The organism is Huijunlia imazamoxiresistens (assembly GCF_037132455.1).
In the GTDB taxonomy this organism is placed as follows: Bacteria; Bacteroidota; Bacteroidia; order Chitinophagales; family Chitinophagaceae; genus Flavisolibacter; species Flavisolibacter imazamoxiresistens.
Genome location: NZ_JBBBEI010000002.1, coordinates 230,671 through 346,013 on the forward strand (window position 1 = coordinate 230,671; position 115,343 = coordinate 346,013).

Annotated in this window: 92 protein-coding genes and 1 tRNA gene (2 of these 93 only partly in view); 54 read left to right on the forward strand and 39 right to left on the reverse strand. The window is 56.7% G+C overall.

Annotated elements, in window-relative coordinates:
• Both V9K67_RS02820 and V9K67_RS02825 read left to right on the forward strand, forming a co-directional pair.
• Positions 1 to 362, forward strand: the 3' end of a protein-coding gene (locus V9K67_RS02820) for a PASTA domain-containing protein (RefSeq protein WP_336719924.1). It extends 469 nt beyond the left edge of the window; only the last 362 of its 831 coding nucleotides appear in the window; its start codon lies beyond the left edge, outside the window; it ends in the stop codon at positions 360 to 362.
• Between the two features lie 2 nt (positions 363 to 364).
• The gene (locus V9K67_RS02825) at positions 365 to 691 is read left to right on the forward strand and encodes a rhodanese-like domain-containing protein (RefSeq protein WP_336719926.1); all 327 of its coding nucleotides are present in this window, start codon (positions 365 to 367) and stop codon (positions 689 to 691) included.
• Positions 692 to 895: 204 nt separating this feature from the next.
• On the opposite strand, the gene V9K67_RS02830 is transcribed toward V9K67_RS02825, so the two are convergent.
• Both V9K67_RS02830 and V9K67_RS02835 read right to left on the reverse strand, forming a co-directional pair.
• The gene (locus V9K67_RS02830) at positions 896 to 3,136 is read right to left on the reverse strand and encodes a TonB-dependent receptor (protein WP_336719928.1); all 2,241 of its coding nucleotides are present in this window, start codon (positions 3,134 to 3,136) and stop codon (positions 896 to 898) included.
• Between the two features lie 622 nt (positions 3,137 to 3,758).
• Positions 3,759 to 3,830, reverse strand: a tRNA-Met gene (locus V9K67_RS02835).
• 75 nt (positions 3,831 to 3,905) lie between these two features.
• Between V9K67_RS02835 and era the strand changes: the two genes are divergently transcribed.
• From era to V9K67_RS02850, 3 genes are all read left to right on the forward strand, one after another.
• Positions 3,906 to 4,775 (forward strand): GTPase Era, encoded by an 870-nt coding sequence (era, locus tag V9K67_RS02840; protein WP_336719929.1) that lies wholly within the window; start codon positions 3,906 to 3,908, stop codon positions 4,773 to 4,775.
• 94 nt (positions 4,776 to 4,869) lie between these two features.
• Positions 4,870 to 6,189, forward strand: coding sequence for a ribosome biogenesis GTPase Der (der, locus tag V9K67_RS02845; protein WP_336719930.1), 1,320 nt, complete (start codon positions 4,870 to 4,872; stop codon positions 6,187 to 6,189).
• Positions 6,190 to 6,290: 101 nt separating this feature from the next.
• Positions 6,291 to 6,506, forward strand: coding sequence for a hypothetical protein (locus V9K67_RS02850; protein WP_336719931.1), 216 nt, complete (start codon positions 6,291 to 6,293; stop codon positions 6,504 to 6,506).
• Positions 6,507 to 6,642: 136 nt separating this feature from the next.
• On the opposite strand, the gene V9K67_RS02855 is transcribed toward V9K67_RS02850, so the two are convergent.
• The 3 genes from V9K67_RS02855 to mgtE all read right to left on the reverse strand — a co-directional run bounded on the left by V9K67_RS02855 (position 6,643) and on the right by mgtE (position 12,296).
• The gene (locus V9K67_RS02855) at positions 6,643 to 8,841 is read right to left on the reverse strand and encodes a DUF4954 family protein (protein WP_336719932.1); all 2,199 of its coding nucleotides are present in this window, start codon (positions 8,839 to 8,841) and stop codon (positions 6,643 to 6,645) included.
• A 126-nt stretch (positions 8,842 to 8,967) separates the two neighbouring features.
• Positions 8,968 to 10,803, reverse strand: coding sequence for a glutamine--fructose-6-phosphate transaminase (isomerizing) (gene glmS / locus V9K67_RS02860; protein ID WP_336719933.1), 1,836 nt, complete (start codon positions 10,801 to 10,803; stop codon positions 8,968 to 8,970).
• A gap of 101 nt (positions 10,804 to 10,904) precedes the next feature.
• Positions 10,905 to 12,296 (reverse strand): magnesium transporter, encoded by a 1,392-nt coding sequence (mgtE, locus tag V9K67_RS02865; RefSeq protein ID WP_336719934.1) that lies wholly within the window; start codon positions 12,294 to 12,296, stop codon positions 10,905 to 10,907.
• 95 nt (positions 12,297 to 12,391) lie between these two features.
• Between mgtE and V9K67_RS02870 the strand changes: the two genes are divergently transcribed.
• Positions 12,392 to 12,790 (forward strand): SET domain-containing protein, encoded by a 399-nt coding sequence (locus V9K67_RS02870; protein ID WP_336719935.1) that lies wholly within the window; start codon positions 12,392 to 12,394, stop codon positions 12,788 to 12,790.
• Between the two features lie 144 nt (positions 12,791 to 12,934).
• On the opposite strand, the gene V9K67_RS02875 is transcribed toward V9K67_RS02870, so the two are convergent.
• Positions 12,935 to 13,855, reverse strand: a complete 921-nt coding sequence (locus V9K67_RS02875) for an alpha/beta hydrolase (protein WP_336719936.1) — start codon at positions 13,853 to 13,855, stop codon at positions 12,935 to 12,937.
• 319 nt (positions 13,856 to 14,174) lie between these two features.
• Here V9K67_RS02875 and V9K67_RS02880 point away from each other — a divergent pair, with 319 nt between their 5' ends.
• Positions 14,175 to 19,148, forward strand: a complete 4,974-nt coding sequence (locus V9K67_RS02880) for a PKD domain-containing protein (RefSeq protein WP_336719937.1) — start codon at positions 14,175 to 14,177, stop codon at positions 19,146 to 19,148.
• Positions 19,149 to 19,238: 90 nt separating this feature from the next.
• Here the strand turns inward: V9K67_RS02880 and V9K67_RS02885 are convergent, their stop codons facing one another.
• From V9K67_RS02885 to V9K67_RS02895, 3 genes are all read right to left on the reverse strand, one after another.
• Positions 19,239 to 20,639 carry a TlpA family protein disulfide reductase gene (locus tag V9K67_RS02885; RefSeq protein ID WP_336719939.1) on the reverse strand — a complete coding sequence of 467 codons (1,401 nt, stop codon included), beginning with the start codon at positions 20,637 to 20,639 and terminating at the stop codon, positions 19,239 to 19,241.
• Positions 20,640 to 20,744: 105 nt separating this feature from the next.
• Complete coding sequence (locus V9K67_RS02890; RefSeq protein ID WP_336719941.1) at positions 20,745 to 22,061, reverse strand: hemolysin family protein; 1,317 nt, start codon at positions 22,059 to 22,061, stop codon at positions 20,745 to 20,747.
• A gap of 12 nt (positions 22,062 to 22,073) precedes the next feature.
• Positions 22,074 to 22,682 carry a phosphatase PAP2 family protein gene (locus V9K67_RS02895; protein ID WP_336719943.1) on the reverse strand — a complete coding sequence of 203 codons (609 nt, stop codon included), beginning with the start codon at positions 22,680 to 22,682 and terminating at the stop codon, positions 22,074 to 22,076.
• Between the two features lie 106 nt (positions 22,683 to 22,788).
• Here V9K67_RS02895 and V9K67_RS02900 point away from each other — a divergent pair, with 106 nt between their 5' ends.
• Positions 22,789 to 24,756: an LTA synthase family protein gene (locus V9K67_RS02900; protein WP_336719944.1), complete on the forward strand. Its 1,968-nt coding sequence runs from the start codon at positions 22,789 to 22,791 to the stop codon at positions 24,754 to 24,756.
• A gap of 60 nt (positions 24,757 to 24,816) precedes the next feature.
• Here V9K67_RS02900 and V9K67_RS02905 read toward each other — a convergent pair whose 3' ends face one another.
• The gene (locus V9K67_RS02905) at positions 24,817 to 25,560 is read right to left on the reverse strand and encodes an SAM-dependent methyltransferase (protein WP_336719945.1); all 744 of its coding nucleotides are present in this window, start codon (positions 25,558 to 25,560) and stop codon (positions 24,817 to 24,819) included.
• A gap of 110 nt (positions 25,561 to 25,670) precedes the next feature.
• Between V9K67_RS02905 and glmM the strand changes: the two genes are divergently transcribed.
• Positions 25,671 to 27,059, forward strand: coding sequence for a phosphoglucosamine mutase (glmM, locus tag V9K67_RS02910; RefSeq protein WP_336719946.1), 1,389 nt, complete (start codon positions 25,671 to 25,673; stop codon positions 27,057 to 27,059).
• A gap of 124 nt (positions 27,060 to 27,183) precedes the next feature.
• The gene (locus tag V9K67_RS02915; RefSeq protein WP_336719947.1) at positions 27,184 to 28,380 is read left to right on the forward strand and encodes a cysteine desulfurase family protein; all 1,197 of its coding nucleotides are present in this window, start codon (positions 27,184 to 27,186) and stop codon (positions 28,378 to 28,380) included.
• A 141-nt stretch (positions 28,381 to 28,521) separates the two neighbouring features.
• On the opposite strand, the gene V9K67_RS02920 is transcribed toward V9K67_RS02915, so the two are convergent.
• The gene (locus V9K67_RS02920) at positions 28,522 to 28,743 is read right to left on the reverse strand and encodes a PspC domain-containing protein (RefSeq protein ID WP_336719948.1); all 222 of its coding nucleotides are present in this window, start codon (positions 28,741 to 28,743) and stop codon (positions 28,522 to 28,524) included.
• A gap of 160 nt (positions 28,744 to 28,903) precedes the next feature.
• On the opposite strand from V9K67_RS02920, the gene V9K67_RS02925 reads away from it, so the two are divergent.
• Complete coding sequence (locus V9K67_RS02925) at positions 28,904 to 31,171, forward strand: aconitate hydratase (RefSeq protein WP_336719949.1); 2,268 nt, start codon at positions 28,904 to 28,906, stop codon at positions 31,169 to 31,171.
• 53 nt (positions 31,172 to 31,224) lie between these two features.
• On the opposite strand, the gene V9K67_RS02930 is transcribed toward V9K67_RS02925, so the two are convergent.
• The 5 genes from V9K67_RS02930 to pheT form a co-directional block, all read right to left on the reverse strand.
• A complete protein-coding gene (locus V9K67_RS02930) occupies positions 31,225 to 31,791 on the reverse strand; it encodes a UbiX family flavin prenyltransferase (protein WP_336719950.1) in 567 nt (188 codons plus the stop codon).
• 76 nt (positions 31,792 to 31,867) lie between these two features.
• The gene (rny, locus tag V9K67_RS02935) at positions 31,868 to 33,418 is read right to left on the reverse strand and encodes a ribonuclease Y (protein ID WP_336719951.1); all 1,551 of its coding nucleotides are present in this window, start codon (positions 33,416 to 33,418) and stop codon (positions 31,868 to 31,870) included.
• Between the two features lie 228 nt (positions 33,419 to 33,646).
• Complete coding sequence (locus V9K67_RS02940; protein ID WP_336719952.1) at positions 33,647 to 33,943, reverse strand: cell division protein ZapA; 297 nt, start codon at positions 33,941 to 33,943, stop codon at positions 33,647 to 33,649.
• Between the two features lie 93 nt (positions 33,944 to 34,036).
• Complete coding sequence (locus V9K67_RS02945; protein ID WP_336719954.1) at positions 34,037 to 34,321, reverse strand: hypothetical protein; 285 nt, start codon at positions 34,319 to 34,321, stop codon at positions 34,037 to 34,039.
• Position 34,322: 1 nt separating this feature from the next.
• On the reverse strand, positions 34,323 to 36,758 hold the full coding sequence (gene pheT, locus V9K67_RS02950) for a phenylalanine--tRNA ligase subunit beta (RefSeq protein WP_336719955.1): 2,436 nt from the start codon (positions 36,756 to 36,758) through the stop codon (positions 34,323 to 34,325).
• A gap of 495 nt (positions 36,759 to 37,253) precedes the next feature.
• Here pheT and dnaB point away from each other — a divergent pair, with 495 nt between their 5' ends.
• Both dnaB and V9K67_RS02960 read left to right on the forward strand, forming a co-directional pair.
• Positions 37,254 to 38,807 (forward strand): replicative DNA helicase, encoded by a 1,554-nt coding sequence (dnaB, locus tag V9K67_RS02955; protein ID WP_336719956.1) that lies wholly within the window; start codon positions 37,254 to 37,256, stop codon positions 38,805 to 38,807.
• A gap of 265 nt (positions 38,808 to 39,072) precedes the next feature.
• Positions 39,073 to 39,783: an RsmE family RNA methyltransferase gene (locus tag V9K67_RS02960; RefSeq protein WP_336719959.1), complete on the forward strand. Its 711-nt coding sequence runs from the start codon at positions 39,073 to 39,075 to the stop codon at positions 39,781 to 39,783.
• Positions 39,784 to 39,931: 148 nt separating this feature from the next.
• On the opposite strand, the gene V9K67_RS02965 is transcribed toward V9K67_RS02960, so the two are convergent.
• Together V9K67_RS02965 and V9K67_RS02970 are read right to left on the reverse strand one after the other, a co-directional pair.
• Positions 39,932 to 40,729 carry a TerC family protein gene (locus V9K67_RS02965; protein ID WP_336719961.1) on the reverse strand — a complete coding sequence of 266 codons (798 nt, stop codon included), beginning with the start codon at positions 40,727 to 40,729 and terminating at the stop codon, positions 39,932 to 39,934.
• A 71-nt stretch (positions 40,730 to 40,800) separates the two neighbouring features.
• Positions 40,801 to 41,883: a quinone-dependent dihydroorotate dehydrogenase gene (locus V9K67_RS02970; RefSeq protein ID WP_336719962.1), complete on the reverse strand. Its 1,083-nt coding sequence runs from the start codon at positions 41,881 to 41,883 to the stop codon at positions 40,801 to 40,803.
• 152 nt (positions 41,884 to 42,035) lie between these two features.
• Between V9K67_RS02970 and V9K67_RS02975 the strand changes: the two genes are divergently transcribed.
• From V9K67_RS02975 to V9K67_RS02990, 4 genes are all read left to right on the forward strand, one after another.
• Entirely contained in the window at positions 42,036 to 43,208 is a 1,173-nt protein-coding gene (locus V9K67_RS02975) for an acetyl-CoA C-acyltransferase (RefSeq protein ID WP_336719963.1), read from the forward strand.
• Positions 43,209 to 43,355: 147 nt separating this feature from the next.
• Positions 43,356 to 43,760 (forward strand): response regulator, encoded by a 405-nt coding sequence (locus V9K67_RS02980; protein WP_336719965.1) that lies wholly within the window; start codon positions 43,356 to 43,358, stop codon positions 43,758 to 43,760.
• 184 nt (positions 43,761 to 43,944) lie between these two features.
• Entirely contained in the window at positions 43,945 to 46,338 is a 2,394-nt protein-coding gene (locus V9K67_RS02985; RefSeq protein WP_336719966.1) for a TonB-dependent receptor, read from the forward strand.
• Between the two features lie 155 nt (positions 46,339 to 46,493).
• Positions 46,494 to 46,934, forward strand: a complete 441-nt coding sequence (locus V9K67_RS02990; RefSeq protein ID WP_336719967.1) for a DUF2721 domain-containing protein — start codon at positions 46,494 to 46,496, stop codon at positions 46,932 to 46,934.
• A gap of 210 nt (positions 46,935 to 47,144) precedes the next feature.
• On the opposite strand, the gene V9K67_RS02995 is transcribed toward V9K67_RS02990, so the two are convergent.
• From V9K67_RS02995 to V9K67_RS03010, 4 genes are all read right to left on the reverse strand, one after another.
• Positions 47,145 to 48,920, reverse strand: a complete 1,776-nt coding sequence (locus tag V9K67_RS02995; RefSeq protein ID WP_336719969.1) for an ABC transporter ATP-binding protein — start codon at positions 48,918 to 48,920, stop codon at positions 47,145 to 47,147.
• A gap of 9 nt (positions 48,921 to 48,929) precedes the next feature.
• Positions 48,930 to 49,793 (reverse strand): hypothetical protein, encoded by an 864-nt coding sequence (locus tag V9K67_RS03000; RefSeq protein WP_336719970.1) that lies wholly within the window; start codon positions 49,791 to 49,793, stop codon positions 48,930 to 48,932.
• Positions 49,794 to 50,118: 325 nt separating this feature from the next.
• Positions 50,119 to 51,666, reverse strand: coding sequence for a YifB family Mg chelatase-like AAA ATPase (locus V9K67_RS03005; RefSeq protein ID WP_336719972.1), 1,548 nt, complete (start codon positions 51,664 to 51,666; stop codon positions 50,119 to 50,121).
• 69 nt (positions 51,667 to 51,735) lie between these two features.
• On the reverse strand, positions 51,736 to 52,719 hold the full coding sequence (locus V9K67_RS03010; RefSeq protein ID WP_336719973.1) for a DMT family transporter: 984 nt from the start codon (positions 52,717 to 52,719) through the stop codon (positions 51,736 to 51,738).
• 150 nt (positions 52,720 to 52,869) lie between these two features.
• On the opposite strand from V9K67_RS03010, the gene V9K67_RS03015 reads away from it, so the two are divergent.
• The 8 genes from V9K67_RS03015 (at position 52,870) to V9K67_RS03050 (ending at position 60,666) form a co-directional block, all read left to right on the forward strand.
• Positions 52,870 to 55,227 carry a PAS domain S-box protein gene (locus tag V9K67_RS03015; protein WP_336719974.1) on the forward strand — a complete coding sequence of 786 codons (2,358 nt, stop codon included), beginning with the start codon at positions 52,870 to 52,872 and terminating at the stop codon, positions 55,225 to 55,227.
• A 67-nt stretch (positions 55,228 to 55,294) separates the two neighbouring features.
• Positions 55,295 to 55,462: a phosphatidate cytidylyltransferase gene (locus V9K67_RS03020; RefSeq protein ID WP_336719976.1), complete on the forward strand. Its 168-nt coding sequence runs from the start codon at positions 55,295 to 55,297 to the stop codon at positions 55,460 to 55,462.
• 140 nt (positions 55,463 to 55,602) lie between these two features.
• The gene (locus V9K67_RS03025) at positions 55,603 to 56,457 is read left to right on the forward strand and encodes a UbiA family prenyltransferase (protein WP_336719978.1); all 855 of its coding nucleotides are present in this window, start codon (positions 55,603 to 55,605) and stop codon (positions 56,455 to 56,457) included.
• A complete protein-coding gene (locus V9K67_RS03030; protein WP_336719980.1) occupies positions 56,457 to 57,539 on the forward strand; it encodes a type III polyketide synthase in 1,083 nt (360 codons plus the stop codon). Before V9K67_RS03025 ends, V9K67_RS03030 begins: the two co-directional genes overlap by 1 nt.
• Before the next feature lie 162 nt (positions 57,540 to 57,701).
• A complete protein-coding gene (locus V9K67_RS03035) occupies positions 57,702 to 58,322 on the forward strand; it encodes a methyltransferase domain-containing protein (protein ID WP_336719982.1) in 621 nt (206 codons plus the stop codon).
• Between the two features lie 137 nt (positions 58,323 to 58,459).
• Positions 58,460 to 59,605, forward strand: a complete 1,146-nt coding sequence (locus V9K67_RS03040; protein ID WP_336719983.1) for an NAD(P)/FAD-dependent oxidoreductase — start codon at positions 58,460 to 58,462, stop codon at positions 59,603 to 59,605.
• 41 nt (positions 59,606 to 59,646) lie between these two features.
• Positions 59,647 to 60,015 (forward strand): CoA-binding protein, encoded by a 369-nt coding sequence (locus tag V9K67_RS03045; protein WP_336719984.1) that lies wholly within the window; start codon positions 59,647 to 59,649, stop codon positions 60,013 to 60,015.
• Positions 60,016 to 60,192: 177 nt separating this feature from the next.
• Positions 60,193 to 60,666, forward strand: coding sequence for a ribonuclease H-like YkuK family protein (locus V9K67_RS03050; protein WP_336719985.1), 474 nt, complete (start codon positions 60,193 to 60,195; stop codon positions 60,664 to 60,666).
• 120 nt (positions 60,667 to 60,786) lie between these two features.
• Here the strand turns inward: V9K67_RS03050 and yihA are convergent, their stop codons facing one another.
• Positions 60,787 to 61,416 carry a ribosome biogenesis GTP-binding protein YihA/YsxC gene (gene yihA / locus V9K67_RS03055; RefSeq protein WP_336719988.1) on the reverse strand — a complete coding sequence of 210 codons (630 nt, stop codon included), beginning with the start codon at positions 61,414 to 61,416 and terminating at the stop codon, positions 60,787 to 60,789.
• Positions 61,417 to 61,572: 156 nt separating this feature from the next.
• On the opposite strand from yihA, the gene ubiE reads away from it, so the two are divergent.
• The gene (ubiE, locus tag V9K67_RS03060; RefSeq protein WP_336719991.1) at positions 61,573 to 62,322 is read left to right on the forward strand and encodes a bifunctional demethylmenaquinone methyltransferase/2-methoxy-6-polyprenyl-1,4-benzoquinol methylase UbiE; all 750 of its coding nucleotides are present in this window, start codon (positions 61,573 to 61,575) and stop codon (positions 62,320 to 62,322) included.
• Entirely contained in the window at positions 62,286 to 63,029 is a 744-nt protein-coding gene (gene porT / locus V9K67_RS03065; protein ID WP_336719992.1) for a type IX secretion/gliding motility protein PorT/SprT, read from the forward strand. The genes ubiE and porT overlap by 37 nt, the downstream gene beginning before the upstream one ends.
• Positions 63,030 to 63,076: 47 nt before the next feature.
• On the opposite strand, the gene V9K67_RS03070 is transcribed toward porT, so the two are convergent.
• Positions 63,077 to 63,406 (reverse strand): DMT family transporter, encoded by a 330-nt coding sequence (locus V9K67_RS03070; protein WP_336719994.1) that lies wholly within the window; start codon positions 63,404 to 63,406, stop codon positions 63,077 to 63,079.
• A 119-nt stretch (positions 63,407 to 63,525) separates the two neighbouring features.
• Positions 63,526 to 65,205, reverse strand: coding sequence for a hypothetical protein (locus V9K67_RS03075; RefSeq protein ID WP_336719995.1), 1,680 nt, complete (start codon positions 65,203 to 65,205; stop codon positions 63,526 to 63,528).
• 24 nt (positions 65,206 to 65,229) lie between these two features.
• Here V9K67_RS03075 and V9K67_RS03080 point away from each other — a divergent pair, with 24 nt between their 5' ends.
• Genes V9K67_RS03080 through V9K67_RS03090 form a run of 3 tightly spaced genes read left to right on the forward strand, consistent with a single transcriptional unit; the run spans position 65,230 to position 69,496 of the window.
• Positions 65,230 to 66,585: a dihydroorotase gene (locus tag V9K67_RS03080; RefSeq protein WP_336719996.1), complete on the forward strand. Its 1,356-nt coding sequence runs from the start codon at positions 65,230 to 65,232 to the stop codon at positions 66,583 to 66,585.
• Between the two features lie 7 nt (positions 66,586 to 66,592).
• Positions 66,593 to 67,909, forward strand: coding sequence for a MutS-related protein (locus tag V9K67_RS03085; RefSeq protein ID WP_336719997.1), 1,317 nt, complete (start codon positions 66,593 to 66,595; stop codon positions 67,907 to 67,909).
• An 18-nt stretch (positions 67,910 to 67,927) separates the two neighbouring features.
• Positions 67,928 to 69,496 carry a M1 family metallopeptidase gene (locus tag V9K67_RS03090; RefSeq protein ID WP_336720000.1) on the forward strand — a complete coding sequence of 523 codons (1,569 nt, stop codon included), beginning with the start codon at positions 67,928 to 67,930 and terminating at the stop codon, positions 69,494 to 69,496.
• A 475-nt stretch (positions 69,497 to 69,971) separates the two neighbouring features.
• Here the strand turns inward: V9K67_RS03090 and V9K67_RS03095 are convergent, their stop codons facing one another.
• The 4 genes from V9K67_RS03095 to V9K67_RS03110 all read right to left on the reverse strand — a co-directional run bounded on the left by V9K67_RS03095 (position 69,972) and on the right by V9K67_RS03110 (position 76,830).
• The gene (locus V9K67_RS03095) at positions 69,972 to 71,660 is read right to left on the reverse strand and encodes a pyruvate dehydrogenase complex dihydrolipoamide acetyltransferase (RefSeq protein WP_336720002.1); all 1,689 of its coding nucleotides are present in this window, start codon (positions 71,658 to 71,660) and stop codon (positions 69,972 to 69,974) included.
• Between the two features lie 319 nt (positions 71,661 to 71,979).
• Positions 71,980 to 73,821 carry a DNA polymerase III subunit gamma/tau gene (locus V9K67_RS03100; RefSeq protein WP_336720004.1) on the reverse strand — a complete coding sequence of 614 codons (1,842 nt, stop codon included), beginning with the start codon at positions 73,819 to 73,821 and terminating at the stop codon, positions 71,980 to 71,982.
• A 62-nt stretch (positions 73,822 to 73,883) separates the two neighbouring features.
• Entirely contained in the window at positions 73,884 to 75,047 is a 1,164-nt protein-coding gene (locus V9K67_RS03105) for a hypothetical protein (RefSeq protein WP_336720005.1), read from the reverse strand.
• A 139-nt stretch (positions 75,048 to 75,186) separates the two neighbouring features.
• Positions 75,187 to 76,830 carry a L,D-transpeptidase family protein gene (locus V9K67_RS03110; RefSeq protein WP_336720006.1) on the reverse strand — a complete coding sequence of 548 codons (1,644 nt, stop codon included), beginning with the start codon at positions 76,828 to 76,830 and terminating at the stop codon, positions 75,187 to 75,189.
• Between the two features lie 180 nt (positions 76,831 to 77,010).
• On the opposite strand from V9K67_RS03110, the gene uvsE reads away from it, so the two are divergent.
• From uvsE to V9K67_RS03140, 6 genes are all read left to right on the forward strand, one after another.
• A complete protein-coding gene (uvsE, locus tag V9K67_RS03115; RefSeq protein WP_336720007.1) occupies positions 77,011 to 77,922 on the forward strand; it encodes a UV DNA damage repair endonuclease UvsE in 912 nt (303 codons plus the stop codon).
• A gap of 41 nt (positions 77,923 to 77,963) precedes the next feature.
• Positions 77,964 to 78,968 carry a cellulase family glycosylhydrolase gene (locus tag V9K67_RS03120; RefSeq protein WP_336720008.1) on the forward strand — a complete coding sequence of 335 codons (1,005 nt, stop codon included), beginning with the start codon at positions 77,964 to 77,966 and terminating at the stop codon, positions 78,966 to 78,968.
• Between the two features lie 271 nt (positions 78,969 to 79,239).
• A complete protein-coding gene (gene atpD, locus V9K67_RS03125) occupies positions 79,240 to 80,739 on the forward strand; it encodes a F0F1 ATP synthase subunit beta (RefSeq protein WP_336720009.1) in 1,500 nt (499 codons plus the stop codon).
• Positions 80,740 to 80,823: 84 nt separating this feature from the next.
• Complete coding sequence (gene atpC, locus V9K67_RS03130) at positions 80,824 to 81,081, forward strand: ATP synthase F1 subunit epsilon (RefSeq protein WP_336720011.1); 258 nt, start codon at positions 80,824 to 80,826, stop codon at positions 81,079 to 81,081.
• Positions 81,082 to 81,230: 149 nt separating this feature from the next.
• The gene (locus tag V9K67_RS03135) at positions 81,231 to 81,860 is read left to right on the forward strand and encodes a DUF4136 domain-containing protein (RefSeq protein WP_336720012.1); all 630 of its coding nucleotides are present in this window, start codon (positions 81,231 to 81,233) and stop codon (positions 81,858 to 81,860) included.
• 20 nt (positions 81,861 to 81,880) lie between these two features.
• A complete protein-coding gene (locus V9K67_RS03140; protein ID WP_336720013.1) occupies positions 81,881 to 82,498 on the forward strand; it encodes an outer membrane beta-barrel protein in 618 nt (205 codons plus the stop codon).
• 4 nt (positions 82,499 to 82,502) lie between these two features.
• Here V9K67_RS03140 and V9K67_RS03145 read toward each other — a convergent pair whose 3' ends face one another.
• Both V9K67_RS03145 and V9K67_RS03150 read right to left on the reverse strand, forming a co-directional pair.
• Complete coding sequence (locus V9K67_RS03145) at positions 82,503 to 82,934, reverse strand: RDD family protein (RefSeq protein ID WP_336720015.1); 432 nt, start codon at positions 82,932 to 82,934, stop codon at positions 82,503 to 82,505.
• A gap of 165 nt (positions 82,935 to 83,099) precedes the next feature.
• Positions 83,100 to 83,651 (reverse strand): YqgE/AlgH family protein, encoded by a 552-nt coding sequence (locus V9K67_RS03150; protein ID WP_336720016.1) that lies wholly within the window; start codon positions 83,649 to 83,651, stop codon positions 83,100 to 83,102.
• A gap of 115 nt (positions 83,652 to 83,766) precedes the next feature.
• Between V9K67_RS03150 and V9K67_RS03155 the strand changes: the two genes are divergently transcribed.
• The gene (locus V9K67_RS03155) at positions 83,767 to 85,128 is read left to right on the forward strand and encodes a sensor histidine kinase (RefSeq protein ID WP_336720018.1); all 1,362 of its coding nucleotides are present in this window, start codon (positions 83,767 to 83,769) and stop codon (positions 85,126 to 85,128) included.
• Between the two features lie 375 nt (positions 85,129 to 85,503).
• On the opposite strand, the gene V9K67_RS03160 is transcribed toward V9K67_RS03155, so the two are convergent.
• Positions 85,504 to 86,769, reverse strand: a complete 1,266-nt coding sequence (locus V9K67_RS03160) for an S-adenosylmethionine:tRNA ribosyltransferase-isomerase (RefSeq protein ID WP_336720020.1) — start codon at positions 86,767 to 86,769, stop codon at positions 85,504 to 85,506.
• 299 nt (positions 86,770 to 87,068) lie between these two features.
• On the opposite strand from V9K67_RS03160, the gene mraZ reads away from it, so the two are divergent.
• From mraZ to ftsZ, 13 genes are all read left to right on the forward strand, one after another.
• Entirely contained in the window at positions 87,069 to 87,515 is a 447-nt protein-coding gene (mraZ, locus tag V9K67_RS03165) for a division/cell wall cluster transcriptional repressor MraZ (protein WP_336720021.1), read from the forward strand.
• A gap of 12 nt (positions 87,516 to 87,527) precedes the next feature.
• Positions 87,528 to 88,484 carry a 16S rRNA (cytosine(1402)-N(4))-methyltransferase RsmH gene (rsmH, locus tag V9K67_RS03170; protein ID WP_336720023.1) on the forward strand — a complete coding sequence of 319 codons (957 nt, stop codon included), beginning with the start codon at positions 87,528 to 87,530 and terminating at the stop codon, positions 88,482 to 88,484.
• A gap of 28 nt (positions 88,485 to 88,512) precedes the next feature.
• Positions 88,513 to 88,860 carry an FtsL-like putative cell division protein gene (locus tag V9K67_RS03175; RefSeq protein ID WP_336720026.1) on the forward strand — a complete coding sequence of 116 codons (348 nt, stop codon included), beginning with the start codon at positions 88,513 to 88,515 and terminating at the stop codon, positions 88,858 to 88,860.
• Between the two features lie 68 nt (positions 88,861 to 88,928).
• On the forward strand, positions 88,929 to 90,986 hold the full coding sequence (locus V9K67_RS03180) for a penicillin-binding protein (RefSeq protein WP_336720028.1): 2,058 nt from the start codon (positions 88,929 to 88,931) through the stop codon (positions 90,984 to 90,986).
• Entirely contained in the window at positions 90,987 to 92,453 is a 1,467-nt protein-coding gene (locus V9K67_RS03185) for a UDP-N-acetylmuramoyl-L-alanyl-D-glutamate--2,6-diaminopimelate ligase (protein WP_336720030.1), read from the forward strand. It abuts the gene before it with no gap.
• Between the two features lie 50 nt (positions 92,454 to 92,503).
• Positions 92,504 to 93,781 carry a phospho-N-acetylmuramoyl-pentapeptide-transferase gene (gene mraY, locus V9K67_RS03190; protein WP_336720033.1) on the forward strand — a complete coding sequence of 426 codons (1,278 nt, stop codon included), beginning with the start codon at positions 92,504 to 92,506 and terminating at the stop codon, positions 93,779 to 93,781.
• A 48-nt stretch (positions 93,782 to 93,829) separates the two neighbouring features.
• Positions 93,830 to 95,203 (forward strand): UDP-N-acetylmuramoyl-L-alanine--D-glutamate ligase, encoded by a 1,374-nt coding sequence (gene murD, locus V9K67_RS03195; RefSeq protein WP_336720034.1) that lies wholly within the window; start codon positions 93,830 to 93,832, stop codon positions 95,201 to 95,203.
• A gap of 57 nt (positions 95,204 to 95,260) precedes the next feature.
• Entirely contained in the window at positions 95,261 to 96,709 is a 1,449-nt protein-coding gene (locus V9K67_RS03200) for an FtsW/RodA/SpoVE family cell cycle protein (RefSeq protein ID WP_336720038.1), read from the forward strand.
• A gap of 37 nt (positions 96,710 to 96,746) precedes the next feature.
• Positions 96,747 to 97,943, forward strand: coding sequence for an undecaprenyldiphospho-muramoylpentapeptide beta-N-acetylglucosaminyltransferase (gene murG, locus V9K67_RS03205; RefSeq protein WP_336720041.1), 1,197 nt, complete (start codon positions 96,747 to 96,749; stop codon positions 97,941 to 97,943).
• A 36-nt stretch (positions 97,944 to 97,979) separates the two neighbouring features.
• Entirely contained in the window at positions 97,980 to 99,416 is a 1,437-nt protein-coding gene (gene murC / locus V9K67_RS03210; RefSeq protein WP_336720043.1) for a UDP-N-acetylmuramate--L-alanine ligase, read from the forward strand.
• The gene (locus V9K67_RS03215) at positions 99,416 to 100,567 is read left to right on the forward strand and encodes a cell division protein FtsQ/DivIB (protein WP_336720044.1); all 1,152 of its coding nucleotides are present in this window, start codon (positions 99,416 to 99,418) and stop codon (positions 100,565 to 100,567) included. The genes murC and V9K67_RS03215 overlap by 1 nt, the downstream gene beginning before the upstream one ends.
• Before the next feature lie 102 nt (positions 100,568 to 100,669).
• On the forward strand, positions 100,670 to 102,040 hold the full coding sequence (ftsA, locus tag V9K67_RS03220) for a cell division protein FtsA (protein ID WP_336720045.1): 1,371 nt from the start codon (positions 100,670 to 100,672) through the stop codon (positions 102,038 to 102,040).
• A gap of 105 nt (positions 102,041 to 102,145) precedes the next feature.
• A complete protein-coding gene (ftsZ, locus tag V9K67_RS03225) occupies positions 102,146 to 104,008 on the forward strand; it encodes a cell division protein FtsZ (RefSeq protein ID WP_336720046.1) in 1,863 nt (620 codons plus the stop codon).
• 211 nt (positions 104,009 to 104,219) lie between these two features.
• Here ftsZ and V9K67_RS03230 read toward each other — a convergent pair whose 3' ends face one another.
• Positions 104,220 to 104,663 carry a hypothetical protein gene (locus tag V9K67_RS03230; RefSeq protein ID WP_336720047.1) on the reverse strand — a complete coding sequence of 148 codons (444 nt, stop codon included), beginning with the start codon at positions 104,661 to 104,663 and terminating at the stop codon, positions 104,220 to 104,222.
• 147 nt (positions 104,664 to 104,810) lie between these two features.
• The gene (locus tag V9K67_RS03235) at positions 104,811 to 105,242 is read right to left on the reverse strand and encodes a response regulator (RefSeq protein WP_336720049.1); all 432 of its coding nucleotides are present in this window, start codon (positions 105,240 to 105,242) and stop codon (positions 104,811 to 104,813) included.
• Positions 105,243 to 105,617: 375 nt separating this feature from the next.
• Here V9K67_RS03235 and V9K67_RS03240 point away from each other — a divergent pair, with 375 nt between their 5' ends.
• Entirely contained in the window at positions 105,618 to 106,553 is a 936-nt protein-coding gene (locus tag V9K67_RS03240) for a TIGR01777 family oxidoreductase (RefSeq protein WP_336720050.1), read from the forward strand.
• Between the two features lie 75 nt (positions 106,554 to 106,628).
• Here the strand turns inward: V9K67_RS03240 and V9K67_RS03245 are convergent, their stop codons facing one another.
• The 5 genes from V9K67_RS03245 to metG all read right to left on the reverse strand — a co-directional run bounded on the left by V9K67_RS03245 (position 106,629) and on the right by metG (position 113,279).
• Positions 106,629 to 107,273 (reverse strand): zinc metalloprotease, encoded by a 645-nt coding sequence (locus tag V9K67_RS03245; protein ID WP_336720053.1) that lies wholly within the window; start codon positions 107,271 to 107,273, stop codon positions 106,629 to 106,631.
• Between the two features lie 12 nt (positions 107,274 to 107,285).
• Positions 107,286 to 109,667 carry a 3-hydroxyacyl-CoA dehydrogenase/enoyl-CoA hydratase family protein gene (locus V9K67_RS03250; RefSeq protein ID WP_336720056.1) on the reverse strand — a complete coding sequence of 794 codons (2,382 nt, stop codon included), beginning with the start codon at positions 109,665 to 109,667 and terminating at the stop codon, positions 107,286 to 107,288.
• A gap of 168 nt (positions 109,668 to 109,835) precedes the next feature.
• On the reverse strand, positions 109,836 to 110,390 hold the full coding sequence (locus tag V9K67_RS03255; protein ID WP_336720058.1) for a YceI family protein: 555 nt from the start codon (positions 110,388 to 110,390) through the stop codon (positions 109,836 to 109,838).
• A gap of 2 nt (positions 110,391 to 110,392) precedes the next feature.
• A complete protein-coding gene (locus V9K67_RS03260; RefSeq protein WP_336720060.1) occupies positions 110,393 to 110,836 on the reverse strand; it encodes an OB-fold protein in 444 nt (147 codons plus the stop codon).
• Between the two features lie 253 nt (positions 110,837 to 111,089).
• Positions 111,090 to 113,279 (reverse strand): methionine--tRNA ligase, encoded by a 2,190-nt coding sequence (gene metG, locus V9K67_RS03265; protein WP_336720062.1) that lies wholly within the window; start codon positions 113,277 to 113,279, stop codon positions 111,090 to 111,092.
• 138 nt (positions 113,280 to 113,417) lie between these two features.
• Between metG and V9K67_RS03270 the strand changes: the two genes are divergently transcribed.
• The 3 genes in view from V9K67_RS03270 to V9K67_RS03280 are tightly spaced (at most 25 nt apart) and all read left to right on the forward strand, a layout consistent with a single transcriptional unit that may run on beyond the window.
• Positions 113,418 to 114,011 (forward strand): hypothetical protein, encoded by a 594-nt coding sequence (locus tag V9K67_RS03270; RefSeq protein WP_336720063.1) that lies wholly within the window; start codon positions 113,418 to 113,420, stop codon positions 114,009 to 114,011.
• Positions 114,012 to 114,036: 25 nt separating this feature from the next.
• Positions 114,037 to 115,068 (forward strand): S66 peptidase family protein, encoded by a 1,032-nt coding sequence (locus V9K67_RS03275; RefSeq protein ID WP_336720066.1) that lies wholly within the window; start codon positions 114,037 to 114,039, stop codon positions 115,066 to 115,068.
• On the forward strand, positions 115,065 to 115,343 hold the start of the coding sequence (locus tag V9K67_RS03280) for a S66 peptidase family protein (protein WP_336720067.1). It continues 636 nt past the right edge of the window; only the first 279 of its 915 coding nucleotides appear in the window; the start codon lies at positions 115,065 to 115,067; its stop codon lies beyond the right edge, outside the window. Before V9K67_RS03275 ends, V9K67_RS03280 begins: the two co-directional genes overlap by 4 nt.

Here is a 115,343-nt window from a genome sequence, read left to right on the forward strand (position 1 = left end):
AGTCAATTCCTGCCGGCAAAAAGATCCGGATGGGCAGCGCCATTTCGCTGGTGCTGGGCAACGGCCTGGGCGCCCGGGATATGCCGGTGCCCCAAATGATCGGGCTGACCTATGCCGAGGCCAAAATCCTGATGGAGACCCGGGGCCTGATCCTGGGAGCGGTAGTGCCCGACGGGGATGTGCAGGATACCGCCAATGCCTTTGTTACCCGGCAAAGCCCGGCGCCCCGCAACGAAGCCGGCCAGTCCCTGCGGATCCGTCCCGGCCAGATGGTCGATGTGTGGCTGAGCGTGCAAAAGCCGGTCACCGATTCCACCGAGGCAACGCAAACCCAACCTGTAAATACACAAACCGAACTTTAATTATGAAAAACATAACCGTAACGGAATTAAAACAGAAAATAGACAACGGCGAAGACGTGCGCCTGATCGATGTACGCGAGCCGTATGAATTTGCCGAAGCTAACCTGGGCGGCCGCCTCGTGCCCCTGGGCAAGGTGACCTCCATGCAGGTGGAGGAGCTGGAAGACTGGAAAGAGGTGCCGGTGGTGGTGCTGTGCCGTGCCGGTCGCCGCAGCGCCATGGCCTGCCAGGTGCTGGACCAGCTGGGCTTCAAAGAAACCTACAATATCGAAGGCGGCCTGCTGGCCTGGGTCGACAAGTTCGGCAACGAAGGCCTCCAGCATCGCTAGGAGGAAAAGAAGGAAAGCATAAGAAATAATAAAAAGGGTAGGAGAAAAGAGGCAGCGGCCCTTTGTCTCTTACCCTTTTATTTTAGCGGGCAGGAAAAGCAATAAGAAAGGGGAAAGAGACCGGGAGAACCAATGCTCCTTATCTCTTTCCCCTTACTCTTTCTTCCCCTCAAAACTCTTTCTCTTTTCCTCTTTTGCTCTTCGCTAGAGTTTGATGTTCAGGCCGATGGTGAAGTTGGTGCCGGCCATGGGGTAGTAAAAATTCTCGCGGATCAGCGAGGTGTCGTAATAATAGCTGTAGGTGTAGCCGTTGGTTTCGTACTTGCGGTTCCAGAGGTTGTTGACCTGTACGATGATGTCGGCCGCCTTCACCGTTTTGTTGCTGAGGGTGTAGCGCAGCTGGGCGTCCTGTACGAAATAACCCTTCAGCTGTTTGGCGTCGCTGTTGGTGTTGTCCAGGTATTGCTTGCTGACGGCCTTGTTGGTCAGCAGCAGTTCGGTCCGCCGTACCGGCTTGATGCTGACGGAGCCGGCGGCGGTCAGCCAGGGCGAAAAGGAGATCTGGGCGTTTTTGATGCGCAGGGTATCGTAGCCGGCAAAGTCGAAGGCTGCATCGTAGCGGGCCACATAGTCGGTGTAGTGGTTAATGATATTGCGGCTGATGGTCACGTTGCCCTGTAGGCTCAGCCACTTATTGAGCTGCACGCCGCCCCAGGCTTCCAGTCCCAGGCGGTAGCTGTCGGGGGCATTGATGCGGACGGCATCGCCCACGTCATTGAGCTTGCCGGTCTGCACCAGCTGGTCTTTGTACAGCATGTAGTAGGCGGTGGCGCCGTAGCGGGCTTTGGTGCCGGCGTGTTCGATGCCGGCCTCGAAGTCGTGCAGCTGTTCGGCTTTCGGTGCCTGCAGGGCGGCGCCGGTTTCGAAGTCGTTGCGGGTCGGTTCCTTATGGGCCTGGGCGTAGGAGGCGTAGGCGGTAAAGTTCCGGCCGGTATAGTTGAGGCCCAGCTTGGGATTGAAGAAGCCGAAGGTCTTGTCCACTTTCAGGTCGGGGAATTTGCGGGTGCCGGTGATGCGGTGGCGCACCTGGCGGTACTGCAGGTCGGCCAGCAGGTACAGGCGCTCGCCCCACTTCACGCCCATCTTGGCGTACAGGTTCCCATCGTCCTTTTTGGCCGGGTAGTGATACCATTCGAAGTCTTTGGGGATGGCGTTGCCGGCCCAGATGATCTTGCCGATATGGTCGCCGTCGAAGCGGTTCCAGCTGCCGCCCACCGTATAGTCCACTGCATTTTTCTTGTACTGCAGCGAGAAGACGCCGCCGTACAGGTTGTTCTTCAGCCACAGCTGGCGCACCAGGTTGGTGCGTTGGAACACGCTGCCGCCGATGGTCTGGTCGGGCAGGCCGTAGGAGCTGTATTTCTGGTCGTATTTGAATTCCTCGTAATAGCCTTCCCCCTGGGTCAGGAACAGGGCGGTGCTCAGTGTCAGGTGGTTGGCAAAATCCTGGTTGAAGAACAGCTGGTAGTGGTCCTGGCGGTAGTTATCGGTCTGGTTGGGGTAGAGGAAGCCGTTGTAACGGCGGGAGTTGGCAGAGAACAGGTTGGCCGAATCCTCGGGGGTAAAATACAGGGAGCCCAGGTTGTTGTAGTAATGGGTCAGCAGGCTGTCGGCGTTGTAGAACAGCTTGTGCTGGGGGATACCATTCCAGGCCTGGAAGGTTTTTTCCTTGCCCGAGAACACGTTCAGGCGCAGGGAGGAGCCTTTGTTGAGCCAGGCGCCGGAAACGTAGAAGGACTGCAGGTCGCTGGTAGCGCGGTCGATAAAGCCGTCGCTGCTGATCTTCGAGAGGCGGGCGTCCACGGTAAAATGGTTGTTCAGCAGGCCGGTGCCGGCTTTGAGGGTATGCTTCCAGGTGTTGAAGGAGCCGAAGCTGTTGTTCAGTTCCACGTAGGGTAGGGTATTCAGCTCATTGGTGCTCAGGTTGATGGTGGCCCCGAAGGCGCCGGCCCCGTTGGAGGAGGTGCCCACGCCCCGCTGGATTTGCAGGCTGCTGACCGAGGAAGCGAAGTCAGGCAGGTCCACGAAGAACACGCCCTGCGATTCGGCGTCATTGTAAGGGATGCCGTTGAGGGTGACGTTGATGCGGGTGAGGTCGGTGCCGCGGATGCGCAGGCCGGTATAGCCGATGCCGGTGCCGGCGTCGGAGCTGACCACGGTGGAAGGGGTCTGGTTCAGCAGGAAGGGCAGGTCCTGTCCCAGGTTCTGCTTTTCGATATCGGCCTTGGAGAGGTTGGTCTTGGTAAACGGCGCCAGGCTGCCGGCGCGGATGGCCCGCACCTCTACGGGGGTGAGGTCCACGGTGTCTTTGCGGTCGGTTTCCTGCTGTGCAAATAAGCTGGTGCACGATACCATCATGCCCAGGAACAAATTGATCCTTTTCACGTTGTACAAAATATTTAATGATGAGCGGGATGGAGCTGCAGAGAAGAGTGGGAGCGGGGGCGCACCTTCCCTGACAGGCATTACCCTGATCAGGTTCAACGGGTATGATCTCAGATCCGCCTTTCGGCGAAACACCCCGGGCCTAATGCGCCGCAAAGGTATAGAAAGAATTCCCGAACCGGGCATTTTTTGCGGTGGATGGGCGCGGGGCCGTAAGGGAACTGTTGAAAAACAGGAGCCTGTATAGGTAAAAACACCGGTGCTTTTTGGGGCAATTACCTAGGCGGACCGGGCTGGAATCGCTTTAAAAGTTAAAGTTATCCCAAGAGGGCCTCGGGGAGAGGAGGAGCTATTGCAAATGTCAGAGCCACACTTATTTTTGCATCATCATATGGCAAGTAATCGTTAGTCGCCCCTTGTTTCTACTCGGGGCTTTTTTTATGCCCATAGGTTTTACGACTGCCGGATGAGAATAGGGGGAAAATAAAAAAGCCTCCCGGGAAGGAGGCTTAGGTCTTTTGTTGCGAAGGGGAGGATCGAACTCCCGTCCGCCTTTGGCGGATATGAGCCCGACGAGCTATCGCATAAAAAAAGCCTCCCGAGGGGAGGCGTTTTTTTTCTGTTGCGAAGGGGAGGATCGAACTCCCGACCTTCGGGTTATGAGCCCGACGAGCTACCGCTGCTCTACTTCGCGGTGCAAATATAGGAGCCAATGTTATTTCCACCAAACAAAATTTTATCGTCTAAATTTGCCGAATATATTTTACCAGTGAAGACAGGTTTCGTTAACATATTCGGAAGGCCCAACGCCGGCAAAAGCACCCTGCTGAATGCCTTCATGGGCGAAAAGCTGGCCATTGTTTCCCCCAAGGTGCAAACAACCCGCCACCGCATTAAAGGCATCATGACGGAGAAGGACTACCAGATCATCTTCTCCGATACCCCGGGCATCATCGAGCCCAAATACAAGCTGCACGAAAAAATGATGCATGCCGTGAAAAGCTCGCTGGAAGATGCCGACCTGGCTCTTTTGCTGGTAGACATCAACGAAAACTGGGAGGAGTGCGACGCCATCTTTTCCGCCCTGCGCCTGAAGGTGCCGGCCATCGTGGTGGTCAATAAAACCGACCAGGCCAATGCCGAAAAGATCGGGACGGCAAAGGAATTTTTTGAAAGGAAACCGTACTGCACCCGCCTTCAGCCCGTATCGGCGCTGAACGGCGGCCAGGTGCAGCAGCTGCTGGCGTCCATCGTGGACATGCTGCCGGAAGGAGAGCCGTTCTTTGCCGAGGACGAAATGACCGACCTGCCCACCCGCTTCTTCGTAGGCGAGCTGGTACGCGAACAGATCTATTCGCTTTTCGAGGACGAGATTCCCTATCATACCACCGTGCTCGTGACCGAGTTCAAGCAGAAGTCGACGCTGATCAAGATCATCGCCAACATCATCGTGCAGCGCGAATCGCAGAAGGCCATCATCCTGGGAAAGGGAGGCGAAAAGATCAAAAAGATCGGCAGCGGCGCCCGCAAGGAAATCGAGCGGTTTTTGGGACAGAAGGTGTTCCTTGAACTGTTCGTAAAAGTGCGCCCGAAATGGCGCGAGAACGACCTGTTCCTGAAAGAATATGGTTACAGTTAATTGGTTAATTGGGAATTAGGAAGGGCGAGACTCCACTGACCAATGACTAGTGTCATTTTAAATCGTAAATAGTAATTCGTAAATAAGTAATTTAATGGGTTTTACATTAGCAATAGTAGGCCGGCCGAATGTGGGAAAAAGCACGTTTTTCAACCGGTTGCTGGAACAGCGCAAGGCCATCGTGGAAGACACGCCGGGCGTTACCCGCGATCGCCAGTACGGCGTGGCGGACTGGAACGGCAAAAGCTTTAACGTAATTGATACCGGCGGCTTCGTGGCCGGAAGTGATGATGTGTTCGAGCGGGAAATCCGCAAGCAGGTGCAGATAGCGGTGGACGAAGCCAGCGCCATCCTGTTCGTTGTTGATGCCGCCACCGGCCTGACCGACCTGGACGAGGCCATGGCCGATGTGCTGCGCCGCTCCACCAAACCGGTTTTTTTGGTGGTGAACAAAGTGGATAACAATGCCCGCATGCTGGAGGCCACCGAGTTTTACAGCATGGGCTTTGAATCCATCCATTTTATCTCCGCCATGAGCGGCAGCGGCTCGGGCGACCTGCTCGATGCCGTTGCCGAACTGATTCCCCAGGAAATCGAATCCGAAGAGGAACAGGAAGGCGAAGTACATATCCCCCGCTTTGCCATCATCGGCCAGCCCAACGTGGGCAAATCCTCCCTGCTGAATGCGCTGGTAGGTACCGAACGTACCATCGTCAGCGATATCGCCGGCACTACCCGCGATACCATCCATACGCAGTACAACCTGTTTCAAAAGGAATTCGTGCTGATCGATACCGCCGGTATCCGCCGGAAAAACAAGGTGCAGGAAGACCTGGAATTTTATTCCGTAATCCGGGCGGTAAAAGCCCTCGATGAAGCGGATGTGTGCCTGCTGCTGCTGGATGCCGAAAAGGGCATTGCCGCCCAGGACCTCAATATCTTCAGCCTGGCGGCCCGCAAAGGCAAGGGCCTGGTGGTGCTGGTGAACAAATGGGACCTGGTGGAAAAGGAAACCAATACGGCCCGCGACTACGAAAAGGCGCTGAAGGAACGCCTCGCTCCCTTCAATGACGTGCCCGTGATCTTCATTTCCGCCAAGGAAAAAACAAGGATCTTCAAAGCCATTGAAGTGGCCCTGGAAGTGGACGAAAACCGCCGACGCAAGGTAACCACCTCGGAGCTGAACGACGTGATGCTGAAAGCCATCGAATCCTACCACCCGCCGGTGGTGAGGGGCCGGGCCATCAAGATCAAGTACATCACCCAGCTGCCGACGAGGGTGCCGTCCTTTGCGTTTTTTTCCAACATGCCGGACGAGATCAAGCAGCCCTACAAGAACTACCTGGAGAACAAGCTGCGGGAGCACTACAATTTTAAAGGAGTTCCCATACGTATTTTCTTCCGGAAGAAATAGGGAAGGGGAAATAGTGGGGATAAATGGCCGTTGCGGGGAATTTGGATTTTTCGTTTCACGGCCTACCTTTGCCCCAATCTTAATAATTCAAATAAAGTACAATGAAAAAGTTTTTTGCGGTATTCGCGGTTGCAGCTGCCCTGACGGCCTGCGGCGGCAACTCTGAAGGCACCAGTGCTCCTGATACTACTACCACTGTAACCAACTCCGCTGTTGATTCCAACGTAGTGGCTCCTGCTGTCAACGATACAGCTGCCCAGGGTGGTACCATCCAGGACACTTCCACTACTGTTATTGACACGCCTGCTCACCACTAAGCGCAGCGCAGTTCGACATACTTCAAAAGTCCCTCTTTCTTCGAAAGGGGGATTTTTTTTGCCGGTCGCAAAAACAAGAAAGGCTAAAGCCGTTGTTCTGCAACAGCTTCAGCCTTTCCCTGTTATGATGCCCATGCTATAATCGGAAACGGTTGATCACCGTGCGAATGGTTTTGGTAAAATCAGAAAGCTCCTGCTGCTGCTGTTCGATAAAGACGTTGTCTTCCAGCCTGCCGACCACATTTTCCATTTCCGCCTCGTTTTCGTACACCATTTGCCGGTAGGGGCTTTCGTAGTCCTTTGCCCGCGAGTCGTAGATGTTCTTCACCATCCATTCCTTCGTTTGCAGCGCCTGTTGCAGCAACTCCTTCAGCAGGGGGGCGGTCAGCCCGTTCTCCGGCAGCTGCAGCACCTCCAGCAGCGAAGCAAAGGCATGCTGCCGCTTCTGCTCGAAATAGAGGTCGCTGTTTTCGTGGTAGTATTCGTGAACCTCGTCCCAGCTGTTCACCACGCCCGACTTGATGTTGTCCAGCAGCGATTTCAGGGAGCTTTGCAGCATCAGCTGTCCGCCCAGGTTGGTCCATTCCTGGCGCTTGCCGGCACCGGTGATGGCTTCCAGCACTGCTTCCAGCGAAGCCGCTTCGTTTTGTTCGATGTACTGCAGCAGGTGGGTGATGCCGTAAAATACGATCAGCCGCTTGTACACGCTGTAGGCTTCCCATACCTTGATGATCTGCACGGGGCGCCTGGTGTTTTCAAAGCCGCGGGCCGTGATCTCGGTGGCGCCCAGGGCGGCCTTCTTTTCGTTGATCAGGGCATCGCCGGCAGCGAGCAGGGCTTGCCTGTCGCCGGCCTGTACGCCAAAGGCCAGGGCCGTGAATTCGCGCAGCAGGTCGAGGGCGGTGAACACTTCGTTCACGCTGTCGGGGGCCAGGAAGTCGTACTCGATATAGGGCACCTTCACCTGCCGCTTGTCGCGGTCGACATACTTGCTGGAGTTGCGGGCCAGGGCGTACATGTTGTACAGGAACCAGTAGGCCGGCATGATCACCAGCTTGTTGCTTTTGACCTCGTTGTTCACCAGGCTGAAGGGGAGGGGAATGTTCAGTTCGGCCGGGTAGTCGCCCTTGGCGATGAGGGTAAAGGAGGCGAACTTGGAGTTGTGCTTCAGGCTCACGCACAGGCCGGGCCAGAAGCCCCTGCCCGCCACGATCTCGCCATCGGCGGCACGGCTGTTGTGGTTGGAGCCGATGGTGGCGCCGGCGGCGATATTGCTTTGCCCCATCACCAGGGCCGCACAAAGGAACGAGTTGTTGTGGTGTTGTTCGTGGGCCGGGAAAATGAGGGAGTTCAGCACCTCGCAGCACGAGATGGTGGCGTTGTTGCCCAGGTAGGAGTTGATCAGGCGCGCCCCGTATTTGAGCTGCGAGTGGGAAGCCATGAAAAAGCGTACGGCCTTCACACCGTAGAAAATGCGGCAGCCCTCTTCAATGATGCCGTTTACCAGTTCGCAGCCCTCGCCGATCTGCGAAGGCGACTCGGGCGAAGAGTTGAGGGTAAGGTTTTTCAGCTTGTTGGCGCCCTTGATGTAGGCGTCGCTGCCCACCCATACATCCTTGATGATGCTGGTGTTCTTGATCACCGAGCGGTCGCCGATCTTGCCGTAAAAGCCCCGCTGGGGGTCGAATTTGTTGTCGGTCAGTTCCTTGAAACGCTGCATCAGGGCGTCATCGTCGCGGTGCTTGCTCCACAGGTAGGCGTCGCCGGGCATCATGGTGACGAAGGGCAGGATCTTGCGGCCGGCGTTTTCGTTGCATACCTCCAGCCAGATGCGGACCGATTCGGCCTCGCCCTGCTTCAGCACGCCGTTGCCGAACTTGGCGTGGTTGGTGGTGGTGAGCTCGTGGATGTTCTGGAGCATCACTTCGTTGCCCACGATGTAGTTGGCCATATAATTGACGTTGCTGACCACGACGTTGTCGCCGAAATCGCAGCTGATGATGGTGCTGTTGTACAGGCCCACCGGCATGCTCACGTTGTGAAATTCCAGGGCTACCGGCTCCAGCTTGCCGATGCGCACCAGGCCGAAGAACTTGCAGTTCTTCACCAGCTCGGGGTTGAAGGCGTTCGACACCAGGAGTTTGGCCCAGTCGTCGGAGGTATTGTTGTTGCGCACCAGCACCTCGATCTCGTAGGCCGAAAGGTTGCGGTAAACAATGCCGCTGCGGTTTTGAATATTCCGCAGGTGGTATTCGTCCTTTCCTTCGGGCCGGTACGGCTCGGGAATGAAGTTGTAACCAATAGAATTCAAGGGACGCTTTTCAATACGGTTCATAGTTCACGAGTTGCGGCTTGCGCCTTAAAAACTTGGGGATAATCAAACGAGAAACGTGAGAAAGAAAAAGCAGGGCCTTTTCGTTTCTCACGTTTCTCGCAGTTTTAAATATGTCGTTCCGGTTTCCTATTCAACGGTTACCGATTTGGCCAGGTTGCGGGGCTTGTCCACGTCCAGCTCGCGGGCGATGCCGATGTAGTAGGCCAGCAGCTGCATGGGCACTACGCTCAGCATGGGCGCCACGATCTCGTCGGCCTCCGGCACGATGATCACGTCGTCGGCCAGGGAGGCGCTCTGCTCGTCGCCTTCGTTGATCACGGCGATCACCTTTCCTTTGCGGGCCTTGATCTCCTGCATGTTGCTGATCACCTTTTCGTGGTACGAATCGCGGGTGGCGATGAACACTACGGGCAGGTTTTCGTCTACCAGGGCAATGGGACCGTGCTTCATTTCGGCGGCAGGGTAGCCTTCGGCATGGATGTAGGAGATCTCTTTCAGCTTCAGGGCGCCTTCGAGGGCTACGGGGAAGTTGTAGCCGCGGCCCAGGTACAGGAAGTCCTGTGCATCCTTGTATTTTTCCGCGAGTTGCTTGATGGCTTCCTGCTGCTGCAGCACCAGGGAGATCTTTTCGGGGATGGCATCCAGCTCTTTCAGCAGCTTCAGGTAGCGGTTGTTGTCCAGCACGCCTTTTTCGTAGCCTACTTTCAGGGCCACCATGGTCAGCACGGCCAGCTGGGCGGTGAAGGCCTTGGTAGAGGCCACGCCGATCTCGGGGCCGGCATGGGTGTAGGCGCCGGCGTCGGAAGCGCGGGAAATGGAGGAGCCCACCACGTTCACCACGCCCAGGATGATGGCACCCTTGGCCTTGGCGTTCTCGATGGCGACCAGCGTATCGGCGGTTTCGCCGCTTTGCGAGATGGCGATGATCACGTCGCCTTTATTGATCACGGGGTTGCGGTAGCGGAATTCGGAGGCGTATTCCACTTCCACGTTGATGCGGCAGAGTTCTTCAAAGATGTATTCCGCCACCAGGCCGGCGTGCCAGGAGGTTCCGCAGGCCACCATCACGATGCGGTTGGCATTCATGATCTGTTCGGCGTATTTCTGCACGCCGCTCATGGTAATGGTACCGGCGGTGGCGTCGAGGCGGCCGCGCAGGCAGTCGTGAACGGTCTGGGGCTGTTCGAAAATTTCTTTCAGCATGAAGTGGTCGTAGCCGCCTTTTTCAATGGCTGCCAGTTCCATATCGAGCTTGGTGATGAACGGCGTTTCGCGTTCGTTGCCCAGGTTTTTGAGGATCAGCTGGTCGGGCTTGATGATGGCGATCTGGTAGTCGTTCACGTACACCACTTCCTTGGTGTATTCGATGATGGGGGAGGCGTCGGAGGCCAGGAAGTGTTCGTTCTTGCCGATGCCGATCACCAGGGGGCTGCCCTTGCGGGCGGCGATGAGGGTATCGGGATTGTCTTCGTCCAGCAGCACGATCACGTAGGCGCCCACCACCCGTTTCAGGGCGATGCGTACGGCTTCTTCCAGCTCGCAGTTATTGTTTTTCTTGATCTCGTCGATGAAGTTGAGCAGCACCTCGGTATCGGTATCGCTGTGGAACACGTAGCCTTTGCTGACCAGCTCCTGCTTCAGTTGCGCATAGTTTTCGATGATGCCGTTGTGGATCATGGCCAGTTTGCCGCTGGCGGATTTATGCGGGTGGGCGTTGCGGTCGCTGGGTTCGCCGTGGGTGGCCCAGCGGGTGTGGCCGATGCCGATATTGGCATGAAGGTCCTTGCCCTGGAGGGTTTCTTCCAGGCCGGCCACCTTGCCTTTCTTTTTATAAACTTTCAGGCCGCTGTTTAAAAGGGCGATGCCGGCACTGTCATAACCACGGTATTCCAGCCGTTTCAGACCTTTGAGGATCACTGGATATGCTTCTCTTTGACCAATATAAGCAACGATTCCGCACATATGTATATGAATGTTAAATTAAAACTGGTGTATGTAAGGTTACATCCTCCCCCTTGCCGGGGATTTGGCGGCGCAAACTTAGCATTAATTATAAAAGAAGGCTATAAAAGTTTCCCGCTTAGGACCATGAAGGCCACGGAGAAGTAAATGACCAGGCCGGTAACGTCCACCATGGTGGCCACGAAAGGGGCCGAGCTGACGGCGGGGTCGGCGCCCAGCCGCTTCAGCAGCATGGGCAGCATGCTGCCCGACAGGGTGCCCCAGAGCACCACGCCTACCAGGGTGGTGCCGACCACCATGCCGATTTCCATATAATGGTCGCCGTACACCTGGGGGTTGATACCGTGCCAGAGGATGATGCGCAAAAAGCCGATGATGCCGAGCACGGTGCCCAGCATGATGCCGGACAGCAGCTCGCGCTTAAACACCCGCCACCAGTCGCGCAGGCTGATCTCGCCCACGGCCATGGCCTGGATGATGAGGGTGGAGGCCTGCGAGCCGCTATTGCCCCCGCTGGAGATGATCAGCGGCACGAACAGGGCCAGCACCACGGCTTTGGCGATCTCGTCCTCGAAATACGCCATGGCGGTGGCGGTAAGCATTTCGCCCAAAAACAGGATGATCAGCCAGCCTACCCGTTTCTTGAACAGGTTCAGCAACGGCATTTCCAGATAAGGCTGTTCCAGGGCCTGGGTACCCCCGATCTTCTGCATGTCCTCGCTGAATTCCTCGTTGGCGATCCACAGCACGTCGTCGATGGTAACGATGCCCAGCAGCTTGTTGCTGTTGCTGACCACCGGCAGGGCCACGCGGTTGTTCATTTTGAAGGCTTCGTTGGCCACCTCCTGGTCGTCGAAGGCGTTGAGGGCGATGACGCGGTTGTCCATCAGCTCGCTGACCTTGCTGTCGGGGCTGGCGAGGATGAATTCGCGGATCCGGATGTCGTCGAGCAGCTCGCCCTTGTCGTTGATCACGTAGATCACGTCAATAGTTTCACTGTTCTTGCCCACCCGGCGGATCACGTTCAGTACCTGGCTGACCGTATTCTGTTCGTGTACGTATACGTAATCGGGGGTCATCAGGCGGCCCACGCTGTTTTCGGGATAACCCAGCAGCGACAGGGTGATCTTGCGTTCTTCGGGGTGGAGCAGCTTGATCAGCTCGCGCACCACGTTGCTGGGCAGTTCTTCCAAAAAGGAGGTGCGGTCATCGGCGGGAAGCTCGTTGAGCAGTTCGGCGGTCTTGCCGGGGGGCAGGTCTTTGATGATGCGCTGCTGCGTGGGAAACTCCAGGATCCGGAACACGCCCGCCGCCCGGTGCACGGACATGCCGGCTATGATGTTGCTTTCATAGTCGGGGTACTCGTACACCAGTTCCGCCACATCGCTGATGTTCTGGTGGTCCAGGAAATGCCTCGTTTGCAGGGGATCATTGTTTTGCAGGATTTCCTCGAACTGCTGCTGCAATTCCTCTATTGAATGTTCCAACGCCATGCGCCAAATTTAGATACTAAGCGATAAAGGGGAAAAAGAGAAAAAAGAGAAACGAAAAAATAACGGCTAAGGAGATAATCGCTTAGCTTCAGGATATGAAGCCAATCAGTTTTCTATTGGACAGTGTTTTTGTGGCCCGTACCAAGACCAAGGGCCGGGGTATTTTCTGCAATGCGCCTATCGAAGCGAAGACCATTATTGAAATTGCCCCTGTGATCGTACTCAGTGCCCCGGAGCGGAAGCAGATTGACGAGACCCTGCTGCACGACTACATTTTCGAATGGGGCGACGACCGGAAGAAATGCTGCATGGCCCTGGGCTATGTGCCCCTGTACAATCATGCCTCCCCTTCCAACTGCGAATACGAAATGGATTTTCGCAAAAAGCTGATCACCATCATGGCCGTCCGCGACATCGAGGCGGGAGAGGAGCTGTTCATCAACTACAACGGCGACTGGAGCAGCAAGACGCCGGTGTGGTTTGAAACCCTCTAACGCGGGAATTGGTTAATTGGTTAATTGGGGTATTCGGTTGAAGTCGCTTTATTCCGCACTTATTTCTTAATAGATCTTTGTCCTATTTATTTTGACGGACCGGCCTAATGCCTAATATCCCAATTAACCAATTAACCAATATCCTTATTTATTCAGCGCGAGCATCCAATCCAGCAGCCTGCCCGTCCAGGTTTCCAGGTAGCCGCGGCCCAGGCCCAGGCCAAAGCCATGGCCGCCGGTGGGGTAAATGTGCATTTCGGCGGGCACGCCGTTATTTTTCAGCGCCTGGTAAAAGGAGAGGCTGTTCTCTACGGGCACGGCCTTGTCGTCGGTGGCATGCACCAGGAAGGTCGGGGGCGTTTCCCGCGTCACCTGCAGGTCGTTGGAGTAAAAGCGCGCCAGGGCCGTATCGGGGGTAGCACCGATGAGGTTGTTGCGCGAACCCGCATGCATATACTCCCGGGTCATGGTGATCACCGGGTACACCAACACCATAAAGTCGGGGCGGGAGCTCAGGCGGTCCACCGAGTCGGCGGCCGCGGCCTCGCCGGCGGTGAAATGGGTGCCGGCCGTGGAGGCCAGGTGGCCCCCGGCGGAAAAGCCCATAATACCTACCTTATCTTTATGAATATTCCATTTCCCGGCTTGCGACCGCACCAGCCGGATGGCCCGTTGGGCATCCATCAGGGGCGACTGGTGAGGTACCACGTTGCTCTTGGAGTTGGGCAGGCGGTACTTCAGCACAAAAGCGGCAATGCCCCGCGAATTGAGCAGTTTGGCAAATTCGGTCCCTTCCCAGTCGTACGACAAGGTGCCGTAGCCGCCCCCGGGGCACAGGATCACCGCCTGGCCGGTAGCTACCCGCTTCGGTGGCAGAAAGACCGCAATATCAGGGGTTTGCACCGTGTACACATGGATGGTCTGTCCGGTATCTCTTCTTTCCGTTTCAGCGGTTTTTTTGTAATTTGGAACTTTACCTGCCGGCCAAAGGGGTACGGTCTGTTGCGCCACACTTTGCAAAAAGGGGAACAACAAAATGGGGAAGATCGATAGGGCTTTTCGCATAATGGTAAATAATTGCTCGCCAAGCTAAGGATAAAAATCAGATGGGTTTTCTTTTTTTCCTCCCCGGTTCCGGCCCATCCGTTCGCCCGTGGCGGCTTTTGCCCGCCGCAATTGTTCCCGGTTAAAAAATGATGAGCTTTTAACTCTTCCTTGGCATAATATTTATACTGGTGTATTGTTGAGCTATGTCGGCCTGCAGTGTGTCCTGTTACCTGGTCTTTTCGAACCGATTCCGTTATCCAATTTTCTTCGAACGAACTTTTACCGGACCCCGTTTGCACCATAAGTGCTGCCATTATTAGCCTTTAACGTAATACGTATGTACACATCCGCCAAACTAAGATTGCATGCTGGTGCCTTTTTGCTGACCTGCCTGCTGCTGCTTGTTACTGCCGTGTCTCATGCCCAGTTGAGCGCTGATTTTGAAGTGAACAGGGCAGGAGGCTGCGCGCCGGTTACCATCTTTTTTACCAACACCACCACCGGTGCTTCCGCGGCTGCCAAGTATAAATGGGAGTTCGGCAACGGCTCCACTTCCCAGGTGCCGAGCAATGTCGCTGCTACCTTTAAAGAGGAGAAAACGTATACCGTTACCCTGACGGTAACCGATGGCGGCCAGGTTGCCACCAGGCAAAAAACCGTCACGGCCTATAAAAAGCCTACCATTGACTTTTCCTACGTTCCCAGCGGCGGCTGTATCCCGGTGGCCGTCAGCTTCACCTCCAGCTCCACCCCCGGCGACGGATCGATCGCTTCGTACCTGTGGGACTATGGCGACGGTACCACCGAGGAGGGCGCCAACCTGCAACAGGTAAGCCATACCTACGACTTCGCCCAGAAAGCTTCCGTGAGCCTGACCGTCACCAACAGCTTTGGCTGCTTTGCCACGCTGGAGAAAGCCCAGATCGTGGACGCCAAGGGAGGGGTAAAGGCCGCCTTTACCGCCAACAAAACCGGTCTCTGCCGCACCGACGAGGTGGTGCAGTTCGAAGATAAAAGTACCCCCCTGGGTACCTATACCTATTTATGGGAATTCGGCGACGGCCAGACCTCCACGGAAAAGGCGCCTTCGCATGTGTATAACCAGCAAGGGGTGTTCCCGGTGAAGCTGACGGTGACGCCCGCCAATGGCTGCCCCGGCATTGCCCAGAAGGACTCCTTTATCCATGTCTCCAGCTTCACGGCCGATTTCGAAGCACCCCAGGTAAGCTGTGAAGGCTCCCAGGTGCTGCTGGTAAATAAAAGCCTCCCCCTGCCTACGAGCAGCCGTTGGGAGTTTGAAAACCTGCCGCCGGTGAGCACCACCCGCGACCAGGTAACGGTGACCTTCCCCACGGCCGGCCCGCAGCAGGTTAAGCTGACCAATATGTACGGGGCGTGCTCTGAAACCGTTACCAAAACGGTGGACATTGCCGCCAAGCCCCAGGCGCAGCCCTTCGACGCCGTCTTTACCACCGCATGCGGGGCGCCGGCCACCCTCAATTTCCGCGACAATACGCCCGGGGCCGTAGCCTGGCAATGGAACCTCGACGGGGACGCCGCCCGCGTGCCGGAGTCCACCGAGCAGGCGCCCGTCTATACCTATAATAAAAACGGCCAATACCGCGTGCGCCTGCAGGTGGCCAATGCCGCCGGCTGCATCGACAGCGTTTTCAAAACGGTAACCGTCAAAAACCAGGTCATCCGCATCACGGTCACCAAGTCCACTAGTACCGGCGTCCCCGGCATCTCCTGCGCCCCCTTTACCATGGACTTCGCGACAACCAGCACCGATCCCATCAAGAGCTATAACTGGATTCTCAATGATGTGCCGGTATCCACCAGTGCGACGCCCCAGCTTTCGTTTTCCACCCTGGGCACCTATACCCTCAAGCTCGAGTACACCACCGAAGGCGGGTGCACCGGCGTGGCCACCTACCCGACCATTGCTTATTACCAACAGCCGGTGGTGGATTTCGCTTCCCAGTCCGGCACCACCATTTGCGGCAACAGCCCCGTTCAGTTTTCGTCGAATGTGGTCAGCGGCACCGCCACCCAGTGGCGCTGGAACTTTGGCCAGGGTGCCGCCAGCGTGGGTACCGGCGCCACCACTACCTATAAATATACCAGCGGGGGCACCTTTGACGTTACCCTGGTCGCCAGCAACGGCGGTTGCGAGACAAAGGTGACGAAGCCGGCCTACATTACCGTGCTGCCGCCTTTCCCCGATATTGCAGCGGCCAAAAACGCCTGCCTGGACAACCGGGGTACCGTTACCTTTACGCAGGCGTCCAAACAGGTGCTTTCCGGGGAATGGGATTTTGGCGACGGCACCCGCCTGCCCTTCGATGCCGCTGCGACGGAAATAAAACATGCCTACAGCAGGAGCGGGGCTTACAATGTGGTGCTGACCGCCACCAACGGCCAGTGCGTGGTGAAGGATTCCCTGACCGCCTATGTATTGCTGAAGCAGGCCCCCACGCTGACCACCGCGCGCACCCAGATCTGCTCGAACGAAAGCCTGCAAGTAACCGTGGCCGGCCTGGAGGCCAACCCTTATGCCCCCAATCCCAACTATAAGCTTACAAAATTCATTTACGGCGACGGAACCGACTTTGCCGGCACCGGCGTTAACCTGGAGCAGTTGTGGAAAGCTCCCTTCTCGGCTACCCTGGGCGGTTTTGAACTCAAGGACAACCTGAAAGCCGTAGTCCGGTCGGAGTATTTCGGCTGCTTCGACACCACCAATGTCGTTCCCCTGGATGTGCGCGGACCGGCGGCTTCCTTTAGCCTGGCGGCTTCCGCTTTCTGTTTCAACAAGCCGGTGGTCTTTACCGATAAATCCCGGGCGGGCAATAACGTGCCTATTAAAACCTGGGAATGGAATTTTGGTGACAACACCACCGTTACCAACACCACCGGCAATGCGGTAACGCACGCGTATGCCGGCCCCGGCAACTATGTGGCGACGCTGAAGGTGACCGATGAAGAAGGCTGCTTTGCCGTGTTCAAGGCCGCCGATACCCTGCGGGCTTCCGGTCCCCAGGCGAAGGCCGCGGCTTCGGATACCTCGGTCATGGTCGGCTCTACCGTCAACTTTTACAACAGAACCCTTGATTACAACAGCACCGATACGAAGGTGAAATGGTTCTTTACCGATGGCACCACTTCCACCCTGGAGAACCCGGTGAAGAAATATACCGTAGGGCAGGTGGATTCGGTACGGCTGGTAGCTTCCAGCGCCACCACCGGCTGCACCGATGAGGCTATAGTAGCGGTCAAGGTGAAAATAGTGAACGTAGCGTTTACCACCACTACCAAGTACCAGAACGGGGACCAGTGCCCGCCGCTGCTGGCCCGGTTTACCAATACCTCGGTCAACATCGACAGCTTTTACTGGGATTTCGGCGATGGCAGCGCCGCCGGTAAGACCTATTCGCCTTCCCATACCTACGAAAAGCCCGGGGAGTACACCGTAAAGCTCTACGGTTATGCCGGTAACCTGGAAGATAACGTGCAGACCATTATACATGTGGCGGGACCGACGGCGACCCTGAGTGCGGACAAGCTGTTCGGCTGTAATAGCCAGACCGTTACCCTGAAGGCCGACATCAAGGATGCGACCACCTTTATCTGGAACATGGGAGACGGTACGCTGAAGCAGGTGCAGGACCAGACCGTCGTGCACACCTACGCCTCCCCGGGTGTGTACCAGCCCTCCCTGATCCTGAACGACAACAGCGGTTGCGCTTCCAGCTTCGAGCTGGCCGACACGATCGTGATCGACAGCCTGGCCGTTAGCCTGAAGAACAGCGATACTAAATTCTGCGATGAAGCCGAGATCAACTTCGTTCCCGAGATCCGGAGCATTGCTGCGGACGAGGCTGGAAAGGAGCTTACCTACCGCTGGGACTTCGGTACCGGCAGGGCCGGCGACATCCAAACGGTGCGGGACGCCTCGTTCCACTACAGCCAGCCCGGCGATTATACGGTGAAACTGCAGGTGGTATCGCCTTACGGCTGCCGCCAGGAAGTGTCGCTGCCCATACAGGTGAACCCCACGCCCAAAGCCGGCATAACCGGCCCGGATAACGTTTGCGTGGATGCACCGGCCACCTTTAAGGGAACCGTGGACGTTTCGGGGCCGGTAGAATGGAAGTGGTCGTTTGGCAACGGCAACCGGCCCGAGGTTCAGAATCCCGAGCCCCAGTATTTTTCGGAGGCGGATGAGGAACAACCGATTCGCCTGGTGGTCAAAAGCAAGGGATGTACCGATACGGCCCGGGCGATCCTGGCGATCAACCCGAGACCCCGGCTGGAAATATCGGCTTCCAAAACCAACCTGTGCCCGAATGAAACGGTGCAGCTGACGGCCGAAGGCGGCAGCTCCCGTACCTGGAGCCCGGCGCGGTGGCTGAGCGATGCCACTGATAAGAACCCGAAAGCCAAACCCCAGGCCACCATCATGTATACCGTGACCAACGTCAGCAGTAAAGGCTGTACCAATACGGATTCCATCCTGTTGACGGTGGCGACCAAATTTGACCTTATCTCCAATGATACCTCGGTCTGTATGGGCAGGAGCGTACAATTGAACGCTGCCGGCGGTGATGTGTACCTGTGGTCGGCCGCTAATATGGCGGAGATCAACGATGTGCACAGCCCCCGCCCCGTGGTAACGCCGACTGCTACTTCCGGCCATACCGATTACACGGTAAAGGTGGTCGATTCGCTGGGCTGCTTCCCGCAGGAAACCGTTATCCGGGTAAACATCAACCCGCTGCCCTCGGTGAATGCAGGGCCGGATGCCGAGGTGCTGGCCGCCTCGCCCTACCAGCTGCAGCCCACCGCCAGCAGTGACGTGACCAAGTGGCGCTGGCTGCCCGCCGACTACCTGGATTGCAACACCTGCCCGTCGCCCACCGCCACGCCGAAGTCGCCCATCACCTACGGAGTGCGCGTGCTGAACCAGTACGGCTGCGAGGCCACGGACACCGTCAACATCCGCCTGTTCTGCAACGGCGCCGGCCAGGTATATATCCCGAATGCCTTTACACCCAACTACGACGGAAAGAACGATGTCTTTTATATAAAGGGAATGGGGATCAGCAACATCAAGTCCCTCCAGATCTTCAACCGCTGGGGCGATGTGGTCTTCCTCAAAACCAACTTCGCCATCGATGACCGGTCGGCAGGATGGAACGGCATGTACAAAAACCAGCTGGTACCGACAGGCACCTATATCTATTTCGTGGAACTGCAGTGCGGCGAGGAGACCTTCCAGCAGAAGGGAACCGTTACTGTTGTGTATTAGTGGAATTGGTTAATTGGTTAATTGGGATATTTGGAATTGAAGAATCTTTTCATTGTCAAGACTTAATAACCCAATTAACCCATTAACCCCTCATTGCTTGAGGGCTTCTTCGATCAACCGCACCAGTGCCTGGCCGTTGTCGGAGTAGGGAAGGGGAAGGTTCGACGAAAAGAACCTTCCCCTTTTGTCGATCAGGAAGCGGGCGGGGTAGCCCGTGATGCCGTAATCTTTTACCACGGGGTGGCTTTCTCCTTTTCCATCGGTGTACAGGTTGACCGCGTACTGCAGGCCGAGGCGGCTGACCGCTTTCAGCCATTCCTCCTTCCGGCTGTCGATGGATATGTTCAGGAACACCACGCCGGGCTGGTTGCGGAAATGTTCTGTTACGGGCTTCATGGCCCCGAACAGGTAGCGGCAGGGCGTGCAGTTGGCAAACCAGAAGTCCAGCACCACCACCTTTCCCCGGTACTGCGCCAGGCTGACCCCGTTGTTTTGGGTGTCCGGAAGGGTAAAGTCCCGTGCGGGCAGGCCGGCGCCGGCGCGCTTCTGGCGCCCGTATTCTTTTTCCACCAGGGCCTTCAGCTCCGGGGCGGCCGTACCGCCTAAAAAGTCGGTCAGGGCCTGCTCGGTTCCCTTGTCCACCACGTTTTCGAGTTTGGCCAGCAGCAGGGCCGCCAGCACCCGGTCCTGTACTTTGCCGGTACAAAGGGAGCGTGCCAGGGTGTATTTGTTGTAAAAACCGTATTTGCCGCCGTACAGGTTCCAGAGCATGGTGTAATCCAGTTCGGCCCGCTGCACGCAGTAGTTGAGGAACCCGGGAGAGGCGGCCACCGTATCGTCCTGGGTGATGGCCCAGCGGCTGCTGAAGATCCAGGCCCCGTACAGCCGCTCCGCCTCCTGTTGCTTTCCCGGCCAGGAGCGCAGCAGGGCGATCCGTTTCACCTTTTCGGCTTCCACGCCGGACCAGATATCGGTAAAAAATATCCTGTAGGCCGCCGGCGACAATGCTTCTTTGAACTGTTCCAGCAGGGCCAGCTGTTCTTTTTTGCGGCCTTCGAGGAAGCGGAAAAAGGGCTCGTGCTGGAGCTGTAGGGGTGAGCGCTGGGGCAGCTGCGCCCAGCCGGCAAACTGCTGTTCTGCCGCCGCCTGGTACCGGAGCTTGGCCGCTCCTTTGCCTCCTGCAGGCGCCAGGCCGGAGGCACCTTCTTCCAGCCCGATGCTGTCGCCCGGCTCCAGCAGGCGGTAGTCGCATTGGAAGTTCCCGGCAGAGAGGCGAAAGAGGGCCGGCTCTTTCAGGAAGAAGCGGACCGAAAAGCGCCCCTCTGCCACGGGCAGCAGCGTATCCGTTGTAGCCTGCTGCGGCCCGAACGGATACAGTTGTACCCGCACCAGTTTTACCGATGTATCGCGGAACGTCCCAACCAGGTGGGCCGGCTGTTGCGCCTGCAGTGCTGCAGGCAGAAAGAAAAGGAAAAAAAGGAGTTTGTTCATGAATGGGAACATAAGCGGCATCAGGTGCCGGGATTAGCAAATAAAAAAGGCCTTTTGCAATGGGTGGTGCAAAAGGCCTTTAAAATATATTATGTGGTAAATCGGCTATTCATTTTCTTCTTCCTCTTCTTCCTTCATTTCATCGATGATCTCCTGGTCGGGTTTTACCAGGATCTTGTCGATGCGGTGGCCGTCCATGTCCATGATCTCGAAGGTGAAGCCCCGCCAGCTCATTTTGTCGCCGGGCTGGGGAATGCGTTCCAGCTCGTGCAGGATACAGCCGGCCAGGGTGTCGAACTGGTATTCTTCCTCGCCCAGCCATTCGGTGCGGTGAAAGCGGGTCAGGAAATCATAGAACGGGATCTGGGCATCCACCAGGTAGGTGTCGTCCTCCCGCTTGGTGATCTCGTAATCCTCGATATTCGACTGCGGGATGTCGCCTACGATGGCTTCGAGGATATCGTTCAGGGTGATCATGCCGCGGACGCTGCCGTATTCGTCCACGATAAAGCAGGAGTGGATCTTCGACTCCTTGAACTTTTCCATCACCTGGTAGGCCGTGTTGTTGTCGGGTACGAACAGGGCCGGCTTCATCAGGTCCTTGAACAGGGTAAGGTCGTCCGACACATAGAGGTCCTTGATGGACACCACGCCCTTGATGTCGTCGATGTCGCCGTCGCAGATGGGATAGACCGAGTGCGGATCCTCGATGATCTTCTCCCGGATCAATTCTTCGTTGTCGTTGATGTCAAACCAGATCATGTCGCTGCGGTGCGTCATCAGCGAAGTGATGTTGCGGTCGCCGAGGTGGAAGATGCGTTCAATCAGTTCCTTTTCCTCTTCCTCGATGGTGCCGGCTTCGGTGCCTTCGGAAATAATGGCCTTGATCTCTTCTTCCGTTACCGAATCATCCTTGGTTTGCTTGATGTTGAAGATGCGGAAAAAAAGGTTGCTGGTTTTATTGAGCAGCCACACGATGGGGTGGGTGAACCGGGCGAAGCCGCTCATAGGCCCGGCCACCGACTTGGCGATGCTTTCGGCATTGAGCAGGCCGATGCGCTTGGGGATCAGCTCGCCGAAAACGATGGACAGGAAGGTAACGACAATAACGATCAGCGTGGTGGAAATGGTTTTGGCATAGGGGCGGAGCGGCTCGATCTGGTCGAATACCGGTTCCAGGTAAATGCTGAACTTTTCGCCGGAATACACACCCGTGATGATGGCGATCAGGGTAATGCCGATCTGGGCGGCCGAAAGAAAGATCTCGGGATTGTTGGACAGCTTCAGGGCGGCGCCCGCTCTTTTATCGCCTTTTTCCGACAAACTTTCGAGCCTGGTTTTGCGGGCCGACACCAGGGCGATCTCCGACATTGTAAATAAACCGTTCAGTAAAATCAATCCAAACAATATGACTATATCCATTTAGGGTATAAGTTAAACTTCTAAATTAAGGTATCCGGCCCTTTTATGGAAACCATAGGCCGTTAAAAGTCCGCAGGCAGCCCCTACGATTCCGCCGCCGAGTACGTCCAGGGGATAATGCACGCCCACATAGATCTGGGCGTAGGAAATGAAAAAGGCCCACAGGTAAAAGACGTAGATCCACCGTTTGAAGGTCGAATACAGGGTGACGCTGACATAGGTGGCCATGCCGAAGTGGTTGGCGGCATGGGAGGAGGTAAAGCTGTAGGACCCGGAGCAGCCCTTCAGCAGCAGCCGTACCTGGTCCAGGAAAAACGGGTCCTGGCAGGGGCGCAGCCGCTGGAAGCTTTCCTTGAACCCCTTGCTGCTGACCGTGTCGGCAAGGGCTACGGTGCACAAAAAGAAAATGCTCCACCACAGGCCCTTCTTCCCGTAATTCAGCGCCATGAATACCACGATGAACAGGTAAAGCGGGGCCCAAAACACCGAGTCACGGAAGTAGGGCAGGATGAAATCGAAAAAGGGATTGGTCCACTTGCTGTTCAGCAGAAGGAAGAGCCGCTTGTCGAGGGCATCGATTTGTTGCCAGAGGGAATGAAGGGAAATTAGAACGGCCTGCATGCCGCAAATGTAAGCCAATGGACCCATCTCGCCGATTTTGTGACGGTCCGCTGCCGGAAAAGTGCTTGCTTTGCAGTTTTATTCCTGAAAAAGCCTTAAAGACACCATGATGGTACGGTTAGGACTGCCCAAGACATTATTGTGGGTGATCAATTTATTGCTGATTTACCTGCTGATGTTTTCCTTTTTCCGGTTGGTGACCTTCCTGGCCTTCCGTCCGGACGGCGAAACCCTGACAGGACTGATCCCTTCCTTTATCCTGGGGTTGCGCTTCGACCTCCGCTGGATCGGACTGGTGCTGCTGCCCATGGTGCTCCTCAGCCTGTCGCCCGGGCTCTCGCCCTTTCACTCCCACCGCAACCGCAAGGCCTGGACCTGGTACCTGGCCGGGATGACCTTCGTGCTGTTTTTCTTTTTTGCCGCCGACTTCGGCTGCTTCTCTTATAATAAGACCCGGCTGAATGCCAGCGCCCTGAACTTCGTGGAGGATTTCAAGATCTCGATGTCCATGCTCTGGCAGTCGTACCCCCTGTTCTGGCTGGTGCTGGCGCTGGTGGTGTCGGTGCTGCTGTTGCGGTGGATGTTCCGGCGCTCGCATGTGTACGTTATTTCCAAAACCGACGGCCGGGGCATTCCCTACCGTCGCAAATGGTTCGTGGTGGCTACCCTGTTGCTGGGACTGATGGTGTACGGCAACCTCGGTCCCCAGCCCCTGAAATGGAACAACGCCTTCAGCCTGCAGGAAGGTTTCAGGGCCTACCTGGCGCTCAACCCGCTGCAAAACTTCTTTACCACCCTGCGCTTTCGCAAGCCCCAGTTCAACGAAGGCAAGGCCCGCCAAAACTTTCCCCGGCTGGCTGCCTGGATGGGACTGCCCACACAGGAATTCTCCTACCACCGGCAGGTGGCCCCCCGCCCCGGTGCCCTGCGCTCGAAACCCAACGTGGTGCTGGTGGTCTGCGAGTCGTTCAGCATGTACAAAAGCAGCATGAGCGGCAACCCGCTGAATACCACCCCTTACTTCCGCTCCCTTTCGGACAGCGGCATTTTCTTCGAGCGCTGCTTTACGCCCCATTTTTCCACGGCCCGCGGCCTGTTCGCCACCATCACCGGCATCCCCGACGTGCAGCTGTCGAAGTTTTCCACCCGCAACCCGCAGGCCCTGGACCAACACACCATCATCAATAATTTCGAAGGCTACCGCAAAATGTATTTCCTGGGGGGCAGCCCCTCCTTCAACAATTTCGAAGGGCTGATGAAAAACGTCCATGGCGTGGAGATGTTCACCGAAGGGCATTACAACCAGCAGCCGGTAAACGTGTGGGGCATCAGCGATAAGGAGCTTTTTTTAGAGGCCAACCGGGTGTTTGCCCGCCAGCAGGAGCCCTTCTTTGCCGTAGTACAAACCGCCGACAACCACCGCCCCTTTACCATCCCGGCCACGGACCGGGATTTCCAGCCGGAGGAGCTGCCGGCCGACACGCTGAAAAAATACGGCTTCGAGTCGCCGGGCGAGTTCAATGCCTTCCGCTATGCCGACTACTGCTTCCGCCATTTTATAGAAGCGGCAAAAAAGGAAAAATACTTTGACAACACCCTCTTTGTATTCGTGGGCGACCACGGGGTGTCGGGCAATGCTACCCGGGTGTACCCTTCGGTATGGACGGAGCAGCGCCTGACCGACGAGCACGTGCCTCTGCTGTTTTATGCGCCGGCCCTGCTGCAGCCCGGGCGGCATTCGGAGGTAGTTTCGCAGATCGACGTGCTGCCCACCATTGCCGGCCTGGCGGGGCGGCCCTATACCAACACCACCCTGGGCCGCGACGTGCTGAACAACCCGGCAGGTCGTCATTACGCCTTCATCATCTACCACGACGAGGGGCAGATCGGCATGATGACCGACGATTATTATTTTACCAAAAACCTGAATTTCCCGGCCGAAAACCTCCATTTCCTGCCCGGCAAGGATACGTATTCCCCCGCCCAGCAGGACTCCATCCGCCGCCAGCTCTCCGACGTCACCACCGCCTTTTACGAGACGGCGCGTTGGATGCTGATGAATAACAAGAAGTAGTTTACGAGTTTACGAGTTCTCCGGCCTTGAAACAACTCGTAAACTTGTAAACCCGTAAACTCATCCAACTTTCTTGGCTAATATTATCATCCGCGGGGTCTTACGAATATCGTACGGGTTGAGGTGGTAGTCGCCAAAAACCTCGGTGACCTGCATTTTCTGGAAGGCCAGCATATCGGTGAAGTCGCCGAGGGAGAACTTGGCCACCTTTTCGGTATACTCCAGGGGCTGGTCCAGGGCGGGGTCGGTAACGATGATCTTTTTGAAGAAGTGGCCGTCGTCGTGCCAGCGGTGGATCTCGTATTGGGTGTCGTCGACGGTTTTGACTTCATTGTGCACCAGGCGGTCCTCCACGTAGTGCACGTTCAGGTAATCGAACAACAGGGTGCCGGAGGGCTTGATGCTGCTGGCGATGGTCCGCATGGCATCGTCGTGCTCGCGCTGGGTGCCGAAGTAGCCGAAAGAGGTAAAAAAGTTGAAGGCATAGTCGAAATAGTTGACCCAGAAGGGCAGGCGCATGTCGTGCAGGTAGAAGCGCAGCCGGTCGGTCACGGACTGGCTGGCATAGCGGATGCTGTCGGCCGACACATCGATGCCCGTCACGTCAAACCCGTTGGACGCCAATAACTTGCTGTGCCTGCCTTTGCCGCAGGCCACGTCCAGCACCCGGCTATTGGTGGCGGGCTTCAGGTAGCCTATCAGGGTCTCGATAAAGTTTTTTGCCTCCTGTTCATCACGTCCGAAATACAGCTTGTGGTAATAGGGGGAGTTGAACCACTTTTTATACCATTCGTTTGCCGGCATTTAACACTTTTTTACAAATGTAATGGCTATGATGGGTATTCTTAATTTTTTAATACAAGTGGCCTTGGCTTGAAAAGCGTATTTTTGCCACCCTAAAAATTGAAACTTACGTGGCATTAATCAAGAGCATTTCCGGTATCCGGGGTACCATTGGCGGTAAACCCGGCGAGACGCTTAGTCCTATAGATGTGGTTAAATTCACCGCAGCCTTCGGTTCCATCCTGATCGAGAAGAAGACCGACAAAGCCCCCGCAAAGATCGTGGTGGGGCGCGATGGCCGGATCAGCGGCGATATGGTCAGCCAACTGGTGATCAACACCCTCATCGGCCTGGGCATTGAGGTGATTGACCTGGGGCTGTCGACCACGCCGACCGTAGAGCTGGCTACCAAAGCAGAAGGCGCCACCGGCGGCATCATCATCACGGCCAGCCATAACCCCCGCGAATGGAATGCCCTGAAACTGCTGAATGCCGAAGGCGAATTCATCGACGCCGAAACCGGCGCCGAAGTCCTGCGCCGGGCCGAAGCCGGCGACATCAGCTTTGCTCCCGTGGAAAAGCTGGGCAAGGTAACCTCCGACAACACCTGGATACAGAAACATATCGACCTGGTCCTCCAGTATCCCCTGGTGGACGTGCCGGCCATCGAAGCCAAAGGCTTTAAAGTGGTGGTGGATTGCATCAACTCCACCGGCGCCCTGGTGATCCCCGATTTGCTGAAGGCCCTGGGCGTAGCCGAAGTGATCGTGCTGAACGGCGAAGTGAACGGCCGTTTCGCCCACAATCCCGAGCCCCTGCCCGAGCACCTCACGGCCCTGAGCAAGGAAGTGGTAAAGCAGAACGCCCACCTCGGCATCGCCGTCGACCCCGATGTGGACCGCCTGTGCTTTGTGTGCGAGGACGGCTCGATGTTCGGCGAGGAATACACCCTGGTGGCCGTGGCCGACTACGTGCTGTCGAAACGCAACGGCAACACCGTCAGCAACATGAGCAGCACCAAGGCCCTCAAGGAAATCACCCTGAAACATGGCGGCGCCTACTTCCCCTCCGCAGTAGGAGAGGTGAACGTGGTGAAACGCATGAAGGACGTGAATGCCGTCATCGGCGGCGAAGGCAACGGCGGCATCATCGTGCCCGACTTCCATTACGGCCGCGACGCCCTCATCGGCCTGGCCCTGTTCCTGTCGCATTTCGCAGCCTTTACCAAGGGTATGAAGTCGTTCCGCCGCAACTACCCCGACTACTTTATTTCCAAGAATAAGATCGAGCTGGAAACCAGCATCAACGTGCGGGACATCTTCGACAAGATCTGCAAGAAATATAAAAACAACCCGATCAACACCGAGGACGGCCTGAAGATCGAGTTCGATTCCGACTGGGTGCACCTGCGCACGTCCAATACCGAACCCATCATCCGCATCTACGCCGAAAGCTCCTTCGAGACCACGGCAAATAATATTGCCATGCGTTTGATGCAGGATATCAGAGAGTTCAAGTAATTTCGATAGTTTACAAGTTTACGAGTTCCTGGCAGGCGCAAGCAACTCGTAAACTTGTAAACTTGACAAAAGTCAGCTATTGGGGACAACGGAATCCAATAAGTTTGCAGTTTAAAGAACCCCGATGGAAAACAATATCTTAATGAGTATCGAACGGAAACCCTCCATAGCGGGCGCCGGAGGCGTGCGGGACCGGATTTATTTAGACAATGCGGCGACCACGCCTATGGATCCGGAAGTGTTGAGCGCCATGTTGCCGTACATGCAAACCCATTTCGGCAATCCTTCCTCCATTTACTCTTATGGGCGCGAAACGCGGCTGGCGGTGGAAACCGCCCGCAAGGCCGTGGCCAAAATGCTGGGCGCCCGCCCCGGGGAGATCTTCTTCACCAGCGGCGGCACCGAAAGCAACAATACCGCCATTGCCGCCTCCATCCGCGACCTGGGGTGTACCCATATCATTACGTCGCCCATCGAGCACCATGCCGTGCTGCATACCGTGGAATACCATCACCAGCAACATGGGGTGACCACCTCCCTGGTGGCGATCTCCTCCGACGGCCACGTGGATTACGAAAACCTGGAAGCCCAACTGGCCGCAAAGGCTGCCGAAGGCAAGAAATGCCTCGTGACCCTGATGCATGCCAACAACGAGATCGGCACCCTGCTGGGACTGAAGCGGGTAGGGGAGTTGTGCAAAAAGTACGACGCCATCTTCCATTCCGATTGCGTGCAGACCGTAGGCCATTACCCCATCGACCTGGGCCGTCTCTTTATTCATTTCATCTCCGCCTCGGGCCATAAATTCCACGGACCCAAAGGCGTGGGCATCCTCTACGTGAACGAGAACATCAACATCAAGCCCTATATCTTCGGCGGCAGCCAGGAGCGCAACATGCGGGCCGGCACCGAGAACGTGTACGGCATCGTGGGCTTTGCCAAAGCGCTGGAGATTGCCATGCGCGACTACGAAAAGGACAGCACTTATATTAAAGAGCTGAAACGCTACATGGTGCAGGAGCTGAAAGGGGCCCTGGGAGAAGTGTCGTTCAACGGCGATGTGGAGAACGGCCTGTACACGGTGCTGAGCGTTTGTTTCCCGCGGAGCGAGAAGGCGGAATTCCTGTTATTTAACCTCGATATCCACAATATCTGCGTGTCGGGCGGCAGTGCCTGCAGCAGCGGCGCCAACGTCGGCTCGCACGTGATCCAGGCCCTGAACAAGCCGGGAAGCTGGGAAACCGTGCGATTTTCCTTCAGCAAGTACAATACGAAATCAGAGGTCGACCGCGTGGTGGCCGAACTGAAAGAACTGCTGTAGGGGACATTGTCTTCCTGCAAGCAACAAAAAAGCCTCCGGTGCAGCACGCAGCGGAGGCTTTTTTTATAGTACAAAGAAAAAGCCGTAAGCAATTTGTTTAGCAGACTACAGATGGCGGCAATCCTCCATCTGAAAAAAATATTACAGGTAGCGCAGGGGATTCCGGCGGGCGGCAAAAATATAGCGCTTCAGGTTGATCAAAAAGGCCATCACCATATAGAGCACGATGGGAGAGCCAAGCGTTAAAAAGGAAACATATATGAACCACATCCGGATGCGGGAGGTAGCTACCCCCATCTTTTCCCCCAGGGCGGAACAAACGCCGAAGGCCTGCCACTCGATAAAATTCTTTAACTGTTTCATATTTACTTGATGCGAAATTATCTTAATGCGATGCTTTGCTGGTTTTTGCGGGCTGTGTTTAACTCGTTTTTAATAACTTTGCCGCGGCTTTTATAAAAATACTACATTTTGCTGCCACTGAATGCTGGTATTTATTTCACCATTTTTTAAAACCGTTGTCATGCTTTTCGACCTGGATCTTATTAAGAAAGTTTATAGCGATTTGCCTGCCAAAGTTGAAGCCGCCCGCAAAATGCTGGGGCGTCCCCTGACTCTGGCCGAGAAAATTCTGTACTCGCACACGTTTTCTCCCGCTACCCATCCTTACGAAAGAGGTAAGGATTATGTTGATTTCGCACCCGATCGCGTAGCCATGCAGGATGCTACCGCTCAAATGGCCCTGTTGCAGTTTGATACCTGCGGTAGAACCCGCGTAGCGGTTCCCTCCAGCGTGCATTGCGATCACCTGATCCAGGCGAAATCCGGCGCCCAGGAAGACCTGACCAACGCTATTGAAACCAACCGCGAGGTGTACGACTTCCTGGCTTCCATTTCTAACAAATACGGTATCGGTTTCTGGAAACCCGGCGCCGGCATCATCCACCAGGTAGTGCTGGAAAACTACGCCTTCCCCGGCGGTGTGATGATCGGTACCGACTCGCATACGCCGAATGCCGGCGGTCTGGGTATGATCGCCATTGGTGTGGGTGGTGCGGATGCCGTGGACGTGATGGCCGGCCTGCCCTGGGAGCTGAAAATGCCCAAGCTGATCGGTGTTAAGCTGACCGGCAAAATGAACGGCTGGACCTCTGCCAAAGACGTGATCCTGAAAGTCGCCGGCATCCTGACCGTAAAAGGCGGTACCGGTGCAATTGTAGAATACTTCGGCGAAGGCGCTGACAGCCTGAGCTGTACTGGTAAAGCGACCATCTGTAACATGGGTGCCGAGATCGGCGCTACCTGCTCCCTCTTTGCTTACGACGACCGCATGGCCGGCTACCTGAAAGTAACCGAGCGCGGCGCTGTAGCCGAGGCTGCCGATGCCGTTCGCGAACACCTGCGCCCCGACACGGAAGTATACGCCCACCCCGAAAAATACTACGACCAACTGATCGAGATCAACCTCGACGAGCTGGAACCCCACGTAAACGGACCCTTCACTCCGGACCTGGCTACCCCCATCTCCCAAATGGCTGCCGCCGTTAAAGAGCATGGCTGGCCCGACAAAGTGGACGCTACCCTGATCGGTTCCTGCACCAACTCTTCTTACGAAGACATCAGCCGTTCGGCTTCCATCGCCGCCCAGGCGCAAGCCAAAGGCCTGAAAGCCGCTGCCGAATTCATCGTTACCCCCGGCTCCGAAGTGGTACGCTATACCACCGAGAAAGACGGTTACTTCGAAACCTTCGACCAGATCGGCGGTGTCATCATGGCCAACGCCTGCGGACCCTGCATCGGCCAGTGGGCCCGTCACATCGACGACCCGGCTCGTAAGAACACCATCGTTACTTCGTTCAACCGCAACTTCGCCAAGCGCAACGACGGCCTGGCTTCCACCCACGCTTTCGTGGCATCGCCCGAGATCGTTACCGCTTACGCCATCGCCGGCTCCCTGTCCTTCAACCCCCTGAAAGACAAGCTGAAGAACGACAAAGGCGAACTGGTAATGCTCGACGAGCCCAAAGGCTACGAGCTGCCTCCCCAGGGCTTCTCCGTACAGGATCCCGGTTACCAGGCTCCCGCCGAAGACGGCCAGGGCGTACAGGTAGTGGTGAAAGGTGATTCGCAGCGCCTGCAGCTGCTGTCGCCCTTTGCTGCCTGGGAAGGTACCGACCTCAAAGGTCTGAAGCTCCTGATCAAAGCCAAAGGCAAGTGCACCACCGACCACATCTCCATGGCAGGTCCCTGGCTGAAGTACCGTGGTCACCTCGACAACATCTCCAACAACATGCTGATCGGCGCCATCAACTTCTTCAACCTCCAGACCGACACGGTGAAGAACCAGCTGACCGGCGAATACGGCACCGTTCCGGGTACACAGCGCGCTTACAAGGCCGCCGGTATCGGTTCTGTGGTAGTAGGCGACGAGAACTACGGTGAAGGTTCTTCCCGCGAGCACGCGGCCATGGAACCCCGTCACCTGGGTGTTCGCGCCATCGTGGTGAAAAGCTTTGCCCGTATCCACGAGACCAACCTGAAGAAGCAGGGGATGCTGGGTCTGACCTTCGCTGACAAGGATGATTACGAAAAAGTACAGGAAGACGACGTGATCGACATCGTAGGCCTGGACAACTTTGCTCCCGGTCACCAGCTGACCATGGTACTGCACCATGCCAACGGCCAGACCGACGAAGTGAAGCTGAACCACACCTACAACCAGCAGCAGATCGAATGGTTCAAAGCCGGTAGCGCCCTGAACCTGATCCGCAAGCAATTCCAGAACGCCTAAGCGTTTTTTGAATACGAATAAAAAAAGAGCGAAGCCCCGGCTTCGCTCTTTTTTTATTCCTGCCCGCCCCAGCGGTAGCTTTCGTTCTTCAGCCCGGCCAGGTCGATGACGCGGTCCACGACGGTCATGGCTGCCTGTTCCAGTGTTTGGGGCCGGCTGTAGAAGGAGGGGGTGGCGGGACAGAGAATGCCGCCGGCCAGGGTAACGGTTTCCATGTTTCGGATCTGCACCAGGTTGTAGGGCGTTTCCCGGATGACCAGGATGAGCTTTTTGCGTTCCTTCAGCATCACGTCGGCACCCCGGGTGATGAGGTCGTTCGACACGCCGGAGGCGATGCGGCCCAGCGTCCCCATGGAGCAGGGAACAATGATGAGGGCGTCGTACTGCGCCGAGCCGGAAGCAAAAGGGGCCGTAAAGTCTTTGGTGGAAAAATAGCGGGCGGGGAAGGAGCCGTAGCTCTGGTCGTCCAGTTCGGTCTGCCAAACATATTTGGCATTATCGCTCATGGAAATGCATAACTCCTGTACCTGGTCCTTCAGCTGCTGCAGCTTCTGCAGCAATAATTTGGCATAGATCGATCCGCTGGCTCCGGTAATGGCTACTGCTATTTTTTTCTTCATATTCTCTATTAAATAAAAAACACCCAACCAAAGTTAAGGTTGAGTGTTTCAATAATGTTCCGTCAGGAAGGATCGTCTACTTGGCCACGTTCACGGCGCGCTTTTCGCGGATCACCGTTACCTTGATCTGGCCGGGGTAGGTCATTTCGGTCTGGATCTTCTGGGCGATTTCGAAGGAGAGGCGCTCGCTTTCCTGGTCGGTCACCTTGTCGGCTTCCACGATCACGCGCAGCTCACGGCCGGCCTGGATGGCGTAGGCTTTTTCCACACCGTTGTAGGTCTGGGCCAGGTTTTCCAGTTCCTTGATCCGCTGCAGGTACTGCTGCATGATCTCGCGGCGGGCGCCGGGACGGGCACCGCTGATGGCATCGCAGGCCTGAACGATGGGGGAAATGACGTACTGCATTTCCATTTCATCGTGGTGGGCGCCGATGGCGTTGACTACCGCCGGGTTCTCACCATATTTTTCGGCCAGCTTGGCGCCCAGCAGGGCGTGGCTCAGTTCGGTTTCTTCGTCGGGTACCTTGCCGATGTCGTGCAGCAGGCCGGCGCGTTTGGCCAGCTTGGGGTTCAGGCCCAGCTCGGCGGCCATCACGGCGCAGAGGTTGGCTACCTCGCGGCTGTGCATCAGCAGGTTCTGGCCGTAAGAGGAGCGGAAGCGCATTTTACCGACGATCCGCACCAGCTCTTTGTGCAGGCCATGAATGCCCAGCTCGATCACGGTGCGCTCACCGATATCCATTACCTGCTCTTCCAGCTGGCGGCGGGTTTTTTCCACCACTTCCTCGATGCGGGCGGGGTGAATGCGGCCATCGGCCACCAGGCGTTGCAGGCTCAGGCGGGCGATCTCGCGGCGCAGCGGGTCGAAGCAGGAGAGCACGATGGCTTCCGGGGTGTCGTCCACGATCAGGTCCACACCGGTAGCGGCTTCGATGGCGCGGATGTTGCGGCCCTCGCGGCCGATGATCTGGCCCTTAATCTCGTCGCTTTCCAGGTTGAACACCGTAATGGCATTCTCAATGGCCTGCTCGGCGGCAGTACGCTGGATGGACTGGATGATGATCTTGCGGGCTTCCTTGTTGGCCTTCTGCTTGGCATCGTCCACGATCTCCTGCTGGATGGCCAGGGCCTGCGAATGGGCTTCCTGCTTCATGCCTTCGACCAGCTGGGCTTTCGCCTCCTCGGCGGTCAGTCCCGAGATCTTTTCCAGGCGGCGGGTCTGCTCTTCCTGGTGTTTGTCCAGTTCGGCCTGCTTGGCATTGATGACTTCGATTTGGCGGTTGAGGTTTTGTTTGATGGTTTCGTTCTCTTTGATTTGCTTTTCCAGCTGCTCGGCTTTCTGGTTCAGGCCCTGTTCTTTCTGGCGGATGCGGTTTTCGCCTTCACCTACTTTGCGGTTGCGTTCCAGCACTTCTTTTTCGTGTTCGGCCTTCAGTTGCACGAATTTTTCTTTAGCGGCCAGTTCCTTTTCCTTCCGTACGGTTTCGGCTCTTAATTCGGCTTCCCTGATCAGGGTTTGGGCCTGAAGGTCCGCTTCCTCCACTTTTTTACGGGTATCCTTTGCAAAAATGAACTTACCTGCTATTATGCCCGCCACCAGGGCCACCAAGGCTATAACTATCTCCATGGATTGTGTTTTTGTTAGAGTTTTTTGTGATGAGAATAAATAAATATGGCATACCGCTAGAAAGGGTAAGGTGGCGAAGATACAAAACCGGGATAATTCCCATGAAATTGTTATGCTCCTGATTTCAGCCCTGTTGCAGGCGCTAAAACAGAGGAATATAGGGAGAAAAAGACAGCCGGACCCAACAGCGGGCCGGCTGTCTTTTCAAGAAGACGAACCGTCTCCCGCTCAGATATTCTCTTCCAGGGCGCCGTCGATCATCTTTTCCAGCGTCTGCAGGCGGCTGCTGACGTTGTCGAGGTTGACCTGGTTGGAAATGGCCGAATTCTGCTCGGTGGCAAACCATACCAGCACCATAGCGATATAATCCTGCATGTCCTTGCCGGCAAACTGGGTCTTGAATTCGATCAGCTTTTCGTTGATGGTTTTGACGGTTTTCCGCACCACCTCCTCGTCCTTGGGGTGGATTTTTACCCGGTAGGTTCTATCGCCTACCACCAGGTTCGTAGGAATTAATTCGACCACAATCTTCCGATTAAGTGAATAAACTGGTTACAGCTGAACCCTTGGCTCAGCGGTTTTCAAGGGTGTAAACGGATGGGCGGCTTTTTTATGGCCTTACTGGCTTAAAAAGGCGATGCATTTGTCGATATCCCGGATATACTGGCTGATCTTTTTCTCAAAATCCTTTTTATCGCGGTCGTTCATCTCGCCGGCGGCCAGCTTCAGGATGGCCAGGGCGTTGTCGAGCGTATCGATCTGCAGCTGGAACTGCTTTTCCCGCTGCCTGCCTTCCGCCAGCTCGCGGCGCAACTGCTCGTTTTCCTTTTTGAGCTGCAGCTGCTGCTTCAGCAGCAGCTGCAGCTTGTCGTTGATGGTATTGAACTGCTTATCCAGCGACATATTATTTCCTGATTTCGGCCGACAATTCCTTTTCCAGTGCCGTCATGATCTTGTTCATCCAGCCGTCGATCTCCTTGTCGGTGAGGGTCTTCTCCTCGTCGAGGAAGGTGAAGTTGATGGCCAGCGACTTTTTGTCCGCTCCCAGCTTCTCGCTTTCGAACACGTCGAACAGCCGTACGTCCTGCAGCTTGTTCAGGCGCAGCTTGTTCAGCTGGGCGGTGATCTCCTCGTACTTCATCTGGCGGGGCACTACCAGGGCCAGGTCGCGTTCCACAGCCGGGAAGCGGGGGACTTCCCTGAAGCTGATGCGTTGTTGCAGGGCGGCGTCCAGCAGGGCGTCCCAGTTGAAGTCGGCCACGAACACCGGCTGCTTCAGGTCAAAGCGGGCGGCGGTCCTGGCAGGCACCCTGCCCAGCTGCAACACGGCCTTGCCGTTCACCGAAGCGGTCAGTACCAGCTCGAGGCCGGTGGAGGCTTCGCCCGCCGCAAAGGTGGCCTTCAGCCCGGCTACCTTCAATAAAGATTCGGCTACGCCTTTCAGGTAATAGATGTCGGCGGCATTGCCTTTTCCTTTCCAGCTGGTGTCGCTGGTGTTGCCGGTCACGTACACGCAGAAATGGTTCGTTTCGTTGTACTGGCCGGGGCCTGCCAGCTGGTAGGTTTTGCCGAATTCGAACAGGCGCAGGTGGGCGTTCTTGCGGTTGCTGTTGAACTGGATCACTTCCAGGGCCGTAGGCAGCATGGCCGGGCGCATCACGTCCAGCTCACTGCTCAGGTTGTTCAGCAGCTTGACGGTAGTGGCCAGCTCGTCTTCCGAAAAGTATTTCGAATTCGTGATGGAGTTGGTCAGGATCTCGTGGAAGCCATTGCCCACCAGGAAGCCGGCGACCTTGGCGCGCAGGCTGTCGGCCTTGGAGGTCTGCTCCACCGCCGGGGTGATGGTGATGCTGGACGGGATACCGATGTTGTCCAGCCCGTCGATCCGCAGGATCTCTTCCACCAGGTCGGCCGGCACGCTGATGTCGTGCTTGTGGTAGGGCACCTCGATCATCAGGGCGTCGATGTCCTCGCGGATAATGGAAAAGCCCAGGCTTTGCAGGATGCGCCGCACGGCATCGGGATGGTAGTTCTTGCCGCTCAGTTTTTTGAGGAACTGGAACTTGAAGATCACCTGCTTTTTCGACTGCGGTTCAGGGTACACGTCGATGATGTCGGATGCGAAGTCGCCGCCGGCCAGCTCCTTGATCAGCAGGGCGGCCCGCCGCAGCACGTTTACCGTGTTGGAGATGTCCACACCCTTTTCGAAGCGGGTGGCCGCATCGGTACGCAGGTTGTGGCGGAACGAGCTTTTGCGGATGGAGGTGGGGTCGAACCAGGCGCTTTCGAGAAAAATGTTCTTGGTGGCGTCGGTCACACCCGAGCGGGCGCCGCCAAACACGCCGGCGATGCACATGCCTTCTTCCGTCTCGCCTGAGGCGAGACAGATCATCAGGTCTTCGGCGCTGAGCTTCCGCTCTTTATCGTCCAGGGTCACGAAGGGCGTGCCTTCAGGCAGGTTTTTCACCAGCACCTTCTGGCCCGTGATGGCATCGTAGTCGAAGGCATGCAGGGGCTGTCCGGTTTCGTGCTGGATATAGTTGGTAATATCGACGATATTGTTGATGGGGCGCAGGCCGATGGCTTTCAGGCGCTGCTGCAGCCATTTGGGCGATTCCTTCACCGTGATGCCCCCTAGGGCGATGCCGGCGTAGCGCTTGCAGGCCGATTGGTTTTCGATCTCCACGCCGATCTTCAGCGAGGGGCTGGTGACCTTGAAGTTGGCCGCGGGCACTACGGGGCGCACGTCTTTTTTATCGTGGTGCGACAGGTAGGCGCAGACGTCGCGGGCCACGCCCAGGTGACTCATGGCGTCCATGCGGTTGGGCGTCAGGCCGATCTCATATACAATATCGGTGCAGGGCTGGAAAAATTCTTCCGCGGGCTGACCCACGCGGGTGTCGGCAGGCAGCACCATGATGCCGGCATGGGAGTCGCCCAGGCCGATCTCGTCCTCGGCGCAGATCATGCCGTAGCTTTCCACGCCGCGGATCTTGGCCAGCTTCATGGTCAGCGGTTCGCCGCCGGTGGGGTAGATGGTGGTGCCGACGGTGGCCACCACCACCTTCTGGCCGGCGGCCACGTTGGGCGCCCCGCACACGATCTGCAGCGGCTCGGCTCCGCCGGTATTCACCTTGGTCAGGCGCAGCTTGTCGGCGTTGGGGTGGGGGGCTACCTCCAGCACTTCGCCGATCACCAGGCCCTTCATGCCGCCTTGTACCTCTTCGTATTTTTCCATTTTTTCCACTTCCAGTCCAATCGAGGTCAGTATACGGGAAAGCCGTTCCGGTTCCAGGCGTACGGGCAGGTATTCGCTCAGCCAGTTATAAGAAATAGTCATTATTTATGGGATTTCTATAGCGGGCAAATATAGGCATTTGACCGCTGATCTTGGCGGCGTCGGGAGGCGGTTGCCGGGCGGCTGGAAAAGTGGGGCAGCCACCGGGAGCCGGAAATTTATCCACATCGCTCATATTACACTCTGTTGTTTTATTTGGGAACGGAAAATGTAGCCTTTTCTTCGCCGGACGCGGAGGTGACCGGTGCATTTGGGTGGGGCCATAAACTTGTTCACACCTATTTTCCGCCTCCGCGAATCTCAACACCTTTGCAGCCCTCTTGGCGGATTCGCCCCGCCGGGGTGCATGAATAACCGAAAACTGTGGATATCGTGTGCAGGGAATGTGCAGTAAGATTGGCGCCGGATGGCGGCGGAAATTTTGGTTATCGGTAATTTTAAGATGTGGAAAAACAAGGGGACAGGCGGTGAGCCTTATCGTTTCCTCCGCTGGTGCTCGTGTGAAAATCAATGCCTTAACTTTTTTACTGTGTAACTATGGACATACCTAACGTCAATCGCGACCGGAAGCAGAAGAGGAAAGCGCCTATGGACATCAGCACCCTGATGTATGGCAAGGTGCCCCCGCAGGCAAGGGAACTGGAAGAGGCGGTGCTGGGCGCCGTGATGCTGGAAAAGGGTGCCTTCGACACGGTAATCGAAATCCTGAAGGCGGAATGTTTTTACGTAGACAGCCACCAGCGCATCTTCCGCGCCATGCAGGGCCTGGCCAACAAAAGCCAGCCGATCGACCTGCTGACGGTGGTGGAAGAGCTTCGCTTCCGCGAGGAGCTGGAAATGGTGGGCGGCCCCTATATGGTGACCAAGCTCACCAACAGCGTGGTGTCGTCGGCTAACATCGAGGCGCATGCGCGGATCATCCTTCAGAAGTACATCCAGCGCGAGCTGATCCGCATCAGCGGCGAGATCATCTCCGAAGCCTACGAAGACAGCGCCGATGTGTTCGACCTGCTCGACCTGGCCGAAAGCAGGTTGTACGAGATCACCAGCAACAACTTAAAAAACAACTACGAGTCCATCGATTCGGTGCTGGTGAAAACCATACAGCGCATCGAGGACCTGCGCCACCGCAACGAAGACATTACCGGGGTGCCCTCGGGCTTTCCTTCGCTGGATAAGGTCACCTACGGCTGGCAGAATACCGACTTGATCATCCTGGCCGCCCGTCCTGCCGTGGGTAAAACGGCCTTCGCCCTGAACCTGGCCCGCAACGCCGCCCTCAATGCCAACAAGCCCACGCCGGTAGCCCTGTTCTCCCTGGAGATGAGTGCCGGCCAGCTGGTACAGCGGATCCTGTCGGCCGAAAGCGAGATCTGGCTGGAAAAGATCGCCCGGGGCAAGATGGAGGAGCATGAAATGAAGCAGCTGTATGCCAAGGGGATCCAGCGGCTGGCGCAGGCGCCGATCTTCATCGACGATTCGGCGGCCCTGAACATCTTTGAGCTGCGTGCCAAGTGCCGCCGTCTCAAGACCCGCAACAACATCGGCTTTATCATCATCGACTACCTGCAGCTGATGAGCGGTGGCGGGGAAGGCAAGAACACCAACCGTGAACAGGAGATCTCGACCATCTCCCGCGGCCTCAAACAAATGGCCAAGGAATTGCAGGTGCCGATCATCGCCCTGTCGCAGTTGAGCCGGGAGGTGGAGAAGCGGAAGGACGGCAACAAGATGCCCCAGCTGAGTGACCTTCGCGAATCGGGTGCCATCGAACAGGATGCGGACATGGTATGCTTTATCTACCGCCCCGAATACTACGATGTAACCACCAACGAAATGGGCGAAAGCAACCGCGGTGAGACCCACATCCGCATCGCCAAACACCGGAACGGTTCGCTGGAAACCATCAAGCTGCGCGCCCGCCTGGAGATCCAACGCTTCTATGACGACGAAGGCGGCGCCCCCAACCCCATGGGCAACCTTCCTCCCAACTGGAAGCCGGTTTCCGATACCGAAGGCCAAGGCCCCAAACTTTATATCCAGACAGGCAGTAAAATGAATGACCTGGGCGATGATGACGATCCGTTCTAAAAATAGTTTACAAGTTTACGGGTTTACAAGTTTACGAGTGGGTTCCTGAGTTTCAAAGTTCCTGCGTTCCTGAGTTGTCGTACCGATGAAGAGAAGGGGCTGTGTGTCGCAAGGAGGTTCCTTGACAAACAACTAAAAAACAACTAAGATCCTCAAACTCAAAATTTCCCTGCGAGCGTCCGGTCGAATAACTTAGGAACTACGGACCTTTGGAACTCAGGAACCCACTCGTAAACTTGTAAACCCGTAAACTCGTAAACTAAAAATGGCGCTACCTTACTTCTACGTTCCCACACTTCCTTCAGCTAATGAGTCGCTGGTACTGGATGAAGAGACTTCCAAGCATGTAACGCAGGTATTGCGGATGAAAGTGGAGGAAGAGTTAATGCTGACCGATGGGAGTGGGGTAAAGGGCAAGGCTGTTATTACCGACGACCACCGCAAGCGTTGCACCGTAAACGTTTTGTCCGTAGAGCGGGAAGAAGAGCACCGGCCCCGGGTGACCATCGCCATTTCCCTGGTAAAGAATACTTCCCGCTTTGAATGGTTTTTGGAAAAAGCCACCGAGATCGGTGTGCATGCGATCATTCCGCTGCTCTGCGACCGCACCGAAAAGGAGAAATTCCGCCACGACCGCCTGCATCAGATTATCGTCAGTGCCATGCTGCAGTCGCAGCAGTGCTGGCTGCCCCTCCTGCACCAACCCACCGAATTTCAAAGCCTGCTGCAAGCAAACGAAGCGCCCCAAACCTTTATCGCCCATTGCCTGCCGGAGCAAAAGCTTTCCCTGGCGCAGGAAGCCAAAGCCGTAGCAGCAGACAGCATTATCCTCATCGGCCCCGAAGGCGATTTTACCCCTGCCGAAATTGAAGCCGCCCTGCAAAAAGGCTATGCCCCCGTTTCCCTCGGCCGCACCCGCCTCCGCACCGAAACCGCCGGCATCGTAGCCGCCACGTTGCTGTGCAATCGTGATTAAGGAATTGGTTAATTGGTTAATTGGCGCCACCGCCTGTAAAAGAGAAAGCCCCGTCTGTGCGACAGGGCTTTCTCTTTTATAATTTGTAGCTAACCGGTAAAGGGCCCAATACCCTAATTAACCAATTAACCAATTAACCAATTCCCATTTAGTGGGTTTGGTCGTCGGCAATCCGGGCTTTCGATTCGGCAGGTCCGTGCAGTTCCACGGGCTTTACCATTTTTTTGCGGACGCGCATGTTCATCAGCTCCACGCCAAACGAAAAGGCCATAGCGAAGTACACATAGTTTTTCAGGTGCAGCTCGTGGGCCTGCTCGCTGTTCCAGCCTTCCATCATCAGCACTACGGCCACCAGCACCAGGAAGGAGAGGGCCAGCATCTTGAAGGTGGGGTGCTTGGCAATAAAGTCGGCGATCTTCTGGCTGAAGAAAAACATGACGAACATGGCAATGCAGACGGCCACGATCATCACGCCCACATGCTTGGCAATGCCCACCGCCGTGATCATACTGTCAAAAGAAAAGATCATATCCACCAGCATGATCTGGAAAATTGCGGCGCCAAAAGAGCTGACCGTTTTGACGGCATTGTCCTCCAATGCGGCTTCATCGCCTTCCAGCTTGTGGTGGATCTCCTTTACGGTTTTGTACAGCAGGAAGACACCGCCGCCCAGCATCACCAGGCTAGCCAGGTCAAAGCCGTGGCCGAAAAGGGTAAACAGGGGTTTGCCTTTTTGCTTTACCAGCCAGCTCAGGCAGAACAGCAGGATCACCCGTACGCCAATGCCGGTAACCATCCACATCCTGCGGGCATTGAGCTGCTTGCTTTTGTGCAGGCGCCCCATGATGATGGATACAAAGATCACGTTATCGATACCCAGGATGATCTCCAGCAACGCCAGGGTAAACAGCGAAATAATATTGTCAACTGTAAAAAAAGCTTCCATATATGGTTGTTTGGTTCAAGGAAAACTAAGTATCCGGCAGCAGCCGTTACTCATTACTCATTATTCATTACTCATTTTGCAAATCCGCGAACGGGAGATGCTTTCAGCCCCTCGCAGATATTTTTTACAATATAAGGTCCTTCATATATAAAACCGGTCCAAACTTCCACCAGCGAAGCCCCGGCTCCCATTTTTTCACGGGCATCGTCATAGGTAAAAATGCCGCCGCTGCCGATAACGGGTATTTTGCCGCCTGTCTTCTGGTGAATATAACGGACGATCTCCGTGGAGCGTTCCTGAACGGGTTTGCCGCTCAGGCCACCGGCTCCGATGGCCTCCACTTCCGTGCGCGGGGTTTGCAGGTCCTCGCGGCTGATGGTGGTGTTGGTGGCTACCAGGCCATCGAGGTTGATCTCACGGGCCAGGTCGATCACGTCATCGATCTGCGAAGGCGTCAAATCGGGGGCGATTTTCAACAGAATGGGTTTTTGTACCGCATAGCCCCGGTTCAGCGTTTGCAGGTGGGTGAGGATCTTTCCGAGCGCATCCTTTTCCTGCAGTTCGCGCAGGCCGGGCGTATTGGGCGAGCTGACGTTCACCACGAAAAAGTCCACGTAGGGATGCAGGGCCTTGAAGCAGATCTCGTAATCCTTCCAGGCATCCTCGTTCGGGGTGACCTTGTTCTTGCCGATATTGCCGCCGACGATCATTTGAATGCCGCTCCGCGTACCTTCTTTTTCTTTCTTCTCCTTCCACTCCTTTAATCTCTTGGCTACCACGTCCACGCCGTCGTTGTTAAAGCCCATGCGGTTGATCAGGGCCTTGTCGGCGGGCAGGCGAAACAGGCGGGGCATATCATTGCCGGCCTGGGGCTTGGGCGTAACGGTGCCAATCTCCACGAAGCCGAAGCCGAGGGCTTCCAGCTCGCGCAGGTATTTGGCGTTTTTATCAAAGCCGGCACCCAGGCCCACCGGGTTTTTAAAGACCAGCCCCAGCTGGCGGGTGATCAGTGCGGGATCTTCGGAGGCGAACATCCCCGAAACCGTCTGGCGCAGCGGGGAAACAGAGCAAAGCGAGGACAGGGCCCCCATCGTTACGGAATGCGCCTTTTCCGGCGAAAGGGAAAATAAAATGTCTCTGAGTAGTTGGTACATGGCACGCGAAGATAAGGCCTGCCTATTTTTTATGGGAAAAACTTACTTTTAGAGAGTTCCTGAGTTCCTAAGTTGGCATAACTCCGGAATAATTGAACTCCGAACTCAGGAACTCAGGAACTCAGGAACTTTTCACTCGAAAACTCAACAAAATGGACGCATACATAGTCGCAGGATATCGTACCGCCGTCGGTAAAGCAAAACGGGGCGCCTTTCGCTTTTTCCGGCCCGACGACCTGGCCATCGAAGTGATCCGGGGCCTGCTGGCATCGGAGCCCCGCATCGACAAAAGCCTGGTGGACGACGTGATCGTGGGCAATGCCGTGCCCGAAGCCGAGCAGGGACTGCAGGTCGGCCGCATCATTGCCGCCCGGGCTATCTCCTTCGATACGCCGGGCATGACCGTCAACCGCTATTGCGCCTCGGGACTGGAAACCATCGCCATCGCCTCGGCCAAGATCCGCATGGGCATGGCCGACTGTATCATTGCCGGCGGTACCGAAAGTATGAGCCTGGTGCCCACCGCCGGCTGGAAAACCGTTCCCGCCTATTCCATTGCTAAGGACGAGCCCGATTATTACCTGAGCATGGGCCTGACCGCCGAGGCGGTGGCCCAGGAATACAAGGTCAGCCGCGAAGACCAGGACGCCTTCGCCTACCACTCGCACCAGAAAGCCCTGCATGCGATAGCCAACGGCTATTTTAAAAAAGGCATCCTGCCCATAACCGTGGAGGAGGTGTACCTGGACGAAAAAGGCAAAAAAGCGAGGCGCAGCTACGTGGTGGATACCGACGAGGGACCCAGGGCCGATACTTCCCCGGAGGTCCTGGCCAAGCTGAAGCCTGCCTTTGCCGCCGGCGGCGTGGTGACGGCCGGCAACTCCTCGCAGACCAGCGACGGCGCCGCCTTCGTGGTGGTGATGAGCGAGCGGCTGGTAGCCCAGCTGGGCCTGCAGCCGCTGGGGCGGCTGGTAGCCTGCGCTTCGGCCGGCGTACATCCCCGCATCATGGGCATCGGGCCGGTGGCCGCCATTCCCAAGGCGCTGCAACAGGCCGGCATGCAGCTGGCGGATATCGACCTGGTCGAGCTGAACGAAGCCTTTGCCTCCCAGTCGCTGGCGGTGATCCGTGAGGCCGGCCTCGATCCGGAGCGGGTGAACATCAACGGGGGCGCCATTGCCCTGGGCCATCCCCTGGGCTGTACCGGCGCCAAGCTGACCATCCAGCTGCTGCACGACCTGGAACGGAGGGGCAAAAAGTACGGCATGGTGACCGCCTGCGTGGGCGGCGGCCAGGGCATTGCAGGGATCATCGAAAGATTATAAAAAGGCACATTCGTTTTTATTTCGCTTATCCATTAATTTATTGGCTGATTTTTAAGATTGTTGGTAACCGGTAGAAAAACTGCCATACATTTGCGGCTGCCAATCAATTGGCAACGCCCATTTTTAATGGCCTAAAACGAACTGACTGTGACTGACGTAAAGAAAGTATTATATGCCGACGACGATGTCGACGACAAACTCTGGGTAAGCGAAGCCTGGAAAGGAATGAATTGCTCCGTACATATTGAATTTGTGGATAACGGTCGCCAGGTGCTCGATTACCTGGCAGGTTTGCCTACTGCCGAAATGCCTTCCCTGATTGTCCTGGACCTGAATATGCCGGGCCTCGACGGGCGGCAAACCCTCAAGCGGCTGAAGGATGACAGCAAGTACGTGGCGATCCCGGTAGTGATCGTGACCACATCTTCCAATGTCGTGGATGTGGAAATGTGCAAGCGCCTGGGCGCTTCCCTCTACCTGATCAAGCCGGATACCCATACCGAGTGGCAGGGGCTGGTGCGGAAGTTTGAACCGTTTATCGGCGGGTTCTGAGAGGGCAATGAGAAGATACCAGCTTTATTTATAGCGGCGGCGGGATATCCCGCCGTTTTTTATTGCAGGGGGCCCTTAGGGCCTTTGTTTATTGGTTTTGGTAATAAAAAGATTAATTGCAGCTTCGTTGCAAACATTGCCCGGACTTTTGCATTTTTGTTGCAGATGTTAACACCCCAACGGTATGAATAGAGTACTCCTGTTCCTGTTTTTTGTTTTTTCCGGTATGCTTCCCGCTTTTGCCTGGCAGCGGACGATCACGTTGAGCGGTACGGTGACCGATGCCCGGACGGCCAAACCCCTGGCCGGCGCTTCCGTGCTGATCGAGGCGGCCCGCCTGGGCGCCCAGACCGACCGGGAAGGTAGGTTTTCCTTCCGCAACGTTCCCCGCGGCCACCACCTGCTGGAAGTATCCTTTACCGGCTACGGCACCGCCGTGCTGCACCTCGACCTGGAGGCGGATCAGGCGGTTTCCATCACCCTTTCCTCGACTATTGTGGAATACCAGGGGGTTACGGTAACCGGCGTGTCCAATGCCATCAGCACCCGCAAAACGCCGGTGCCCCTGACGGTGGTGCGGCGGTCCGAATTGCTGCAGGCGCCGGCTTCCAATATCGTAGACGTGCTGGCGCGGCAGGCCGGGGTGTCGCAGGTGTCCACGGGTCCGGCTATTTCCAAGCCGGTCATCCGGGGCCTGGGCTTCAACCGGGTAGTGGTGGTCAACGATGGCGTACGCCAGGAGGGACAGCAGTGGGGCGAGGAGCACGGCCTGGAGATCGACGAGGCCAGCGTGAACCGGGCCGAGATCCTGAAAGGGCCGGCCTCCCTGATCTACGGCAGCGACGCCCTGGCCGGCGTGATCAACCTCGTTTCCAACGTGCCGGTGCAGGAAGGCATTATCAAGGGCAGCCTCCTGGGCGGCTACCAGACCAATGCCCGCTATTATTCCACCAACGCCCAGGTGGCGGGCAACCAGAAGGGCTTTAACTGGAATGCTTACGGCTCGCTGAAGTCGGCCGGCGATTACCGGAACCGCTATGACGGGCGGGTGTTCAACTCGCGCTTTTCGGAAAAGAACTATGGCGGCTACGTCGGCCTGAACAAGGGCTGGGGGTTTAGCCACGTCATCTTCAGCCGCTTTCACCAGGAACCCGGCATCGTCGAAGGCGACCGCGACGCGGCCACCGGCCGTTTTATCCAATACGGCGAATCGCCCCTGGAGGCCGTGGTTTCGGACGCTGACCTGAAGGGCCGCCAGGCACAAACCCCTTTCCAGCAAATTGACCACTACAAGGTAGTGTCGGACAACAGCTTCGGTATCGGCAAAAGCCGGCTGCAGGTAAACGTAGCCTACCAGAACAACAAGCGCAAAGAACTGGGCAATCCCGAAGACCGCAAAGAAGCCGAATTGTTCTTCGACCTGAACACCATTACCTACAACGCCCACTATACCCTGCCCGACTGGAACCAGTGGAAAGCCACCGTGGGGTACAACGGCCTGTACCAGCAAAACACCAACCGGGGCGAAGAGGCCATTATCCCGGACTACCACTTCCATGATGCCGGTGCCTTTGTGTATGTCCGCGGCCAGTTTTCCAACTATACCCTCAGCGGCGGGCTGCGCTTCGACAACCGGCAGATCCATGCCCGGGAAATGCAGGAAGGAAGCGAGCTGAAGTTTGCTGCTTTTAACCGGGGCTTTTCCAACCTGACGGGCAGTATGGGCATCAGTTACGAGCCCGGCGAGTCGGTGACCCTGAAGGCCAATATCGGCCGGGGCTTCCGGGCGCCTAACCTGGCCGAGCTGGCGTCCAACGGGGCCCACGAAGGCACGGAGCGCTGGGAGTACGGGGCGCAGGACCTGAAATCGGAACAAAGCCTGCAGGTGGATGGCGAGGTATCGCTGAACAACGAGCACCTCACCGGCGGCCTGAACGTATTTTACAACCATGTCGGCAACTTTATCTTCTACCGCCGGCTGGCCGGCGCCGATGGCGGCGACTCCATCCTGTTGGGTGAGCACAACGAAGAGCTGCTGGCCTACCAGTTTGCCCAGAGCGATGCCCGGCTGTACGGTTTTGAATTGTATTTCGACCTGCACCCGCACCCCCTGGACTGGCTGCACTTCGAAAACCGCTTTTCCTATGTTCGGGGCCAGTTCACCGCCATGACCTTCGGATCGGAGAACCTGCCGCTGATGCCGGCGCCCAAGTGGCTGAGCCAGCTAAAGGCCAAGTTCCCCGAAGCCGGCAAGCACCTGTCGAACCTTTATGTACTGCTGGAAGCGGACAATTACCTGCGGCAGCAGCATGCGTTCCGGGTCAACAATACCGAAACGCCCACGCCGGCCTATACGCTGCTGAATGCCGGCATCGGCGCCGATATCAAGGGGCATAACAAAACCTTGTTCAGCCTGCACCTGTCGGGCAGCAACCTGGCCGACAAGGCCTATCAAAATCATTTGAGCCGCCTGAAATATACCGACCTCAATGCCGTTACCGGCCGCCCGGGCGTCTTCGGCATGGGCCGCAATTTTTCGGTCAAGCTGCTGATCCCTTTTTCCTTTACGACGAAGTAATTCCAAAGCAGATGGATGCCCGGTTTGGGTTCCTGTAAAAACTCCAAAAGCCGTAAAGGCTTTTGGAGTTTTTGCGTTAACTTGATCCGAATCAACCAAGGCGTTATCCGACCGTAATACCTTGCCGCCTGTATCACTCAAACTGCTGATTCGCCATGGAGCTTACATTCAATACCCCCGCGCTGTTATTTCCTGCCATCAGCCTGCTATTGCTGGCGTTTACCAACCGCTTTGTGGCCCTGGCCAGCCTGGTGCGCAAGCTGCATTCCGACTACCAGAAGGGGCAGGACAGCAATGCCAACCTGCAGCAGATCCGCAGCCTGCGCCAACGCATCCGCCTCATTAAATACATGCAGGGACTGGGCGTCTTCTCTTTTGTACTGTGCACCGTTACCATGTACTGCATCTACAATGGCTGGACCTCCCTGGCCAAAGGGGTATTTGCCTTCAGCCTGCTGTCCTTTCTTTCTTCCCTCCTCATTTCGCTCATGGAGATCATCAAAAGCACCCAGGCCCTGGAGCTGGAATTGAGCGATATCGAGGAAGAAGAAAAGAAAACCATCTTCGGTGATTTGTGGGGAAAGAAAATGGGGTAGGGGGCTGCAAAGGGTATTGGTTAATTGGGTTATTGGTTAATTGGGAATTGGGAGGGGTACCTACGGTGTCGGGTCTTTATCAGAAAATAAGGCACGCTACTTCAAAAATTTTGAAATGGCGTGCCTTTCTTTAGAATTTCCTACCGGAGTTACGCCAATCCAGGAACTCAGGAACATAGGAACTCCGGAACTGAACTCGTAAACTCTGATTTAGGCTCTCGCCGCACTTGTTTTCCGCTCTCCGATCTGCTGGCGCCACATGGCGTAGTAGAGGCCTTTTTCTTCCAAAAGTTTTTCGTGCGTGCCGGTTTCCACCACTTCGCCCTTTTCCAGCACGAAGATCTTGTCGGCATGCATGATGGTGGACAGGCGGTGGGCGATGAGGATGGTGATCTGCTCGTTCATCGCGGAAATGTTGCGGATCGTTTTGGTGATCTCCTCCTCGGTCAGCGAGTCGAGGGCCGAGGTGGCCTCGTCGAAGATCAGCAGCTTCGGGTGGCGCAGCAGGGCGCGGGCAATGCTCAGGCGCTGCTTTTCACCGCCCGAAAGCTTCAGGCCGCCCTCGCCGATCACCGTATCCAGTCCCTTTTCGGCCCGGGCCAGCAGGTTCTGGCAGGAAGCCTTTTGCAGCGCTTCCAGCACATCATCTTCACTGGCGGATGGATTTACGAACAGCAGGTTCTCGCGGATGGTGCCCGAAAAAAGCTGGGTGTCCTGGGTAACGAAACCGATTTGGTTGCGCAGGTCGTTGTAGTCGATGTTGTTTTCGTCGATGCCGTTATAGTAGATATTTCCCTGCTGGGGGCGGTACAGGCCTACCAGCAGCTTCATCAGCGTGGTCTTGCCCGAGCCCGAGGGGCCTACGAATGCCAGGGTTTCGCCGCGGGAACCCGAAAACGAAATGTCGTCGATAGCTTTCTGGGCCGCCGTCTGGTGTTTGAACGACACGTTCCGGAATTCGAGCTGCTCCACGGGGCCCAGGTGCAGGGGTTCGGCAGGGAAGTGTTCCGGTGCTTTCTCCATCAGGTTGTGGAAGTTGACCAGGGAGGCTTCTGCTTCGCGGTAGCTGAGGATGATGTTGCCGATCTCCTGCAGCGGGCCGAACACGAAGAACGAAAACATCTGCATGGTGGCCAGCTCGCCCGCATTCATGCGGTTGCCATATACCAGCCACATCAGCATAAACAGGATCACCTGGCGCAGGGTGTTTACAAAGGTGCCCTGCACAAAGGAGATGCTACGGATGCGTTTTACCTTGGTCAGCTCGAGGTCGAGGATCTTGTAGGTGTTCTTGTTCAGGCGGGCGACCTCCTGGTTGGTCAGCCCCAGGCTTTTCACCAGCTCGATGTTGCGGAGGCTTTCGGTGGTGGTGCCGGCCAGCGAGGTGGTCTGCGACACGATGGCTTTCTGGATCACCTTCACCTTTTTGCTCAGCAGGTTGGAAATAAGCATCAGCAGGCCGATGCCGCTGAAATAAATGAGGGGCAGCGACCAGTGGATGCGGTAGGCGAAAACGGCGACGATGATGATGCCGATAAGTACGGTGAACAGGATGTTGACAAAGTTGTTGATGAACTTTTCCGTATCGGTCCGCACTTTTTGCAGGATGCTGAGGGTTTCGCCGCTGCGCTGGTCCTCGAACTCCTGGTAGGGAAGGCGCAGGGCATGTTTGAGGCCGTCGGTAAAGACGCGGGCGCCGAATTTCTGCTGGATCACGTTGAGGAAGTAGTCCTGGAAGTTTTTGGCGATGCGGCTGATCATGGCCACGCCGATGGAGGCGCCAAGCAGTTGCAGCACGGGTACGGCAAAGCGGGGATAAAACGGTTGATAGTCCTGCGGGTGCTTCTGGTATTCGAAGGCAAAGTTCAGGATCTTACCAAAGATGATCGGGTCTATAAGGGAGAACCCGATGTTCATGGCGGCCAGGATCAGCACCAGGATCACCATTAATTTGTAGGGTTTCAGATACTGCAGTAAAATTTTCATGGGGGAAAGCTAAATCTTATTTTGGTATTGACGGATGGACCACCCCTTTCCCGTAAGCCGGCTCAGCCATTTTTTCAGCAGCGGCAGGCTGTCGAACTTTGCTTTTTCCTTTTTCATGCCTTGCAGGTCCAGGTGGTGCGCCAGTTTTACCAGGTTGGGCACGCTTTCTTCGGCGTTCTTCTGGAAGAAAATATGCAGCAGTTTTTTGAATTCCGGAAAGTCGCGGTAGCTGTGGATGGCGTCCTGGAGGGTATGCACCTTATGGCTTTGCAGGAAAAATCCAAAAGCCATTTGCTCGGAGGTTTCCCCCGGCACCTGGCCTTTCAGCACCTCGTGCAGGGTGGATACGTTATTGAGGATGGATTTGTCGGTATGCCGGAAACCGAGCGCATGGGTCCGGTACAGGGGCGGCTGGCCCGCCGGGGAGGCGTGCTTTTTCCCGTTGGCCCCGTTATGTCCCGGCACAAAGCCCGCCAGCAGGTGTTGGTATGGGGCCAGGTCGGGGGCTGCTTCCGTGCGGCCGTGCAGGCAGAAGCTGCCCGTTTTTATTTTTTCAAAGACGGGTTTGGGGGGCAGGGCGAAATAGGTGTCGGTATCGCAGTACAGGACGTTTCCCTGGTAAGTGGCCGAGAGATAGCGGGCGAAGTCCGGTTTGGGGCCAAAGGCCTCGCTGCCCGCCAGTTCCTGCAGCTGGAAGTGGGGAAAGAAGGGGATGTAGGCCTCAAACAGGTCGGGGTGGTCGGTATAGATAACCACGGCGGTATCGGCCGGTGGGTGAAGGTTATAAACCGAGAGGTACTTCAACAGGGAATACCGGCATTCGTGCATGTATTCCAGCCGGCCATATGCCCGGTAGATGAGGTAGTTGTGCATAAAAATATAGTTTCAATATCCTACTGTCCCCGAAGGGCGGCCAAGGATAGGCTGTGGATAGGATTCCTGTTTGGGTTTGGGCAATTGGGCTAAAGGCTGGTCTGTAGTAAATGCGTTCATCGTTCTTTAATTGTGTCCGTAGCTGCATCCGGCTGGTCCCGTGATCCCGGCCGATTAACTTTTGTATGAAACAACGTGCCAAACTTGAGGGAGGGCAATGGACAATAGGCAATGGGCAATAGACAATAGACTCTGGTAACTTCCGGATAACTCGTAAACCCGTAAACTCGTAAACTCCCCTCTCAGGAACTCAGGAACTTAACGTTTATCCCGCCCACGCCGCCCGGTCCAAACTACGGTACTGGATGGCTTCGGCCAGGTGTTCCACGGTGATGTTTTCGCTGTCGGCCAGGTCGGCGATGGTGCGGGAGACCTTGAGGATGCGGTCGTAGGCCCGGGCGGAAAGGTTCAGCTTTTCCATGGCGGTTTTCAGCTTGCTGTGGCAGGCGGTGTCCAGGGGGCAGAATTGGCGCAGTAGCCTGCTGCTGATCTGGGCGTTGCAGTAGATGCCGGGATGTTCCTTGTAGCGTTCGGCCTGCTTTTCGCGGGCCCGGATGACCCCTTCGCGGATGTCGCGGGAGCCCTTTTCCGCTTTTTGCAGGGAAAGTTCCCCGAACGGCACCGGGGTGACCTCCACGTGCAGGTCGATGCGGTCGAGCAGGGGACCGGAAACCTTGTTGAGGTATTTCTGCACCGAGCCGGGGGCACAGGTGCATTCGCGGTCGGGGTGGTTGTAGTAGCCGCAGGGGCAGGGGTTCATGGAGGCGATCAGCATGAAGGAGGCCGGGAAATCGAGGGCTACGCGGGCACGGCTGATGGTCACCCGCCGTTCTTCCATGGGCTGGCGCATCACTTCCAGCACCGTCCGCTTGAATTCGGGCAGCTCGTCGAGGAAGAGCACGCCGTTGTGCGCCAGGGAGATTTCACCCGGCTGGGGCAGCCCGCCCCCTCCGACTAGCGCCACATCACTTATGGTATGATGCGGCGAACGAAACGGCCTTCGGGAGATCAGCGTGGCATTCTCCGGCAGCTTGCCGGCCACCGAGTGAATCTTGGTGGTTTCGAGCGCCTCCTGCAGGGTCAGCGGCGGCAGGATGGTGGGCAGCCGTTTGGCCAGCATGGTCTTGCCCGCTCCGGGCGGACCGATCAAAATGGCGTTGTGCCCACCGGCAGCGGCGATCTCCAGGGCCCGCTTGATATTGTCCTGCCCTTTTACATCCGAGAAATCAATGTCGAAATCGTATTGCGAATGAAAGAATTCTTCGCGGGTATCCACTTCTATAGGTTCCATGCTTTTTTCCCCGCTCTCGAAAAAGTCGACCAGCTCGTTGAGGTGGTTGACGCCATAAACTTCGAGGTTGTTGACGATGCCGGCTTCGCGGGCATTGGCCATGGGCAGGATCAATCCCTTAAACCCTTCGCGGCGGGCCTGGATGGCGATGGGCAGGGCGCCCTTGATGGGACGGAGGCTGCCGTCGAGGCTTAGTTCGCCCATGATCACGTACTGCTCCAGCGGGGCGATGTTGCTGATCTGCTCGGTGGCGGCCAGCAGGCCCACGGCAATGGGCAGGTCAAAGGAGCTGCCGCTTTTCTTGATGTCGGCGGGGGCCATGTTCACCACGAAGCGGGTGCGGGGCATTTGGAAGTTGTTGGTCTTGAAGGTGCTTTCCACCCGCTGCATGCTTTCCTGCACGGCGCTGTCGGGAAGCCCCACGATGGTAGAGCCGAAGCCCGTGGCCATCCAGTTCACTTCGATGGTTATGGTAATGGCTTCCACGCCGTAAACGGCACTTCCAAAAGTTCGGACAAGCATAACAGGCGGGCTTAGGTGAAGCTTAAATATAAAGATTATTCAGCATTTTACCCACCCGGCAGCAGGCCGTCAGGCTACCTGGGCGTCAGCGGTTTTGGGGCTTACCGCGTGGACGGGTTCCTGTTTGGTGGAGTGAGCCGCCGGTATCTTTTGTTTTCTTGGTACGGCCAGCAGGATGATGGTGGCCACGATGCACAGGCAGCCCACCCAGTCAATGGCTTCAAAGGGCACCTCCAGCCAGGCCACGGCGATCAGCGCTGCGGAAAGGGGTTCTACGGAAGCCAGCAGGCTGCTTTTCTGGGCGCCGATGCGCTTCACCGCCAACAGGTAGGCGCAGAAGGCCATGACGGAGGCAAAGAGGATGATAAAGGCCGTGAACAGGAACGTGTAGCGGTCCCACTGGCCTTCCACCTTCCAGGGCGCATGTACGAGGCTGAAGGCCAGCCCGCCCAGCAACATGCCCCAGCCGGTAACCAGCGTGGCCGGGTAGCGGTGGAGTAATTTTATGGGCTGCAGGGTATAAAACGCCAGGGTCACCGCGGAGGCCAGCCCCCAGAACAGGGCCACGCCCGAGATCTGGAGGGTGCCGAAGCTGCCGTGCGTCACCAGGAGAAACGTGCCCGTTACCGCCAGCAGGATCGCCAGCCCCTCGGCCGGCCGGGGCCACCGGCGGTGGTACACGGCCAGGTAGGCGGAAATGAGCACGGGGCCGAGGTATTGCAAGACCGTAGCCGTGGCGGCATTGGAGGCCCTAATGGCGGCAAAATAAGTGTACTGGACTGCCAGCATGCCCAAAAGGCTGAAGAGTACCAACTGCCCCGCATCGGCTTTGTTTTTCCAAATACTCCAGATGGATTGGGAAGCGCCGGCGCTGCTTACCGTTAACAAGATCAGGCCCGAGAGCAGCAAGCGAACGGTCACCAGCCATTCGGTATTAACACCCCTGTTTTCAAACAGGAACTGGCCAAAGGCACCCGACAAACCCCAGCATACTGCCGCTACGATCACCAGCGCAAAGCCCTGCGCCGTTTGTTTGGTATCATTTCGAAACATTAAAATCAATTGAGGTGCGCAAAATTAGGATCCCCTTCTGTTTATGGTTGCTTAATAAGTGGTATTTCTTATGTTAAAGTAAGGTGTGGAAGTTTAAGGAAGTAGTCGTAAATTGGTTCTCTTCGCTTGTCATCTTTGAAATCCCGCGCTTTGCAAGACCATATGGTGGACATAAAGGCTTTTTTCACATCCCTGCCCGGCAACAACGTGCTGCTGTTGCCGGACGGGCCTTTGTTTACGGTCATTGCCGTCAGCGACGGGTACCTCCTGGCCACCGGCCGCAGCCGGAGCGACATGGTAGGAAAAGGATTGTTTGAAGTCTTTCCCAACGACCCCGCCGACCCGGAAAAGATCAGTGAAAAAACGGTCCGCGCCTCCCTGGAATATGCCGGCTCCCACAAAGAACCCCACCGCCTGCCCGTGCAGCGGTACGATATCACCGGCGGCAACGGGGAATACGAAGAGCGCTACTGGTCGGCCGTGAACGAACCGATCCTTTCCGAAACCGGCGAGGTGCTGTACCTGGTCCATGCCGTCCAGGACGTGACGGCGAAGATCAAGGAAGAGCAGCGGGCTACCCAGATCCGGAGCATGGAAAAAGTATTGAGCCTGTTCATGCAGGCACCTATCATCGTAGGGTTGCTCAAGGGAGAGCATTATGTGCTGGAAATGGCCAATGCGGAGGCGCTACGGCTCTGGGGAAAATCCGGCGATATCGTGGGCAAACCGCTCCTGGAGGCGATCCCGGAACTGGAGGAACAGGGCGTCCTGGAGCTGTTTGACCAGGTGCGCACGACCGGCCGGCCCTATTATGCCCGGGAACGGCCGATCGTGGTGACGCTGCGGAACGGCCAGCAGAAACGGCTTTATTTTAACCTGGCCTACCAACCTTATTACGAGGAAGGAAGCGAAAAGCCGGTGGGCGTATTTACCCTGTCGCACGAAGTGACCGAACAGGTGGAGGCCCGCCAGCGGATCCAGGAAAGCGAGGAAAAGTACCGCAGCCTGTTCGAAGCCATCGACGAGGGCTTCTGCCTGCTGGAACTGCTCTTTGAAGGCGGCGACACCCCTGCGGACTTCCGCTACCTGGAGGTCAACTCGGTTTTTGAAAAGCAAACGGGCCTGCACAACCCCACGGGGAAAACGGTACGCGAACTGGTGCCGGTGGTAGAGGAGCATTGGTTGAAAAGCTACGGCAACGTGGCGGCAACGGGCGAGCCGCAGCGGTTTGTGGCCGAGTCAAGAGGGATGGGCCGCTGGTTCGAGGTATATGCCTTCCGGGTGGGCGGCGCCGGCAGCCGCAGGGTGGGCGTGTTCCTGACCGACGTTACCCGGCGCAAGCAGGCGGAGGAAGCCCTGCGGGAATCGGAGGAACGGCTGAAGAAAGCCGTTTCCATTGAAACCGTCGGCGTGATCTACTTCGACCTGAAAGGGGGCATCCACGATGCCAATGAAGCCTTCCAGCGGATGAGCGGCTATTCCCGGGAAGATTTTACCAGCGGCCGGGTGGACTGGCGCCAGCTGACCCCGCCGGAATTCATGGAGGTCACGCTGAAGTCCAAAGAAGAGTTCGAGACCCGCTGGCAGAACACTCCTTACGAAAAGCAGTACATCCGCCCCGACGGCTCGCGCTGGTGGGGCCTTTTTGCCGGCAAGCGACTCAGCGAGCACGAGTGCGTGGAATTCGTGCTGGACATCACCGAAACCAAACACATGGAGGAGGAACTGGAGCGCAAGGTGCAGGAACGGACCCTGGACCTGGAAAAGCTGAACACCGAACTGCGCCGGTCGAACACCAACCTGGAAGAATTTGCCTATGCCGCCTCCCACGACCTGAAAGAGCCGATCCGCAAGATCCATTTTTTTACCGACCGGCTGCTGGGCCGCCTGGATGCACGGCTGGAAGACGAGGACCGCCGCCTGTTCGAGCGCATGCAGCAGGCCACCAAGCGAATGGCCAACCTGATCGAAGACCTGCTGCTGTACTCGCATATGAGCAAAGGCATGGTCCTGGAAGACCGGGTGGACCTGAACGTCAAAGTAAAGCGGGTGCTGGAGGACCTGGAGCTGGAGATCATGGAAAAGGGCGCCCACATCACCGTCGAACCCCTGCCTGTCGTCATCGGCAACAAGCGGCGCCTGCAGCAACTGTTTCAAAACCTGATCAGCAACGCCCTGAAATACTGCCGCCCGGGGATCTGCCCGGACATCCGGATCACTTCGCGGCGGGTCCGGGGCAGTGAAACGCCCCTGCTCCTGAGCGGGGAAGATGCGACCCGGCAGTTTCACCTGATCCAGGTAAAGGACAACGGTATCGGCTTCAACCAGGACGATGCCGAACGCATTTTCAACGTATTTACCCGCCTGCACGGCAGCGAGGAATACAAAGGGTCGGGGGTGGGCCTGTCCATCGCCCGCAAAGTGGTGGAGCACCACCACGGCCACATCTGGGCCGAAAGCGAACCGGGCACCGGCGCCACCTTCAACGTACTGCTCCCCGCCCAATAGCGACTCCGCGCAAACGCTCCCGCTATTCCGGCAAAGCATTTGCTTCCTCCTTAGGAAATTGAAGCTCATGAAACCGCTTACTTCTGTCTGGATCTTGCTGTTTGCCCTGGCAATGACGCTTACTTCCTGCCAACTGGTGGAAGGAATTTTCAAAGCCGGCTTTTACAGCGCTTTCATCGTCATCATCCTGGTGGTCGGCCTGATCATCTTCCTGATCTCGCGGTTCCGCCGCTAGGGAAGCGGGCCCTGCCCTTCAGGATCGTTGCTCTTTCAGGCCGGTGGTTCCCCGTGTTGTGCGTCAGGAGGCCTTTGACTCATTTGCCCCATTGATCTCCCCGGCCCGGACCCGGTGCGTCCTTTATAAAAGCCTCCACCATGCTGCATCGTTCCACCCTGCAACTCCTGCGCTTTCACTTTTCGCTCTTCCTGCTGCCCGTGTACGTGTTCGCCCTGAGCCAGCTGCCCGCCATCGACTGGCGGCATGCAGCCCTGGCCTTTTGCATCCTGCACTTCCTGGTGTACCCGGCCAGCAACGGTTACAACTCGTACATGGACCGCGACCAGTCGCCTATCGGCGGCCTGGAAAAGCCCCTGCTGCCCACCCGCCAGTTGTTTACCACTACCGTGCTCATGGATGCGGCGGCGCTGTTGCTTTCGTTCACGATCAGCCCGCTCTTTGCCGTGGGTATATTGTTCTACATTATCGCCTCCCGGGCGTATAGCTACCGGAGGATCCGCCTGAAACAATACCCGGTCCTTGGCTTCCTGACCGTATTTGTCTTCCAGGGCGCGGTCATCTTTTTCATCACCTACCATGGCTGCCACCCGGCGCAGCCCCTGTCGGTGCCCTGGCTGCCCTGCCTGATCTCCTCCCTGCTGATCGGCGCCCTCTACCCGCTGACGCAGATCTACCAGCACGAGGAAGACCGCGCCGATGGCGTGCTGACGCTTAGCTGCCTGCTGGGAAAAAGGGGCACCTTCGTGTTCAGCGCCGCCCTGTTCCTGCTGGCGAACGTCTGCCTCTACCTGCTTTTCCAGGGGCGCCACGAAAGGGGCAACTTCTATTTGTTCACCGCCCTTACCTTCCCGGTGGTACTGTTTTTTTGTTACTGGATGGTGCTGGTGTGGCGCAACGAAGCGGCGGCGGACTTTAAAAATAGTCTGCGCATGAACGTTGTCTCCACCCTGTGCACGCTTGCCTTTTTTTCCACCTTACTAATAACCAGGTAGTGAGCAAGATCGTATCGATAGGAACCGCCGTCCCCGCCTATTGCCACCGGCAGACCGACATCCTGCAGTTCATGCAGAACGTTTATGCTCCCGGGGAGGCGGAGAAAAGAAAGCTGCGCTTTCTCTACCAAAAAAGCGGTATCCGTCAGCGTTATTCCGTGATCTCCGATTACAGCCACATCATCCACGAGTGGAAGTTTTACCCGCAGACCGAGAACCTCGACCCTTTTCCCTCGCTGGAGCAGCGCATGACGGTCTACAACAAACAGGCACCCCTGCTGTCGGTGGACGCCATCCGCAGCTGCCTGGATAATGTATGCCACCACCACGACATCACCCACCTGATCACCGTCAGCTGCACGGGCATGAGCGCCCCGGGCCTGGACCTGCAGGTGATGGAGCTGATGGAGCTGAAAAAAGACATCTTCCGCACCTCGGTGAACTTCATGGGCTGCTATGCCGCCCTGCATGCGCTGAAGCTGGCCGACGCCCTCTGCCGGTCAAAAGGCGCCCGGGTGCTGGTGGTCTGTACCGAGCTGTGCACCCTTCATTTCCAGCGCGAAGCCACTATGGACAACATCGCCTCGGCCCTGCTCTTCGGCGACGGGTCGGCCGCCGTGCTGGTGACCCACGACGAGGACGCGATCCCGGGCCTGCACCTGCGGAACTTTTATTCCGAAGTAGTGCCCAAGGGCAAGCGCGACATGGCCTGGGAGCTTTCTTCCTCGGGTTTCCTGATGACGCTGAGCAACTATGTGCCGGACCTGATCGAAGCGGATTTTGCCCCCATCGTGCAGCGCTCCCTGGCGCAGAGCGGACTGGAAGCCGACAGCATCTCCCACTGGTGCATCCATCCCGGCGGCAAGCGCATCCTGGAGGCGGTGGAACTGAGCATGCGCCTGCAGCCCGGCCGCCTGCAGGACTGCTACGAGGTGCTGGGCGACTACGGCAACATGTCGTCGGCGACCATCCTGTTCGTCCTCAAAAAAATGCTGCACGCCAAAACGGGCAACCAGAAAGTCTTCGGCGCCGCCTTCGGACCGGGGCTCACGGTGGAAACGTTTACGGCGGGAAGCTTCTGAGGCGTTTACAAGTTCACGAGTTCACAAGTTCCGTTCCTGAGTTCCTGGGTTGGGTGGTTCTTAATAAGTTTCCTATTTTCCAGTATGTCTTTTCAAAAGCGGTCATATCAGAAAGAGTTGCTTGATCGGGATGATATTCCGTTTGAAGATATTGGACGCAATATGCGGGAGCTGGAGGTGATCAACCGGTATTTGGGCGGGCATGCCATAACGGTAAGAGGAGTGGAGGAACTGGTGCGGCAGCGGTCAATGGACCAGGAGGTGCACATTGCCGAAATCGGCTGTGGGGGAGGGGACAACCTGCAGGCTATCCGGCGATGGGCGGAACGAAAGGGCATAAAAGTACAATTGACCGGCGTCGACATCAACCCTGAATGTATTGCCTTTGCCCGTCAAAAGCCAGTAAACAAGGGGATCCATTTTATTTGTGCCGATTATAAAGAGGCTGACTTTACCCCTCAGCCGCACCTGCTGTTCTCTTCCCTGTTCTGCCATCATTTTACCGACGGCGAACTGGGAGTGATGCTGAAATGGATGCACCGGAACAGCCGATGGGGCTTTTTTATCAACGACCTGCACCGCCATCCCCTGGCTTATTATTCCATAAAGCTTCTTACACGGCTTTTTTCGAAAAGCTACCTGGTAAAGAACGATGCGCCCCTATCCGTAAAACGGGGCTTTTGCAAAGAAGACTGGGCGGATTACTTTGCCGGGGCCGGCATCTCTTCCTACCAATGCCGCTGGCAATGGGCCTTCCGCTGGTTGGTCAGTTGCAAAAAATAGGATTAAATAAATAGCTTGGAACAATGACCCCTAAACCCAACATATGAACGGATAAACAGGCGAACGCCCAACTCAGGAACTCAGGAACTAGTTCTGGAACGAACCCGTAAACTCGTAAACCCGTAAACTCGTAAACTTTGAAGTTCGACGTTGCAGTTATCGGCGGCGGCCTTGCCGGCCTTTCGCTGGCCATTCAGCTGGCCGGGGCCGGGCATTCGGTGGTGCTGCTGGAAAAGGAAAAATATCCCTTCCACAAGGTGTGCGGCGAATACATCAGCATGGAGGCCTGGGGCTTCCTGGAGGGGCTGGGCCTGCCGCTGGCTTCCCTGCAGCTGCCACGGATCCACGAGCTGGAGCTGACGGCGCCCGATGGTACGGCCTTTACCACGGAGCTGCCGCTGGGCGGCTTCGGCATCAGCCGGTACACCATCGACCATTTGCTGGTGGCCCGGGCCCGGGCAGTGGGGGTGGAGGTGCTGGAAGAAACGAGGGTAGAGCAGGTGGAAAGGAGGGAAGGGGGCTTTTGCCTGCAGCTCAGCTCGAGGCAGCAGCCCGGGCTGAAGGAGGTGCAGGCCACCCTTTGCGGCGGCGCCTGGGGCAAGCGCGGCAACCTCGACCTGAAATGGAAGCGAGCCTTTGTGCAGAAAGCCCGTCCGCAAAGGGACCATTACATTGCCGTCAAATACCATGTGCGCTCCGGCTGGCCCGCCCACCGGATCGGCCTGCACAACTTCAGCGACGGCTACTGCGGCATTTCCCGGGTGGAAGGCGATACCTGCTGCCTGTGCTACCTCACCACGGCGCAAAACCTCCGGCGCAGCGGGAACGCTATTCCCCGCATGGAGCAGGAGATCCTGTTCCAAAACCCGGCGTTGAGGGAAGTATTTGCGCAGAGCCAGGTGGTGGGGGGCTTCCCGGTCACGATCTCGCAGGTGAGCTTTCAGAAAAAAACGCTGGTGGAGGAGGGGGTGCTAATGGTGGGGGATACGGCCGGCCTGATCACCCCGCTCTGCGGTAATGGCATGAGCATGGCACTGCACAGCAGCAAACTGGCAGCCGCCTGGATGCGCCGGTTTTTACAGCAGCGCATCAGCCGGGCGGCCATGGAACAGGGGTACCGGGCAGATTGGCAGGCGGCCTTTTCGGCCCGCATGCAGGCCGGGCGCCTGTTGCAGCGCTTTTTCGGTTCGCCCCGCCTGAGCAATGGCTTTGTCCGCTTCTTCCGCACTTTTCCCTTCCTGGCCCGGGCCGTTATCCGGAAAACACATGGAAAGCCTTTTTAAGGCATGCCCTTTGCAAGCTGAATGAGAAAAATTCGAGGACTATGTCAAACGGAAAAAAAACGGTGGTACTGGGTGCTTCGGACAATCCGACCCGCTACAGTTATTTAGCCGTAAAAAAACTGGAAGCCTACCAACACCCGGTAGTGGCCATTGGCAAAAGGCGCGGAACGATCGGCAATACCGCTATTGAAACCGACCACGTACCGACCAACCACGTGGATACGATTACGCTCTACCTCAATCCCATGAACCAACGGGAATATTATGACTATATATTGGAGCTCAAACCCAAACGGATCATTTTCAACCCCGGCACCGAGAACGACGAGCTGATCCGGCGGTCCAAAGAACAGGGCATTGAGCCGGTCATTGGTTGCACCCTGGTAATGTTGAGCTCGGGCATGTATTAACGCCCGGAAATCGAAAATAGGGAAGGCCCGGACCGGTAGGTGCCGGGCCTTTTTGCGTATGAACACCGCCCCGGGGAGGCCGATGAGCGCCCTCATCTGCGTATATTGTTGATAATTAATTAATCGCGCCCCTTTTATCTCGCTGAGTTTTTCGGTAACTTACAGAAACATCTTTTTATGCGTTGGAGAAAATTTAACGGCGAGCCCCTGGGTCTTCCGATCTACCACGCGGTAGAGAACGCCATAAAACGGGAGACTGCAGCTGGCTACAGGTTGAAAGTATGCATCGGCACCGACTCGCAGGTGAAAGGACCCGATACGGAATTTGCCACGGTAGTGGTTTTCTTACGGGAGGGACACGGCGGTTTTATGTTCCTCCACAACGAAAAGACCACCCAGCGGTATACCATCAAGGAACGCATGCTGGTGGAGGTGGCCAAAAGTATAGAGATTGCATACGAACTATGCAATCTTTTTACTTTATACAATGTCGACATGGAGGTGCATGCCGACATCAATACCAATCCCAATTTCAAAAGCAACGACGCCCTCAAGGAGGCCATGGGCTATATCCTGGGGATGGGCTTTGCCTTCAAGGCGAAGCCGGAAGCGTTTGCCAGCAGTTGCTGCGCCGACAAGGCCTGTAACTGATCTTCCGATGAATAGGGTATAAGCAGGGTTATGGGCTGCTGCAAAGAGCCGGGGAAAGTTGCGTCTTTCCCGTAAAAGCTCTTCAGGGACCGCTTTGTCCCTGCCCGAAATAAGGCTCCCTTACTTGGCTTTGTTGTGTTCGTCAAATTGTGCGTTCAGCAGGGCGATGTACTGGAGCACTTTTTTGCCGCCGGTATGTTTGACTGCTGAAGTGACAAAGTGGGGGGGCAGGAACTCCCAGTTTTCCCGCATGGCGTTGAGGAAGCGGTTTACGTTGGCCGCGGTTTCGCGCTGGGTGCTTTTATCGGCTTTGGTAAAGATCAGTGCGAAGGGTACCTGCCATTCGCCCAGCTGGTCAATGAACTCCAGGTCCAGCCGCTGGGGTTCCAGGCGGCTGTCGATCAGCACGAACAGCGTGCCCAGGTTCTCCCGCTGGCGGATGTAGCCCTCGATCATTTTCTGCCAGCTTTTCCGCTGGTTCTGCGATACCTTGGCATAGCCGTAGCCCGGCAGATCCACCAGGTACCAGTCCTTCCTGTCCGATGAGGTAGCCACGAAGTGGTTGATCATCTGCGTTTTCCCGGGCGAAGAAGAAATTTTCGCCAGCTCCTTTTTTTGCGTCAACATATTGATCACGGAGGACTTGCCCACGTTGCTGCGGCCGATAAAAGCATATTCCGGGCGGTCCGGGCTGGGACACTTGTCAACGGAGGGACTGCTGATGAGGTACTCGGCTTGAATGATTTCCATGGGGCAAAAGTATCAGTTTACGAGTTTACAAGTAAGTTCCTGAGTTCCTAAGTTCCTAAGTTCCTGAGTTTCTATGCTCCGGAGGTACGCCAACTCAGAAACTCAGGAACTTAGGAACTCAGGAACTTACTCGTAAACTTGTACTTTTGCGCCCTTATGACGCAATTTCCGCACGACAGCATAAAGCCCTTTGCGGGTGAAGAGGGCAAGAAGCAGCAGGTAAGCAGCATGTTCGACCGCATTGCCGGCCGCTACGATTTTATGAACCGCTTCCTCAGCGCGGGTATTGATGTAAGCTGGCGGATCAAGGCCATCAAGCAGTTGGCGTCCGAGCATCCGCAGCACCTGCTGGATGTGGCTACCGGTACCGGCGATATGGCCATCCGGGCCTGCCGGATGCTGCGCCCCCACAAAGTCACCGGCATCGATATCTCGCCCGGCATGCTGGAAATAGGGCGTAAGAAAGTAGCGCAGGAAGGATTGGGGGAAAAGATCGAGCTGCTGGACGGCGACAGCGAAACAATAAAATTTGCCGATAACACGTTTGATGCAGTAACGGTAGCTTTTGGCGTCCGGAATTTTGAGCACCTGCAACAGGGATTGGGCGAAATTCTGCGCGTCATGCGGCCCGGTGCAAAGCTGGTGGTGCTGGAATTCAGTAAACCCAAAGCCGGAATCATCCGGGGACTGTATAACTTCTACATGGGATGGATCGCCCCACAACTGGCGAAACTGTTCCGCCAGAACAAGCAGGCCTACCAGTACCTTAATGAATCGGCAAAAGCCTTTCCTGACCGGCAACAATTTGTGGAGGTCCTCCGTCAAGTCGGCTATTCCGAAACCTACTTTAAACCCCTAAGCCTTGGTATATGTTGTATTTATTGCGGAAGAAAACCCCGAAACTAGTTCATGCTTCCCTGCTCCTGTTCGGCACCGTCCTGTCGCTTTCCTCCCTGCGTGCCCAGGAGCGGATCCTGCACCAGGAGGACCACGACAATAAGCCTTATTATTTCGGGATCACCTTATCGGCCGCTTCCGCCCGCTTTGACCTGGAGCACCATTCCTCTTTTTTACAGCAGGACAGCGTGATGGTGGCCGAGCCCCTCAACTCCCCGGCCTTTGCCCTGGGACTGGTAGGTACCCTGAAGCTGGTGGGCCGCCTGGAAGCCCGCTTCAACCCCCAGATCATTTTTGCCGACCGCACGATTAACTATAAACTTCGCTATGCCGAAAACGACCTGCAGGGAACGAATGTGGATAAACGCATCGAATCGACCATCGTCACCTTCCCGGTCAATTTAAAATTTAATTCCGACCGCATCGGCAATTTCCGGGCATATGTGTTCGGCGGCGGCAAGTTCGACTTCGACCTGGCTTCCAATGCCCGCGCCCGCAAGTCGGAAGACCTGGTAAAGATCAATAAGTTCGACCGCGGCATTGAAGCCGGCATGGGCCTGAACTTCTATTTTCCCAGTTTCATTTTCTCTCCCGAGATCAAGATCAGCCGGGGGATCAATAATATCCACAGCCGCGACGAAAGCCTTAAATATTCCAGCGTGCTCGACCGCATCCAGTCCCGGATGATCATCTTCTCCATCCACCTGGAAGGTTAATAAATTGGTAGTTTGTGGTTGCTCCGGCAACCACAAACCTTCTCTCTTTACGCGTTCGCCACGAACTTCAAACCAATAATAGAAGCAATAAGGGTAGACAGGAAAAACAGCCGCCAGAAGCTGGCCGGTTCCTGGAACAGGAAGATGCCTGCCAGAACGGTTCCTACGGCGCCGATACCGGTCCACACGGCGTAGGCCGTGCCGATAGGGATGGTCTGCGTGGCCTTGTACAGCAGGTACATGCTCACGGTAAGCGAAACCAGGAAGCCTGTCCACCAGAGGAGAGCGGTAGTACCCGTAGTTTCCCTTGCCTTGCCCAGGCAGGTGGCAAAGCCCGCTTCAAAGAAGCCGGCGATGATCAGAAGGATCCAGTTCATCGGCCGAAGGTAAGGCCCGGTAAGCTATTAATGATTTGCGGTTTACGAATTACGATTTTTTCCAGGTACGTACCGGTGAAATCGTAATTGGTAAACCGCAAATTCTTTATTCCTGTCTCTTAAAAATCAAACTCTCTTCTGTGCATGTTCCAGCGCAGGCCGGCGGAGAAAATGAGGGTGTTGGCGGCCGTTGCCTTGTTCTCCGCTTTCTCTTTCCGCACGATGGCATTGGCCTCGAGAAACAGGTTCTGCTTCAGCTCGTACGACAGCAGGAAGGAGGCCAGGGCGACATTGGTCCCGATGCCCGTGCCTACGTTGTAGCCGTAATCGCTTTTGCGGTAGGGGGGCGTGTTGGGCAAAAAGATGTTGCCGCCGAAGGAAGTGGCGGGCCTTGCCGTGGAGTCCCGTCCCTGTTTGTAAATGATGGCTTTGGCCTGCACCAGCCATTTGGGCGCCGGCTGGTAGCGGGCGATGCCGATCAGCTCCTGGAAGTTGGCGCCCAGGGGATGCGCCAGCGGCTGGTTGTAATGGGTAAAATTCGTCAGCGAGTCGTCGTGCGAATAGGTGAAGGGACGCACCCGGTTCATTTCGGCCTGCAGGTCGAGGTTCTTCACCCCGAAGGCGTCAATGTATTTGCCACCGAGCTGGATGCCCCATTTGTTGGCCCACCAGCCGCGGTTGTCCCGGATCTCCTTCAGCTTGAATTCGTCGAGCAGCAGCTGGCCGTAGAACTGCAGGCGATGCGCCACGTTGGCTTTGAAGTCGAGGCCCGCCAGGGCATTGTCGTCGCTGCCGTTCTGCTGTTCCACCGAGCGGTAAAAAATAATGGGGTTCAGGTACGTAAAGTCGAAATGGTCCTTGCGGCCGAAGATCACGCCTTCAAACAGGCCGATGTTCAGCCAGCGGGTAACGCCGATGTCCAGGTGGTGCAGGGCGGCGTATTTCTTGCCCAGCAGGCGGTCGGCGCCGCGTCGCTCGGTGGGGGTAAGCTCCATGAACAGGTTCTGGTAGTTGAATTTCCAGATGCGGGTATTGAGCTTCAGGAAGAGGGCGTTGTTCGAAAAGTCGCTCAGGAACAGGCTGCGGTGGCCGCTGCCGATAAAGTTGCGGTCGTAGCCAAAGGCGATGTCGATGTATTTGGCGGCATTGAAGGTCAGGTAGCCGCGGGCGTCGAAGTAGTCGTAGCCGGTCGTTTTAAAGCTTTTATAGTAGCCTTGTCCCGGCACGGCTTCGTGTTCCGTTACCCACTGGCGCACGTAGAGCGGGTCGCGTTCCTGGTTTTCGGTCAGGTAGGCCGAGAAGCCGATCTTGTTGGCGATGCGCCCGCGCAGGCTGAGGCCGCGGCTGTTTTGATACAGGGTGCCGTTCCCATCCTTTTCCTTGCCGGCCGCCACCTGGAGCACCGGGTTGATGGCCAGGAAGAAATCCTCCGAATTCGCTTCGTACAGGTTGGCGGGTGTTTCGTAAAAATGTTTGCCCCAGGGACGCTTGCTCAAATAATCGGAGCGGTTGCCGGTGGCCCACTCCAGGCTGCCGGCCATGGCGCTGTACCAGTTGTAGCGGTCGGTGGCGGAAACCAGCAGCGACGAATCGATGCGGCCGAGGCGGGAAATAAACTCTTTCCGGCTGTAAGGCTTTGTTTTGGAGAAGTTGAGCACCGAATCCCTGCCGGCCCGGATCTCCAGGCGCTCGATAAGGAGGTGCTCCTTGGCCCCCTGCGGCAGGTAGGTGGTTTGTGCTTTTATACCCAGCGGTAGCAGTAAAATAAGCAGCCTTACCACGGTTTGTTTATATTGCATGCAACAGAATTTAAGAAACAAAGTATGGAAAAATATCTGATAAAGAATATTCAGGTGGTCAACGAGGGCAGCACCCAAACGGCTGACGTTCTCATCGCGGACGGACGGATTGAAAGAATCGGGCCAAACATTTCGGTTACCGGTTACGTGCACGAGATCGACGGCGAAGGCAAGTTCCTGCTGCCCGGCGTCATCGACGACCAGGTGCATTTCCGCGAGCCGGGACTGACCCACAAGGCCACCATCTATACCGAGTCGAAAGCGGCCGTGGCCGGCGGCACTACTTCCTTCATGGAAATGCCCAACACCTCGCCGCCCGTATTCACGCAGGAACTGCTGGAGGAAAAGTACGGCATCGCTTCGCGCAGCTCGCTGGCCAACTATTCGTTCTTCATGGGCACCTCCAACGACAACCTCGACGAAGTGCTCCGCACCAACGACAAGAAGAACGAGGTCTGCGGCATCAAGATCTTCATGGGGTCGTCTACCGGCAACCTGCTCGTGGACAACTACCTCACCCTCGATAAAATATTCGCGGGCACCGAGCTGCTCATTGCCACCCACTGCGAGGACGAAGCCCTGATCAAGGCCAACCTCGAACGGGTAAAGGCTGAAGGCAAGGGACTGACCGCGGCACACCACCCCATCATCCGCGACGAGGAAGTGTGCTTCGAATCCTCCTTCCGGGCGGTGCAGCTGGCGAAGAAGCACGATACCCGCCTGCATATCCTGCACATCACCACGGCCAAAGAGCTGCAGCTGTTCGGCAACCTGCTGCCGCTGAAGGAAAAGCGCATCACCGCCGAAGTCTGCGTGCACCACCTGCACTTCACCTCGGAGGATTATGCCGCCAAGGGCAACCTGATCAAGTGCAACCCCGCCATCAAGGCGCCCTTCAACCGCGAGGCCCTCTGGGAAGGCCTGCTCGACGACCGCCTGGACGTGATCGCCACCGACCATGCGCCGCATGCGTGGGAAGAAAAGAACGAGCCCTACGAAAAAGCGCATGCCGGCATCCCGCTGGTACAGCACTCGTTGCTGCTGATGCTGCAGTATGTGCAGGAGGGCCGGATCTCCCTGGAAAAGGTAGTGGAAAAAATGAGCCATGCCGTGGCCGACTGCTTCCGTATCAAGGACCGCGGCTACATCCGCGAAGGCTATTTTGCCGACCTGGTGATCGTGGACCTGGACGGCCGCACCAAAGTGCGCAAGGAGAACCTGCTGTCGAAGTGCAACTGGAGCCCCTTCGAAGGCGAAACCTTCCCGGCGGCCGTCACACATACCTTCGTCAACGGACGGATGGTGTACGCACAGGACGGCGGTGCCGGCCAGTTCGACGAATCCGTGAAAGGGCAGCGGCTGCAGTTTGACCGTAATTGAGGCGTTTATGCAAATTGACAAGATCACCTTTAACGATATTTCCGTCTTTCACCAGGAGGAGGAGTTTTCGATTTTTCATAAACTCAATTTCACCCGGACGGTAGGCGGCAAGGAGTGGCTGAAACGCTTCTTCACCGAGCCGCATGCCGACCTGAAGCGCATCCTGGGAACGCAAACCATTATCCGTACCCTGATCGATCATCTCGAGGACTGGCCGGCGGAGATCACCAACGGCACCATCATCATGATGGAGAAGTTCCTCGAGTACAACCTCGATGCCATCTCGGATCGTCTCAATGCGTTCAACACGCTTTCGTACAAGCTGTTTCATTCCGCCGACTACTCGATGGTAAAATACTCGGTGAAGCACTTTGCCGACTTTTACCGCGGCATGAAAAAGCTGGCGGAGCTGTTCTCTTCGGCGGACCTGCCGGCGCAGATCCGCTTTTACATCGACCGCATCAGCAACATCCTGGAGGCGGAAGGCATCAAAAACCTGGCGGCCACCCCGCCCGATGCGAAGTTCGACAGTGCCCAGAACCTTTTTTATGCCCGCAGCCTGAAAGAGGAGCACAAGACCGATACGCTGGAGATGATCGACATCTATTCGCGCTTCGACGCCTGGTATTCCATGGCGATGGCGGTGCGGACCTACGACCTGCACTTCCCCGAATTCATTGAAAGCGACCAGCCCTACATCCGGGCTGAAGGCCTGTACCACGTGCTGTTGCAGCATCCCGTGGCCTACGACCTGGTGATGCACCAGGACCAGAACTTCCTGTTCCTGACCGGGGCCAACATGGCGGGCAAAAGCACGCTGATCAAGGCCCTGGGTTCGTCGGTTTTCCTGGCGCATATGGGCATGGGCGTACCGGCCAAAAAAATGCAGCTGACGCTGTTCGACGGCCTGTTGAGCAACATCAACGTGGCCGACAACATCGCCCGGGGCGAGAGCTATTTTTTCAACGAGGTGCAGCGGATCAAGAACACCATCTACAAGATCAACGACGGTAAAAAATGGCTGGTCCTGATCGACGAGCTGTTCAAGGGTACCAATGTGCAGGACGCCATGAAGTGCTCGCTGGCGGTGATCCGGGGCCTGATCAAGATCCGCAACTCGGTGTTTGTGCTCAGCACCCACCTGTACGAGATCTCCGAAGACCTCAAACAGTATCCCAATATTTCGTTCAAGTATTTCGAGACCGCTGTCACCGAAGACCAGCTCCAGTTCAGCTACCAGTTGAAGGAGGGCGTCAGCAATGACCGCATTGGCTACCTGATCCTGCGACGGGAAAAAGTGGTGGAAATGCTCGAGAAACTGTAACCTGTTTAAAAGAATTGCATGCGTTCGATTACGGCTACCGCTTGTTTCCTGTTCGTCTTTTTAAGCAGCAACTTCCTGCATGCCCAGGCCGTCGATGTGCAGCATTACCGCTTCCAGCTGGAATTAAGTGACCAGAACGACCGCATCCGCGGCCGGGCCGAGGTGCAGGTGCTGTTCCGGCAGCCCCTGGCCGAATGGGCGCTGGACCTGGTGCAAACAGGTTCCGATGGCAAGGGTATGAAGGTGGACAGCGTGCAGGGCGAAACGGTCGCCGGCTTCCGGCAGGAGCAGAACAAGCTGCTGATCCGCCTGAAAAGCCCCAGTGGTCCGGCGCTGCAAACCTTTCGCATCCTGTACGGCGGCACGCCGGCCGACGGGCTGATAATTTCCAAAAACAAGTTCGGCGACCGCACCTTCTTTGCCGACAACTGGCCCAACCGGGCGCACCAGTGGATCCCCTGCAACGATCGTCCCGAAGACAAGGCGTCCGTGGAATTCCTGGTCACGGCCCCTTTGCGTTACCAGGTGGTTTCCAATGGCCTGCTCCAGGAGCAGACCGACCTGGATCAAACCAGCCGCCTGACCCACTGGAAAGAAGACATTCCCATTCCCACGAAGGTGATGGTGATCGGGGCGGCGCAGTTCGCCATCAGCCGCCTGGACAGCAGTGAGGCCGTGCCGGTAACGGCCTGGGTATACCCGCAAAACCGGCAGCAGGGCTTTTACGATTATGCCCTGGCCACGCCGATCCTGCACTTTTTTTCCAATTATATCGGGCCCTATCCCTTTCGCAAGCTGGCCAACGTACAGTCCACCACCATCTTTGGCGGTATGGAGAATGCCAGCGCCATTTTTTATGCCGAGAATTCCGTTACAGGTAACCGGGAGTCGGAGGAGCTGCTGGCGCACGAGATCGCCCACCAGTGGTTCGGCAACATGGCCAGTGAAAGGAGCTTTGCCCACCTGTGGCTGAGCGAGGGCTTCGCCACCTATATGACCGACATCTACCTCGATGCCCGTTACGGCAGGGAGGCCTTTCACCGGCGCCTGAAGGCGGCGCGGGAAAAAGTCATCGGCTTCAGCCACGTTTCCAAAAGTGCCGTGGTCGACAGCGTTTCGGACCTGATGGACCTGCTGAATGCCAACAGCTACCAAAAAGGTTCTTGGGTATTGCACATGCTGCGCAACGAAGTAGGCGATTCGGCTTTTCACCGCACTATTCAACAGTATTACCAGCAATACCAGGGCGGCAATGCCGACTCAAAGGATTTCCAGCGGGTAGCCGAGTCGGTAGCGGGCCGCAGCCTCGAAGCGTTTTTCCACCAATGGCTGTATACTCCCGGTATCCCGCAACTCCATCCGTCCTGGAAGTGGGAGCGGGGCAAGGTGCTTCTAACTATTCAGCAAACCGGCAACAGCAAGTTCAGCTTTCCTTTAGAAGTAGGACTGGTAGCTGCCGGCGGAAAGCAAACAGTTCATCAAGTGAAAGTAACACCCACTACCTCCTCATTTGAATTGCCGGCAGCGGCCAAACCTGCTAAAGTAGTTTTGGATCCGGAAATAAACTTGTTGTTCGAGGAGAAGTAGGAGAGAAAAAATGATAGGTGACTATAACTGCCGTTACTGAATTTGACGCATTCATATATGGATGTTAGTAGCGTGCAATTAAGGGTAAAATAAAATTTCCTGTTCCGTCCGGCGTAAAACCTCTCCCCCGGTTTCGCCAAGGGCAAAACCACCCCCTCCCCACATAGGGAGGGGGCTCGTAGCTTCGCGGGAGAAGTGTTTGTTAGTCAGCAACAAGGCTGGGCATACCAGTGCGACTCCTGCTCTTATTATTGTTTCTTTTTTAATAATCTACTGTTGCGGAGCTACGAGACTTAACCCCTCCCTACGTGGGGAGCGCCACGCCGAAGGCGGGGCGGGGGAGAGGTTTTACGCCGGACGGGACACCTGGCTACTCCCTTTTTTATTTTCCGCCTTGGATACAAGTATGCCATAAACGAAAAAGCCCCGGAGCTTTAATAAGTCCGGGGCTTTGTTATTTAGTTATGACTGAAGGTTATACCAGCATGGTTACCGGGTTCTCCAGGTACTTTTTGAAGGTTTGCAGGAAGGAGGCGCCTACGGCTCCGTCCACGATGCGGTGGTCGGCGCTGAGGGTCACGGTCATCACGTTGGTCACGCCGAAGCCTTCGCCCTTGCGTACCACCACTTCCTTGATGCGGCCAACCGCCAGGATGGCGCTGTCCGGGGGGTTGATGATGGCGGTAAAATGATCGATGTCCATCATACCCAGGTTGGAGATGGTGAAGGTGTTGCCGGTGAATTCCGACGGCTGCAGCTTCTTGCCTTTGGCCTTGCCTGCCAGTTCTTTGGTTTCGGCAGAGATTTGGCTCAGGGTCTTCTGGTCGGTAAAGCGTACTACCGGTACGATCAGGCCTTCCTCGACGGCTACGGCTACACCCACGTGGATGTGGCTGTACTGGCGGATGAAGTCACCCATCCAGGAAGAGTTCACGGCGGGGTGCTTGCGCAGGGCCATGGCCACGGCTTTCACCACCATATCGTTGAAGCTGATCTTCACGGGGCTTACTTCGTTCATCTGCACACGGGCTTCCATCGCCTTGTCCATGTTGATTTCCATGGTCAGGTAGAAGTGCGGGGCAGTGAACAGGCTCTCACCCAGGCGGCGGGCGATCACCTTACGCATTTGCGATACGTTCACGTCGGTATAACCTTCCTGGCCCTGAACGGCGGGCTGGGCGGCGGGTTGTGCCTTTGCCGGGGCAGCAGGAGCAGCCTGGGCGGCAGGAGCGGCTTTGGCGGGAACGAAGTTATCCAGGTCGCCTTTGGTGATACGGCCGTTGTCGCCGGAACCGGTTACCTGGGCCAGGTCGATGCCTTTTTCGGCAGCGATCTTCTTGGCGAGGGGGGAAGCCTTCACACGGCCGTCGGCGGTAACGCTGGCGGAAGCGGCAGCCTGGGGCTGGGCTTGTGCCTGGGCCTGCGGTTGGGCGGCAGGTTGCTGGGCGGCGGGAGCGGCGGCTTGCTGGGGTTGGGCAGCAGCAGCGGGAGCGGGGCCGCCTTTGGCAGCGGCTACGATCTGGTCCACGTTTATTTTGCCTTCATCGCCGATGATGGCCAGCAGGTCGTTTACGGCGATCTTCTGGCCGGGCTGTGCGCCCTGGAACAGCAGTTTGCCGTTCTTGTAGCTTTCCAGTTCCATGGTGGCCTTGTCGGTTTCGATCTCGGCGAGCAGGTCGCCTTTTTTCACGTCGTCACCTACTTTCTTGTGCCAGGAGGCGATCACGCCTTCGGTCATGGTGTCGCTCAGGCGGGGCATGAGCACCACTTCTTCCATTTTGGACAGGTCCAGACCTGCACCGCCGGCGGGGGCGGGAGCCGGGGCGGCTGCCTGTGCCGGGGCCGGAGCTTCTGCAGGGGCGCTGGGCTGTGCGGGCTGCTGGGCAGCGCCGGCCTGACCCGAGGTATACTGCGAAATGTCTTCGCCCGCCTGGCCGATAATGGCCAGCAGGTCGTTCACCTGAAGCTTTCCACCTTTGTCCGTGCCGATGTGCAGGAGGGTGCCATCCTTATAGCTCTCCAGCTCCATCGTAGCTTTATCGGTTTCAATTTCAGCAAGCAGATCGCCTTTCTTAACGGGATCTCCAATTTTTTTATGCCAGGCAGCTATAACCCCTTCGGTCATGGTATCGCTTAGGCGAGGCATCAGAATCACTTCGGCCATATAGAAAAGAATAAGGTTTACAATTCGGAGGCCGAAATTAAGTAATTATGTTTTAAAAGAGGAAGAACTTTCCAGTTCCGGAGCTCTAAAGTTCCAGAGGTCCTTAGTCAGGAGTTTACGGGTTTACAAGTTTACGAGTTTACGAGTTAGGTGGAAAAATGCCGTTTTTCACGATGAGTTTGCGCCTTTCACATGAAAAACAAGCTCGTGGGCATGAAATAAAGAATATATCAAACTTCTTTAACCTGATGACGGAGCAAAAATTTCACCGCCGCCAGGCCAACTCGTTAACTCGTGAACTTGTAAACCCGTAAACTTTTTAAAAGTCCAGCTCCAGTTTCAGTTTTTCCCGCAACTCTTTAATCAGGGGGTTCTGCTCGATCATTTTCTGGTAAAGTTCCTTGGAGGTAAGGGGGCGTTCGTATTCGACCACCTCCTGTTCGCTTTCCTGCAACAGGATGGAAAACTGGAGCTGCCGGTTGTGGAGCTCGTGCTGGAGGAATTCGCAGGCCTTGTTGCGCTCAAACTCCAAAAACCGCTGGTTGATGTTGTTGGAGGCGGTGGCCTCGAAGCAGTTGGGGTCCTTGATGATCAGTTCGGCCAGGTCGAAGCTCTGGGCTGCCGGGTTTTTTTCTTCCTTTAATTTTTTAATAAACAGTTCCCAGGCGGCTTTCAGCCGGGACATTTCCAGGGGATGGTCTTCCCGCACTACCTGGGAGGCCTGTTCCTGTTCGATCTGCTGGCGCAGGGCGGCCAGCGATCCCAGCTTGGGCTTGGCGGCTGCGGCCGGGCGGGCGGGCTGGGCCGGCGAAGGAGTGGCCGGCTCCGGCTGGGCGGCAGTCGGCGGCTGTTGGGGTACCGGCGCGGCCTTTTCTTCTTTTGTTTCGATGGTCAGCCGGGCCGCCGGCTGCGGGGCCGGGGGCGCTGCGGGCTGGGGCGGTGCCGGTGCGGGAGCAGCCGGCGCAGCCTTGGACATCACCGGGGCAATGTTCTTAAAGGCAACCGGGCTAGCGGTCTCCGTTACTTTTTTTTTATCAAGGGCGCCGTCGCGGGCAGTAAGCTGCAGGGCCTGTTGCAGGTAGCACAGCTTGATCAGCGTCAGCTCCACGTGCAGGCGCTTGTTGCGGGCGGTCTTGTAGTTGATCTCCGACTCGCTCAGGATATTGAGGGCGCTCACCAGGTAACCGGCCTCGGTTTTCCGGGCGGTTTCGATGTAGCGCTGGCGGAAGCTGTCCACCACTTCCAGCAGGCCGGCCACCCGTTCGTCCTTGCACACCAGCAGGTTGCGGGCGAATTCGGCAAAGCCTTCCAGCACCATGTCGCCTTCAAAGCCCTTTTTATTAATGTCGTCATACAGCAACATGGCGCCCGCCAGGTCCTGGTTCAGCATGCAGTCCATCAGCTGGAAGTAATAGCCGGCATCCAGGATGTTGAGGTGCTCCAGGGTATTGTCGTAGGTCACCTGGCCGCCGGTAAAGGAAACGATCTTGTCCAGGATGCTGAGGGCGTCGCGCATGCAGCCTTCGCTTTTCTGGGCAATGAGCTGCAGGCCGGCTTCATTGGCCTGGATGTTTTCCTTGGTGGCGATGCCCTGGAGGTGGTCCACCGTATCCTGGAGGGTAATGCGTTTGAAGTCAAAGATCTGGCAGCGGCTCAGGATGGTGGGCAGGATCTTGTGCTTTTCGGTGGTGGCCAGGATAAAGATGGCGTAGGAGGGGGGCTCCTCCAGGGTTTTCAGGAAGGCGTTGAAGGCCGAGGAGCTGAGCATGTGCACCTCATCTATAATATATACCTTGTATTTGCCGGCCTGGGGCGCAAAGCGTACCTGGTCCACCAGGGCGCGGATGTCGTCCACCGAGTTGTTGGAGGCGGCATCCAGCTCGTGGATGTTCAGCGAGGTGCCTTCGTTGAAGGAGCGGCAGGAGGTGCATTCGTTGCAGGCCTCACCCTCGGGGGAGGGGTGTTCGCAGTTGATGGTTTTCGCCAGGATACGGGCGCAGGTGGTCTTGCCCACGCCGCGGGGACCGCAAAACAGGAAGGCATGCGCCAGCTGGTGGTTGCGGATAGCGTTCCGGAGCGTGGTGGTAATATGCTGCTGGCCCACTACCGTATCGAAGGTCTGGGGGCGGTATTTTCGGGCTGATACAATGAATTTTTCCATACAGGGAGGGCACGTCGCCCGGCTGCTAAATTAGGAGTTTTCCGGCACCCGATTCCCTAGCCTTAACTTAAAATGGGGTGGCGTTTGAATTCCCGGGTGCGGTCAAACAGGTAGCGGTAGGTGGTCAGCTTGCGGCTGTGGAAGGTTTCCGCCATGGATTCGGCCACGTTCAGCATTTTGGGGTTAAAATCACCGATCCATTGCATTTCGTACTCGGTGTACGGGGTATGCTGTACTACCTTGTAGGCCTCCATGATCATGTAGGCGTCGATGCCTTTACCCTGGAATTCGGGCACGATGCCGAAGGCGAGGCCCGTAAACTTTTTACAGGGCTTGGTGGTCTTCACCCACAAAAATTTCAATTTGCGCAACCAATCAAATTTCCCGTCCAGGTGTTTGAACCACTGGTTCAGGTCGGGCAGGTTGATGAACATGGCGATGGGGACTTCGTTGTGGTACACGAACCACACGATGCGCTCGTCCATCACGGGCTTCATTTTCCGGAACAGCTGCATCGCCATCTCGGGGCGCATCTGCTTCATGCCGCCGTGGCTGGCCCAGGCCTTATTATAAACGGTGGCGAAGTCGTGGGCGAATTTTTCGAGCTGGTCCTTTTTCAGGTGCACCGCCCGGAACGCCGGGTCGTTGGCATAGAGGGCATGACGGGTATGGAGCTTTTCCCTCAGGGGACTTTTGGGATCCATGCCGAAACACACCTGGTTAAAGAAGGTTTTGAAGCCATAGGCCTCGAAGAGTTCCTGGTAGTAAGGAGGGTTGTAGTTCATGCCGTAGAGGGGTTCCTGGAAGCCCTCCACCACCAGTCCCCACCAGCGGTCGCGTTCGCCGAAGTTGATGGGGCCGTCCATGGCTTCCATGCCCTGTTGCTGCAGCCAGTGGCGGGATACGTCGAAGAGGGTGTCGGCGGCCCTTTGGTCGTTGATGCAGTCGAAAAAGCCGATGCCGCCCACCGGCACCTCGTCGCCCTTGGTCTTGTAGCGTTTGTTCACGAAGGCGGCAATGCGTCCGAGGTATTCGCCCTGCCCTCCTTTCAGGATCCAGCGGGTAGCTTTGCCGGAGCGGAAGGCTTTATTTTTTTTCGGGTTGAATACATCGTCGATATCCTTGTCCAGCGGACGGATGTAATTGGGGTTATTCTTATTGATCTCCGGACTTACCAATAAAAACTCCCTGGCCAATTCTTTATTGGTCACTTCTACCAACTGCATGCGGACAAAGTACGGGATTTTAGGCGGGAGTTTTTTAAAAGTTCCTGAGTTTCTAAGTTCCTAAGTTCCTGGGTTAAGGGTTGTCGTATCCGGAGTTACGCCAACTTAGAAACCCAGGAACTTAGGAACTCAGAAACCGCTATTGAAACATCTTCTCCTGTAAACGCTTATCATGCCCGTAGATGTCTTCGCGGAAGTTCAGTCGGCCGCTGTCGTCTACCCAGGCAGTGTAGTAGGTGATGAATACGGGCACGGGGTCTTTGAGCTTTACCCATTTTTCCTGGCCGCTGTCCATGGCTTCACGAATCTTTTCCGGCGTCCATTCGGGTTGGTGGCGCAGGAGGTACTGGGCCATTCGCTCGGGTTCCTCCAGGCGGATGCAGCCGTGGCTGAAGGCCCGCTTGGCGCGGCTGAACAGGCTTTTGGCATTGGTATCGTGGAAATAGATGTTGAAGCTGTTGGGAAACAGGAACTTGACGCTCCCCAGCGAGTTGTCAGGGCCGGGCCGCTGGCGCACCACCGGCAGGCCGTCCTCTTCGCCGGTGATCTCCATGTTCTGGCGGTCGAGGTAGCCGGGGTCCTTGGCCATGGCGGGCACGATCTCGTCCTGAACGATGCTCTGGGGAACGTTCCAGTAGGGGCTGAAGACGATCTGGTTCAGGTCGCCGGTGAACATCATGGTGCTGGAGCCTTCCTTACCCACCACCACGTTCATGTCCCAGGCCCTGTTCTTTCCCTCGTACACATGCAGCACGAATTCGGGAATATTTACCAGGATCAGGTTGCCGGCGGGCCGCTGGGGCATCCAGCGCATCCGCTCCATGTTCATCAGCAGGGCGGCCAGCCGCTGCTGCACCGGCACGTTCAGTTCCTTGACCAGGGCGGGGGACACTTTGCCGTCGGGTTTGAAGCCGTGGCGTTCCTGGAAGGTCTTCACGGCGATTTCCAGGCTGTCGTTAAACAGGCGGCTGGTATCTTGTCCGGGCAGGTCGCCGGTCAGCTGCAGCCTCCGTTTCAGGGCCGGGATGGCGGCGGAGGTGGAATCACCCTTCTTTAAGGTTTTTGTGCCGGCGGTTATAGGCTGCCAGCCGCCCTGTTTGGCCAGTTGGTAATAGCGGCCCAGCTGTTCCTTCAGCAGGCGGTAGGGCTGGTTGATATCCTCGAAGTATTTATCGTCCTTGTGCTTTTTGTTCAGCAGCGAGTCCACCACGGCCATCAGCGCTTCCTTTTTGCGGGGAACGAAGCGTTCCATTTCCTTACGCTTTACGTAGCCGTCCTCGTAATTGCGGAGGGCGTAGTGGATAAAGCGGTGGGTAAGGGCGAACTCGGTATTGAGAAAGTTGGGGCTGGTGCTGTTGACGGCGATCTTTTCAGCCGCGATCAGGTTGTCCATGCGTTTTAGCAGCTTTTTATCCTCCTGCAGGGTATCGCGGTTGTAAGTAATGTTGTAGTCGTACAGGTTCCAGAAGCCACGCGCCTGTTCGGTCAGGCCGTCGGAAGAGAACCAGGCGAACTGGTAGTTGCGGGCATTGTAAAAGCTGCGGATACGGCGGGCGATGGAGTCGGGGATCGCCTTGTCGGCCAGGTATTTTTCCATGGCGGCGCTGTCCAGGAACAGCGTGCTGTACGAATTGGCTTTGGTAATGCCGAAATCGCGGGAGCTTATTTTTTTCTCCGTTTTTTCTTCTGCTGCTTCGTTCGTACCCGAATGGGTGCTGTTGCTCTGGCCGCAGGCCCAAAGCGTGCTGCACGCTAGCAAAATATAGAGGGATATGTTCTTCATGCGGATGTGTTTGACAAAAAGAGTGCCGGGCAAACTGCGGAGTTACGAGTTCACGAGTTTGCGGGTTTACAAGTTCCATACGGCAGCAGCACGCCTAAACTTTTAGTAAACAATTCGCCGTTTTGATTGTTAACCACGGAACCTCTTTCCGGCGCCCGCCAACTCGTAAACCCGTAAACCATGAACTTAGGATATGCCTGTATTAATATGAGTTTGTCCGAACAGGGGATAACGACCAACCGGGGGATGATCCGGCGCACCTTCCTGGAAAAGGGCCTGCCCCATGCTTCGGCGCTGGCGCTGCAGAACGTGCAGGCGCTGCTGCAGATCATGGAGTGGAACGTGGCAAACGGCATCCGGGTGTTCCGCATCACGTCCGACCTGTTTCCCTGGGCCTCGGAATACCGCCTGCACGACCTGCCCGACTTTGGCGAGATCCGGTCGGTGCTCGAAGCCGTCGGCCGCCACCCGGTGCGGATCTCGTTCCACCCGGGGCCGTTCAATAAGCTGGCCGGCAGCGGCGCCACCCTTCAGAATACGATAAAGGAGCTGGAGCAGCATTCCGAAGTGTTTGACCTGATGGGGGTGCCCGCGACCCACTGGCACAAGATCAACATCCATGTGGGCGGCGCCTATGGCGACAAGGGGGAAACCCTGAAACGCTTTGCCCAAAATTTCGGGCTGCTGTCGGAAAACCTGCGCCGCCGCCTGACGGTGGAGAACGATGATAAGCCGGGCCTCTATGCCGTGGCCGACCTGCTGCCCCTGCACGAAAGGACCGGCATCCCCATTGTGTTCGACTATTTCCACCACCAGCTCCACCCCGGCGGCCTGAGCGAGGAAGAAGCCTTTTTGAAAGCTTTTGACACCTGGGACCTCAAGCCGGTCTTTCATTTCAGCAGCTCGCGCCGCGATTTCGAGCAGGGCGATGCCCGCCGCGAAGCGCATTCCGACTGGGTGCACAGCCCCATCAATACCTACGGCAGGGAGGTGGACATCGTGCTGGAAACGAAAATGAAGGAGTTGGCCGTGCTGCGCTACTGGCAGCAATTCGGCGGTGCCGCCATAAATGCTGCCCCCGCCGCAAAATAACCGGGCCCCTCCGGCAGTTATTAGCGAAACTGATTGTTGCCATGCCTTTTTCGTTCATTGCCGGGCGCCAACCCCTGCTTCTTCTTTTCCTTTTCCTGTATTTTCTGCTACCTGCTATAGCCTTTATGCCCCGGGGTGGGGAACGGTTGACTTTCCGGCCGGCCATCGATACGGTCAAGCCGGCGGCCAAGGGGCGGATCACCAACGGGGTGAACCTGCAGCCCAACTATACGGCCTACGGCAACGTGGACCTGGGCTGGAGCCTGATGAAGCAGCACCCCCGCATCCGGACGGTGCGCCTGCAGATCGAGCCCGACCAGGTGACCAATGCCAAACGGTGGATCCGCGAAGCCGCCGCCCATGGCTATACCGTTATTGCCACCTACCACAAGGCAACGGTGGCGGGCTCCAACGACCCGGCCTGGCTGCAGGAAGCCGCCGGCTGGTGGCAGCTGAATTACGGGCAGCTGCGGGCCTCCGGCGATTTTATGATCAACCTGATGAACGAATGGGGCAACCATAACCTTACCGCCCAGGAATACGCCACTGCCTACAACGCGGCCATTGCCAGGGTGCGCACCGTGTACCAGGGAAAGATCATCATCGACCTGCCGGGCTGGGGCCAGGAGGCCTGGGTGGCGGCCAATGCCGTGAAAGGCGTGGCTAGCGGCGGGGTAAAGATTGCGGATACCGCCATCGTGCTGTCGGCCCACATATACCCGGGCGCCCTGGTGCAGCAGCGAACCCTGGCGGGCGGGGCCAAGGGTACGCCTGGCTGGATGACGGTGGCCGACCTGGAATACCTGGGCAGCTGCGGCCGGCCCTGCATGGTCGGGGAGTTCGGCAGCGGCACCGCCGGCGGCGCCGACTGGCACGCCCTGGTAGCCTATGCCTCTTCCCGCTCGTGGCCGGTGCTGGGCTGGGCCTGGGGCGGCGACGGCGGCCAGATGAACATGATCGCGCCCCAGTTCCAACCCCTCCAGCCCGGGCAGCCCTATCCCTACACCCGGTCGGACTATTTTAATATGGTATATGATAAGCTGTAGGAATTGGTTCATTGGTTCATTGGGTATTAGGGTTTTAGGTAGTAAGGGGCCCCGGGGGCATAGGAAATAAGGTTTATTTAATAGGATGGCACCCCCTTATTTTGGGTGTCCAGCCTGTCCCAATCAACCAATGAACCAATTAACCAATTCCCCGTATCCAATACGTTTTTCACTTGAAGATTAGCACAATCCCCTTACCTTTGCAGCCGAAATAAAAAAGCGGCCGTATTGGGCTGTTTTTTATCATAAATCCTCTTTACAAAAGCTATTTATGGCAAAAGTCGGCAAGGTTAAACAAATCATCGGCGCTGTGGTGGACGTACAGTTCTCCGGACAGTTACCCGAAATCTTCAATGCATTAGAAATCAAAAAAGAAAATGGCGATACGCTGGTACTCGAAGTGCAGCAGCACCTGGGTGAAGACAGCGTACGTACCATTGCGATGGACGGTACCGAAGGCTTAACCCGTGGTTTGGACGCTGTGGATACCGGCGCTCCCATTACCATGCCCGCCCGCGAAGAAATCAAAGGCCGCCTGTTCAACGTAACCGGAGACCCCATCGACGGTCTGCCCCCGGTTCCCAAGGTGAATGGCCGCCCCATCCACGCCAAACCCCCGGCTTTTGAAAACCTCTCTACAGCTACTGAAGTATTATATACCGGTATTAAAGTAATCGACCTGATCGAACCTTACGCAAAAGGTGGTAAGATTGGTCTGTTCGGCGGTGCGGGTGTAGGTAAGACCGTACTGATCCAGGAACTGATCAACAACATCGCCAAGGCCTACTCCGGTCTGTCCGTATTTGCCGGCGTGGGTGAAAGAACCCGTGAAGGTAATGACCTGATGCGTGAAATGATCGAAGCCGGTATCATGAAATACGGCGACGCTTTCAAACACAGCATGGAAGAAGGCGGCTGGGACCTTACCAAGGTGAACCTGACCGACCTGGCCGACTCCAAGGCCACCTTCGTGTTCGGCCAGATGAATGAACCCCCGGGTGCCCGTGCCCGTGTGGCCCTGTCCGGTCTGACCATCGCCGAATACTTCCGTGATGGCGACGGCAGCGGTCGTGGTCGCGACATCCTGTTCTTCGTAGACAACATCTTCCGCTTTACCCAGGCTGGTTCCGAAGTATCGGCCCTGCTGGGACGGATGCCTTCCGCGGTAGGTTACCAGCCCACGCTGGCTACCGAGATGGGTCTGATGCAGGAGCGTATCACCTCTACCAAGAACGGTTCCATCACCTCCGTACAGGCCGTTTACGTACCTGCGGATGACTTGACCGACCCGGCTCCCGCCACTACCTTTGCCCACCTGGACGCCACTACCGTACTGTCGCGTAAAATCGCCGACTTAGGTATCTACCCGGCGGTGGATCCCCTGGATTCCACTTCCCGGATCCTGATGCCGCAGGTGGTTGGTGACGCGCACTACAACACCGCCAACCGCGTGAAACTGATCCTGCAACGTTATAAGGAACTGCAGGACATCATCGCCATCCTGGGTCTGGATGAACTGAGCGACGAAGATAAACTCACCGTATCCCGCGCCCGTAAAGTGCAGCGCTTCCTGTCGCAGCCCTTCCACGTGGCCGAGGCCTTCACCGGTCTGAAAGGCGTACTGGTTCCCATCGAGGAAACCATCCGCGGCTTCAACATGATCATGGACGGTGAAGTGGACGAGTATCCCGAAGCAGCCTTCAACCTGGTAGGTAACATCGATGACGCAATTGAGAAAGGCAAAAAACTGCTGGCCCAGGCTCAGGGATAATCTAGTTTTTAGTTTGTGGTTTGTAGTTTGCGGTTGCCTGCAGCCCAACTACGAACCATGAACCACAAACCACAAACCTTCTATATGACTTTAGAAATATTGACCCCGGAACGTAAATTATTCAGTGGCGAAGTGTACGGCGTGCAAATGCCGGGCATCAGCGGCTCGTTTGAAGTGCTGGATAAACACGCCCCCCTGGTAAGCGCCCTCAAGGCCGGCCGGGTGAAAGTGCTCCGCGACCGTCAAAGCCATTCGGCTTACTTCAACATCCAGGGCGGTTTCGTAGAAGTACTGAACAACAAGGTGACCGTCCTCGTGGAAGGCGCCACCGAGGTGGAATAACCGTTTTGAATTTTTTTGAAAATGACCCCTGGCATGCGCCGGGGGTTATTTTTTTTAAGGGTGCCCCTTAATTTTAAGTTCTCTGCAACAGCGACGGGTATTGAATTTGTAAGGGTTGCGTATCGTCACATTCGTTTAAACCCCTATCAATGAAAAAAATATGGCTGTGGTGTCTTCCCGCTTTGTGGTTCCTGTTGAGTAATTGCACCAAGAACGCAATCGATAACCTGACTACGGAAGAAAGCCGCATTTACATTACCAATTACGATACGACCGCCAACTTCCACACCTACCGCACCTTCTACATCTCCGACTCGGTAGCCCTGGTGCGCAACAACCAGTTGCTTGCCAAGCGCGTGGACGAGGTATATACCCGCTTTATAGCGGCCTTTGCCCAGTCCCTGGAGGCCAGGGGCTATGTACGGGTGGCCCGCGAGGCGAACCCCGACCTGGGCATCGCGCTTAGCCAGATCACCAACACGACCACCAACCTGATCAGCTATAATGATTACGGCAACTATTACGGCGGTTACTGGGATCCCTTCTACTGGGATTATCCCGGGTACAATTATTATTTCCCCACTTATTACGGAACCTACCAGACCAGCGAGACCGTGCTGGCCATCGATATGTTCGACCTGAAAAACAGCAGCCAGAACAACCAGATCAAGGATGTCTGGAGCGGCATGATCCGCGGTTCGGGCATCTTTACCCTGGCCAATGTCGACAGCCAGGTGGCCGCCCTGCTGCAACAGTCGTCCTACCTCCAAACCCAATAACCGATTTTAAAGATTCCTTTATGAAGGTGTTCCAATACAGTTTTCTCCTGTTGCTGCTGGCGGGAATGCAGACCGGTGCCAGCGCCCAGCAGCGCCGCCTGACCGCCGGTATCGGCCATACCACCGGCATCCCGGCCGGGAATTTCAGGGAAATTACCAATAAGCCTTCGGGCCGCGGCTTCGAAGTGCACCTGCAGTATGGGGTGAGCGATCGCCTGTCGGTAGGGGCCCAAACAGGCTTCCAGGATTTTTACCAGAAATTTCCCCGGCAGCTGCTCCATTCGCCCGGTTCGGATGTATCGGCCGTCATTTCCAATTCGGTGCAGGTCATTCCCCTGATGGCGAAAGGGCGTTACCGCTTTACGACAGCAGGTGCCGTGGAGCCTTATGCCGCCCTGGCGGTAGGGGGAAGCCTGATCAGCTATCAACAGTTGTACGGCGAGGTGACCGCCGACCAGCGCAGCAAGGTAGGCTTTGCCGCCCAGCCAGAGCTGGGGGTGCGCCTGCCGGTGGGCATCAATAAAAGCTCCGGCTTTTACCTGGCTGCCGGCTATAATTATATGCCGTTCCGCTATCATGAAGTCGATGGCCTGAGCCATGCCGTGATCAAGGCGGGCTTTTCCTTTGCCCTGCGGTAGGGGCTTAGCGCCTGACTACCAGGGAGCGGGCAATCTTATCATGGAGGGTTTGCTTTTGCTCATTGGTCAGCATCAGGAGGTAGCCGATGCACAGCAGGAAACTGGACAGGTGCTTGCCGAAATGCCGGAGGGTTGCCTGTCCAAAGGTGAGGCGGCGGCCCAGGAGGGAAGTGACTTGCAGTCCCATTGCTTTTTTGCCCAGGGTAGCCCTGGCGGTGCCGGACTCCTGGAAGGCCGAGTACAGCCAGGCCAGCAACGTGCCGAACACCGGTCCGTTTACCGGTAGCAGGAAGGTGAGGATAAGGTAGGAAACCACCAGCGCTACCGCGTCGAGCAGGAAGGCCGCCAGGCGTTCCCAAAAGTCAGCATAAACTGTGGGATGGTCAGAGGAAGAAAGGGTTTCCTTGGTCGTACTCACATAAGAGTAGTTTTGCATGCCGGAATTTTTATCGGGGGAGGGAGAATAATGGCGCAAAATTCCATAAAATCGCTGGAAATCGGTACGATTCCTTAATATTTAATACAATTTTGAAACGGGCGGAGCCGTATAGCCTTTTTTGCCCGTTGATCTTTACTTCGGTGTATTCCATCGCTAACTTTCTCAGTTCAACTGCGGGTCGATAGGGAAGTTGATCATGATCTCGTATTCGCCGCCCAGGTGTTTCAGCGAGTCCTTCCAGATCTCCTCGGCATTGCCATGGAATACCAGTGCCCGGGTGGCGGGGGCCGTCAGCCAGGTCTTTTCACTCATCTCCATTTCCAGCTGGCCGGCGCTCCAGCCCGAGTAGCCGATAAAGAAACGGATCTTGTTTTCCTCCACCTGGCCACTGTTGATCAACTGGATCAGGCGCTCGAAGTCGCCGCCCCAGTAAACGCCTTTCAGCACTTCCACGCCGCCCGGCACTTCCTCGGGGTAGCGGTGTAGAAAATGAATGGTGTTCATCTGGACCGGGCCGCCGTAATACACGGGGATCTTGTGGCCCTGGATCTCGGGGATCAACTCGTCCAAAGTGTTTTCGTATTGCCGGTTGATGACAAAGCCAACGGTTCCTTCTTCGCGGTGTTCGGTCAGGAACACCACCGTACGCATGAAATTTGGGTCCTTTAAAAAGGGATCGGCTATCAGCAACACTCCTCCTGCAGGCTTAATCATAAACTAGGATTTGTTGGTGGTGAAAAAATCGTTAACAATAGTCATAACAAATGTGTGCCATCCTAAGTTAAATTGGCTCAATATTTTTACACATCCTTATCTTAGCATTTTGCCGGTGAAACGCACATTTCCCATAATAATAGTCCTGATCACCATTTCGTTGCTGGGAATTATCCTCATTCAGATATCCTGGCTGAACAACATGGTGCTGCTGCGTCACGAACAGATAGAGCAGAAGATCTTTGACGCTACCAGCAAGGTTGCGGAAGAATTGGCACAATACAAGGGCCTGCCCGCTTCGCCGCACAAGGTGCTTCCCGGCCTCAGCGAGGACTTTAGCCTGGAGCTGGCCCGCCCCTATAACGTAGGCCAGCGGTTCACCGCCCAGGAAATCTACGACAAGATCAAGCGCTCCTTTATTACCCAGAACCTCGAGCACGTCCCCTTCGAATTCGGCCTGACCACCATCAGCAGCGGCCTGGTGGAGCATATGGAGCGCCAGAGCAATAACTTCGTGGAATGGTCCGAAGACAAGGAAAAATACAAATCCTGGTTTAACCTGCTGAGTTCGCCCAGCGGCTCGGCTTCCGAGAACCTGGCCTTCGATGAGATGCTGATCGTCATCACGCCGGTGACCAAGAACATCGTGACCCAGAGCCTGCTGCCCCGCATGCTGATTGCGGCCCTGCTGCTGCTGATCGTCATCACGGCCTTTTACCTCACCATCCGCACCATGCTGCGCCAGAAGAAGCTCACCGAGATCAAGAACGACTTTATCAACAACATGACCCACGAGCTGAAGACGCCGCTGGCCACCATCTCGCTGGCCGTGGATGCGCTGAAGAGCGAAAAGGTGTTTAAGGACCCGCAAAAGATTTCGTATTTCAGCGGCATCATCAAGGAAGAGAACCAGCGGATGAACCGGCAGGTGGAAACCATCCTCAAGTCGGCCCTGCTGGAGAAGCAGGAGGTGCAGCTCAACCTGAAGCCGATCCATGTGCACCAGGTGATCGAGGACGTGGCCGACAACTTTATTTTGCGGCTCGACGAAAAGAACGGCGAGCTCGAAACGCGGCTGGGCGCCCATAACGACCTGATCGAGGCGGACGAGGTGCACTTCTCCAACCTGATCAACAACCTGCTCGACAATGCTGTCAAATATTCCCGGGACGACGTACCGCCCCAGGTGATCATATCCACCTCTTCCAACAATAAAAAGATCATGATCCGCATCGAGGACAACGGCATCGGCATGAGCCGCGAAACCCTCAAGCGCATTTTTGAAAAATTCTACCGGGCGCATACCGGCAATGTGCACAACGTAAAAGGCTTTGGCCTCGGCCTCACTTATGTGAAAAGCGTGGTGGAAGCCCACAACGGCACCATCAAGGCGGAAAGCGCCCTGGGCAAGGGCAGCTGCTTTACCATCGAGCTCCCCCTGCAAAGCCTGCCCGAAATGGCTAAGCGCCATAGGTAGCCCTGCTATAAATTAATGTTAGGACATAATCTTTTAAGAAAAGGGAAAGAATTGTTGTCGGGAAAAGAAGCCTGGAGGGCTTCACTGTGAATAGCCCCGGGTGAAACCCGGGGGCAGCCGTAGTTCGCTACCGCAACCCCGAAGGGGTTGAATGTGTCCTGTTCGATTTACACTAGTCTCCTGTTATGGAAAACACTTCGGAAATTCTTTTTATGGGGAACCTTTCTCCTGGCCGCAGGTCCCACAATCAACCCCATTCGGGGTTGAGGGAAGAAACTACGGCTGCCCCCGGGTTTCACCCGGGGCTATTCACAGTGAAGCCCTTCAGGCTTCCTTCCCGCAGCCCAATCAAATAGCTGTTGCAATCTTTTTTGTTTACGGGTTCTCTTCATTGGAAGGGATAGGAGGGAGGTCGGCCCGAAACAGCAAGCTGCTGTCGCCATAGCTCAGGAAGCGGTAGTCGTGCGCCAGGGCATGGTCATACACTTTTCGCCACTTTTCCCCAATAAAGGCGGCTACCAGCAGCAGCAGGGTGGATTGCGGCTGGTGAAAGTTGGTGAACAGGGCCGAGGCGGAATGGAACGTATAGCCGGGAACGATCAGCAGGCTGGTCTGGCAGAATACCTCGTCGGCACCTTGTCCTTCTATATAATTTAAAATGGCCTGCAGGCTGTCGGCATAGCTGATCCCTTTTGATTCCAGTTCATAGGCTTCCCATTGCTGCAAGACCAGTTCCTGGGGCGACAGCTCGGGGTTGTGCAGGAGTTTTATGCCGATCCAGTACAGGCTTTCCAGCGTGCGCAGCGAGGTGGTGCCTACGGCTACGATCGGCCGTGGTTGCTGCAGGGCGCGCAACGTGGCTTTGCTGACCGAAAAATGCTCGGCATGCATGGCATGGTCCGCTATGGTTTCGGACTTCACCGGCTTGAAGGTGCCGGCGCCCACATGCAGGGTAATGTATTGCGGCAAAACGCCCTTGTCCTTCAGCGTTTCCATCACCTGTTCGGTAAAGTGGAGGGCGGCCGTCGGCGCGGCCACCGATCCCTCGTGGCGGGCGAAGATGGTCTGGTAGCGGTCGGCGTCTTCCACCTCGGCGGCTCTCTTGATATAAGGAGGGAGGGGAATGGCGCCGGCGGCATGCAGCACCTCGGCAAAGGCATAGTGGGAGGGGGCCCAAAAAAACTCGATGGCGAAACAGTCGGCCCGCTTTTCCACATAGCGTGCGGTGAGCTGTACCGGTGTTCCCTCCAGGACGATCTCCTTGTGCAACAGCTGTCCCGGTTTCCACTTGGAGGCGCCGCCGATCAGGCATTGCCATTGCGTCTTTTCTGTCTGGGCCATGGTCTGGGCAATGTTCTGGTAGGGGCCGTCGGGCTCGAGGCAGAAGATCTCGATCACGCCGCCGGTGGCTTTCTGGAAAAACAGCCGGGCCTCTATGACCTTGGTATTATTTAATATAAGGGTGGCATCGGCCGGCACGTGGCGGGCGGCGTTTTTGAAGCGGTCTTCTTCCAGGTCCCCGTCCCGGAAGATCAGCAGTTTCGATTCATCCCGCTGGGCCAAAGGGTGGTCGGCGATGCGGTCGGCGGGGAGGGAGTAGCTGTACTCCTGGATGTAGATGTTGGCGGGTTGTATGTTCATGTGTACGACTGCGGCTGACTGCAGCAGGAGGTACAAAAGTATTCATTCCCCCTGCCTCATGGTTGGAAAAAAGTATATTCGTGCCCGGTTTTCTGCGCACAAGTTTTCCACAGTTTTTTCACCTCAATTCACAGCATATTCCTCCCACTCGGAGGTGTACCCCTGGAAGCCTTGACAGGCAAGCATTTTAGAAAGAATCGCCATGTGGAAAAAATTATTAAATCAATTATCTCAAGCCGAAGTGGGAAAAGGTGTTATTTTGTGTCAAATCAGGGCGCTTTTCCCCATAAAAAAACGGAATGACAGGCTTTCTCGGCGAATTTGAAGCTACTCTGGACGCCAAAGGTCGCTTCCTCCTGCCGGCAGGCTTTAAAAAGCAACTGCCGGGAGGTGATAATACCCGCTTTGTCATTAACCGGGGGTTTGAAAAATGCCTGAGCCTGTACACGATGGAAAGCTGGGAGCCCCTGTACGCCAAGATCAGGACCCTCAACGATTTCGATCCGAAGGTGCGGGAGTTCCGGAGGTTCTTTCTGAACGGCGCCACCATCGTGGAGCCCGATTCGGCCGGGCGCATCCTGCTGCCGGCCAACCTGAAAGAATACGCCGGCCTGGAGAAAGACATTGTGCTGGCCTCGGCCGTAGATAAAATTGAGATCTGGTCAAAAGAAAAATACCAGCAGTTCTTTGATTCCTATTCGCCGGACAACTTCAGCGACCTGGCAAAATCGGTAATGGTAGACTAAGAGAAAAAAGAGATGAAAGCGAAAAAAGAGAAACAGCAGAAAGGGGTAGGAGAGGAGGAAACCTCTGTCGGCTACCACGTACCGGTGATGCTGGAGGAAGTGATCGAGGCCCTCGACATCCGGCCCGACGGTGTGTATGTCGACTGCACCTTTGGCGGCGGCGGACACAGCCGGGCGATCCTGGCGCAGCTGGGAGACAAGGGAAAGCTCGTCGCCTTCGACCAGGATGAGGATGCAAAGCGCAACCTGCCCGACGACAGCCGGGTGTTGTTTGTGCCGCACAACTTCCGCCACCTGAAACGGTTCCTGCAACTGCACGGCCTCCGGGAGGTGGACGGTGTCCTGGCCGACCTGGGCGTCAGCAGCCACCAGTTTGACGAAGGTTCCCGCGGGTTTTCCACCCGCTTCGATGCGGACCTCGACATGCGCATGGACCAGCGGCAGGAGCGGAAAGCGGTGGATATCGTGAACACCTATAGCGAAGCGCAGTTGCACAAGCTGTTCGAGCGGTACGGCGAGGTAACGAATTCCAAAACCCTGGCCCGCACCCTGGTGGAAGCCCGGCGAACGATGTCGCTGCAGACCATCGACGCGTTCAAGACGGCCGTACAGGGAGTGGTGAAAGGCAACCCGCATAAGTATTTCGCACAGGTGTTCCAGGCGCTGCGCATAGAGGTCAACGATGAGCTGGGAGCGCTGAAGGAGTTGCTGGAACAAGTACCCCAGGTGTTGCGCGAAGGAGGAAGAGCCGCTTTCATCACCTTTCATTCGCTGGAAGACCGCCTGGTGAAAGTGTTTTTCCGCGACGGCGTCTTTGAGCAGGAGGAGCAGCATCCTTTTGAACCGGGAGCGAAAGTGAAGCGCGAGCTGAAGGTGGTGTATAAAAAGCCGCTGGTGGCCACGCAGGAGGAGATGAGGCGGAACCCGCGCTCCCGCAGCGCCAAGCTGAGAGTGGCGGAAAAGCTGTGAAACGACAAAAACCAAAAACGGAGCGTTCATGGGGGTGCAAAAAAAAGAGAAAGAGTGGTTGCGCATTCGCTGGAAGCGGATGCTGAATTACCAGAATATAGTGAAGCAGATTCCTTTCTTTCTTTTCCTGACGGTGCTGGCGGTGCTCTATATCTATAACGGGCACTTTGCCGACAAGGCCGTCCGGGAGATCAGCCGGACAGAAAGAGAGCTGAAAGAGTTGAAACATGAATACAAAACGGTGAAGGGAGAGGTGTTGTTCAGGAGCAAACAGAGCGAACTGGCAAAAGCGGTGGAGCCGTTGGGTTTGAAAGAAATGTCAGTAGCGCCGATGGTCCTGGTCGACAGCACCGCCCCGGAAAACCATAACCCTTAAATGCGACAGCCCCAGTGGAGATCAAGCGCGACATATTGTGGAGAGTTTACCTGAGCTTCATAGGAATTGTGGTGCTCGGTATTCTGGTGTTGGGCCGGGCGGTATTTATTCAACGGGTAGAAGGACAACACTGGTTGAAGGTATCCGACGACCTGCACCTGAAGATCGATTCCCTCCGCGCGGAGCGGGGCACCATCTTCAGCGAGGACGGCGAGATGCTCAGCACCTCCATTCCTTACTTCGATATCTATATGGATTTCGGGGCGGAAGGATTGAGGGATAAGAACGGAAAGCGTTTCCGTGAAAATATCGACTCGTTTGCCTATGCCCTGTCGCACTTTTTCGGCGACCGGTCCAAGGGCGAGTATAAAAAAGATTTGCAGGTGGCGTACAATGCCCGCAACCGGTATTACCTCATCCGGAAGGGCCTGTCGTTCGACCAGTACAAAAGTTTCCGGGATTTTCCCCTGGTGCGGATGGGCCGCAACCGCAGCGGGATCATCGCCGAGGTAAAGACCAAGCGCCTGAACCCTTATGGGATCCTGGCGCGCCGTACCATCGGCCTGCTGCGCGAGAACGCCCAGAAGGTGGGCCTGGAGCGGACCTATGATGAGATGCTGAAGGGAAGGGACGGACGCCGCCTGGTACGCTTTATCGCCGGGGGCGCCGCGGTGCCGGTGGAAGGCAGCCAGCTCGACCCCGAAAACGGCAGGGACGTGGTCACCACCCTGGATGTGAACATCCAGGACGTGGTGGAAAGTGCGTTGCTGAAGATGATGGAGCAGAGCGAGTCGCAGTACGGCACCTGCCTGGTGATGGAAACCAAGACCGGCAAGATCAAGGCCATCGCCAACCTCGGCTGGAACGGGAAGTCGGGCCGCTACGAGGAGAACCAGAATTTCGCCCTGCAGACCAACGAGCCGGGTTCCACCATCAAGCTGGCGACCCTGCTGGCGGTGCTGGATGCCGGGTCGAGCCGGGTAACGGATTATGTGGAGGTGGGTTCTACCGGCAACGCCTTCGTGGGCGTGCGCAACGTTACCGATGCCGAACGGGCCCCCCGTCCGGTATTGTCGGTGGAGGAATGCTTCGCACACAGCTCGAACGTGGGCATGAGCAAGCTGGCCTACAAGGCCTTTGCCTCCAACCCCGACCGCTTCAAGGGCTACCTGCACCGGTTTCACCTGGACCGGCCGGTAGGGGTGGGGCTGATCGGTGAAGAGCAGCCGCGGCTGCCGCACTGGAGAAGAAACAAGGAGGGCCTGCACGCGATGCTGACCATGAGCTTTGGTTATGCCATCGAGGTGAGCCCGTTTCATACGTTGATGCTGTACAATGCTATTGCCAACGGGGGCACCATGGTGCGCCCTTACCTGGTCAACAGCATCCAGAACAACGGCATCCCGGTAAAGACCTTTACCACGGAGGTGGTGACCAATAACCTGTGCAAGCCGGCGGTAGTGAAAGCTGCCCGCCGTTGCATGGAGGCAGTGGTGACGGAAGGAACGGCAAAAGGAGTTTTTGCCGATTGCCCGTTTCCGGTGGCCGGCAAAACCGGTACCGCCCACGTAGCCGGCGGCAATGTGAAATATTACGATGGCGTGTACCAGGCTTCGTTCTGCGGGTATTTCCCCGCCGACAAGCCGGAATACAGCTGCATCGTGGTGATCAAGACCAAGCCGCACGCCCTGGCCCACTACGGCGGACAACTGGCCGCCCCGGTGTTCAAGGAAGTGGCTACCAAGCTGTACGCCATGTACGTGCAGCGGAAGCGGAAGAACCCGCTGCGGCTGACCCCCGACAGTACGGTGGCCGCTTATGCAGGTTACCGCGAGGATGTGAAGAACATCCTCAACACGATGAACATGCGCTACACCGACTCGGGCAGCAAGGGCGTGTGGAACGTGATGGTGACCCGCCCCTCGCGGCCGGTGGTAAAGGCGGAAGTGGTGAAAAAGAAAACCATTCCCGATGTGCACAACATGACCCTCCGGGATGCCCTGTACATCCTGGAGAATATGGATATAAAAGTAGTAGCGAAGGGCCGCGGAAAAGTGGTGGCGCAGGATATCCTGCCCGGCACGCCCGTCACCCGGAACCAACGTATAACCCTGGTATTGAATTAAGTGAAGAAGCTATCCGACATATTGTATAAGGTGAACCTTATTGCCGTCAACGGCAGTATGGACCGCGACATTGCCGGCGTGGAGATGGACTCCCGCAAAGCCGGCAAGGGCAGCTTGTTCATAGCCGTGAAGGGCGTTGCTGTGGATGGCCACGCCTTTATCGACAAGGCGGTGGAGCAGGGCGCTGCCGCAGTGCTCTGTGAGCGCCTGCCGGCCCAGAAGCAGCCCGGCGTCACCTACATCCAGACCGGCAACAGTGCCGAGGCGGCCGGAGTGGCGGCCCATAATTTTTATGGACAGCCTTCCCGCCAGCTGGAGCTGGTAGGGGTGACCGGCACCAACGGCAAAACCACCATCGCCACCCTGCTCTACAACCTATACACCTGCCTGGGGTACGATTGCGGCTTGTTGAGCACCGTGGAGAACCGCATTGCCGGCAACGTGGTCCCGGCCACGCATACCACCCCGGACCCCATCAGCCTGAACGCGCTGCTGCGCCGGATGGTGGATGCCGGATGTACCCATGCGTTCATGGAAGTGAGCTCGCATGCCGTGCACCAGCGCCGCATTGCCGGGCTGGAGTTCGCCGGCGGCCTGTTTACCAATATTTCGCACGACCACCTGGACTATCATAAAACGTTCGACGAGTACATCAAAGCCAAAAAGGCCTTTTTCGACGGCCTGCCCGCCAGTGCCTTTGCCCTCACCAATGCCGACGACAAGCGCGGGATGGTGATGCTGCAGAATACCGGCGCCCGCAAGCTGACCTACAGCCTGCGCACCGAGGCCGACGTGAAGGGAAAGATCCTGGAGAACGGCCTGGGCGGACTGGTGATGATCGTCAACGGGCTGGAGGTGCATTTCCGCCTTATCGGCGAGTTCAACGCCTACAACCTGCTGGCCGTGTACGGCGCGGCGGTGAGCCTGGGCGAAGACAAGCAGAACGTGCTGCAGTGCCTGAGCAACATCACCGGGGCCGAAGGGCGCTTCGACTATATGGTGTCGCCGAAGGAAAGCGTGGTGGGTATCGTGGACTACGCCCATACGCCCGACGCCCTGCTGAACGTGCTGGCCACCATCAAAAAGCTGCGGACCGGAAGGGAGCAGGTGATCACCGTGGTGGGCTGCGGCGGCGACCGCGACAAGACCAAGCGGCCCGTGATGGGGGAGGTGGCCTGCGAACACAGCGACAAGGTGATCTTCACCTCCGACAACCCGCGGAGCGAAGACCCGGAGCAGATCCTGGCCGACATGGAACAGGGACTGAGCACGGCTTCCAAACGGAAGTACGTGGTCATCTCCGACCGGCGGCAGGCCATTAAAACGGCCATTAGCATGGCGCAGCCCCAGGATATCGTGCTGATCGCCGGCAAGGGCCACGAAAAGTACCAGGAGGTGAAAGGGGTGAAACACCATTTCGACGACAAGGAAGTACTGCTGGAAATGTTCCGGCTGCTGGAAAAGTAAAGGAGTCAATAACTAAGGAATCATAATCGTAATTCGTAAAACGTTTATTCATGCTGTATCACTTTTTTGAATGGTTAAGGACTGAAGGCGCCCGGTTTCCCGGTGCATCGCTGTTTCAGTTCATTACCTTCAGGGTGCTGCTGGCTGTTATTTTATCGCTGTTTATCACTACCGTTTACGGAAAGCGATTAATAAAGTTTTTGCAGAAGAAGCAGATCGGCGAAAGTGTGCGCGATCTGGGCCTGGCTGGGGAGCAGCAAAAGAAAGGCACGCCTACCATGGGTGGTATTATCATCATCCTGGCCATCCTGATCCCGACGCTGCTGCTGGCCAACCTCGAAAAGGTCTACATCCGGCTGATGATCATCAGCACCGTATGGCTGGGCATCATTGGCTTTATCGACGACTACCTGAAGCTGCGGGCCAAGAAGATCGCCCAGCAGAAAGGCGTTGCCTACCGCAAGGGCGACAGCGACGGCCTGGCCGGCTGGTTCAAGATCCTGGGCCAGGTAGGCCTGGGCATCATTGTCGGCGCCACCCTTTACTTCAACTCGAACGTAAAGATCTGGCGCGAGTACCAGGGTACGCCCCGGACCAACGACACCTCCATCATTACCCGGGAAGTGAACGGAAGGCCGAAGCATTTCGTGGAAGCCAAGGAGCCGGTGACCACCATCCCGTTCGTGAAGAACCACGAGTTCAATTATTCGAAGCTGCTGCCCGAAGGGCTGCGCGAGTATACCTGGGTGCTGTATATCCTGATCGTGATCTTCATCATCACGGCGGTGTCCAACGGCTCCAATATAACGGACGGGCTGGACGGGCTGGCCACGGGCACCTCGGCGCTGATCGGGGTCTGCCTGGGCATCTTTGCCTATGCCAGCGGCAACCTGCTGTTTGCCGATTACCTCAATATCATGTACATCCCCAACCTGGGCGAGCTGTCCATTTTTATCGGGGCCATGATCGGGGCGTGCATCGGCTTTTTGTGGTACAACTCGTTTCCCGCCCAGGTATTCATGGGCGATACGGGCAGCCTGAGCCTCGGGGGCATTATTGCCGCCCTGGCCATCATCGTCCACAAGGAACTGCTGATCCCGATCTTTTGCGGGGTGTTCCTGGTGGAAAACCTCAGCGTGATGCTGCAGGTGAGCTATTTCAAATACACCAAGAAAAAATACGGGGAAGGCCGGCGGATCTTTTTAATGAGCCCGCTGCACCACCACTACCAGAAAAAAGGGTATCACGAATCCAAGATCGTGACCCGCTTCTGGATCGTGACCCTGTTGTGCGTGGTGTTTTCGATCGTAACATTAAAACTGAGATAGAGCGGTCAATGAGAATTGACGTAGGACCATTGACCAATGACCATTAAGATGACGAAAAAATTGATCATACTCGGAGGAGGAGAGAGCGGAGTAGGAGCGGCCCTGCTGGCCAAACAAAAAGGCTACGAGGTGCTGCTGATGGATGAAGGTTCTTTGAAAGAAGGTTATCGCAACGAACTGGCCGCGGCCGGCATTCCCTTTATGGAAAAGGGCATTGACGAGGAGCAGCTGCTGTCGGCGGACGAGATCGTGAAAAGCCCGGGCATTCCCGAAAAGAATCCCTGGATGAAAAAGATCCGGGCCAAGGGCATCCCCGTCATCAGCGAGATCGAGCTGGCGTACCGCTACAAGGGCAACAGCAAGATCATCGCCGTCACCGGCAGCAACGGCAAGTCCACCACCACTTCGCTGATCTACCACATCTGCAAGTGGGCGGGACTGGACGCCGCCCTGGTGGGCAACATCGGCTACTCGTTTGCCAAACAGGTGGCCGAGGACCCCAAGCCCCTGTACGTGGCCGAGATCAGTTCGTTCCAGCTGGACGATATCGTAACGTTCCGGCCCAACATCGCGGTGCTGCTCAACATCACCGAAGATCACCTGGACCGCTACGACTACAAGTTCGAGAACTATATCGCCAGCAAGTTCCGGATCGCGATGAACCTGACGTTAAAAGACTTCTTCATCTACAACCTGGATGACGAGGTGATCACCAACTATTTAGAGCGAAACCCAATTATAACCAATCAATTACCAATCAGCATGAAAAAGGAAGTAACCAAAGGCGGTTTCATAAAAGAGGACGAGCTGCACGTGAACACCGGCAATACCGGCAACACCGGTAACACCGGCAATACGCCCAACGAGCAGGTGTCGATGAGCGTGTATGACTTTGCCCTGAAAGGTAAGCACAACCAGTTCAACACCATGGCAGCCAGCGTGGCCGGCTCCACCATGGACATCCGCAAAAACAAGATCCGCGAGGCGGTTCAGACCTTCCAGAGCCTGGAGCACCGCATGGAAAGCGTGGCTACCGTACGCGGCGTGGAATTCGTCAACGACTCCAAAGCCACCAACGTCAACTCTACCTGGTACGCCCTGGAAAGCATGGCCAAACCCACGGTACTGATCCTGGGCGGTGTGGACAAAGGCAACGACTACCAGCTGCTGATGGACCTGGTGACCGACAAGGTAAAAGCCATCGTTTGCATGGGCCTGGACAACAAGAAGATCCACGAAGCGTTTGGCGAAAAAGTACGCGTGGTGGATACCGACAATGCCGCTGATGCCGTAAATGCCGCTTTCAGCCTGGCTACCGTAGGGGATGCCGTGCTGCTGAGCCCTGCCTGCGCCTCCTTCGACCTGTTCAAGAACTATGAAGACAGGGGCAAGCAGTTCAAGGACGCCGTGATGAACTTATAATCCACGGCTCCCTTTGCGAACGGTTGATCGAGTTGTTTGAAAAATTTTCCTTACCAGATGAGTGAAGCGGTAAACATACAGAAGCCCCTGAGCGGGCTGGGGCAGCGCACCAAAGGCGACAAGGTGATCTGGGCATTGGTGTTATTACTGGTGCTGGCATCGCTGTTGGTGGTCTACAGCGCTACCGGTTCGCTGGCCTACAAAATGTACAAGGGCAATACCGAGGTGTATCTGTTCAAGCAGATCGCTTTTATTGCCGTTGGCTTCTGTGTGATTTACTTCGCCCACCTGGTGAACTATACCATTTATTCGCGGATCGCCAAGGTCCTGTTCCTGCTGTCGGTTCCCCTGCTCTTGTACACCCTGTTATTCGGGGTGACCCTGAACGAGGGAAGCCGCTGGATCAGGCTGCCGATCATCAACCTGACGATGCAAACCTCCGACCTGGCAAAGCTGGCCCTGTTCATGTACCTGGCCCGCCTGCTCAGCCGGAAACAAAATGTCATTAAAGATTTTAAAAAAGGGTTCCTGCCGGTAATGACACCGGTGGCCATCACCTGCCTGTTGATTGCGCCGGCCAACCTGTCCACGGCTTTGCTGCTGGGGGCGAGTTGCCTGGTGATGCTGTTTATCGGGCGGGCGCATATCAAGCACCTGCTGGGCGTTATCGGCCTGGCACTGGTGCCGGTGGCTTTCCTGGTCATGGCGGCCGTGATCAGCCATAAGTCGGGACCCGAAGAAGAAGCCGAGGCGCCCCGGGAAAAATCCTCCCGGCTCACCGCCCGTGTATCTACCTGGGTCAGCCGGGTGGAACATTTTATTTATGGTTCCAAGGACCAGGCCGATAACGACAACCTGTACCAGGTGAACCAGGCCAAGATTGCCATTGCCAAAGGCGGCCTGCTGGGCTCCGGCCCGGGCAACAGCGAGCAACGCAACTTTTTGCCGCAGGCCTACAACGACTTTATCTATGCCATCATCATCGAGGAGTACGGATTGCTGGGAGGGGCATTTATCATATTTATCTACCTGGTGTTCCTCTACCGGAGCATCGGGTTGTTCAAACGCTGTCCGTATGCCTTCGGGGCGTTCCTGGCGCTGGGGCTGAGCTTCACCCTGGTGTTCCAGGCAATGGCCAACATGGCGGTGAACGTCAACCTGTTCCCGGTGACCGGGGTGACGCTTCCGCTGGTGAGCATGGGCGGCAGCAGCTTTTTGTTTACCTGCCTGTCCATCGGCATCATCCTGAGCGTGGCCCGCAACGTGGAACAGCTGGAGGCGCCGAAGCCGGATCCGGGTGCTCCCGGCATTGCCGAAGCCGAAGCGGAAGAAGGCCCGCTGAAAAATTATCTCCTGGATGACGACGAGGACGAAGAAGAGGAAGACGAAGAGGAAGAGGGGCAAACGGAACAGGGCAATAAATTAAAACCCGAAAAACGCAAACCCTCGGACATTCCGGCGTCGCTGTTACAGCCGCCCCCCAAAAAGGAATGGCTGAAGCAATAATAAAGTAGCATAATAGCATTCAACTAATAAAGAAACAATGAACAACGGACAGCAACATATCTCTCAGACGGTACCCCCTACCCCCCCCTCCGGGGGGGCAGGGGGGGCTGCCCGTTTCATTATCGCCGGTGGCGGCACCGGCGGGCATATTTTCCCGGCCATTGCCATCGCCAATGCCCTGCGGAAGATAGTGCCGTCCTGCGACATCCTGTTCGTGGGGGCCAAGGGGAAAATGGAAATGGAAAAAGTACCCCAGGCCGGTTATCCCATCCGGGGACTGGACATCGCGGGCTTTAACCGCAGCTCTTTGATCCGCAACGTGGCCCTGCCCTTCAAGCTGGTTAAAAGCTTTTTGCAGGTGCGCCGCATCGTAGGTGAATTCCGGCCCGACGCCGTCATTGGGGTCGGGGGCTATTCGTCCTTCCCGGTGCTGCGCTATGCCCAGGCACAGGGCATCGCCACGTTCATCCACGAATCGAATTCCTTTGCCGGCAAGTCGAATATCCTGCTGGGCAAAAAAGCCACCGGTGTGTTTGTTGCCACCGACGGCATGGAAAAGTTTTTCCCGGCCCAAAAGATCGTCCTCACCGGCAACCCGGTGCGCAAGTCCATCGAACATTCCACGGTTTCGAAAAGCGAAGCCCTGGCGTTCTTCGGCCTGGGCGCCGAAAAGAAAACCGTGCTGGTGGTGGGCGGCAGCCTGGGCGCCAAGTCCATCAACGAGGCCATCGACAAGGACCTGGACCTGCTGCTGCAGGCCGGATTGCAGGTGATCTGGCAAACCGGGAAGCTGTATGCCGAAACCGCAAAGGCCAGGGCCAGGGGTAAGACCGGTGTATGGGTGAACGACTTTATCACCCAGATGGAGAACGCCTATGCCGCGGCCGATATGGTCATTTCGAGGGCAGGGGCCATGGCCATCGCCGAACTTTGCCTGGTGCGCAAGCCGGTGCTGTTCGTGCCGTATCCCTTTGCGGCCGAAGACCACCAGACGGTCAACGCCCAGAACCTGGTACGAAAACACGCCGCCCTGATGGTGACGGACAGCGAAGCAAAGGAACATGCGGTGCCGGCGATCATCCGGCTGTCGCAGAACGAAAACGAACAACAACAACTGGTAGAAAACATAGGCAGGCAGGCGGTGCGGAACGCAGATGAAGTGATTGCCGGTGAAATACTGAACGCCCTGAAGGTCCGCCGCGGCGAAGCCGAAGGTGCCCGGATGGATTTTTAAAGAAACAAAGAGCGATAACTGTTTATTAAAATTTGAATGCTAACGGAGACAAAAAACACAGGCGGTCCTTCTACCTCTCTAGGGGTTTCGAGTGTCTACTTTATTGGTATCGGCGGCATAGGGATGAGCGCCCTGGCCCGGTATTTCCATGCACAGGGGGTACGGGTGGCCGGTTACGATAAAACCCCCACCGACCTTACCCGCGAGCTGGAGCAGTCCGGCATTGCCATTCATTACTCCGAAGACCTGTCGGTGATTCCCAAAGATGCCCAGCTGGTGGTGTACACCCCCGCCGTGCCCCAGGAGCATGCCGAGCTGGTGTACTTCCGCGAAAACGGTTACAAGGTGGTGAAGCGCAGCGACGTGCTGCAGCTGATCACCGAAAACTCTTTTAATATCTGTATCGCCGGCACCCACGGCAAAACCACCATCACCACCATGACCGGCCATATCCTGAGGCATACCGGTTATGGCTGCAACGTTTTCCTTGGGGGCATTTCTGTAAATTACGGTACCAACTTCTGGAGCAGCCCCAACAACGTATGCGTGGTGGAGGCCGATGAATACGACCGCAGCTTCCTGAAGCTGTCGCCCAACATCGCCGTGATCAGCGCCATGGACGCCGACCACCTGGATATCTATGGCACCGAAAAGAACGTGCAGGATGCCTTTGTGGATTTTGGCAATAAATTAAAAGAAGACGGCCTGCTCATTGCCAAGTTCGGCCTGAAACGTGTACGCGACATCCAGGCGCCCCGCAAGCTCGCGTACAGCCTGGGCAACGACAGCGCCGATATTTACGCCTTCGATATCCGCATCGACAACGGCGGTTACCACTACAGCGTGCAACTGCCCGGCAAGGCCATCACCGGCCTGGAGCTGCGGATCGGCGGCATGCACAACGTGGAGAACAGCGTGGCGGCCATTGCCGTGGCCAACGCCCTGGAGATCGACGAAGAAAAGATTAAGGCGGCGGTCAGAGACTTTAAAGGGGTCAAACGCCGTTTCGAATACATCATTCCCCCGGTGCCGCAGGAAAAAGGCGCTTATGTGTACCCGGTATTCATAGACGACTATGCCCACCACCCGGAGGAGCTGCGCGCCCTGCTTACCAGCGCCCGCAGCCTGTTTCCGCAGCGGAAGATCACCATCCTCTTCCAGCCGCACCTCTACACCCGCACCCGCGATTTCGCGGACGGGTTTGCAGAAAGCCTCTCCATAGCCGACGAGGTGATCCTGCTGCCCATCTACCCGGCGCGCGAGCTGCCGATAGAAGGCGTCAGCAGCGAGATGATCCTGGAAAAAGTGGAGCGCGAAAACAAACATATTGTGCCCAAGGATGAACTGGCAGCGTGGATGAGCGGGTACGTTAAAACGATCGACAAGGAATTTGGCGAAGTGATCATTACCGCCGGTGCCGGCGATATCGATACGCTGCTGCCGCAACTGAAAACCATTATCGGACAAGCATAGTGAAAAAGGGCATCTCCATAAAAAAAGTAGTGCAGGCAGGGCTGTGGTTTACCATCGCCAGCGGCATACTCACCCTGCTGGTGGCGGCCAACAGCGGCCGCAACAGCCACTTTTGCAAAAAAGTGGTCATCAACATCCGGGGAGAAGGAGAGGACATGTATCTTGATAAGAGCGATATCGCCGGGGCCCTGAAATTTGCCAACAACGGCCGGCTGATCGACAAGCCGGTGGCGTCCATCGACCTGGCGATGCTGGAAAAAGAGCTGGAAAAGAATCCCTGGATCGCCCAGGCGGAATTGTTTTTCGATCACCGCGACGTGCTGCAGGTAGCCCTCACCGAAAGGCTTCCCGTGGCGCGGGTGTTCACCACCACGGGCAAGTCGTTTTACCTGGACAGCGGCGGCGTACGCATGCCGCTGCTCCCGGGCATGAGCGCCCGCGTGCCGGTAGTGAGCAACTTCCCGGCGGTACGGAAGCTCTCTTCGAAGGACAGCGCCCTGCTGAACGAAGTAAAGCAGGTGGCCACCTTTGTCAACGAGCATCCCTTCTGGCGGGCCCAGATCGCGCAGGTCGACATCACCCCGGCCCGCACCTTCGAGCTGCTGCCGACCATCGGCAACCACGTCATCCGCATCGGCACGGCCGAAAACCTGGACCAGAAGCTGAAACGCCTCTTCCTGTTTTACCAGCAGGTGGCCAGCAAATCGGGCTTCGATCGCTACGGCGCACTGGACGTGCAGTTTGAAGGACAGGTGGTGGCGGTGCATAAGGGCGAGGTGTCGGTGGTGGATTCCCTGAAGCTGCAGGAGAACATCCGCGAGCTGCTGCGCCGCAGCGCCCTGACGCAGGACGAGGAGGAGGCGGAGGAAAGCGAAGCCGCCGCTCAGCAGGCGGAAGCCGAAGCAACGCCCGCCCGAAGGACGGAAACCCCCGGTCCGCAAAGCCCCCCGGCCCAAAGGGAGCAGGACGAGGACCGGAACACGGCAGCGGAAAAAAAGCCCGCGCCGGAGAAGAAAACAACCGAAGTCAAAAAGAAGCCTTCTGAAAAGCCGGTCCGGAACAAACCGGCTGTAAAGAAGCAACCGGAACATAAAACCGCGGACAGAAAGCCCAAAGCCGTTATGCCGCGCAGACAGGAATCAGAAAGATAGACGGGAGCTGAAATTCTCTTGGACAAAAACAATTTTCCGGGCGGCGACGTTTCCACGCTGCTTCCCGGAGTACATAACAACTAAAAGCAACAACTTAAAGACATGAACAACGAGCAACCCATTATTGTTGGCCTCGACATTGGAACCACCAAAATCGCCGTGATCGCCGGAAGGAAGAATGAATTTGGCAAACTGGAAATTTTGGGATTTGGACGTGCCAGCTCCAATGGTGTAAAGCATGGGCAGGTACTGAACATTGACGAAACCATTAAGGCCGTCCGGACCGCACTCACCAATTGTTACGCATCAAACCCGCAACTCGAAATCAACGAGGTGTATGTGGGCATCGCAGGCCACCATATCAAAAGCCTGCAGACCCGTGGCGATATCGTGCGTCAGGACACCGAAAACGAAATCTCGCAAAAGGATGTGGACCAGCTGATCGCCGATCAGTACAAGACGTACATCCCTGCCGGGGACCAGATCATCGATGTGATCCCGCAGGAATTTACGGTGGACAACTTCCAGAACATTCCCGATCCCATCGGGTATGGCGGGGTGAAAGTGGGCGCCAATTTTCACATCATCACCGGTGACAAGAACGCTATCCGCAACATCAACCGTTCCGTGGAGAAGTCGGGCCTGATCACCAAAGACCTGGTTTTACAACCCCTGGCTTCTTCCGCCGCCGTTATGACGCCGGAAGACCTGGAAGCAGGCGTGGCCATCGTGGACATCGGCGGCGGTACCACCGACCTGGCCGTTTTCTACGAAGGCATCCTGAAGCATACAGCCGTGATCCCCTTCGCCGGCGAGAACATCACCAACGACATCAAAACCGGTTTGGGCGTCCTGCGCACCCAGGCCGAGCAGATGAAGGTGCAGTTCGGCAGCGCCCTGGCCAACGAGGCCAAGGCAAACGCCTACATCACCATCCCCGGCCTCCGCGGCATGCCCGCCAAGGAGATCAGCGTGAAAAACCTGGCCAACATCATCCAGGCCCGCATGGGAGAAATCCTGGATTTTGTCACCTACCACCTGAAGCAGGTAGGGCTGGACAATAAGATGCTGAACGGCGGCATCATCCTCACCGGCGGCGGCTCGCAGCTGAAGCATCTCATTCAGCTGACCGAGTACACCACCGGCCTGAACTGCCGCCTGGGACTGCCCAACGAACACCTGGCGCCCGGCCACATCGAAGAGCTGGCCAAGCCAACCTACGCCACGTGCCTCGGCTTGATTTTAAAAGGATACGACGATTACGAACATAACCGCAAACAGTTTGAAAGAGAATTTCGGCAGGTAGTGGTACCTCCCGGGTTGAAGAGTGAAGTAGTGGAAGAAGAGCAACCGGTGGAAGTGATCAGCAGGCAGGAAACTGCGGTACGCAGAAAAGGGATGACCAATTTCTGGGGAAAGTTTAAAAACAGCCTGATCGAGATCTTCAAGGAAGAAGAAGATCATCACCTGTAAGCGTTTTGCGTCTGGCGCCGCTGGGGCACCACCAGACGCAAGCTCTTATCCACCCTCATCCATCTGGAATGAAATCCCACTAACCAAGAACCCAAAAAATTTTTTATGATTCAATTTGATTTACCGAAGGAAAAATCCTCCATTATAAAAGTGATCGGTATTGGCGGTGGTGGCAGCAACGCCGTAAGCCACATGTACAGCCAGCATATCGAAAATGTGAACTTTATTATCTGCAATACCGATGCCCAGGCCATTGCCCTCAGCGAAGTGCCCAACAAGATCCAGTTGGGTCCGCACCTCACCCAGGGACTGGGTGCCGGCGCCAACCCCGAGATCGGGCGGCAGGCCACCGAAGAATCGCTGGAGGAGATCAAGCGCATCCTGGAAGTGAACACCAAGATGGCCTTCGTCACTGCCGGCATGGGCGGTGGTACCGGTACCGGCGGCGCCCCCATCATCTCCAAGATCTGTAAAGACCTCGGCATCCTGACCGTGGGCATCGTGACCACGCCTTTTTCCTACGAAGGAAAAAAGCGCCAGCTGCAGGCCGAAGAAGGCATCAAGAACTTGAAGCAATACGTGGACACCCTGCTGGTGATCAGCAACGACAAGCTGCGCCACCAGTTCGGTAACCTCCGGATGAAGGATGCGTTTGCCAAGGCCGACAACGTGCTGGCCACCGCCGCCAAGTGTATCACCGACGTGATCAACAGCACCGGCCAGATCAACGTGGACTTTGCCGACGTCTGCACCGTTATGCGCAACGGCGGCGTGGCCATCCTGGGCAACGCGGCCTGCCACGGCGAAAACCGGGCACAGCGCGCCATCGAGGAAGCGCTCAACTCGCCGCTGCTGAACGACAACGAGATCCGCGGCGCCAAATGGATCCTCATCAACATCAACTCCGCCGAGGGCGAACACGAGTTCACCATGGACGAAGTGGATATTATTCAAAATCACCTGATCAGCCAGGCCGGCGAAAATACCGACGTCATCCTGGGTCTGGGCTACGACAATAACCTGGGCGAGAAGATCGGCATTACCCTGATCGCCACCGGCTTCGACTACAACGATCCTTTCATGAAGAAGGAAACCGTGAAGCCCCAGGTAGAGCAGCAGCTGCCGAAGAAAGAAGAGAAGATCGTGATGCGCCTTGCCGACCCCGCCGATGAGAAAAAAGCCAAGGCTCCGGAGCCCATCGAACCGGTGGATCCCCTGGCGCCCAAGCTGATCGAAGAGCCGGCGATCATCCACCGCGATGACGAGGCCCACCTGACCCGCCTGCACGACAGCTCCTTCGACCTGCAGATGCTGCACGACGAAGAGGAGCAGGAAGCCAATGCCGCCCTCAGCCTGCAGTTCCGCCTGAAGGAGGAAGTACAGCAGGTGCCCGTGGACGAGGAAAAGCTGGAGCTGGAACGCAAGAAGCGCCAGCTGGAGGAGAAGTTCGCCAACCTGCACCGGACCATCATCCAGAACCCGTCCGGACCCACCGGCGGCGTGAGCAACGGTGGTGGCAGCACCAGCAGCTATGTATCGCGTCCGGCCGTTTACGAGGCGAAGGCCAGCGTCGCCGCTGCCCGCCCGGCAGAGGTTGCCAAAATGGAAGAAGAAGAGAACATCGATATGCAGCTGGTGATCCGCAACGACATCCCGGTAGCGGCCGACCAGAAGGCGGCTCAAAACCAGATGCTGGTGCAGGAAGACCTGCAGGATGCGGCCGTGGACCAAAAGCGCCGGGCTGCCGAGCGCCTGCAAAAGCTGCGCAACCTGTCGTTCAATGTAAATGCCGCTGATCCGAACAACGAGTTCGAAACGGTTCCGGCTTATATTCGCCGCAATATGGAGTTGTTCAATAATTCTTCGTCTGTAGAGAACTTCTACAGCAATTACTCGGTGAAGTCCGACGGTAAGAGCACGCAAATCAGTACGATCAATACATTTTTAGACGGGAAGAAACCCGACTAACCTTTGTTCCAAGGATAAGCCGAGATGAGGCTTCTGTTTTTAGTTGTTTCCCCCGCCGTTTCCGGCGGGGGTTTTTTACCAGCCCCGCTGGTAAAGACCAGGCAGGAAAAGATCCTTTCGGAAAAATATTGAAGCAAAAGGGTTGAAGGACCGGAAGCCACGCTTTCCGGTCCTTCAACCCTTTTGCTTTTTCAAAATTTCCGTTCCTGCATCAGTCCGGGAGGCGCACGAACCGTTTGCCGCAGGCTTCAAAGCAGGCGAAGCCGATGTCCAGGCTGTCGGGGCCGATGGGGGAGTAGCGCCAGCGCAGGGTGTCCGTTTTGCCGGCCGTAAACACCTTCAGCGCGGCGGGTGTTTGGGTGGTATCCAGCAGGTAGCGGTTGAGGGCGGGCTGCCGGTTGCTGTAAAAAACATCGTTGGCTCCGAACCGGATGATCTCGGCGCTGTCCGGAGGGGTTTCCTTCCAGTGGATGGCAGGGTCGCCGATGCTGTAGTAGGAGGCCGTTTCCTTCCAGGAGGAACGGAGGCCGGCGGGGGCGCTGGCGGCCGGCTTCTGAGGGCTTTCGTCGGTTTGAATAGGATTCTGGCTGGGCGAACAGGCAGTGACCAACAGGGCCAGGCAGGCTGCCGGTAGCGAAGGGATTGCAGGCTTCATGGAAACAATTTGAAATATGAGGCCCCGTTTTCCGAAAACGTTGCACCGCCGGCAAAAGCGGAAATGAAAAAAGGCCCTGAACGCTACCCCCCTAAAGCGGTTTCGCCCTCAGAACCCAACTCGTAAACTTGTAAACCCGTAAACATCCTAATTGAACGCCATCTGTCCCTTCGAGGTCAGGTCCATCGTGCAGACCTTTTCGATCAGGGCTACCAGCTTGGGGAACTCGGAAGGTTTGCGGAAGTACAGGTTGGCGCCGGTTTCGTACACCTTTTTGATCTCCGCCTGGTTGATGGAGGTGGTCAGCACCACCACGGGAATATGTTGCAGGGATTCGTGCCGGCGGATTTCTTCGAGGCATTGCAGCCCGTTTTTGCGGGGCATGTTCATATCCAGGAAAATAACGTGGGGCAGGTCGGCGCCGGGTTGCAGGAGGGCCTCCATCAGGCGGGCGCCGTTGTTGTAGATTTCCAAAGCCGATTCGCCGCTGGCTTCTTTCAGCGCCAGCTGGAAAAGAAACTGGTCGTCTGCGTCATCGTCAGCGAGGGCTATTTTAAGCGAGTTAGTTTTGCTTTTCATGAGTTCCGAATTTAAAACGCCAGCGAACCCTGTTGCAGATTCACCGATTACAGATAGTCGACCCATATGGTTCTAGGTTTTTACAAAGGATTTGGAAACATAGTTCGGGCGAAAGGCACGGAAATCATCCTCCGTACTTTCACCGGATATTGGAACGCCCAGCTGAGCAGTTAGGTAAAGGTGCTTAAAAAGGCCAAGATGTTGTTGAGAATTCCGGCCATCAAGGCCATTTTTCGATGAACACGGCAATTTCATCGGTGTAGGTTTTTTCTTAGCCCCGAATCGTTATAAGTCGCTAAGCATAAGCACTTAGCAGCTCGGGCTGGCCGATTTTGCCGCCGCAACTAATTTCTCCGTATCATTGTTCCCGCTGATATGAAAAAAGTATTGATTACCGGAGGTACCGGTCTTATAGGAAAGGCATTGACCCAGGAATTGACGGCCCGCGGCTATGGGGTGATCATCCTTAGCCGCAGCCAGCCACCCGCCACTGCCCGGCGCAATGCCGCGGTGGAATATGCCCGGTGGAATATTAATGAAGGCACCATCGATAAAGACGCCCTGCAGGCGGCCGACTATATCGTGCACCTGGCGGGGGCCAACGTAGGGGAAGGCCGCTGGACGGCCACCCGCAAAAAGGAGATCGTGGACAGCCGCACCCGCAGCGCCCGCCTGTTGGTAAAAGCCCTGCAGGAAACGCCCAACAAGGTGCAGGCGGTGATCAGTTCCTCGGCCATCGGCTGGTACGGGGCCGACCGCCCGGGTGGCCGGCCTTTTGAAGAAGGGGCGCCTGCCGACGGCTCCTTTTTGGGAACCACCTGCCGGCAGTGGGAGGAAAGCATCGACCCGGTGGCCGGCCTGGGCATCCGCCTGGTCAAGCTGCGCACCGGCATCGTCCTCAGCAACCGCGGCGGCGCTTATGCCGAGTTCAAAAAGCCCCTCCACATGGGCGTTGCTTCCATCCTAGGTACCGGCGACCAGGTGGTCAGCTGGATCCATATCAGCGATATTGTGGGCCTGTACCTCTTTGCCCTGGAAAACGAACAGGTGCAGGGCGTGTACAATGCCGTGGCCCCCGAGCCGGTCACCAACCGGCAGCTGGTGCTGGCGATGGCCAGGGCCCGCAACCGGTTTTATCTTCCCGTAAAAGCGCCCGGCATCGCCCTGAAAGTCCTCCTGGGTGAAATGAGCGTCGAAGTGCTCAAAAGCGCCACCGTCAGCAGCAAAAAGGCCGAACGTGCCGGCTACCAGTTTCGCTTCCCCAACATCGGCGTAGCGGTCAAGAACCTTTCGATCAATGAGGGAAATTAGTTCATTGGTTCCTTGGGAATTAGGGGCGTAACGCCGAACTCGTAAACCCGTAAACTTGTAAACGCGTAAACTGTTTCAGTGTTTCCAATGGTACACGTTGGTAAACTCACCTACGATGGCTTTGTTGGCTACGAAGCGCAGCTTATGCAGCTTCAGGTTCAGAATGTCGAGGGGTTGTACCCGGCGGTGCATGGGGTGTAAGGTGCCGCCGGTCACGCCGGCCGGTTTGGAGGGGTCGTACTGGAATTGCGGGTCCACCAGCGTGCCCCGGGGATACATGATGCCGGGAATGCCGCGGCCGCGGATATCCAGGATACCGGGGTGGTCCAGCCCGATCGTATGGCCGTATTCGTGGGCCGCCGTCGTGGAGCCTTTATAGAGGTTTTCCAGTTTGAAATAGCCGCTGTTGCAGGGGACGCCGTCCACGAACGAAATATTGCCCTGGGCATACTCCTCGATGCGGAAGTAGTTGTTGCGGGGGTCCACATTCTGGTACACTTCCAGTTCGCTGATCCCGGGGTTCCATTCCGCTGTGATCCGGAACGCCAGCTTACAGGCCGTGTCCCCGACTTGTATCTGCACCTGGGGCTCGTTCCACATCGTTTCGATCTCCTCCCGCATCTGTTCGGCCAGCTCGATGCTGCTGGCATCCCCATAAGTGACCAGGTGGGAGGAAATAACCAGTTCCTGCCGCGCTATGTTCAGTTCTGCTTCGCCCATAATTTATTCAAATTAATTCCGAACCGGTTTACCGCCCTTCAGCACGCTTTGGATCCGTTCCAGGGTTTTGCGTTCGCCGCAAAGCGACAGGAAGGCTTCGCGCTCCAGGTCGAGGAGGTAGCGCTCGCTAACCAGGGTGGGCTCGCTCAGGTCGCCGCCGCACATGACGTAGGCCAGCTTGCGGGCTACCACCATATCGTGTTCGGTGGCGTAGCGGGCGCGGCCCATGCCGTGGATGCCGGCATAGAGTGATCCCAGGGCCGAGCGGCCCAGCACCCGGATGTCGGTCCGCGGCTGCGGCATGGTATAGCCGCTGGCCTGCAGGTCCAGCACCGACTGCTTTGCTTCCGTGACACGGCGGTTGGGGTTCAGGACCACCTCGTCCAGCCCGCGGCGGTAAATGCCCAGGCCGTAAGCCTCCTGGGCAGAGGTGGATACCTTGGCGGTGGCAATGGTAAGGAACCGGTTTTTCAGCGTGATCGTTTCCGGCTCGTCGGGGTGCATTTCGTCCGAAGCCCGCAGCACGAACTCCTTGGTGCCCCCGCCGCCCGGGATCAGGCCCACGCCCAGCTCCACCAGGCCGGTATAGGTTTCGGCGGCGGCGCAGATCTTGTCGCTGTGCAGGCTCAGCTCGCAGCTGCCGCCCAGCGCCAGCCCGTGGGGCGCCACCACTACCGGCACGGCCGAGTACCGCACCCGCATCATGGTTTCCTGGAACATCCGTACCGCCATATCCAGCTCGTCCCATTCCTGCTCCACGGCAAACATGAAGATGAGGCCCACGTTGGCGCCGGCGCTGAAGTGGGCGCCCTCGTTGGCGATCACCAGTCCCCGGTAGTTCTTTTCCGCCAGCTCCACGGCTTTGGTAATGCCGCTGAGCACGTCGCCGCCCATGGTGCCCATCTTGGTATTCCACTGCAGGGCCAGCACCTCGTCGCCGATGTCCACCAGGCTGCAGCTGTTGTTTTTCCAGACGGTGCTGCCGGCAAAGTTGCTGGGGATAATATAGGCGCTGCTGCCGGGTACCGGCTTGTAGGTTTTGGCAGCAAGGTCATAGCAGAGCGTCTGGCCGTCTTCGATCTTGTAAAAAGATGTAAAGCCCGCGGCCAGCAGGTCTTCCACCCAGGGAGCAACGCTATAGCCTGCTTCCTTTATCTTTTGGACGGTAGGGGCCAGGCCCAGCACGTCCCAGCTTTCGAAGGCGCCGATCTCCCAGCCGAAGCCGGCCTTCATGGCGTCGTCGATGCGGTAGATCTCGTCGCTGATCTCGGGGAGGCGGTGGGAAATATAGGAGAACAGGCCGTAATGGAAGTAGCGGTAGAACTCGCCCGCCTTGTCGGGGGCGGCCACCAGCATTTTCAGCCGCTGTTTGAGGTCGTCCACGTTTTTGGCGCTCTCCAGGCTGGCGAACCTCGGCTTTTGCCGGGGCGCATATTCAAAGGTCTTCAGGTCGAGGGTATAGATCTCTTTTTCTGCTTTTTCTCCTTTTCTCTTGGAAAAAAAGCCCTGGCCGGTTTTGTCGCCGAGCCAGTTGTTTTCCACCACCTTGTTCAGCCAGGCGGGGATGCGGAAGATGTCGCGGGCTTCGTCGGCCGGGCAGTTGTCGGCCACGCCCTTCGCCACCTTTACCAGGGTGTCGATCCCTACCACGTCGGCGGTGCGGAAGGTGGCCGATTTGGGCCGCCCGATCACGGGGCCGGTGAGGGCGTCGACCTCATCGATGGTGAGGCCCAGCTTTTCCACGAGCTGGAAGATGGCCATGATGCCGTAAACGCCGATGCGGTTGGCGATAAAGGCAGGCGTGTCCTTGGCCAGCACGGTGGTCTTGCCCAGGAACAGGTCGCCGTAGTGCAGCAGGAAGGATACGATACCGGGGTCGGTATCTTTTGTGGGGATGATCTCCAGCAGCCGCAGGTAGCGGGGCGGGTTGAAGAAGTGGGTGCCGCAGAAGTGCTTTTTGAAGTCGTCGCTGCGGCCCTGGCTGAGTAAATGGATGGGGATGCCGGAGGTGTTCGAAGTGATCAGCGTTCCGGGCTTGCGCACCTGTTCCACCTTTTCATAAAGCTGTTGCTTGATGTCGAGGCGTTCCACCACCACCTCCAGGATCCAGTCGCAGGAGGCCAGCTCTTTGAGGTCGTCGTCGAAGTTGCCGGTGGTGATGCGTTTGGCCGTGTCGGCGGTATAAACAGGGGAGGGGCTGCTTTTGAGGGCGGCCTGCAGCGCCTCGTTCACCAGGCGGTTGCGTTGCACCCTGGAGGTCGCTTCCCTGGCGTCGGCCGGAACGATGTCCAACAGCAACACCTGTACGCCGATGCCGGCAAAGAGGCAGGCAATGCGCGAACCCATCACGCCACTGCCTAAAACAGCTACTTTTCTGATGATCCGTTTACTCATAAAAATATAGTTAGTGAAACAACTATCGCCTATGAAGTTAACGGAACTTCCGAAAGAAAAGAAGGACCCATAAAAATGGGGGAATTGGTTCATTGGTTAATTGGGAGGGGGAAGCCATTTTCAACCTAACGCCCTAATATCCCAATTAACCAATGAACCAATTCCCTGCTACTTCAGCGGGTCCAGCTTCGTATCCACGGTCACTTTTACTGTTTTGGCAATTTTGTCGCGAACCAGGGAGGAGATGCGGATGTTGTAGTCGGCCACCAGGATATTAAAGGAAGACGTCGCTTTCAGGTTGTCGGGCTCCACTTTGATGGCGCCGGTGGTCTGCACTTCACGGGTGACGCCGTGCAGCGTCAGCTGGCCTTTAACCTGGGCGGTGTAGGTGCCGGGTTTGGCGTAATTGATGGCCCCGTTGTTCAGGATCTGGCCCTTGAATTCGGCCTTGGGGAATTTGTCGCTTTCCAGGTAGTCTTCGTTGAAATGCTCCTGCATTTCTTCGTTTTCAAACTCGAAGCCTTTCATCAGCACCGAAAATTGCAGGGTGCCGGCCTGGGCGTCCAGCACGGCCACAGCCGATTTATTTCTGGCGGCGATATCTTCCAGCGGGGTGGTGGACAAAAAGTCGATCTTACCGCTTTTGGTATAAAACTTATTCTGGGCGTGGGCAGAACCAGCCAGCGCTACCAGGCCCAGGAGCAACAGTGTTTTGATTTTCATACTTATTTTTTAGGAGCGATCAATACGCAGCGATTCAGCACCACATCGGCGCCCAGTCCCATTTCATCGGGGTTGTAGCCGGTGCAGACGCCTTTGACGGTGGTGGCGCCGCCCGGGTTTAAGCCGGCGGCTTCTTTAACAAATGCCGAATCCATGCTGCAGCGGATCGACGACAGCGCCCCGTCGGCACCCAGCAACACGGTAGCGCTTCCTTCCTCCTGCTCCACCGATTTTACGGGGGCGGTCACTTCCAGCACCTTTCCCAGGTAGGAGCGGTTGGCGGCGGCGGAATCTTTTTCAAAGGCAGCCAGCAGCTCCACCGCCGAAAGGCGGGCATCGGTAGGGGCTTCCGTCAGGCTTTTGACTTTACCGGTAAATTTTTTATAGGCATACCAGCCCCCTGCAACCACAGCGACCAGGATGATAATGGTTAGAATTCGCTTCATAATGCTTGAAAATTGAAGATGCTAAAATTGAATTAAAGAAAAGGTTAAAGGCCGTTAAAAACTAAAAAAAGCCGGCAGGCGGTTGTTCCAACAACCGCTTTGCCGGCTTTGCAAAGGTTACGAGTTTACGGGTTTACAAGTTTACGGGTTGGTTAACCGGGTAGTTGCAGGTCTTAAGGTTGGATTGTTTTCCTTCTTTCCAAAGGAAAGTTCCCTCCCAATATCCTAATGAGCCAATACCCCGATTCCCCGTTTACCGTACGGCCATACCGTTGGTCATGGTGGCTTCGGGGGTAACGAATACCAGCTTGCCGTCCGGTTGTTCGGCCAGCAGGATCATGCCCTGGCTTTCGATGCCCCGCATTTTGCGCGGCGCCAGGTTCACCACCACCATCACCTGCTTGCCCGGCAGCGATTCGGGGGCGAAGTGCTGGGCGATGCCCGAAACAATGGTGCGTTGCTCAAAACCCAGGTCCACCCGGAGCTTCAGCAGCTTGTCGGCCTTTTCCACTTTTTCAGCGGTAAGGATCGTGCCGATGCGCAGGTCGATCTTCGCAAAATCATCAAACTGGATCTCGGTCTTCGGTCCTTCGATTACCGTTTCGGCTGCAGGTGTAATTTCCGTATTCATTGGTTCTTTAGTTGCTTCTTGTTGATTGCTGTTTGCCGATTGCTCATTGCTTATTGCCTGTTCTTTCTCCCGGGCGGCGGCACGGAGCTTTTCCACCTGGGTGGCCACTTCGGCGTCCTCGATCTTGCGGAACAGCAGCTCGGGGGCGCGCAGCGTATAGCCGACGCTCAGGAGCTTGGTCTTGCCCGCATTTTCCCAGTCCAGCATTTTGTCCACCACCTTCATCATGTGGCACATTTTGCGGGCGGTGTTGGGAAGAATGGGGTTGGCCAGGATCGCCAGGTTGGCACACAGCTGCAGGCAGAGGTGCAGGGTGTTGTCGATCTGCGCCTGGGCGGCGGCAGAGACCTTGCCGTTCTCGTCCAGCTGCTTGGCCTTGATCCAGGGTTCCTTGTCCTGCATGTATTTGTTGCCCTTGCGCGCCAGGTCGATCACTTCGAACAGGGCGTCGCGGAACTTGTATTGCTCCAGCAGGTCTTCGGTCTTCTGCTTGCTGATCTCGATCTCCTTTACCAGTCCTTTGTCCTGCTCGTCGATAATGTCGTTGTGGAAAGCGGGCACTTTGCCGCCGGCCAGCTTGTGCATCAGCACGAAGGTGCGGTTGACGAAGTTGCCGAAGATGGCCACCAGCTCGCTGTTCACCGCGTCCTGGAAGCCTTTCCAGGTAAATTCGCTGTCCTTGGTCTCGGGCAGGATGGTGGTGAGGTAGTAGCGCAGGGCGTCGGCCAGCTGCGGTCCGCCGTTGTCTTTTTTGATAAAGTCGTCGATGTAATCCTGCATATCGAGCTTCCAGTTGCGGCTGGTGCTCATCTTGTCGCCTTCGAGGTTCATGAATTCATTGGCGGGCACGTTGTCGGGCAGGATATAGCCGCGCAGCTTCAGCATGGCCGGGAAGATGATGCAGTGGAAGACGATGTTGTCCTTGCCGATAAAGTGTACCAGCTTGGTGTCGCTGTCCGTCCAGTAGGGCTCCCAGTCCCTGCCGGTGTTCAGGGCCCATTGCTTGGTGGCGCTGATGTAGCCGATGGGGGCGTCGAACCATACGTACAGCACCTTGCCTTTGGCGTCGGGCAGGGGCACCTGCACGCCCCAGTCAAGGTCGCGGGTGACGGCGCGGGGCTGCAGGCCGTTGTCGATCCAGCTTTTGCACTGGCCCAGCACGTTGGCCTTCCAGTCTTCCTTATGGTCGTCCAGGATCCAGCTGCGCAGCCATTCTTCGTGCCGGTTCAGGGGCAGGTACCAGTGCCTGGTGGCTTTTTTCACCGGCGGCTTGCCGCTCAGGGTGCTTACCGGGTTTATGAGTTCGTCGGGACTGAGGGCGGTGCCGCATTTTTCGCACTGGTCGCCGTAGGCGCCGTCGAAGCCGCAGTTGGGACAGGTGCCCCTGATATAGCGGTCGGCCAGGAACGTTTGTGCCTCCTCGTCATAGTACTGTTCGCTTTCCTTTACCTCCAGGGTGTTGCGGTCGTTCAGGTAGGTGAAGAACTCCTGGGTGGTCTCGTGGTGCAGCGGGTTGCTGGTGCGGTCGTAGATATCGAAGGAGATCGACAGGTCGTCGAAGTTCTCTTTCATGATCACGTGGTACTTGTCGATGATGGCCTGGGGCGTGGTGCCTTCCTTCCGGGCCTGGATGGGAATGGCGGTGCCGTGTTCGTCGCTGCCGCACACAAACACCACGTCGCGCTTTTGCGCCCGCAGGTAGCGCACGTAAATGTCGGCCGGGATATAGGCACCGGCCAGGTGGCCGATGTGCTTTTGCCCGTTGGCGTAGGGCAGGGCCGACGTCACTAAGTATCTTTTGGGTTGCTTCATATCAGAAAATCAGTTTAATGCCCCGGTGCGGAAAGGGGGTGTAAAAATAGCCAAACGGCGCTGAAGTAGCATAGCCGGGATGGGGATGGCGGCGAAAATGCGCCAGATTTATTTATCTTGTAGGAAATCACCTGAACCATGTCCCAACCAAACTGGAAGCTTATTTTCAGCGGCACCGCCCAGGACGAGCTGGTCCGTGAAGTCAAAACCCGCGCCCGGGTCATCCGCCAGATCGGGCAGGGCACGCTGGCCATCATCCAGACCAACGCCGACGGCAGCCAGGAAACCATCGCCGAATACGACGCCCTCAGCGGCCCCCAGATCAACGGGCTCCTTCCCGACGCCCACTACCATGCCCTGCCGCCCGTTGCTTCCAATTTCCTGACGGAAGGGGAGCACCCCGACAAAAAAGGCAACGAGCCCACCCGTTTAGGTTATAAAATGCCCCTGTCCTATGTCGCCGACGAGGATAACGTCAAACGCCCCTTCAAGCGTTTCGCCCTGCTGATCCACCCCGTGCCGGGCACCGAATGGGTGCAGAAAAAATATTTTCCCAACAACTGGACGGAGGGCTGTATCGGCCTCATCGGCCACGCCGCCAACGAGGATTTTTATAAACGCATGAAGGACTATTTCAAAAAAACGAAGCGCAAACACATTCCCCTGGAGGTGGACGTGGAAAGCAACGCCAACGTGCGTACGCAACTGGGCGCCCGCGAGCACTACGCCTGACGCCAACAAGGCCTACTTTTACCGCATGAACCGCAAACGTTTCCTGTCGCTGCTGTCGCAGCTGGGTTCCCTGGCGTTCCTGCCTGCCGCCGCACGGGCGGCCGGCAAGGGCCGTCTGCCGGGGCCGGCGGCAGCGCTGATTCCTCCGTACCTCCAGCCCGGCGACACCATCGCCCTGACCTCGCCCGGCGGGTACATCACCCTGCCCGAGCTGCAGCCGGCCATCCAGGTACTGCAAAGCTGGGGGTACGTGGTGAAGATCGGGGCCACCATCGGCCGGCGCGACTTCAACTTCGGGGGCACCGATGAGGAGCGGGCCGCCGACTTTCAGCAGCTGCTCGACGATCCCTCCGTACAGGCGATCCTCTGCGCCCGCGGCGGCTACGGCTGCATCCGCATCGTGGACCGCCTCAACTGGACCAAGTTCCGCCAACAGCCCAAATGGGTGATCGGCTTCAGCGACGTGTCGGTGCTGCACCAGCACATCCACCGTCATTGCGGCATAGCCACCCTGCACTCGAAGATGTGCAACTCCTTTCCGGCCGACTGGAGCCAGGCCGAGCCCATCCAGGTGCAGACCATCGCGTCCATCCACGAGGCCCTGGCGGGCAAGCCGATGGCTTATACGGCCGAACCGCACCCGCAGAACCGGCCGGGCACGGCCGAGGGCGTGCTGGTCGGCGGCAACCTCAAAATTTTTGAAACCCTGTCGGGGACGGCCTCCGACATCCCCACCGCCGGTAAGATCCTGTTCGTGGAGGACACCCACGAATACCTGTACAGCATCGACCGCATGTTCTGGAACCTCCAGCGCACCGGCAAGCTGAAAGGGCTCAAAGGCCTGATCGTGGGCGGCTTCAATGTCAAACCCGACGACGAAGGCGAGGAGTTCGGCCGCAGCCTGCAGGAGATCGTGCTGGATAAAGTAAAAAAGTACGATTACCCGGTTTGCTTTAACTTTCCCGTCGGCCACCAGCGGGCCAACTTCGCCCTGAAGTGCGGCCTGCGCCACCGGTTAAGCGTAAACGAAAACGTCACATTAACAGAGATTGTATGATCACCATTCCTCCCTACCTCCAGCAAGGCGATACCATCGGCATCGTGGCGCCCGCCGGCTTCATGCCCTTCGAAAACATGCAGACCTGCATTGAAACCCTCGTCAGCTGGGGCTACAACGTCCGGCCCGGGGCTACCGCCAACAGCAGTTCGGCCAACTACTTTTCCGGCACCGACGAGGAGCGGGCCGCCGACCTGCAGCAGATGCTGGACGACAAGGAGATCAAGGCTATTCTGTGCGCCCGCGGCGGCTACGGCGTCAGCCGCATCGTGGAC

Excerpts from the sequence above, each read along its gene's own strand:
- V9K67_RS02825 (WP_336719926.1), top strand. The coding sequence starts at position 365 with ATGAAAAACATAACCGTAACGGAATTAAAACAGAAAATAGACAACGGC.
- der (WP_336719930.1), top strand. The coding sequence starts at position 4,870 with ATGGGTTTTACATTAGCAATAGTAGGCCGGCCGAATGTGGGAAAAAGC.
- V9K67_RS02850 (WP_336719931.1), top strand. The coding sequence starts at position 6,291 with ATGAAAAAGTTTTTTGCGGTATTCGCGGTTGCAGCTGCCCTGACGGCC.
- V9K67_RS02855 (WP_336719932.1), bottom strand. The coding sequence starts at position 8,841 with ATGAACCGTATTGAAAAGCGTCCCTTGAATTCTATTGGTTACAACTTC.
- glmS (WP_336719933.1), bottom strand. The coding sequence starts at position 10,803 with ATGTGCGGAATCGTTGCTTATATTGGTCAAAGAGAAGCATATCCAGTG.
- mgtE (WP_336719934.1), bottom strand. The coding sequence starts at position 12,296 with ATGGCGTTGGAACATTCAATAGAGGAATTGCAGCAGCAGTTCGAGGAA.
- V9K67_RS02870 (WP_336719935.1), top strand. The coding sequence starts at position 12,392 with ATGAAGCCAATCAGTTTTCTATTGGACAGTGTTTTTGTGGCCCGTACC.
- V9K67_RS02875 (WP_336719936.1), bottom strand. The coding sequence starts at position 13,855 with ATGCGAAAAGCCCTATCGATCTTCCCCATTTTGTTGTTCCCCTTTTTG.
- V9K67_RS02880 (WP_336719937.1), top strand. The coding sequence starts at position 14,175 with ATGTACACATCCGCCAAACTAAGATTGCATGCTGGTGCCTTTTTGCTG.
- V9K67_RS02885 (WP_336719939.1), bottom strand. The coding sequence starts at position 20,639 with ATGAACAAACTCCTTTTTTTCCTTTTCTTTCTGCCTGCAGCACTGCAG.
- V9K67_RS02890 (WP_336719941.1), bottom strand. The coding sequence starts at position 22,061 with ATGGATATAGTCATATTGTTTGGATTGATTTTACTGAACGGTTTATTT.
- V9K67_RS02895 (WP_336719943.1), bottom strand. The coding sequence starts at position 22,682 with ATGCAGGCCGTTCTAATTTCCCTTCATTCCCTCTGGCAACAAATCGAT.
- V9K67_RS02900 (WP_336719944.1), top strand. The coding sequence starts at position 22,789 with ATGATGGTACGGTTAGGACTGCCCAAGACATTATTGTGGGTGATCAAT.
- V9K67_RS02905 (WP_336719945.1), bottom strand. The coding sequence starts at position 25,560 with ATGCCGGCAAACGAATGGTATAAAAAGTGGTTCAACTCCCCCTATTAC.
- V9K67_RS02915 (WP_336719947.1), top strand. The coding sequence starts at position 27,184 with ATGGAAAACAATATCTTAATGAGTATCGAACGGAAACCCTCCATAGCG.
- V9K67_RS02920 (WP_336719948.1), bottom strand. The coding sequence starts at position 28,743 with ATGAAACAGTTAAAGAATTTTATCGAGTGGCAGGCCTTCGGCGTTTGT.
- V9K67_RS02925 (WP_336719949.1), top strand. The coding sequence starts at position 28,904 with ATGCTTTTCGACCTGGATCTTATTAAGAAAGTTTATAGCGATTTGCCT.
- V9K67_RS02930 (WP_336719950.1), bottom strand. The coding sequence starts at position 31,791 with ATGAAGAAAAAAATAGCAGTAGCCATTACCGGAGCCAGCGGATCGATC.
- rny (WP_336719951.1), bottom strand. The coding sequence starts at position 33,418 with ATGGAGATAGTTATAGCCTTGGTGGCCCTGGTGGCGGGCATAATAGCA.
- V9K67_RS02945 (WP_336719954.1), bottom strand. The coding sequence starts at position 34,321 with ATGTCGCTGGATAAGCAGTTCAATACCATCAACGACAAGCTGCAGCTG.
- pheT (WP_336719955.1), bottom strand. The coding sequence starts at position 36,758 with ATGACTATTTCTTATAACTGGCTGAGCGAATACCTGCCCGTACGCCTG.
- dnaB (WP_336719956.1), top strand. The coding sequence starts at position 37,254 with ATGGACATACCTAACGTCAATCGCGACCGGAAGCAGAAGAGGAAAGCG.
- V9K67_RS02960 (WP_336719959.1), top strand. The coding sequence starts at position 39,073 with ATGGCGCTACCTTACTTCTACGTTCCCACACTTCCTTCAGCTAATGAG.
- V9K67_RS02965 (WP_336719961.1), bottom strand. The coding sequence starts at position 40,729 with ATGGAAGCTTTTTTTACAGTTGACAATATTATTTCGCTGTTTACCCTG.
- V9K67_RS02970 (WP_336719962.1), bottom strand. The coding sequence starts at position 41,883 with ATGTACCAACTACTCAGAGACATTTTATTTTCCCTTTCGCCGGAAAAG.
- V9K67_RS02975 (WP_336719963.1), top strand. The coding sequence starts at position 42,036 with ATGGACGCATACATAGTCGCAGGATATCGTACCGCCGTCGGTAAAGCA.
- V9K67_RS02985 (WP_336719966.1), top strand. The coding sequence starts at position 43,945 with ATGAATAGAGTACTCCTGTTCCTGTTTTTTGTTTTTTCCGGTATGCTT.
- V9K67_RS02990 (WP_336719967.1), top strand. The coding sequence starts at position 46,494 with ATGGAGCTTACATTCAATACCCCCGCGCTGTTATTTCCTGCCATCAGC.
- V9K67_RS02995 (WP_336719969.1), bottom strand. The coding sequence starts at position 48,920 with ATGAAAATTTTACTGCAGTATCTGAAACCCTACAAATTAATGGTGATC.
- V9K67_RS03000 (WP_336719970.1), bottom strand. The coding sequence starts at position 49,793 with ATGCACAACTACCTCATCTACCGGGCATATGGCCGGCTGGAATACATG.
- V9K67_RS03005 (WP_336719972.1), bottom strand. The coding sequence starts at position 51,666 with ATGCTTGTCCGAACTTTTGGAAGTGCCGTTTACGGCGTGGAAGCCATT.
- V9K67_RS03010 (WP_336719973.1), bottom strand. The coding sequence starts at position 52,719 with ATGTTTCGAAATGATACCAAACAAACGGCGCAGGGCTTTGCGCTGGTG.
- V9K67_RS03020 (WP_336719976.1), top strand. The coding sequence starts at position 55,295 with ATGAAACCGCTTACTTCTGTCTGGATCTTGCTGTTTGCCCTGGCAATG.
- V9K67_RS03025 (WP_336719978.1), top strand. The coding sequence starts at position 55,603 with ATGCTGCATCGTTCCACCCTGCAACTCCTGCGCTTTCACTTTTCGCTC.
- V9K67_RS03035 (WP_336719982.1), top strand. The coding sequence starts at position 57,702 with ATGCGGGAGCTGGAGGTGATCAACCGGTATTTGGGCGGGCATGCCATA.
- V9K67_RS03045 (WP_336719984.1), top strand. The coding sequence starts at position 59,647 with ATGTCAAACGGAAAAAAAACGGTGGTACTGGGTGCTTCGGACAATCCG.
- V9K67_RS03050 (WP_336719985.1), top strand. The coding sequence starts at position 60,193 with ATGCGTTGGAGAAAATTTAACGGCGAGCCCCTGGGTCTTCCGATCTAC.
- yihA (WP_336719988.1), bottom strand. The coding sequence starts at position 61,416 with ATGGAAATCATTCAAGCCGAGTACCTCATCAGCAGTCCCTCCGTTGAC.
- ubiE (WP_336719991.1), top strand. The coding sequence starts at position 61,573 with ATGACGCAATTTCCGCACGACAGCATAAAGCCCTTTGCGGGTGAAGAG.
- porT (WP_336719992.1), top strand. The coding sequence starts at position 62,286 with ATGTTGTATTTATTGCGGAAGAAAACCCCGAAACTAGTTCATGCTTCC.
- V9K67_RS03070 (WP_336719994.1), bottom strand. The coding sequence starts at position 63,406 with ATGAACTGGATCCTTCTGATCATCGCCGGCTTCTTTGAAGCGGGCTTT.
- V9K67_RS03075 (WP_336719995.1), bottom strand. The coding sequence starts at position 65,205 with ATGCAATATAAACAAACCGTGGTAAGGCTGCTTATTTTACTGCTACCG.
- V9K67_RS03080 (WP_336719996.1), top strand. The coding sequence starts at position 65,230 with ATGGAAAAATATCTGATAAAGAATATTCAGGTGGTCAACGAGGGCAGC.
- V9K67_RS03085 (WP_336719997.1), top strand. The coding sequence starts at position 66,593 with ATGCAAATTGACAAGATCACCTTTAACGATATTTCCGTCTTTCACCAG.
- V9K67_RS03090 (WP_336720000.1), top strand. The coding sequence starts at position 67,928 with ATGCGTTCGATTACGGCTACCGCTTGTTTCCTGTTCGTCTTTTTAAGC.
- V9K67_RS03095 (WP_336720002.1), bottom strand. The coding sequence starts at position 71,660 with ATGGCCGAAGTGATTCTGATGCCTCGCCTAAGCGATACCATGACCGAA.
- V9K67_RS03100 (WP_336720004.1), bottom strand. The coding sequence starts at position 73,821 with ATGGAAAAATTCATTGTATCAGCCCGAAAATACCGCCCCCAGACCTTC.
- V9K67_RS03105 (WP_336720005.1), bottom strand. The coding sequence starts at position 75,047 with ATGCAGTTGGTAGAAGTGACCAATAAAGAATTGGCCAGGGAGTTTTTA.
- V9K67_RS03110 (WP_336720006.1), bottom strand. The coding sequence starts at position 76,830 with ATGAAGAACATATCCCTCTATATTTTGCTAGCGTGCAGCACGCTTTGG.
- uvsE (WP_336720007.1), top strand. The coding sequence starts at position 77,011 with ATGAACTTAGGATATGCCTGTATTAATATGAGTTTGTCCGAACAGGGG.
- V9K67_RS03120 (WP_336720008.1), top strand. The coding sequence starts at position 77,964 with ATGCCTTTTTCGTTCATTGCCGGGCGCCAACCCCTGCTTCTTCTTTTC.
- atpD (WP_336720009.1), top strand. The coding sequence starts at position 79,240 with ATGGCAAAAGTCGGCAAGGTTAAACAAATCATCGGCGCTGTGGTGGAC.
- atpC (WP_336720011.1), top strand. The coding sequence starts at position 80,824 with ATGACTTTAGAAATATTGACCCCGGAACGTAAATTATTCAGTGGCGAA.
- V9K67_RS03135 (WP_336720012.1), top strand. The coding sequence starts at position 81,231 with ATGAAAAAAATATGGCTGTGGTGTCTTCCCGCTTTGTGGTTCCTGTTG.
- V9K67_RS03140 (WP_336720013.1), top strand. The coding sequence starts at position 81,881 with ATGAAGGTGTTCCAATACAGTTTTCTCCTGTTGCTGCTGGCGGGAATG.
- V9K67_RS03145 (WP_336720015.1), bottom strand. The coding sequence starts at position 82,934 with ATGCAAAACTACTCTTATGTGAGTACGACCAAGGAAACCCTTTCTTCC.
- V9K67_RS03150 (WP_336720016.1), bottom strand. The coding sequence starts at position 83,651 with ATGATTAAGCCTGCAGGAGGAGTGTTGCTGATAGCCGATCCCTTTTTA.
- V9K67_RS03160 (WP_336720020.1), bottom strand. The coding sequence starts at position 86,769 with ATGAACATACAACCCGCCAACATCTACATCCAGGAGTACAGCTACTCC.
- mraZ (WP_336720021.1), top strand. The coding sequence starts at position 87,069 with ATGACAGGCTTTCTCGGCGAATTTGAAGCTACTCTGGACGCCAAAGGT.
- rsmH (WP_336720023.1), top strand. The coding sequence starts at position 87,528 with ATGAAAGCGAAAAAAGAGAAACAGCAGAAAGGGGTAGGAGAGGAGGAA.
- V9K67_RS03175 (WP_336720026.1), top strand. The coding sequence starts at position 88,513 with ATGGGGGTGCAAAAAAAAGAGAAAGAGTGGTTGCGCATTCGCTGGAAG.
- mraY (WP_336720033.1), top strand. The coding sequence starts at position 92,504 with ATGCTGTATCACTTTTTTGAATGGTTAAGGACTGAAGGCGCCCGGTTT.
- murD (WP_336720034.1), top strand. The coding sequence starts at position 93,830 with ATGACGAAAAAATTGATCATACTCGGAGGAGGAGAGAGCGGAGTAGGA.
- V9K67_RS03200 (WP_336720038.1), top strand. The coding sequence starts at position 95,261 with ATGAGTGAAGCGGTAAACATACAGAAGCCCCTGAGCGGGCTGGGGCAG.
- murG (WP_336720041.1), top strand. The coding sequence starts at position 96,747 with ATGAACAACGGACAGCAACATATCTCTCAGACGGTACCCCCTACCCCC.
- murC (WP_336720043.1), top strand. The coding sequence starts at position 97,980 with ATGCTAACGGAGACAAAAAACACAGGCGGTCCTTCTACCTCTCTAGGG.
- ftsA (WP_336720045.1), top strand. The coding sequence starts at position 100,670 with ATGAACAACGAGCAACCCATTATTGTTGGCCTCGACATTGGAACCACC.
- ftsZ (WP_336720046.1), top strand. The coding sequence starts at position 102,146 with ATGATTCAATTTGATTTACCGAAGGAAAAATCCTCCATTATAAAAGTG.
- V9K67_RS03230 (WP_336720047.1), bottom strand. The coding sequence starts at position 104,663 with ATGAAGCCTGCAATCCCTTCGCTACCGGCAGCCTGCCTGGCCCTGTTG.
- V9K67_RS03235 (WP_336720049.1), bottom strand. The coding sequence starts at position 105,242 with ATGAAAAGCAAAACTAACTCGCTTAAAATAGCCCTCGCTGACGATGAC.
- V9K67_RS03240 (WP_336720050.1), top strand. The coding sequence starts at position 105,618 with ATGAAAAAAGTATTGATTACCGGAGGTACCGGTCTTATAGGAAAGGCA.
- V9K67_RS03245 (WP_336720053.1), bottom strand. The coding sequence starts at position 107,273 with ATGGGCGAAGCAGAACTGAACATAGCGCGGCAGGAACTGGTTATTTCC.
- V9K67_RS03250 (WP_336720056.1), bottom strand. The coding sequence starts at position 109,667 with ATGAGTAAACGGATCATCAGAAAAGTAGCTGTTTTAGGCAGTGGCGTG.
- V9K67_RS03255 (WP_336720058.1), bottom strand. The coding sequence starts at position 110,390 with ATGAAAATCAAAACACTGTTGCTCCTGGGCCTGGTAGCGCTGGCTGGT.
- V9K67_RS03260 (WP_336720060.1), bottom strand. The coding sequence starts at position 110,836 with ATGAAGCGAATTCTAACCATTATCATCCTGGTCGCTGTGGTTGCAGGG.
- metG (WP_336720062.1), bottom strand. The coding sequence starts at position 113,279 with ATGAAGCAACCCAAAAGATACTTAGTGACGTCGGCCCTGCCCTACGCC.
- V9K67_RS03270 (WP_336720063.1), top strand. The coding sequence starts at position 113,418 with ATGTCCCAACCAAACTGGAAGCTTATTTTCAGCGGCACCGCCCAGGAC.
- V9K67_RS03275 (WP_336720066.1), top strand. The coding sequence starts at position 114,037 with ATGAACCGCAAACGTTTCCTGTCGCTGCTGTCGCAGCTGGGTTCCCTG.